This is a genomic window from Paenibacillus sp. FSL K6-2441, from assembly GCF_037964765.1.
GTDB classification, from domain to species: domain Bacteria; phylum Bacillota; class Bacilli; order Paenibacillales; family Paenibacillaceae; genus Fontibacillus; species Fontibacillus phoenicis.
The window spans coordinates 4,346,914-4,462,256 of sequence record NZ_CP150174.1 but is presented as its reverse complement, the minus strand read 5'-3'; the positions used below and the strand labels follow the sequence as shown (position 1 = coordinate 4,462,256).

General features: G+C 55.0%; 103 protein-coding genes and 5 pseudogenes (2 of these 108 only partly in view). 63 read left to right on the top strand and 45 right to left on the bottom strand.

The genetic code is table 11. The features are described from left to right. Positions 1-195, bottom strand: the 5' portion of a protein-coding gene (locus tag NSQ80_RS20580; RefSeq protein ID WP_198136153.1) for a hypothetical protein. 3 nt of this gene lie to the left of the window's left edge; the window shows 195 of its 198 coding nt (coding positions 1-195); its start codon is at positions 193-195; the stop codon falls past the left edge of the window. 840 nt (positions 196-1,035) lie between these two features. Here NSQ80_RS20580 and NSQ80_RS20575 point away from each other — a divergent pair. The 5 genes and pseudogenes from NSQ80_RS20575 to treR form a co-directional block, all read left to right on the top strand. Then, a pseudogene (locus NSQ80_RS20575) lies at positions 1,036-1,409 on the top strand (VTC domain-containing protein); the annotation flags it as partial. Continuing rightward, positions 1,369-1,671: a hypothetical protein gene (locus tag NSQ80_RS20570; protein WP_311202253.1), complete on the top strand. Its 303-nt coding sequence runs from the start codon at positions 1,369-1,371 to the stop codon at positions 1,669-1,671. The pseudogene NSQ80_RS20575 and the gene NSQ80_RS20570, both read left to right, overlap by 41 nt. Before the next feature lie 153 nt (positions 1,672-1,824). After that, positions 1,825-3,252, top strand: coding sequence for a PTS system trehalose-specific EIIBC component (treP, locus tag NSQ80_RS20565; RefSeq protein ID WP_260070143.1), 1,428 nt, complete (start codon positions 1,825-1,827; stop codon positions 3,250-3,252). A 66-nt stretch (positions 3,253-3,318) separates the two neighbouring features. Continuing rightward, positions 3,319-5,004, top strand: a complete 1,686-nt coding sequence (gene treC, locus NSQ80_RS20560) for an alpha,alpha-phosphotrehalase (RefSeq protein WP_339300669.1) — start codon at positions 3,319-3,321, stop codon at positions 5,002-5,004. Between the two features lie 20 nt (positions 5,005-5,024). Further along, a complete protein-coding gene (gene treR / locus NSQ80_RS20555; protein ID WP_009223506.1) occupies positions 5,025-5,747 on the top strand; it encodes a trehalose operon repressor in 723 nt (240 codons plus the stop codon). Positions 5,748-5,843: 96 nt separating this feature from the next. Here the strand turns inward: treR and NSQ80_RS20550 are convergent, their stop codons facing one another. Then, a complete protein-coding gene (locus NSQ80_RS20550) occupies positions 5,844-7,166 on the bottom strand; it encodes an MATE family efflux transporter (protein WP_339302197.1) in 1,323 nt (440 codons plus the stop codon). 338 nt (positions 7,167-7,504) lie between these two features. Here NSQ80_RS20550 and NSQ80_RS20545 point away from each other — a divergent pair, with 338 nt between their 5' ends. The 4 genes from NSQ80_RS20545 to NSQ80_RS20530 all read left to right on the top strand — a co-directional run bounded on the left by NSQ80_RS20545 (position 7,505) and on the right by NSQ80_RS20530 (position 12,227). After that, a complete protein-coding gene (locus NSQ80_RS20545) occupies positions 7,505-8,524 on the top strand; it encodes an SDR family oxidoreductase (protein ID WP_036644128.1) in 1,020 nt (339 codons plus the stop codon). 14 nt (positions 8,525-8,538) lie between these two features. Continuing rightward, a complete protein-coding gene (locus tag NSQ80_RS20540) occupies positions 8,539-9,687 on the top strand; it encodes a glycerate kinase (RefSeq protein ID WP_339300666.1) in 1,149 nt (382 codons plus the stop codon). Between the two features lie 541 nt (positions 9,688-10,228). Next, positions 10,229-11,290 carry an Atu2307/SP_0267 family LLM class monooxygenase gene (locus NSQ80_RS20535; protein WP_009223511.1) on the top strand — a complete coding sequence of 354 codons (1,062 nt, stop codon included), beginning with the start codon at positions 10,229-10,231 and terminating at the stop codon, positions 11,288-11,290. A gap of 220 nt (positions 11,291-11,510) precedes the next feature. Continuing rightward, complete coding sequence (locus NSQ80_RS20530; RefSeq protein WP_339300664.1) at positions 11,511-12,227, top strand: winged helix-turn-helix domain-containing protein; 717 nt, start codon at positions 11,511-11,513, stop codon at positions 12,225-12,227. Between the two features lie 142 nt (positions 12,228-12,369). Here the strand turns inward: NSQ80_RS20530 and NSQ80_RS20525 are convergent, their stop codons facing one another. From NSQ80_RS20525 to serS, 4 genes are all read right to left on the bottom strand, one after another. Beyond that, complete coding sequence (locus NSQ80_RS20525) at positions 12,370-13,071, bottom strand: guanylate kinase (RefSeq protein WP_339300663.1); 702 nt, start codon at positions 13,069-13,071, stop codon at positions 12,370-12,372. Between the two features lie 96 nt (positions 13,072-13,167). After that, positions 13,168-13,326, bottom strand: coding sequence for an NlpC/P60 family protein (locus NSQ80_RS20520; protein WP_232282232.1), 159 nt, complete (start codon positions 13,324-13,326; stop codon positions 13,168-13,170). A 23-nt stretch (positions 13,327-13,349) separates the two neighbouring features. Continuing rightward, positions 13,350-13,505: an SH3 domain-containing protein gene (locus NSQ80_RS20515; RefSeq protein ID WP_260070148.1), complete on the bottom strand. Its 156-nt coding sequence runs from the start codon at positions 13,503-13,505 to the stop codon at positions 13,350-13,352. 102 nt (positions 13,506-13,607) lie between these two features. Beyond that, entirely contained in the window at positions 13,608-14,900 is a 1,293-nt protein-coding gene (gene serS / locus NSQ80_RS20510) for a serine--tRNA ligase (RefSeq protein WP_323078148.1), read from the bottom strand. Between the two features lie 313 nt (positions 14,901-15,213). On the opposite strand from serS, the gene pcp reads away from it, so the two are divergent. Continuing rightward, entirely contained in the window at positions 15,214-15,822 is a 609-nt protein-coding gene (pcp, locus tag NSQ80_RS20505; RefSeq protein WP_009223515.1) for a pyroglutamyl-peptidase I, read from the top strand. An 8-nt stretch (positions 15,823-15,830) separates the two neighbouring features. On the opposite strand, the gene NSQ80_RS20500 is transcribed toward pcp, so the two are convergent. Together NSQ80_RS20500 and NSQ80_RS20495 are read right to left on the bottom strand one after the other, a co-directional pair. Next, positions 15,831-16,055 carry a hypothetical protein gene (locus NSQ80_RS20500; RefSeq protein WP_232282221.1) on the bottom strand — a complete coding sequence of 75 codons (225 nt, stop codon included), beginning with the start codon at positions 16,053-16,055 and terminating at the stop codon, positions 15,831-15,833. A gap of 62 nt (positions 16,056-16,117) precedes the next feature. Then, positions 16,118-16,549: pseudogene (locus NSQ80_RS20495) on the bottom strand (helix-turn-helix domain-containing protein); the annotation flags it as partial. 477 nt (positions 16,550-17,026) lie between these two features. Between NSQ80_RS20495 and NSQ80_RS20490 the strand changes: the two are divergent. After that, entirely contained in the window at positions 17,027-18,070 is a 1,044-nt protein-coding gene (locus NSQ80_RS20490; RefSeq protein WP_036644135.1) for an agmatine deiminase family protein, read from the top strand. 29 nt (positions 18,071-18,099) lie between these two features. Further along, positions 18,100-18,978: an N-carbamoylputrescine amidase gene (aguB, locus tag NSQ80_RS20485; protein ID WP_009223518.1), complete on the top strand. Its 879-nt coding sequence runs from the start codon at positions 18,100-18,102 to the stop codon at positions 18,976-18,978. A gap of 89 nt (positions 18,979-19,067) precedes the next feature. Here the strand turns inward: aguB and NSQ80_RS20480 are convergent, their stop codons facing one another. Further along, positions 19,068-20,114 (bottom strand): hypothetical protein, encoded by a 1,047-nt coding sequence (locus NSQ80_RS20480; RefSeq protein WP_339300660.1) that lies wholly within the window; start codon positions 20,112-20,114, stop codon positions 19,068-19,070. 130 nt (positions 20,115-20,244) lie between these two features. On the opposite strand from NSQ80_RS20480, the gene NSQ80_RS20475 reads away from it, so the two are divergent. Next, the gene (locus NSQ80_RS20475) at positions 20,245-21,207 is read left to right on the top strand and encodes a DMT family transporter (protein ID WP_339300658.1); all 963 of its coding nucleotides are present in this window, start codon (positions 20,245-20,247) and stop codon (positions 21,205-21,207) included. A gap of 136 nt (positions 21,208-21,343) precedes the next feature. Here the strand turns inward: NSQ80_RS20475 and NSQ80_RS20470 are convergent, their stop codons facing one another. Further along, the gene (locus NSQ80_RS20470) at positions 21,344-22,894 is read right to left on the bottom strand and encodes an aminotransferase class V-fold PLP-dependent enzyme (RefSeq protein ID WP_323078144.1); all 1,551 of its coding nucleotides are present in this window, start codon (positions 22,892-22,894) and stop codon (positions 21,344-21,346) included. A gap of 137 nt (positions 22,895-23,031) precedes the next feature. Next, positions 23,032-23,502 (bottom strand): DsrE/DsrF/DrsH-like family protein, encoded by a 471-nt coding sequence (locus NSQ80_RS20465; RefSeq protein ID WP_339300657.1) that lies wholly within the window; start codon positions 23,500-23,502, stop codon positions 23,032-23,034. Positions 23,503-23,747: 245 nt separating this feature from the next. On the opposite strand from NSQ80_RS20465, the gene NSQ80_RS20460 reads away from it, so the two are divergent. After that, positions 23,748-24,254 carry a hypothetical protein gene (locus NSQ80_RS20460; protein WP_339300655.1) on the top strand — a complete coding sequence of 169 codons (507 nt, stop codon included), beginning with the start codon at positions 23,748-23,750 and terminating at the stop codon, positions 24,252-24,254. A gap of 58 nt (positions 24,255-24,312) precedes the next feature. Here NSQ80_RS20460 and NSQ80_RS20455 read toward each other — a convergent pair whose 3' ends face one another. After that, positions 24,313-25,155, bottom strand: coding sequence for an aldo/keto reductase (locus NSQ80_RS20455; protein ID WP_339300653.1), 843 nt, complete (start codon positions 25,153-25,155; stop codon positions 24,313-24,315). Between the two features lie 54 nt (positions 25,156-25,209). After that, complete coding sequence (locus NSQ80_RS20450) at positions 25,210-26,424, bottom strand: MFS transporter (protein ID WP_009223525.1); 1,215 nt, start codon at positions 26,422-26,424, stop codon at positions 25,210-25,212. A gap of 196 nt (positions 26,425-26,620) precedes the next feature. Between NSQ80_RS20450 and NSQ80_RS20445 the strand changes: the two genes are divergently transcribed. From NSQ80_RS20445 to NSQ80_RS20430, 4 genes are all read left to right on the top strand, one after another. Further along, positions 26,621-26,992: a helix-turn-helix domain-containing protein gene (locus NSQ80_RS20445; protein WP_009223526.1), complete on the top strand. Its 372-nt coding sequence runs from the start codon at positions 26,621-26,623 to the stop codon at positions 26,990-26,992. Positions 26,993-27,034: 42 nt separating this feature from the next. Continuing rightward, complete coding sequence (locus NSQ80_RS20440; RefSeq protein WP_260070156.1) at positions 27,035-27,736, top strand: response regulator transcription factor; 702 nt, start codon at positions 27,035-27,037, stop codon at positions 27,734-27,736. Further along, positions 27,729-28,841: a HAMP domain-containing sensor histidine kinase gene (locus NSQ80_RS20435; RefSeq protein WP_323078139.1), complete on the top strand. Its 1,113-nt coding sequence runs from the start codon at positions 27,729-27,731 to the stop codon at positions 28,839-28,841. The genes NSQ80_RS20440 and NSQ80_RS20435 overlap by 8 nt, the downstream gene beginning before the upstream one ends. Positions 28,842-29,098: 257 nt before the next feature. Next, positions 29,099-30,241, top strand: coding sequence for a helix-turn-helix transcriptional regulator (locus NSQ80_RS20430; protein WP_339300649.1), 1,143 nt, complete (start codon positions 29,099-29,101; stop codon positions 30,239-30,241). Positions 30,242-30,306: 65 nt separating this feature from the next. Here NSQ80_RS20430 and NSQ80_RS20425 read toward each other — a convergent pair whose 3' ends face one another. From NSQ80_RS20425 to NSQ80_RS20395, 7 genes are all read right to left on the bottom strand, one after another. Next, the gene (locus tag NSQ80_RS20425) at positions 30,307-31,674 is read right to left on the bottom strand and encodes an S-layer homology domain-containing protein (protein WP_260070159.1); all 1,368 of its coding nucleotides are present in this window, start codon (positions 31,672-31,674) and stop codon (positions 30,307-30,309) included. Positions 31,675-31,693: 19 nt separating this feature from the next. Further along, the gene (locus NSQ80_RS20420) at positions 31,694-32,899 is read right to left on the bottom strand and encodes a lysophospholipid acyltransferase family protein (RefSeq protein ID WP_339300647.1); all 1,206 of its coding nucleotides are present in this window, start codon (positions 32,897-32,899) and stop codon (positions 31,694-31,696) included. 46 nt (positions 32,900-32,945) lie between these two features. Then, entirely contained in the window at positions 32,946-33,215 is a 270-nt protein-coding gene (locus NSQ80_RS20415) for an S-layer homology domain-containing protein (RefSeq protein ID WP_339300646.1), read from the bottom strand. A 123-nt stretch (positions 33,216-33,338) separates the two neighbouring features. Next, the gene (locus tag NSQ80_RS20410) at positions 33,339-34,742 is read right to left on the bottom strand and encodes an NAD-dependent malic enzyme (RefSeq protein WP_260070162.1); all 1,404 of its coding nucleotides are present in this window, start codon (positions 34,740-34,742) and stop codon (positions 33,339-33,341) included. Positions 34,743-34,745: 3 nt separating this feature from the next. Next, a complete protein-coding gene (locus NSQ80_RS20405) occupies positions 34,746-36,014 on the bottom strand; it encodes a Glu/Leu/Phe/Val dehydrogenase (RefSeq protein ID WP_339300643.1) in 1,269 nt (422 codons plus the stop codon). A gap of 531 nt (positions 36,015-36,545) precedes the next feature. Next, complete coding sequence (gene pruA / locus NSQ80_RS20400; protein WP_339300641.1) at positions 36,546-38,114, bottom strand: L-glutamate gamma-semialdehyde dehydrogenase; 1,569 nt, start codon at positions 38,112-38,114, stop codon at positions 36,546-36,548. A 35-nt stretch (positions 38,115-38,149) separates the two neighbouring features. Continuing rightward, positions 38,150-39,064, bottom strand: coding sequence for a proline dehydrogenase family protein (locus NSQ80_RS20395; RefSeq protein ID WP_323078127.1), 915 nt, complete (start codon positions 39,062-39,064; stop codon positions 38,150-38,152). 230 nt (positions 39,065-39,294) lie between these two features. On the opposite strand from NSQ80_RS20395, the gene NSQ80_RS20390 reads away from it, so the two are divergent. From NSQ80_RS20390 to NSQ80_RS20380, 3 genes are all read left to right on the top strand, one after another. Further along, complete coding sequence (locus NSQ80_RS20390) at positions 39,295-41,133, top strand: sigma 54-interacting transcriptional regulator (RefSeq protein WP_339300639.1); 1,839 nt, start codon at positions 39,295-39,297, stop codon at positions 41,131-41,133. 178 nt (positions 41,134-41,311) lie between these two features. Continuing rightward, the gene (locus NSQ80_RS20385) at positions 41,312-41,947 is read left to right on the top strand and encodes a copper amine oxidase N-terminal domain-containing protein (protein WP_323078126.1); all 636 of its coding nucleotides are present in this window, start codon (positions 41,312-41,314) and stop codon (positions 41,945-41,947) included. Positions 41,948-42,059: 112 nt separating this feature from the next. Next, positions 42,060-43,478, top strand: coding sequence for a hypothetical protein (locus NSQ80_RS20380; protein ID WP_339302196.1), 1,419 nt, complete (start codon positions 42,060-42,062; stop codon positions 43,476-43,478). A gap of 465 nt (positions 43,479-43,943) precedes the next feature. On the opposite strand, the gene NSQ80_RS20375 is transcribed toward NSQ80_RS20380, so the two are convergent. Beyond that, positions 43,944-44,618: a hypothetical protein gene (locus NSQ80_RS20375; protein ID WP_036644286.1), complete on the bottom strand. Its 675-nt coding sequence runs from the start codon at positions 44,616-44,618 to the stop codon at positions 43,944-43,946. A gap of 490 nt (positions 44,619-45,108) precedes the next feature. On the opposite strand from NSQ80_RS20375, the gene NSQ80_RS20370 reads away from it, so the two are divergent. The 5 genes from NSQ80_RS20370 to NSQ80_RS20350 are packed head-to-tail and all read left to right on the top strand — an operon-like array spanning position 45,109 to position 48,338. Continuing rightward, positions 45,109-45,312 (top strand): hypothetical protein, encoded by a 204-nt coding sequence (locus tag NSQ80_RS20370; RefSeq protein ID WP_036644144.1) that lies wholly within the window; start codon positions 45,109-45,111, stop codon positions 45,310-45,312. Positions 45,313-45,343: 31 nt separating this feature from the next. Then, positions 45,344-46,108, top strand: a complete 765-nt coding sequence (locus tag NSQ80_RS20365) for a hypothetical protein (protein ID WP_260070169.1) — start codon at positions 45,344-45,346, stop codon at positions 46,106-46,108. Next, positions 46,105-47,307: a glutathionylspermidine synthase family protein gene (locus NSQ80_RS20360; protein ID WP_009223542.1), complete on the top strand. Its 1,203-nt coding sequence runs from the start codon at positions 46,105-46,107 to the stop codon at positions 47,305-47,307. The genes NSQ80_RS20365 and NSQ80_RS20360 overlap by 4 nt, the downstream gene beginning before the upstream one ends. Beyond that, positions 47,308-47,949, top strand: coding sequence for a hypothetical protein (locus NSQ80_RS20355; protein WP_009223543.1), 642 nt, complete (start codon positions 47,308-47,310; stop codon positions 47,947-47,949). Then, positions 47,946-48,338 carry a DUF350 domain-containing protein gene (locus tag NSQ80_RS20350; RefSeq protein ID WP_036644146.1) on the top strand — a complete coding sequence of 131 codons (393 nt, stop codon included), beginning with the start codon at positions 47,946-47,948 and terminating at the stop codon, positions 48,336-48,338. Before NSQ80_RS20355 ends, NSQ80_RS20350 begins: the two co-directional genes overlap by 4 nt. 15 nt (positions 48,339-48,353) lie before the next feature. On the opposite strand, the pseudogene NSQ80_RS20345 reads toward NSQ80_RS20350, so the two are convergent. From NSQ80_RS20345 to NSQ80_RS20335, 3 genes and pseudogenes are all read right to left on the bottom strand, one after another. Beyond that, positions 48,354-49,366 (bottom strand): annotated as a pseudogene (locus tag NSQ80_RS20345) (MFS transporter); the annotation flags it as partial. 221 nt (positions 49,367-49,587) lie between these two features. Continuing rightward, positions 49,588-49,770 (bottom strand): hypothetical protein, encoded by a 183-nt coding sequence (locus NSQ80_RS20340; protein WP_036644291.1) that lies wholly within the window; start codon positions 49,768-49,770, stop codon positions 49,588-49,590. A 61-nt stretch (positions 49,771-49,831) separates the two neighbouring features. Beyond that, positions 49,832-50,293 (bottom strand): MarR family transcriptional regulator, encoded by a 462-nt coding sequence (locus NSQ80_RS20335; RefSeq protein WP_009223547.1) that lies wholly within the window; start codon positions 50,291-50,293, stop codon positions 49,832-49,834. A 163-nt stretch (positions 50,294-50,456) separates the two neighbouring features. Between NSQ80_RS20335 and NSQ80_RS20330 the strand changes: the two genes are divergently transcribed. Together NSQ80_RS20330 and NSQ80_RS20325 are read left to right on the top strand one after the other, a co-directional pair. Then, on the top strand, positions 50,457-50,939 hold the full coding sequence (locus tag NSQ80_RS20330; protein WP_009223548.1) for a glutathione peroxidase: 483 nt from the start codon (positions 50,457-50,459) through the stop codon (positions 50,937-50,939). Positions 50,940-51,115: 176 nt separating this feature from the next. Then, positions 51,116-51,802, top strand: coding sequence for a hypothetical protein (locus NSQ80_RS20325; RefSeq protein WP_323078120.1), 687 nt, complete (start codon positions 51,116-51,118; stop codon positions 51,800-51,802). A 378-nt stretch (positions 51,803-52,180) separates the two neighbouring features. Here NSQ80_RS20325 and phnE (NSQ80_RS20320) read toward each other — a convergent pair whose 3' ends face one another. The 4 genes from phnE (NSQ80_RS20320) to NSQ80_RS20305 form a co-directional block, all read right to left on the bottom strand. Beyond that, entirely contained in the window at positions 52,181-52,993 is an 813-nt protein-coding gene (phnE, locus tag NSQ80_RS20320; RefSeq protein WP_009223550.1) for a phosphonate ABC transporter, permease protein PhnE, read from the bottom strand. Then, on the bottom strand, positions 52,990-53,943 hold the full coding sequence (gene phnE / locus NSQ80_RS20315) for a phosphonate ABC transporter, permease protein PhnE (protein WP_339300633.1): 954 nt from the start codon (positions 53,941-53,943) through the stop codon (positions 52,990-52,992). Before phnE (NSQ80_RS20315) ends, phnE (NSQ80_RS20320) begins: the two co-directional genes overlap by 4 nt. Next, on the bottom strand, positions 53,943-54,743 hold the full coding sequence (phnC, locus tag NSQ80_RS20310; RefSeq protein WP_339300631.1) for a phosphonate ABC transporter ATP-binding protein: 801 nt from the start codon (positions 54,741-54,743) through the stop codon (positions 53,943-53,945). Before phnC ends, phnE (NSQ80_RS20315) begins: the two co-directional genes overlap by 1 nt. Before the next feature lie 111 nt (positions 54,744-54,854). Continuing rightward, on the bottom strand, positions 54,855-55,871 hold the full coding sequence (locus NSQ80_RS20305) for a phosphate/phosphite/phosphonate ABC transporter substrate-binding protein (protein WP_339300629.1): 1,017 nt from the start codon (positions 55,869-55,871) through the stop codon (positions 54,855-54,857). Between the two features lie 181 nt (positions 55,872-56,052). Here NSQ80_RS20305 and NSQ80_RS20300 point away from each other — a divergent pair, with 181 nt between their 5' ends. Both NSQ80_RS20300 and NSQ80_RS20295 read left to right on the top strand, forming a co-directional pair. After that, the gene (locus NSQ80_RS20300) at positions 56,053-57,732 is read left to right on the top strand and encodes a bifunctional UDP-sugar hydrolase/5'-nucleotidase (RefSeq protein WP_339302195.1); all 1,680 of its coding nucleotides are present in this window, start codon (positions 56,053-56,055) and stop codon (positions 57,730-57,732) included. Between the two features lie 20 nt (positions 57,733-57,752). After that, a complete protein-coding gene (locus NSQ80_RS20295; protein WP_157273307.1) occupies positions 57,753-57,896 on the top strand; it encodes a class I SAM-dependent methyltransferase in 144 nt (47 codons plus the stop codon). Positions 57,897-57,957: 61 nt separating this feature from the next. On the opposite strand, the gene NSQ80_RS20290 is transcribed toward NSQ80_RS20295, so the two are convergent. The 4 genes from NSQ80_RS20290 to NSQ80_RS20275 all read right to left on the bottom strand — a co-directional run bounded on the left by NSQ80_RS20290 (position 57,958) and on the right by NSQ80_RS20275 (position 61,655). Further along, complete coding sequence (locus tag NSQ80_RS20290; RefSeq protein ID WP_339300626.1) at positions 57,958-58,557, bottom strand: polysaccharide deacetylase; 600 nt, start codon at positions 58,555-58,557, stop codon at positions 57,958-57,960. A 51-nt stretch (positions 58,558-58,608) separates the two neighbouring features. Further along, positions 58,609-59,145, bottom strand: a complete 537-nt coding sequence (locus tag NSQ80_RS20285; protein WP_009223557.1) for a phosphatase PAP2 family protein — start codon at positions 59,143-59,145, stop codon at positions 58,609-58,611. 83 nt (positions 59,146-59,228) lie between these two features. Then, positions 59,229-60,437, bottom strand: coding sequence for an MFS transporter (locus NSQ80_RS20280; protein ID WP_009223558.1), 1,209 nt, complete (start codon positions 60,435-60,437; stop codon positions 59,229-59,231). Between the two features lie 63 nt (positions 60,438-60,500). Beyond that, entirely contained in the window at positions 60,501-61,655 is a 1,155-nt protein-coding gene (locus tag NSQ80_RS20275; protein WP_339300623.1) for a glycosyltransferase, read from the bottom strand. A gap of 367 nt (positions 61,656-62,022) precedes the next feature. Between NSQ80_RS20275 and rlmN the strand changes: the two genes are divergently transcribed. After that, the gene (gene rlmN, locus NSQ80_RS20270; RefSeq protein WP_009223560.1) at positions 62,023-63,078 is read left to right on the top strand and encodes a 23S rRNA (adenine(2503)-C(2))-methyltransferase RlmN; all 1,056 of its coding nucleotides are present in this window, start codon (positions 62,023-62,025) and stop codon (positions 63,076-63,078) included. A 359-nt stretch (positions 63,079-63,437) separates the two neighbouring features. Here the strand turns inward: rlmN and NSQ80_RS20265 are convergent, their stop codons facing one another. After that, a complete protein-coding gene (locus tag NSQ80_RS20265; protein ID WP_323078110.1) occupies positions 63,438-64,211 on the bottom strand; it encodes a sporulation protein in 774 nt (257 codons plus the stop codon). Positions 64,212-64,409: 198 nt separating this feature from the next. Between NSQ80_RS20265 and NSQ80_RS20260 the strand changes: the two genes are divergently transcribed. The 17 genes from NSQ80_RS20260 to NSQ80_RS20180 all read left to right on the top strand — a co-directional run bounded on the left by NSQ80_RS20260 (position 64,410) and on the right by NSQ80_RS20180 (position 84,351). Further along, positions 64,410-65,117 carry a copper homeostasis protein CutC gene (locus NSQ80_RS20260; protein WP_036644152.1) on the top strand — a complete coding sequence of 236 codons (708 nt, stop codon included), beginning with the start codon at positions 64,410-64,412 and terminating at the stop codon, positions 65,115-65,117. A gap of 84 nt (positions 65,118-65,201) precedes the next feature. Next, a complete protein-coding gene (locus NSQ80_RS20255) occupies positions 65,202-66,692 on the top strand; it encodes an FAD-dependent oxidoreductase (RefSeq protein WP_009223563.1) in 1,491 nt (496 codons plus the stop codon). A 105-nt stretch (positions 66,693-66,797) separates the two neighbouring features. Further along, on the top strand, positions 66,798-69,122 hold the full coding sequence (locus NSQ80_RS20250) for an ATP-dependent DNA helicase (RefSeq protein WP_339300619.1): 2,325 nt from the start codon (positions 66,798-66,800) through the stop codon (positions 69,120-69,122). Positions 69,123-69,202: 80 nt separating this feature from the next. Beyond that, positions 69,203-69,592: a hypothetical protein gene (locus tag NSQ80_RS20245; protein WP_009223565.1), complete on the top strand. Its 390-nt coding sequence runs from the start codon at positions 69,203-69,205 to the stop codon at positions 69,590-69,592. A 212-nt stretch (positions 69,593-69,804) separates the two neighbouring features. Then, positions 69,805-70,248, top strand: coding sequence for a MarR family transcriptional regulator (locus NSQ80_RS20240; RefSeq protein ID WP_260070181.1), 444 nt, complete (start codon positions 69,805-69,807; stop codon positions 70,246-70,248). Positions 70,249-70,451: 203 nt separating this feature from the next. Beyond that, complete coding sequence (locus NSQ80_RS20235) at positions 70,452-70,850, top strand: DoxX family protein (protein WP_009223567.1); 399 nt, start codon at positions 70,452-70,454, stop codon at positions 70,848-70,850. A 53-nt stretch (positions 70,851-70,903) separates the two neighbouring features. Beyond that, positions 70,904-71,542, top strand: a complete 639-nt coding sequence (locus tag NSQ80_RS20230; RefSeq protein ID WP_009223568.1) for a nitroreductase family protein — start codon at positions 70,904-70,906, stop codon at positions 71,540-71,542. A 35-nt stretch (positions 71,543-71,577) separates the two neighbouring features. Continuing rightward, the gene (locus tag NSQ80_RS20225) at positions 71,578-72,531 is read left to right on the top strand and encodes a ring-cleaving dioxygenase (RefSeq protein ID WP_323078105.1); all 954 of its coding nucleotides are present in this window, start codon (positions 71,578-71,580) and stop codon (positions 72,529-72,531) included. Beyond that, positions 72,528-73,163, top strand: a complete 636-nt coding sequence (locus NSQ80_RS20220) for an alpha/beta hydrolase (RefSeq protein ID WP_339300616.1) — start codon at positions 72,528-72,530, stop codon at positions 73,161-73,163. The genes NSQ80_RS20225 and NSQ80_RS20220 overlap by 4 nt, the downstream gene beginning before the upstream one ends. 180 nt (positions 73,164-73,343) lie before the next feature. Then, complete coding sequence (locus NSQ80_RS20215) at positions 73,344-74,918, top strand: helix-turn-helix domain-containing protein (protein WP_323078104.1); 1,575 nt, start codon at positions 73,344-73,346, stop codon at positions 74,916-74,918. A gap of 18 nt (positions 74,919-74,936) precedes the next feature. After that, complete coding sequence (locus NSQ80_RS20210; RefSeq protein ID WP_260070186.1) at positions 74,937-76,733, top strand: sensor histidine kinase; 1,797 nt, start codon at positions 74,937-74,939, stop codon at positions 76,731-76,733. A 16-nt stretch (positions 76,734-76,749) separates the two neighbouring features. Further along, a complete protein-coding gene (locus tag NSQ80_RS20205; protein ID WP_260070187.1) occupies positions 76,750-78,279 on the top strand; it encodes a response regulator in 1,530 nt (509 codons plus the stop codon). A 130-nt stretch (positions 78,280-78,409) separates the two neighbouring features. Beyond that, positions 78,410-80,113: a sugar ABC transporter substrate-binding protein gene (locus tag NSQ80_RS20200; protein ID WP_339300613.1), complete on the top strand. Its 1,704-nt coding sequence runs from the start codon at positions 78,410-78,412 to the stop codon at positions 80,111-80,113. Positions 80,114-80,193: 80 nt separating this feature from the next. Next, positions 80,194-81,159 carry an ABC transporter permease subunit gene (locus NSQ80_RS20195; RefSeq protein ID WP_260070189.1) on the top strand — a complete coding sequence of 322 codons (966 nt, stop codon included), beginning with the start codon at positions 80,194-80,196 and terminating at the stop codon, positions 81,157-81,159. A 2-nt stretch (positions 81,160-81,161) separates the two neighbouring features. Further along, entirely contained in the window at positions 81,162-82,121 is a 960-nt protein-coding gene (locus NSQ80_RS20190) for a carbohydrate ABC transporter permease (RefSeq protein ID WP_260070190.1), read from the top strand. Positions 82,122-82,186: 65 nt separating this feature from the next. Beyond that, a complete protein-coding gene (locus tag NSQ80_RS20185; protein ID WP_339300611.1) occupies positions 82,187-83,209 on the top strand; it encodes an endo-1,4-beta-xylanase in 1,023 nt (340 codons plus the stop codon). A 158-nt stretch (positions 83,210-83,367) separates the two neighbouring features. Further along, positions 83,368-84,351 (top strand): aldo/keto reductase, encoded by a 984-nt coding sequence (locus NSQ80_RS20180; RefSeq protein ID WP_339300609.1) that lies wholly within the window; start codon positions 83,368-83,370, stop codon positions 84,349-84,351. 100 nt (positions 84,352-84,451) lie between these two features. Here the strand turns inward: NSQ80_RS20180 and NSQ80_RS20175 are convergent, their stop codons facing one another. Continuing rightward, positions 84,452-85,531 carry an anthranilate phosphoribosyltransferase gene (locus NSQ80_RS20175; protein WP_009223579.1) on the bottom strand — a complete coding sequence of 360 codons (1,080 nt, stop codon included), beginning with the start codon at positions 85,529-85,531 and terminating at the stop codon, positions 84,452-84,454. Positions 85,532-85,561: 30 nt separating this feature from the next. Then, positions 85,562-86,167: an ANTAR domain-containing protein gene (locus NSQ80_RS20170; RefSeq protein ID WP_316011086.1), complete on the bottom strand. Its 606-nt coding sequence runs from the start codon at positions 86,165-86,167 to the stop codon at positions 85,562-85,564. A 489-nt stretch (positions 86,168-86,656) separates the two neighbouring features. On the opposite strand from NSQ80_RS20170, the gene nirB reads away from it, so the two are divergent. The 4 genes from nirB to cobA are packed head-to-tail and all read left to right on the top strand — an operon-like array spanning position 86,657 to position 91,134. Further along, the gene (gene nirB / locus NSQ80_RS20165) at positions 86,657-89,095 is read left to right on the top strand and encodes a nitrite reductase large subunit NirB (protein WP_036644158.1); all 2,439 of its coding nucleotides are present in this window, start codon (positions 86,657-86,659) and stop codon (positions 89,093-89,095) included. A 22-nt stretch (positions 89,096-89,117) separates the two neighbouring features. Then, on the top strand, positions 89,118-89,432 hold the full coding sequence (nirD, locus tag NSQ80_RS20160; protein WP_339300606.1) for a nitrite reductase small subunit NirD: 315 nt from the start codon (positions 89,118-89,120) through the stop codon (positions 89,430-89,432). 59 nt (positions 89,433-89,491) lie between these two features. Then, positions 89,492-90,364, top strand: coding sequence for a formate/nitrite transporter family protein (locus NSQ80_RS20155; protein ID WP_028540337.1), 873 nt, complete (start codon positions 89,492-89,494; stop codon positions 90,362-90,364). Further along, positions 90,361-91,134 (top strand): uroporphyrinogen-III C-methyltransferase, encoded by a 774-nt coding sequence (cobA, locus tag NSQ80_RS20150; RefSeq protein ID WP_127575225.1) that lies wholly within the window; start codon positions 90,361-90,363, stop codon positions 91,132-91,134. Before NSQ80_RS20155 ends, cobA begins: the two co-directional genes overlap by 4 nt. A 318-nt stretch (positions 91,135-91,452) precedes the next feature. Here cobA and NSQ80_RS20145 read toward each other — a convergent pair whose 3' ends face one another. Genes NSQ80_RS20145 through NSQ80_RS20130 form a run of 4 tightly spaced genes read right to left on the bottom strand, consistent with a single transcriptional unit; the run spans position 91,453 to position 94,848 of the window. Further along, a complete protein-coding gene (locus NSQ80_RS20145; protein ID WP_009223585.1) occupies positions 91,453-92,088 on the bottom strand; it encodes a polysaccharide deacetylase family protein in 636 nt (211 codons plus the stop codon). 54 nt (positions 92,089-92,142) lie between these two features. Beyond that, positions 92,143-92,997 carry an SDR family oxidoreductase gene (locus NSQ80_RS20140; protein WP_260070195.1) on the bottom strand — a complete coding sequence of 285 codons (855 nt, stop codon included), beginning with the start codon at positions 92,995-92,997 and terminating at the stop codon, positions 92,143-92,145. A 47-nt stretch (positions 92,998-93,044) separates the two neighbouring features. Continuing rightward, a complete protein-coding gene (gene uxuA, locus NSQ80_RS20135) occupies positions 93,045-94,118 on the bottom strand; it encodes a mannonate dehydratase (protein ID WP_260070196.1) in 1,074 nt (357 codons plus the stop codon). 46 nt (positions 94,119-94,164) lie between these two features. Next, positions 94,165-94,848 (bottom strand): GntR family transcriptional regulator, encoded by a 684-nt coding sequence (locus NSQ80_RS20130; RefSeq protein WP_009223588.1) that lies wholly within the window; start codon positions 94,846-94,848, stop codon positions 94,165-94,167. A 250-nt stretch (positions 94,849-95,098) separates the two neighbouring features. Here NSQ80_RS20130 and NSQ80_RS20125 point away from each other — a divergent pair, with 250 nt between their 5' ends. From NSQ80_RS20125 to NSQ80_RS20115, 3 genes and pseudogenes are all read left to right on the top strand, one after another. After that, the gene (locus tag NSQ80_RS20125; RefSeq protein WP_260070198.1) at positions 95,099-95,278 is read left to right on the top strand and encodes a hypothetical protein; all 180 of its coding nucleotides are present in this window, start codon (positions 95,099-95,101) and stop codon (positions 95,276-95,278) included. Positions 95,279-95,704: 426 nt separating this feature from the next. Beyond that, positions 95,705-96,052, top strand: a pseudogene (locus tag NSQ80_RS20120) (hypothetical protein); the annotation flags it as partial. A 178-nt stretch (positions 96,053-96,230) separates the two neighbouring features. After that, entirely contained in the window at positions 96,231-97,379 is a 1,149-nt protein-coding gene (locus NSQ80_RS20115; RefSeq protein ID WP_339300600.1) for a glycosyl hydrolase family 8, read from the top strand. A 286-nt stretch (positions 97,380-97,665) separates the two neighbouring features. Here the strand turns inward: NSQ80_RS20115 and NSQ80_RS20110 are convergent, their stop codons facing one another. The 3 genes from NSQ80_RS20110 to NSQ80_RS20100 all read right to left on the bottom strand — a co-directional run bounded on the left by NSQ80_RS20110 (position 97,666) and on the right by NSQ80_RS20100 (position 100,776). Next, positions 97,666-98,496, bottom strand: coding sequence for a carbohydrate ABC transporter permease (locus NSQ80_RS20110; protein WP_009223597.1), 831 nt, complete (start codon positions 98,494-98,496; stop codon positions 97,666-97,668). Beyond that, a complete protein-coding gene (locus tag NSQ80_RS20105; RefSeq protein ID WP_339300598.1) occupies positions 98,496-99,377 on the bottom strand; it encodes a sugar ABC transporter permease in 882 nt (293 codons plus the stop codon). The genes NSQ80_RS20110 and NSQ80_RS20105 overlap by 1 nt, the downstream gene beginning before the upstream one ends. A gap of 73 nt (positions 99,378-99,450) precedes the next feature. Then, positions 99,451-100,776: an ABC transporter substrate-binding protein gene (locus NSQ80_RS20100; RefSeq protein WP_339300596.1), complete on the bottom strand. Its 1,326-nt coding sequence runs from the start codon at positions 100,774-100,776 to the stop codon at positions 99,451-99,453. 206 nt (positions 100,777-100,982) lie between these two features. Between NSQ80_RS20100 and NSQ80_RS20095 the strand changes: the two genes are divergently transcribed. Together NSQ80_RS20095 and NSQ80_RS20090 are read left to right on the top strand one after the other, a co-directional pair. Then, positions 100,983-102,743: a histidine kinase gene (locus NSQ80_RS20095; RefSeq protein ID WP_323078088.1), complete on the top strand. Its 1,761-nt coding sequence runs from the start codon at positions 100,983-100,985 to the stop codon at positions 102,741-102,743. Between the two features lie 16 nt (positions 102,744-102,759). Further along, entirely contained in the window at positions 102,760-104,289 is a 1,530-nt protein-coding gene (locus NSQ80_RS20090) for a response regulator (protein WP_260071972.1), read from the top strand. Here the strand turns inward: NSQ80_RS20090 and NSQ80_RS20085 are convergent. After that, complete coding sequence (locus NSQ80_RS20085; RefSeq protein ID WP_339300593.1) at positions 104,244-105,284, bottom strand: LLM class flavin-dependent oxidoreductase; 1,041 nt, start codon at positions 105,282-105,284, stop codon at positions 104,244-104,246. The genes NSQ80_RS20090 and NSQ80_RS20085 overlap by 46 nt on opposite strands. Before the next feature lie 122 nt (positions 105,285-105,406). On the opposite strand from NSQ80_RS20085, the gene NSQ80_RS20080 reads away from it, so the two are divergent. Both NSQ80_RS20080 and NSQ80_RS20075 read left to right on the top strand, forming a co-directional pair. Next, complete coding sequence (locus NSQ80_RS20080) at positions 105,407-107,005, top strand: glycoside hydrolase family 43 protein (RefSeq protein WP_339300591.1); 1,599 nt, start codon at positions 105,407-105,409, stop codon at positions 107,003-107,005. A gap of 16 nt (positions 107,006-107,021) precedes the next feature. Next, positions 107,022-107,748: pseudogene (locus NSQ80_RS20075) on the top strand (AAA family ATPase). Between the two features lie 658 nt (positions 107,749-108,406). On the opposite strand, the gene NSQ80_RS20070 reads toward NSQ80_RS20075, so the two are convergent. Then, a complete protein-coding gene (locus tag NSQ80_RS20070; RefSeq protein WP_009223605.1) occupies positions 108,407-109,237 on the bottom strand; it encodes a carbohydrate ABC transporter permease in 831 nt (276 codons plus the stop codon). Continuing rightward, complete coding sequence (locus NSQ80_RS20065; RefSeq protein WP_198136159.1) at positions 109,237-110,127, bottom strand: sugar ABC transporter permease; 891 nt, start codon at positions 110,125-110,127, stop codon at positions 109,237-109,239. Before NSQ80_RS20065 ends, NSQ80_RS20070 begins: the two co-directional genes overlap by 1 nt. Positions 110,128-110,311: 184 nt before the next feature. Between NSQ80_RS20065 and NSQ80_RS20060 the strand changes: the two genes are divergently transcribed. The 4 genes from NSQ80_RS20060 to NSQ80_RS20045 all read left to right on the top strand — a co-directional run. Continuing rightward, complete coding sequence (locus NSQ80_RS20060; protein WP_260070929.1) at positions 110,312-112,141, top strand: sensor histidine kinase; 1,830 nt, start codon at positions 110,312-110,314, stop codon at positions 112,139-112,141. Continuing rightward, positions 112,134-113,786 (top strand): response regulator, encoded by a 1,653-nt coding sequence (locus NSQ80_RS20055; RefSeq protein WP_339300589.1) that lies wholly within the window; start codon positions 112,134-112,136, stop codon positions 113,784-113,786. Before NSQ80_RS20060 ends, NSQ80_RS20055 begins: the two co-directional genes overlap by 8 nt. 125 nt (positions 113,787-113,911) lie before the next feature. Beyond that, on the top strand, positions 113,912-115,234 hold the full coding sequence (locus NSQ80_RS20050) for an extracellular solute-binding protein (protein ID WP_009223625.1): 1,323 nt from the start codon (positions 113,912-113,914) through the stop codon (positions 115,232-115,234). A gap of 105 nt (positions 115,235-115,339) precedes the next feature. Next, a protein-coding gene (locus NSQ80_RS20045) for a glycoside hydrolase family 36 protein (protein WP_323079151.1) crosses the window boundary here: on the top strand, positions 115,340-115,343 show its 5' portion. The gene runs 2,099 nt beyond the window's last position; the window shows 4 of its 2,103 coding nt (coding positions 1-4); it begins with the start codon at positions 115,340-115,342; its stop codon lies beyond the right edge, outside the window.

Below are 115,343 nucleotides of genomic sequence, written 5' to 3'. Positions count from 1 at the left end.
CCACCTGCGGAAAACGTATAGAACCTTCCGGGCTGTGACATCCAGGAAGACGAGTATATATCCGCTGTCCGTAGAGCGTACGTTGTAAATCCAGCGGCTTCCGTCCAGGCTGAATTGCCCGCTACTCTGGCGCTTGTCCACCGCCTTCTCCAACGCTTCGTTGTAAAAATCCTCATCCATGTCAAATTTGGACATGTAGGAGATCAACTCGAATTCTTGATCCGTTTGCAGCATAAATGAAATGGACCGATCAGGCGGTGCTTCTCCGGAACGATCCAGGGGCCGGTTTTTGCCCGGTGCGCCGCTTTCGACACTGCTGCTCCCGCTTCCAGCGCCTATGGGGGGCCGTTGCGGCCGGGGGATTTTTCATAGGAATCCATGACTTTGTGTAAATCCATATTGATGTCGCTGTTCACGTTACCTTTAATCAACCTTAAGCTCAGATTTGGATGCGGTTGCTTCATTAATGAGCTGCGAATGATCTGATCTGCTAATGGGCTGCTTGTAGACACTTGTATGTACGTATGCGTTTGTATACACTTGTAGGCGCTCGAATGGCACGTATACGCTTGTATGCACTTGATTGTATGCCCTAACGCTGATGAGAAGCGCTAATGTGACGAAATCGAGGGTTTGGAAATTTTAACGCTGCTGAGGAGCACTATTTCAACAAAATCACTACTATTTAGTCGCAAAAAGAGGAAATAAGCACGTTGATCAGCGTTAGAGTCATAAAAAGAGCATTTTAGCCAATTTAAGCGCTGTGGCAAGCGTTAGATCCTTCGCGGTAAAGTGTCGAGGACGAATAAATTACGCCTCTCTGAGGTCCGTTACGGCTATGCTCCGCGCCGAATAGCTGTTGCTTGTCTTGCCCTTGTGCCCGGAGTAGCCGAGGTGGGGAGAGCATTTTAAACATGCCTTTCACATCTTTAAGGTTCGTTAAAGGTTAGGGGGCTATGATACAACCATGGCAAGCGGGAGATCACCTGCTGCAAGGCCGATAGCACTAGGAGAGAAAGGAAGGAACTGAAGTGTATGGCGATCAAGGTTTTCAATCGATACGAGAACAAATACCTGCTCGACGATGCGGCTTACCGACGGTTATATGCAGAGCTGCTGGAATATATGGAACCGGACGATTACAACAAACAACATGAATTTTACTCCATCAGCAACCTGTACTTCGATACCAAGGATGACACCTTGATCCGCACGAGTCTGGCCAAGCCCAAATATAAGGAGAAGCTCCGACTGAGAGCTTATGGTGTCCCGGACCCGAATGCGAAGGTGTACCTGGAGATCAAAAAAAGGTGTACGGGCTGGTGAACAAACGCCGGACGTCGTTGAGGCTGCAGGAGGCCTATGAGTTTGTACGGACGGGCATCGAGCCGGAGTACAAGGACTACATGCGGTGGATATCTCTATGTCGATGCGATGACCTTCTCGCAAACGCAGAAAGCAGGGACATTGGTCCATCTGGAGGATAAAGCAGGCAACGAAATCCTGACGTTTGCCCCGACGAAGAATTTCCAAAACGTCGTGATCAGCTCGCCGAAGTTGAAGAAAGGTAGCTATAACCTGTACACCGGCGGGACATCGACGGGCAGCGCGAAGGACGGACTTTATACAGATGGAAAGTACTCGGGTGGTACTGTTTTTGTCGAAAAATAGGGATTGACGGATTTGTATATACAAGTTAAAATGAAAACGCAAACAAAAAACATGTATATACAAGTTGAATAAAGGCGGTTTGGCATCATGTTCTATCGTTTGCTGCAAAATAAATTGATCATCTTTTAGGACATCAAGAAGGAGGAACCATCCATGAGTAACTACACGCAACCGGCAAACGATTTGCTGAAGCATGTCGGCGGCCGCGAAAATATTTCGGTTGTCACCCACTGTGCGACCCGCATGAGATTCGTGTTAAATGACCCGAAGAAAGCGGACGTCGAACAGATTCGGGCGATCAAATTGGTGAAAGGCACGTTTACCCAAGCCGGTCAGTTTCAGGTCATCATCGGTAACGAAGTGGCTTCATTTTATAACGAGTTCATTAAAATCGCCGGCGTCAGCGACACCTCGAAAGAGGAAGCGAAGGAAGCCGCCAAGCAGAACATGAACTTCCTGCAGCGGATGATTGCGCACTTGGCGGATATTTTCACCCCGCTGATTCCAGCCATCGTAGTTGGAGGTCTGATCCTCGGCTTCCGCAACATTATCGGGGACATCAAAATGCTGGACGACGGTACGAAAACCCTGGTCGAAGTATCGCAGTTCTGGGCCGGAACCCATGCGTTCCTCTGGCTGATTGGTGAAGCGATCTTCCACTTCCTCCCGGTCGGCATCACTTGGGCCGTCGCACGGAAGATGGGGGCTACGCCGATTCTCGGTATTGTGCTGGGGATCACGCTCGTCTCGCCGCAGCTGCTTAATGCTTATAGCGTTGCCGGTGCAACGGACATTCCGTTTTGGGACTTCGGGTTTGCCAAGGTGGAAATGATCGGTTATCAGGCACAGGTCATTCCGGCGATTCTGGCGGGACTGGTGTTGTCCTTCCTGGAGTTGAAGCTGCGTAAAATCGTGCCGCAATCGATCTCGATGATCGTTGTTCCGTTCTTTGCGCTGGTGCCTACCGTTCTGCTTGCCCACACGGTGCTTGGGCCGATCGGCTGGCATATTGGTTCGTTTATCTCGAATGTGGTTTATTCCGGTCTGACTTCGTCGTTCGGCTGGCTGTTCGCCGCGATCTTCGGATTCGCGTACGCGCCGCTGGTCATCACGGGGCTGCATCACATGACCAATGCGATTGACTTGCAATTAATGAGCGAGCTCGGTGGGACAAACCTGTGGCCGATGATCGCGCTCTCGAATATCGCGCAAGGCTCGGCCGTGCTGGCCATGATCTTTATCAATCGAAAAAATGAAGAGGAGAAACAGATCTCCATTCCGGCAACGATCTCTTGTTACTTAGGGGTTACGGAGCCGGCGATGTTCGGGATCAACCTGAAATACGGGTACCCGTTCCTCGCGGCGATGATCGGGTCGCTGGTGGCGGCGGTCATCTCGGTTGGCACGGGCGTCATGGCCAATTCCATCGGCGTTGGCGGCTTGCCGGGCATCTTGTCCATCCAGCCGCAGCACATGGTGACCTTCGCTTTGGCGATGGCCGTAGCGATCGTTATCCCGTTTATCCTCACGATGGTTTTTGCGAAAGCAAACATCGGCAAAGTATCTTTCAAGAAAAATTAAGCTCATGGCGGAGGAACAGGATTGTTCCTCCTTTGCGATTTTTGTGGGAAAGGGCAGGTGTTGGAAATGACGGAACCTTGGTGGAAGAAAGCGGTCGTGTATCAGATCTATCCGAAGAGCTTCAACGACACGACGGGCAATGGAGTCGGCGACCTGCAAGGAATCATTCGCAAGCTGGATTACCTTGCGGAGCTGGGCGTCGACGTGATCTGGCTGACGCCAGTGTACGACTCACCGCAACGGGACAACGGATATGATATTCGCGACTATTATCGGATCTTTGAGCCCTACGGCACGATGGAGGATTTCGACCAGCTGCTGGAGGAAGCCCATCGGCGCGGTCTCCGGATTCTGATGGATATCGTCGTCAACCATACGTCAACCGAGCATCCGTGGTTTGTCGCTGCCAAGTCGTCCAAGGACAACCCCTATCGGGATTACTATATTTGGCGGGACGGGAAGGAAGGCGGGCCGCCAAACAATTGGGTGTCCAAATTCGGCGGGGACGCTTGGCAATACGACGAAACAACGGACCAATACTATCTTCATCTCTTTGATGTGACCCAGGCGGATTTGAATTGGGAGAATGCCCGGATGCGCCAGGAAATTTACCAGATGATGAAGTTTTGGCTGGATAAAGGGGTAGATGGCTTCCGGCTGGACGTTATCAATCTGCTTTCCAAGGACCAGCGGTTTCTGGACGACGACGGATCGGTGGCTCCCGGAGACGGGCGGAAATATTACACCGACGGCCCGAAAATCCACGAATATCTGCAGGAGATGAACCGCGAAGTTTTTGCCGGGTACGATATGATGACCGTCGGGGAAATGTCGTCCACTTCGCTGGAGCACTGCATTCGCTATACGCATCCGGAACGGAAGGAACTCGACATGACCTTCAGCTTCCATCATTTGAAGGTGGATTATCCGAACGGGGAGAAATGGGCGAAAGGCGAGCTTGACTTCCTGCGGTTGAAGCAGATTTTGGCCGAGTGGCAGACCGGAATGTACGAAGGCGGCGGATGGAATGCGCTGTTCTGGTGCAATCACGATCAGCCCCGCGTGGTGTCACGGTTTGGAGACGACGGGAAGTATCACCGGGAATCGGCGAAAATGCTGGCCACAGCGATGCACATGCTGCAAGGGACCCCTTATATTTTTCAGGGGGAAGAATTCGGGATGACGAATCCAGGCTTCGAGCGGATCGAGGATTACCGCGACGTGGAGTCGCTCAACATGTACCGCATCCTGAAGGAGCGCGGCATGTCCGAGGCCGACATTCTGGAGATTCTAGCGCAAAAATCGCGGGACAACGGCCGAACGCCGGTGCAATGGAATGACGGGCCCAACGCCGGGTTTACGACCGGTACGCCGTGGATTCACCCGGCGAACAATTACAAGGAGATCAATGCGGAGCGGGCGCTCGCGGATCCGGACTCGATTTTTTATCATTATCAGAAGTTAATCCGGCTGCGCAAGGAATATGAGGTGATTACAACCGGGCGGTTTGAACTGCTGGCCGAAGACGACCCGGCGGTGTTTGCTTATGTGCGTGACGGCGGGGCGGAGAAGTTGATTGTGGTGAATAACTTTTTTGCGGAGGAGACGGAATTTCGGTTGCCTGACGGAGACGGCTGGGACGAGTATGAAAGCCGGTTGCTGCTGTCCAACTACGCAGATTCCCCGGCGGACCCGCAACATCTTCGGCTAAGACCCTACGAATCTGTGGTATATTATCTTCATAGAACGTAAAAAAGTTTGGGGTCGGAAGCATGACAAACAAGTATTTGGCGATTCACAACGACATTGCGCGGCAGATCGAAGCCGGGGAGATTGCGCCCCACTCGCTGCTCCCGTCCGAGCATGAGCTGAAGGAGCGTTACAACACGTCGAGGGAGACGATTCGCAAAGCCTTAACCCTGCTGGCACAGAACGGGTATATCCAGAAGGTGCAAGGCAAGGGCTCCATTGTGATCCGCAGCAGCATGGTGGATTTTCCCGTATCCGGGCTGGTGAGCTTTAAGGAGCTGGCCGGCAAGATGGGCGAGAAGCCCCGGACCCTGGTGCATGAGCTGTCCCGGGTGAAGCCAGATGCCTACGTGAAGCAGCAGCTCAATATCTCCAGTAAGGACGAGGTATGGAAAGTTGTGCGCATCCGGGAGTTTGGCGGGGGGAAGGTCCTGCTTGATAAGGATTTTTTGAACGCGAAGTACGTGCCGTCCTTAACCCGGGAAATCTGCGAGAACTCGATCTACGAGTATTTGGAGAAGGAGCTTGGGCTGAAGATCAGTTTCGCCAAAAAAGAAATCGTCATCGAGGAGCCTACCCACGAGGACAAGCAGCTGCTTGACCTGGAAGGCTTCCACAACATGGTCGTCATCCGCAGCCATGTCTATCTGGAGGACGCCAGCTTGTTTCAGTACACGGAATCCCGGCACCGGCCGGACAAATTCCGCTTCGTGGACTTCGCGCGGCGGATCCATTCCAATGGTTGAGCGTTACCCGCGCTAAGTCAGAAAGATAGCAAAGTTTGGAGCGTAAAGTAAAGACCGCCCTGAAATGGGGCGGCCTTTTTTGATGCAGTTGGACATTCAAATCAGCTTATGCGCATACCACTTCTTCCCGCGGAAGCGCCAGAGGAAGATGGCCCCGCGCACGCCCCACTCGCTGCACATCGCCACCCAAACTCCGAGGATGCCGAAGCCAAGCGTGATGCCAAGAACGTAGCCGAGAATGACCCGGAACAGCCACATCGTCAGCATCGAAGTGATTGAGGTGAAGCGCGAGTCGCCCGCCGCCCGCAAGGCGGATGGCAGAATGAAGCTGATCGGCCAGAGCGGAACCTGGGCGATGGAGCTCACCAGGAGCACGAGAAAGATGTCGCCAACGATATCGGACGGCGGCGAGAAGATGCTCACGAGCGGTCGGAACAACGGCAGCAAAATGAAGCTAATCAAGGCCAGCGATCCGGACCCCAGCCAGAGGAAGGACTTAATGAACTTCCGCGCATCACTAACGCTGCCGCTGCCAATACATTGGCCAACGACGGTGACAATCGTCAGCGAGAGGGCGCCGGCAGGAATTTGGAACACCCCGGCCAGGGAACCGCCAATCGCATTCGTTGCAATCGCATAGGTGCCAAGGCTGACAATAAACACCTGAGTCAGCAGCTTGCCGCCGTTAAAGAATAGCTGTTCGGCGGCGAACGGGATGCCAATGAAAAGAATTTTTCGCAGTATCTCAATCGGGAAGTGGAACAGGTCGATCAGATGCAGGTGAAGAGAAGCCTCCATTTTGAACAAATAATAAAGTGCACAGGCCGCACCGGCGAACCGGGCGATATTGATCGCTAGAGTCATCCCGAGAACGCCCATGTCCAGAAGCGTGATCAGCAAGAGGTTCAGCAATACGTACAGCAGGTTCATGATCAGGGAAAGGGTTAAGGACGCCCGAGTTTTACCGATGCCCCGAAGTGCGGAGCAGACGGCCTGAACGACGGCCAGCCCGACGTAGGAGATGCTGCTGCCGATCAGATAGACGCGAGCATTGTCCAATACATCGGCCGACGCGGCGCCGAACAGCAGCTTGAGCAGCGGATTGTGAAAGCCGATCAACAGCAGCCCAATTACGACGGCGAGCAGGGTTACCGCCGTAACCGTAGCCGCAGAAGCGCGGGAGACGTTACGGTCGTTGCGGCTGCCTTTGTATTGGGCGACCACCACGGTTCCCCCGGTCGCGACAGCGACAAACACGCTGATCAGGAAGATATTCAGCGAGTCCACGATGTTCACCGCGCTGACAGCGGCGACGCCGGACGAGCTGATCATGGCGGTATTGACCAGATTAAGGCCAACGATAAAAGCCTGATCGATTAGAATAGGCAGAAACAAGGCAAAGATCTGCCGATAGTCCATGGACTCGCCGGACAGATGCTTTTCGAGGAAGGCGTTATTTTGCAGACGCGAAAATAGGGGCTTCAATCGTCATCACATTCTTTTCTTTATAATTGGTAGATCAAGCCAACACATTAATCTTATTATCGGATAATTCGTAATCAGGCTAAAGCAACTAAGCAACTAACCCGGATATCGCCGGGCAGGGTTGAAGATACCATTTCCGAAGGAGCCATGTCAATGCATTTCAGCGATCCTTGTTGCGGGGGGAGTTGGCGAGACGGGGGACATTTGGAAATTGCGGTTAGAGGTGGTACGATGTAGGGGATTGGGTGAATTTGACTTGGGAGGGGATTATTTTGAAAGCGCTATTTATTGGAGGCACGGGAACGATCAGCTCGGCGATTACCCGACAATTGGCGGAGGACAGCTCCTGGGAGCTGTATCTGCTGAACCGGGGGACTCGCAATAAGGATTTGCCGCCGGGCGTACATGTCATTGAGGTTGATATTCATCAGGAAGCCGAGGTGGCGAAGAAGCTCGAAGGTTATACCTTTGATGTGGTGGCGGATTTCATCGCGTTTGAACCGGCGCAGCTGGAACGTGATGTGCGCTTGTTTGCCGGGAAGACAAAGCAGTTTATCTTCATTAGCTCGGCTTCGGCGTATCAAACCCCTTTGTCGGATTACAGAATCACCGAAGGGACGCCGCTGTCCAATCCATATTGGGCCTACTCCCGCAACAAAATTGCCTGCGAGGAATATTTGATGAAGGAGTATCGCGAGAACGGCTTCCCCATCACGATCGTGCGGCCGAGCCACACTTATGATGAGCGTTCGATCCCGTTGGGCGTTCACGGCAACAAAGGGTCCTGGCAAGTGGCCCAGCGGATGCTGTTGAACAAGCCCGTTCTAATTCATGGGGACGGTTCGTCGCTGTGGACGTTAACGCATAACAGCGATTTTGCCAAAGGCTTTATCGGGCTGATGGGCAACGTTCATGCGATAGGAGAGTCGGTGCATATTACATCGGACGAAAGCGTGACCTGGAACCAAATTTACGAAATCATTGCGGATGCGCTGGGCGTGAAGCTGCGCGCGGTGCATGTCGCTTCTGAATTTTTGGCGGAGAACGGCCCGTACGACTTCCGCGGCGGACTGCTGGGTGACAAGGCCAATACGGTTGTCTTTGACAATAGCAAGCTGAAGCGGCTCGTGCCTGGCTTTACAGCTACGGTTCGCGTGGATCAGGGGATTCGGCGAACGGTAGAGCATATTCTGGCGCACCCTGAGCTTCAAGTGGCTGACCCTGAATTCGACGCCTGGTGCGACCGCGTGGTCGGGGCGATGGAAGCCGCCGCGAAGTTCATGAAGGAATAGGCGAGAGGCCATCGATGAGTATCGTACGTCAACCTACGTTCGTGTTGGCGCCGGATTCGTTTAAGGAGAGCATGACCGCCAAGGAAGTGTGTGAGGCTATGGAAAAAGGGCTTCGCAAAGCGTTCCCCGATGCGCATTACGTCCACATCCCGATGGCCGATGGCGGGGAAGGAACCGTTCAAGCCTTGGTTGACGCCACGGGCGGCAGGCTGTGCTCGCTGGAGGTGACGGGCCCGCTGGGGGAGCCGGTGCTGGCACAGTACGGCCTGCTGGGCGACGGGGAGACGGCGGCCATTGAGATGGCCTCGGCCAGCGGGCTCCACCTGGTGCCGCCGGATCGGCGCAATCCGCTGCAGACCACGACGTACGGCACCGGCGAGTTGATCTGCGCCTGCCTGGATCAAGGCGTGCGCCGGATCATCGTCGGCCTGGGCGGCAGCGCGACGAACGACGGCGGCGCCGGCATGGCCGAGGCGCTGGGCGCGCGCTTCCTGGACGCGGCGGGCCGGCCGTTGGCGCGCGGCGGAGGCCGCCTCGGGGAGCTGGCGCGGATCGACGTGTCCGCGCTGGATCCCCGCCTGCAGCAGGCGCGCCTGATCGTGGCCTGCGACGTCGACAACCCGCTCTGCGGCGAGCGTGGCGCGTCCCGGGTGTTCGGGCCGCAGAAGGGCGCCACCGCCGCAATGGCGGAGCAGCTGGACGCCGCGCTCGCGCATTACGCGGAGGTGGCGCGGCGGCAGCTGGGCCGGGACGTGCGTGACGTCCCTGGCGCAGGGGCAGCCGGCGGGTTAGGCGCCGGGCTGTTGCTCTTTACGCAGGCCGAACTGCGCAGGGGCGTCGAGATCGTACTCGACTTTACCGGCCTGCGGGAGAAGGTGGCGGCGGCGGACGTGGTGTTCACCGGCGAGGGCGGCATCGACTTCCAAACGAAGTTTGGGAAGGTGCCCTACGGTGTCGCCCGAATCGCCAAGGCTGCCGGCAAGCGCGTGATCGCGATCGCCGGGACGATCGGCGACGGCGCAGACGCGCTTTACGCCGAAGGGATCGACGCGATCTTCGGCATCGCCCCCGGCGCGGCCGCCCTGCCGCAGCTGCTCGCTGACGGGCCGCGCAACGTGGAGCGCGCCTGCGAAAACATCGGCCGCCTGCTGCGGCTTGGCTGATGAGTGCACGGGCAGCGTCGTCGCGGCCTGCGGGGACGTATGCCGTCTACTCTCTTTGGACCATTATCCCGTTGCATCAGGGGATGGAGAAGATATCCATTCCCCGTTTCTGAACGAAAGGGATAATCGTGCAAAGAGGCGCGAGAAGAACCTTCATGCCGCCGCCCCTGCGCAGCAGCTCAAAGGGGAGAAATGTTGTATGGCCTACCTACAACATTTCTCCCTTTTTTATATTTCGAGGTTGGAGGGGATACCAATGCAATCCGCTCTTTTTGACGATTATCCCGTTGCATCAGGGTGGAGAAATCCAACCTCCACTTCTGAATGAAAGGGATAGTGGTGTAAAGAGGAACAAAAGGGATAATCATGCAAAGAGGCGTAAGAAGGGGCATCCCCCAGGCTCCTCCAAAGGCTCCTACAAATACAGCTCAACCAGCTAGTGGACGAGTTCAGCAGTTTTTCTTTTGCTCTAATGAAAAAAGTATAGTAAAATACTAAAATATAGTTAATAAACGAAGAAGAAGAAGCGGAGGAACGAAACATGGAAATCGGGATCAGCACGTTTGTGGAGACGACGCCGGATGTTGTCACGGGTGAAACGATCAGTCATGCGCAGCGGTTGCGCGAGGTGGTAGAGGAGATCGTCCTGGCCGACAAAGTCGGATTGGACGTGTTTGGCGTAGGGGAGCATCACCGCCAGGATTATGCGGCTTCCTCGCCTGCGATGGTGTTAGCTGCAGCTGCTCCGCAGACGACGCGTATCCGGCTGACCAGCGCCGTAACCGTGCTGTCTTCCGATGATCCGGTCCGCGTGTTCCAGGACTTCGCGACGCTGGATGGCCTCTCAAACGGGCGCGCGGAGATTATGGCTGGGCGGGGCTCTTTTATTGAGTCGTTCCCGCTGTTTGGATACGATTTGAACGATTACGAGGAATTGTTTGAAGAGAAGTTGGATCTGCTGCTCAAGCTGCGCGAGTCGGAAAAAGTAACCTGGCAAGGCAAGCACCGTCCAGCGATCAACAATCTAGGCGTCTATCCGCGTCCTGTACAAAACCCGCTCCCGGTCTGGATCGGCAGCGGCGGCAATACCGAATCCGTCATTCGCGCCGGTGTGCTTGGTTTGCCGCTGGTGCTGGCGATCATTGGCGGCCGGCCGACTCAATTTGCGCCGCTTGTTAAGATTTACAAGCGTGCTGCAGCCCAAGCCGGGCATGATGTCTCGAAGCTGACCGTGGCTTCCCATTCGCACGGCTTTGTCGCCGATCGGAATGATGTGGCCGTAGAGAAGTTCTTCCCTTCGACGCAGGCGGTGATGAACATCATCGGGCGCGAACGCGGCTGGGGCCATTACAGTCGAGCTACCTACGATTCGGCTCGCAGCCTGGAAGGTGCGCTGTACGTCGGCGATCCGGAGACCGTGGCAAATAAGATCATTTACTTGCGCAAAAATGTCGGCATCACCCGCTTCTTCCTGCATTGTCCGCTTGGCACCATGCCGCATGAGGATGTGATGCGGGCCATCGAGCTTCTCGGTACGGAGGTTGCGCCGCGCGTCCGCGAGGAAGTTGCGCGCTGGGAAGCCGAGGGCGGAGATCTTCAGTAAGATCATTAGTAAAGGGGCTAGAGGATAACGGCTGCATTCCCCCCCTCGTACCTCCGCCCGAAACGTCCTCCCCAGCGGCTCCCCGAGCCCGAAGTAGTTCGAAGAATACAAATGAGTTCCCTCCCTGGTTTTCAGTGGCTTCTCGCTCATTGTATAATGGGAACATTACGATGAGGATCGAAATATGGATGACATCCTCAAAAAGGAGGAATCAATCGCCATGAGAGTTGCATCCATGCCTACACAAGCGGCGGTTATCGCCTCGCTCGTCAGCGACCCCAGCCGGTCGGCGATGCTGACGGCCATGCTGGACGGAAGATATCACGCGGCCGGTGAGCTGGCCCGGACGGCCGGGATTCAGGCGCAAACCGCCAGTTTTCATTTGGCCAAGCTGACGGAGGCCGGATTAGTTGCCGTCGAAAAACAAGGCCGTCACCGCTACTACGGGATTGCAAGCCCGGAAGTCGCCCGGGTGTTGGAATCGTTGTTGTCGATTGCACCGCCGGCCCCGGTCCAATCCTTGCGACAGGCGACGGAGGACCAGGCGCTGCGGTATGCCCGAACCTGCTATGATCATTTGGCAGGGAATCTCGGTGTTCGCCTGACGCAAAGCTTGGTGCGCGCTGGAATTCTTGCCGAAGGAGACGGCGTATTTGAAGTTACCGCAGAGGGCGAAGCCGTGCTGAATCGATTTGGAGTCGATATCGACCGAGCGAAGAGCAAGCGCCGTTCTTTTTCTCATAAATGCCTGGATTGGAGCGAACGCCAACATCACCTGGCCGGGGCGCTTGGCAACGTGATCTTGGAACGGCTGCTGGAGCTGGGGTGGGTGGAACGAAGTCCGCAGAGCCGGGCCGTTAAGCTGACCGCGAAAGGGCGGGCAGGGTTAAAAGAAACCTTTGCTCTAGATATGGACACAGAGGAAGGGATCGGCTAACGCATACAAGCCGGTACAGGCGGTACCGGCTTAGTCGTTCCAAAGGACCCTCGATGCTGGCTTATTTTATCCGCCTAACTAGGCTCCACGCATCAAAAAACGGGCTGCCCAGCCGTATTCGGCCGAGACAACCCGCTTCTGTTTAGATTTTGTCCTGCAAAAAAACCTTAATCTTCGCCAGCGTCTCGGCGGGATCGATGTTTTGCAGTAGATAGTCGGATTCCTTCTTGTAAATCACCTGCTCGGAGTAGTTCCTTAAATACTCTTCGACGACCTCGGGTGGCGCCCCTTCCCGTTCCTCGCGCAGTCGAATGTCCTCCTTCGTCACGTAGAGGAAAATCCGAATCGCCTGCGGGCCAAACCGTTTCCGCAGCGTCTGCATGCCTTCATGATTCACGACGACGACCGCCGCGCCATACTGCTCCAGCGCTTCGCTTAGATCGCGCTCCGCGATGCCGTAGCTGCCTCGCTCCAAGCGAACGCTTTGGCTGAACTCCTGTCGGCTGGCCATCGCCTGAAAGACCGCTTCCGCAATAAAACGGTAGTGCTCGCCGTCCCGTTCCCCCGTACGTATAGCACGGGTTGTATAAGGCAGCACATAAGGAAGGCCCAGGTCAGTGCTCAGCTGCTTGGCGATGCTCTTGCGGCCGGAGCCGCTTGTCCCGGTAATAATGATGACCTTGGGCTGCGGGGGGAGATCATCCGTCAGGGGCGCGTCAGCTTGGGTTGCCGCGGCGGCTTCGCTGCGGGCAGGATCAGAGGTTGCTTTCGAGCCTTTCAGCCATTTCCACATCGCGTCTCCATGCGCCTTATCCGGCTTAATTAGTTTGTACGTCGCCGGCAAAACCGCACGGATTCACCTCCTTTGCCAACTCTTTAATTATTATGTCGGCAAACCCGGAGGAAAACTGAATGTACTCGATCTAGAACCAGCAGACGTCTAGAGCACCCGCCGCGCGGTCACAAACCGCTTTTTCCACTGGCCGTCAAACGCTTCGATATGGACGCCTTTCTCTTTGGAGTAGGTGGGCAAAATTTGATTATCCCCGATGTAAATGCCAACATGGCCGATGTCCAGCCCGCGTGCGCTGAAGAACAGCAGATCCCCTTTGCGCAGTTCGTCTAGACTAACCTCCTTGCCCTCTTTGGCTTGGCGGATACATAACCGGAGCGCCCGTCGGGGGTACGCACCTCCAGCCAGAGCGCGCTGGCCTCACGAACGACATGCAGCTTGCTGCCGGCAGGAAGCAGTTCCTCGCTGACCGTAGCGCTGCTCACATCCTGTATAGCATGGTTTCGTCATCATAAATCACCTATTTTCTGGATGGATTTATATAGTTGAACGAAACCCAAGCGGATTTGTTTTGTGGAAAATGTTACCTATCCCTGCAGGTCCAATGGTGTCAGGCGTTCTAGTCCATTCATATATTTACGAAGCGCCAGCGGAATCCGGATGCTGCCGTCTTCTTCCTGATGATTTTCCAGCAGCGGGATCAAGATTCGCGGCGAGGCCACCATGGTATTGTTTAATGTGTAGCAATATTGCAGCTTACCGTTGCGGTCCTTGAAGCGGATGTTCGAACGCCGTGCCTGAAAATCCAATAGCTGCGATGACGAATGGGTCTCCCCGTAAGCGCCGCGGCTAGGCATCCACGTTTCGATGTCGTATTGTTTATACGTTTTTTGCGACATGTCGCCGGTACATACCGCCATCACCCGGTAAGGCAGCTCCAGCAGCTGAAGCATCTCTTCGGCGTTTTGGGTGATTTCCTGAAACAGCTGCTCCGACAGATCCAGATTGTTTTCACAGAGCACCACTTGCTCGACCTTCGAGAACTGATGCACGCGGTATAAGCCATGCACATCTCGGCCTGCCGAGCCGACTTCGCTGCGGAAGCATAACGAGGCCGCTGCAAGCTTGATCGGCTGGGTGAGTTCAACGATTTCGCGGTCGTAATACGACACGAGCGGAACCTCGGCGGTGCCGACCAGCCAGCGGTCGTCCTCCGCCATCCGATACGTCTGATCCGCACCTAGCGGGAAGAACCCGGTGTTCACGAGCGCCTCCGAGCGCACCATTAACGGGACCTCCAGCAGGGTGAAGCCTTTGGCTCCGAGGAGATCCATCGCGAGCTGCTGCACCGCCCGGTGGAGCAGGACTCCTGCGCCGCTCAGGTAGTAGTTGCGTGCGCCAGCCGTTTTGACTCCGCGCGGGATGTCGATCATCCGGTGGAGCTCGCCTAAAGCGACGTGGTCACGCGGTGTAAATTCAAATGTTGGAGGTGCGCCGACCCGCTTCACCTCAACATTGTCGAGATCCGACCGGCCCTTGGGCGTATCGGGCGAGACCCGGTTAGGGACGAGCAGCATCAGTCGTCGATACTCGTGTTCGGCTTCCTCCAGCTCTTTCTCCAATCCGTTCAGCCGCCGGTTCAGCTGCTTGACTTCGTCTTTTAATGCGGCGGCGGCCTCCGGCTCTTGCTCCCGAATTAGTGCCTCTATTTGCGGCGTCAGCCGGTTGCGCTCCTGGCGCAGCCGCTCCGTCTCCTGCAGCAACGCCCGGCGTTGGTCGTCCCAGCGCAAGAGCTCGGGAACCGACAACTCGATGCCCTTTTCCTCCGCCACCGTTTGAACCTGTTCTTGATGCTCCCGAATCCATTTGATGTCTAACATAGGTGATCCGCTCCTTTTTTCGATATGAATACAAAAAAGCGCCCTTCGTCCGATTGGGACGAGGAGCGCTTATCGACTCGCGGTGCCACCCAAATTGATCAAACCGGCAGGTCCGGTTCAATCCCCTTTAGTTCCGCGGTAACGGGCGGACCCGGTTAGCTTAGGGGGAAGGGCTTACGCATTTAACGCGATGTTCCCCTTGACGAAAACGCCTCCGAGTTGGATGCTCTTCATAGGCATGATTCCGAGATTTGATTTGTTTAGCAGTATAACGTAAGCGACCATCGGTTATCAAGAGGGAGAGGAAGATCCAATGAAAAAATTATTGCTTACCGGCTTCGAACCCTTTGGCGGCGAACCCGTCAATCCGGCGGTTGAAGCGGTGCGCCGGCTGCAGGGCCGTGTGATCGGCTCCTTTGAGATTGTAGGTCTGGAGCTGCCCACAGTGTTCGGACAATCCACCGAGCGACTGCTGACCGCCATCCAGCAATACGAACCCGAGGTGGTAATCGCGTTGGGACAGGCCGGCGGCCGAGAGGGGATTTCGTTCGAACGGATCGCCGTCAACTTAAACGACGCCAACATCGCCGACAATGCCGGATACCAGCCGGTTGACGAGCCGGTCGTGCCAGTGGGCCCGGCGGCTTATTGGACCACGCTGCCGGTCAAGCGCATGGTCGACCGTCTACGGGGCGAGGGGATTCCCGCGTCGCTTTCGCTTTCGGCCGGTACCTTCGTGTGCAACCACCTTTTTTACGGGCTGATGCACCACCTCGCCGTCAGCGGGAAGTCAATCCGCGGCGGGTTCATCCATGTCCCTTACCTGCCGGAGCAAGCGGAACGGCATCCCGGCGCCCCCAGCATGTCGCTGGAACAGCTGGTTATCGGCTTGGAACGGGCGATCGAAGTGTTGGGGGAGTAACGTTTAGATCACCCTCTGCGTTTACGGCCGTGTTTCTTATGGCGTCCGCGACCGTACTTGTTCGCAGCCACGCTGCCGCTGCCGCCGCCGACGGCGTGCTGCTGGCGCGTCCCGGGGCTGCTGATGGCGGAGTTGGTGCCGCCCGTGCTATATCGTCCGCCACCGCTGGCCACCTGCGTGGCGGCGGCGCTTTGCTGGCCGCGGGGCAGCTTGACAACTTGGTCGTTCACCACGATCACGACCTCCTTGCCGCGGTGGATCAAGCCTCGCCCATCGCGTTGGCTTCTGTGGTACCACCCAGGCGGGTTGGCTCAGCCCCCATCATGCGGGAGAACGCATCCCGGAAGCCGCTGCTCGATTCATATCCCGTGGAGAGCTGAGCATCGATGACCGGCCGGCCAGCGCGAATGTTCCCCAGGGCTAGTCCCATGCGCCGGGCACGGGCGTATTCCACGAAGGTCATGCCGAAGCGCTTCTTGAATTGGCGGCGCGCTGTGGACGCATCGACGGAGAGCTGCCGAAAATCCTCGTCCCTCCAGCGCTTCTCCGGATTCGCTTCTACAGCTTCCACCAGCATGCGGAGCCAATCAGACACGTGGTTTGGATGGGACAACGGGCGGCAGAAGACGCCGGTCGTTTTAACGCCGACGTAAAAGACTCCTTCATACTCCGAGTTTTTCTCCAGCAACGCTTGATAATATTCTTCTTTTCGCTCAGCGGGAATCATGCGGGACGAAAGCCTCCTTGACGTGTTGATTGATGCCCCCATTATAGCGCTTGCGACGAGACGATGTCGCCGAAAATCAGGCATTGATTTTTCGGACAACACTTCCATTTGTAGGCGCGGAAAATTTGTTATATGATATCATGGTAAATTGGGTGAACGCGCTAGAATTTCAGGGTAATCCGCAAGTCTAACGCTTGCCGCAGCGCTTAAGTCGGCTCAAATCGCTGAGATACCATTTTAACGCTGCTCACCGCGCTTAAATCCGATTTTTCGAGCCGGAATCAAGCGGTTTGATGAAAATAGCGATCCACAGCATCGTTAGAAATTGAACAACGCGAAAATCCGTCCAATAGCGTTTCTCATCCGCGTTAGGGCATGGGAAGCAGCACCCATGGGGGCATCTCATGGAGAAGCAGCGATGAGGACAGTCCCGGATTTAGCTCGAAAACGATAAATTATTTTTTAGTGGAGGAAACGATGTATCCAAAAGATTTGAACTATAAAATGCCGGCCGAATGGGCGCCGCATGAACGTACTTTCATCTCCTGGCCGGTGCAGGCGTCGATGGTCTATCCGGATCGGTATGCCGAGGTATGCGATGGATATGCCGAATTTATTACGGCGATTGCTGAGTTTGAACCGATCACCGTGGTTGTGAATCCGAACGATTTACCTCAGGTGAAGGCTCGCTTTGCGCAGGATCCGAACACGGAACGGATCTCTTTTATGCCGATCGAGCATAACGACGCCTGGCTGCGTGACAACGGCCCGACGTTCCTCGTGAATCCGGAAGGCGAGCTGGCCGGGGTCAACTGGCGCTTTAACGCTTGGGGCGGCAAATATTCGCCATGGGATCTGGACGATGCGGTAGCGCCGCAAATTCTGGAAGCCCTGAACGTCAAGCGGTTTGATGCCCCGCTGGTGCTGGAGGGCGGATCCATCCATACGGACGGGGAAGGTACGCTGCTGACGACCGAGGAGTGCTTGTTAAACGAGAACCGGAATCCGCAGCTGAGCCGGGAAGAAATTGAGGCCGCTGTGAAAAACTATGTTAACGTCGACCAAATCATCTGGTTGAAACGCGGTCTAGACGGGGATGAAACGGACGGTCACATTGACAACGTGGCCTGCTTCGCCGCACCGGGTAAGGTCATTTTGCAGGTATGCGATGATCCAAGCGACGAGAACTATGCCATCACCCAGGAAAATATCGCCATCCTCAGCGCAGCAACGGACGCCCAAGGCCGCAAGCTGGAGATCATCCCGATCCCGCAGCCGCCGAAGGCTTTTTATGAGGATAGCCGGCTGACGCTGAGCTATTTGAATTTCTATTTCGTCAATGGCGGCATCATCTTGCCGATCTTTGGCGGCGCAGCGGAGGCAACCGACCGCAAGGCCATTCAGGTGCTGAGCGACACCTTCCCGGATCGCAAGATCCGCACCGTCGACGGGATGGCGATCATCCGTGAAGGCGGCAACGTCCACTGCACAACGCAGCAAATGGCGGCAAGACGCGCATAAACGAGAATGAAGGAGGTTCGACCAACGACATGAGAAACGTAAAAGTTGCGGCTACGCAAATGAGCTGTTCATCCAATAAAGAAGAAAATATCGCAAAGGCGGATCGACTGGTCCGGGAAGCGGCCCGGCAGGGGGCGCAAATTATTTTGTTGCAGGAGCTGTTTGAAACGCCGTATTTTTGCCAAAAAGAAAAGTCTGACTACTACGTCTACGCAACTGAACTGGAGGAGAATGCCGCGATTCAGCACTTCCGCAAGGTCGCCAAGGAGCTGGAAGTGGTTCTGCCGATCAGCTTCTATGAGAAAAAAAACAACGCACGCTACAACTCGCTGGCGGTGATTGACGCGGACGGCGAAGTGCTTGGCCTTTACCGCAAAAGCCATATCCCGGACGGCCCGGGGTATGAGGAGAAATTTTATTTTAATCCGGGAGACACCGGGTTTAAAGTGTGGAAGACGCGTTATGCCAAAATCGGCGTTGGCGTCTGCTGGGATCAGTGGTATCCGGAAGCGGCCCGCTGCATGGCGCTGATGGGCGCCGAGCTGCTGTTCTATCCGACGGCGATTGGTTCGGAGCCGCAGGACAGCTCGATCGACTCCAAGGATCACTGGCAGATGTGCATGCTTGGACATGCCGCTTCCAACCTGGTGCCGGTGATCGCCTCGAACCGCGTTGGCGTTGAGTCCGACGAGGATTCGAGCATCACGTTCTATGGCTCGTCCTTTATCGCCGGGCCGCAGGGCAACAAAGTTGCAGAAGCTAACCGTACAGAGGAGACGGTGCTGGTAGCGGAATTTGACCTCGATCAGCTGGAGATCCAGCGTATTGAGTGGGGGATTTTCCGCGACCGCCGGCCGGACCTCTACAAAATCATTACCTCTTACGACGGCGAGCTTCGCATCGACTAAACTGCATAAGCAACGCTAGATGAGATAGCCCCCAATTGCATCGTACTTTGTGATTGGGGGCTTTGTGCTGATGCGGCGGGCCCGGCGAGTCAAGTCGAGCCGGGTTTGATAGCGGGGTTGGCGTCCACGAGGGCCTGCGCAACGGTCATGAGGCGGGGCAAATAGCGGAGCACCTCGTCCGCTCGTTGAAACAACGCCTCCGTTGTTCCGACGCCCAGGTCGGTCAGCAAGGCAAGGAAATCCTGGGCAAGCTGCTCCCCGATCTCCGGGGCATCTGCTGCCAGAATCTTATGGCAACGCGCAAACGTGGCGGTGATCCAGAACACCGCCTCTTGATGGCGACCGCGCTCAATCAGCTCGCGGCTGCCGTCAATGGCGACCGAACGCGCGCCGGGTGTGATGTCGCTTAAGAAGGGGAACGGCGTGGCAACCCGCGCTGCCGCCGTGTCATACGTACGCTCCAGCGCCTTCAAATGCTCCTCCGTCCTTTGGGCGGTGAGCTGTGAGCAACCCAGGAGCGGCAGCAGTTCGGCATAGGTCTCGCTATGCCCATACGCCTCGAGCACCTCGCGGGCCGCTAGGTAACGAAGCCGTATGGTGGGGTTGCGAAGGGCCGCGGTCAGCAGCACATGGGTTGTCACCCCGGTTGGGAACAACCATCCTAAGACTTGGTCCTGCCGCGGCGCCTCGGGATCGATGCTGCGGAGCCCGCGTTCGATCCGATCGTGCGCATGCTTGCAGCGCCGCAGGACCCAAGGCTTCTCGGCGAAGCGGGGGGCCACTTCCGCTTGCAGCCGGCGTAGCCGCCCCGTAGGGTCGGCGATGATCGTATCCGTCCGGAAGCTCCCGGCCAGATGATAATCTGATAGTACCGCTTCCGCCGATGCCAGCTGGCTCCAGGACAGGTGGGTTGCTTCAAGTAATGCTTGCTCGTAACGGAATTTTCCCAGTTTCGGCGGAGGCTCTGTCGGCTGAGTTACAACGATCAGATCGATGTCGGAGCTTTCCGGCAGATCTGCTTCTCCCGGTAATCCCACCGTGGAGCCGCTGAAGTAAGCACCTAGGAAACCGGCTTCCCGGCTGGCATGTTGGTCGACCCATCGGGCGGCAGCCTTTCGAGCTTCCTCGACTTTCATCCATACCTCCTCAAATTTGCAGGCATGCTTCGATGAACATCGAGGCATCCTCGTGATACAATCAAGATCATTAGAGATCCGGGTTACGTTATTAGATATGCCCGAGAGATCCTAGAAAGAAGGGATAAGAGTGGGACGTACGCTGTATTTGGCCTTAATTATGCTTAGTTTAATTTGGGGCGGTTCGTTTTTCTTCATCAAAATCCTGCTGCCCGACTTCGGCCCCTGGACCGTAGCGTTCCTGCGATCTGCCTTCGGGCTGGCAACGATTACGGGCGTCATGCTCGTCTTGCGCAAGCCGTTTGGGTTCCGCTCGATTCCTTGGCTGGCGATGGTCATCATGGCGCTGATCAACACGGCGATTCCGTGGGCGTTGATCGGCTTCAGCGAGACGCGGCTGACGAGCAGCCTGGCGTCGGTGCTCAACGCCACGACTCCGCTGTGGACTCTGGTGGTAGGCGTCATCTTCTTTCGCGTTGCCACGAGCCGGATGCAGTGGGCCGGGATGGGAATCGCTTTCCTCGGCTTGCTCGTACTTGTAGGCGTCAGCCCAACTTCGCTTGCCTCGGTAGACATGCTTGGGTTCGCCTGCATGCTGGCGGCAACGTTGTGTTATGCCGTCGGCACGCACCTGTCCAAGCGCCTGTCCGGCGGGTTGTCGATGTATCAGGTGACCTTCGGCACCTTGATCAGCGCGATGGGCGGCAGCGGTCTTATGGCGCTGATCGCCGAGCGGGACTCGCTGGCCCCGCTGGCTAAGCTCCCTACGCTTGGCGCGGTGATCGGGCTGGGCGTGTTTGGCTCGGGGGTGGCGTATATTTTGTTCTACTTTATGGTCCAAAAAGGAACCCCGCAATTCGCCACCACCGTCACGTATCTCGTTCCGGCGAGCGCGATTATTTGGGGGTTCACGCTGCTGAACGAGCCGGTGAGCTGGCGCTTGCTGGTCGGGCTGGTGTTCATCCTCGGCGGGGTGTACTTGGCGAACCGAAGCGGCTCGGGCAGTGCCGGGCAGGAGGCCAAACGCCAGGAGCTGCCGGTGGTCTCCGACCCGGATGCAGCAAGCATCCCTGATGTACCGCGATCTTTATGAAGGAGGAGAAGCGATGCTGCATGTGGTGAACGGTCTTGGCTGCGTTGAGCAAACGGTGTTGGAACTGGTCGCGCAAGGAGCCGAATACCCCAAGGACCTGTTCCGCCAAGTTGAACATCTTCTGAATCGCCTTGGCTTAGGGGATGTGAAGTTCCGCTATCGTTTGGCGGGGTTCATCTGCAAGGATTCCCTTGCCCTTGGCGCTGGGATCCGGCAAGCGAAACCATTCGTCGAGGTTGATCCGCGGTTCTCCGCGCCGATGGGACCACTCATTGGTTCGGGGATCGTAGCTGTAATCTCTAGCCCAATCTTGGCCTCGGGCGGCCACCTGACGGAGCGCGTATCCGATAAAGGCGACCTCGTCGGCCGTCATGATCGGATGCAGGGAGATCCGGATCCAGCCAGGTTTTGCGGTGAAATCGCCGCTAGCGATTCGGCGGGCGATCCGTTGCGAGGTAGCCTGATCGATGCCCAGCAGATAATGGCCATACGTTCCCGCGCAGGAGCAGCCGCCGCGGGCCTGGATGCCAAAGTGGTCGTTCAGCAGCTTGACGGCCAGGTTATAGTGAACCTGATCCAGGGTGAACGAGACGATCCCCAGACGCTCGCGGCTAGGCCCGCCCAGGATGGTCAGCCCTGGGACGGTTTCCAGCTCCGACAGCAACCGGTCGGTTAGCTCCCGTTCCCGGCGGAGCAGGCGGCCTGCGCCCATCTTCTCTTTGAGCCGCAGGCATAGCGCCGTGCGTGCCGCCTGCATCACCCCCGGCGTCCCGCCATCCTCCCGTGATTCGGCGTCGGATAGATACTGGACTAAGCCCCACGGGCTGGTCCAGGACACCGTGCCGCCGCCCGGGCGGTCCGGCGACGCCCCCGCGCTGAGCCCCGCATTCATCACCAGCACCCCGCTCGTGCCGGGGCCGCCCAGAAACTTATGCGGGGAGAAGAGGATGGCGTCAAGCCGCTCCTCCGGCGCTCCCGGCGGATGCATATTGATCGGGACGTAAGGGGCGCTGGCGGAGTAATCCGCCACGCAGATGCCGCCGTGCCGATGCATCACCCGCGCGAGCTCATGAATTGGCGTCACGAAGCCGGTCACATTGGAGCAGGCGGTAAACGCGCCGATTTTGACGCGGCGCTCCCGGTAGCGGCGGAGCAGGAAGTCCAGCCAAGCCGGATCCACGCGGCCGTCGGCCCCCGGCGGGAGGCAGACGACCTCGCCGATCGTTTCCGCCCAGGAGATGTGGTTGGAGTGATGCTCCATATGCGTGATGAAAACAACCGGCCGCTCCCGTTCGGCCATTCCGCTCCGGTAAGCTGCCCGCCAAGCGGCGGGGACCTTTAATCCAAGCAGGCGCTGCAGCTTGTTCACCGCCCCCGTCATCCCCGTTCCCTCGAATAACAGGATGTCGTTGGGGCCGGCGTGGACATGGTGCTTGATGATCCGCTTCGCCTCCTCATAAGCGGCGGTCATGGCCGTGCCGGTCAAGCTGGCGGCGGTGTGGGGATTGCCCGCCAGCGGGCCGATCTCCTGGGCTAGCTTCTGTTCAATCGGCCGATATAGGCGGCCGCTGGCGGCCCAATCGGCATAGAGCAACGTTTGCGTCCCGTACGGCGTAACAAAAGGATGGCGGTAGCCGATCGTATTTTTCCGGTAAACCTCAAATTCCAATTCCTCTATCTCCAGCAAACCAAGTCTCCCCCTGTTAGGTTACTGTAATAACGCTTTAGGTTATGTGCATTCGCCTAGGGGGGTTAGGGCTGCGGGGGAAAGTTCAGAAAACCTCCACAAAGCGGACAGCGGCGCGCCTTACGTAGGCTTCGTCTTCAGATAAACAGCTGAATATCCGATTCCAAGGCATCGCGCAGGTACGTTTGGGCATCGATGATCTCCACCTCCGGGAGGAATTCCTCCGGCTTAAAGCCCATAATCTCCACCGACAGCTTGCAGCCGTAGAACTTGATGTTTTTCTTGCGGGCTCCTTTGAGAAAGTGGATCAGACGGGGGGCCTCCTGGTCCTCGATCATCTCATCCAACATCCATTTGCCCAGCCCGCTGTAATTCATTTTGGAGAGCGGCAGCTCGTCCGGCCCTTTGGGGGTCATCCAAGTCATCAGCTTCTCATACAGCGTTTTGTCCTCCAGCGTCATCTTCTCCGGATCGCGCACGAGAAACAGGCCCCAGAAGGCAAAAACCTCCACACCGATATCCCGCGCGCTGTTCGCCAGAATCAGCCCGGCCATTGCTTTGTCGTAATCCCCGCTGAACATCAGCAGATTCATTCTTTTTTGCGCCATTACGGTCCAGCCTCCATCGTTGATGATTTGGATAAAGCTGGTATTAGTATGGTTCCGGGAAGGCAGCCTATCCTCGGTTCACAAATCGCTCAAAAATGGCGGTTGTCCATGCGCGTTCATCCGCGGGCTGACCGAGGGTCCTTGATTTCGAGGGTGCCTTTAGGGTACCCTTTCTTTAAGATTTAAGAACGTCCTTCTGCAACAAAACAGGCGGGATGTCGTCTTACATTTTGAGGTGATGCGGATTGAGGAAATACGCGTTAGGTTTGACCGTGATGCTATTGGCGCTCCTGCTTGTCGGATGCGGCACCTTCGATCCGGTGAACAAAGCGATCAATAAGCTGAGACCGGCCGTACCCGAAGATCCAGCGCAGGATGCGGAAGGTCCTTTTACCGTAGAGTTGTCTGTTCCGAAGCGTGCTGGGATAGATGAGACCTTTACGTTAATCTCCAGCCTGCATAATTTGTCCAAAACCGAATATGAGCTGATGAGTCGCCCTCGGGTGTTCCATTACCTGATCGTGGACAGCTTGGGCAACCGGGTGAACACGATCACCCAGGTGGACAGTGCGGTGGTTCGCAGCATGGGGGGAGAAACGGATATTAACGAGTTTTTCGAGACCCGGATCGATCGGATCGGAACGTATGAAATATATGCGGTCGCCGAATTTTCGATCAAAGAGAATGGAAAATACAAGAGTCTCACCTATGAGACCGAGCATCATTACATCGAAATCGGTCCCTACAGCTGACAAAGAGCAGACCCGAAGGATCCAGCGGATCCACGGTATCTGCTCTTTTTTGGTAGGCTTAGAAATCAAAGTTGTCGGGGTCCGGACCCACGCGAAGGTTCTCGTTAAGCGCGCTGATCCGTGCCATATCCTCTTCCGTCAACGCGAAATTAAACACGTCTGCGTTCTCGGCAATCCGATCCGGCTTGGTCGATTTCGGAATCGTTACCACGCCGTTCTGTAAATCCCAGCGAAGGATGATTTGGGCGACCGATTTTCCATATTTACGGGCAAGCTCTTGTAACACAGGATGATCCAGCAGTTGCCCTTGCATGAGCGGGGACCATGCCTCCATTTGAATGCCGTGTTCGCGGCAGAAGGCTTGCACTTCCTGCTGCGTCAGACGAGGATGGTATTCGACCTGATTGACCATCGGCACGATTTCCGCGTCTTCCATCAAGTCCTTCAGATGGTGAACTTGGAAGTTGCTGACGCCGATCGCCTTGACCTTTCCGGCTTGGTAGAGCGTTTCTAACGCACGCCAAGCTTCTTTATATTTACCGGCGACGGGCCAGTGAATCAGATACAGGTCCAGATAGTCTAGTCCCAGCTTCTGCAGGCTGGTTTCATAAGCAGCGAGCGTCTCTTCGTATCCGAGGTCGGCGTTCCATACCTTCGAAGTGACAAACAGCGCTTCACGCGGGATACCGGCTTCCTGCAAGCCTTCGCGGATGCCTTGTCCAACGCTCTTTTCATTCGCGTAGATTGCTGCGGTATCGATGCTGCGGTAGCCGTGGGTAATTGCGAACTTCACCGCGTCTACCAGCTCCTGTCCTTCCTCGATCTTGAATACGCCAAGGCCAAACCAAGGCATCTTCACTCCGTTGTGCAGGGTGGTGGTATCTTGCAAATGGGTAATCATATCAAAATAGCCTCCTATGAACTTTGAAGTTGAGTTTGGTGATGAAATAGATGATTAGTTATGTTGAAGCGATGGTTGTGAAATGACCGTCTCCTGCCGGTCTTTTCTTTCCAGAGCACGGCTCCAGCCCGTGAGAAGTACGGCAGCTGCGACCATCAGTGCGCCAATCCACGAGGTATGGATCAGACCCAACGAATCGGTGATGACCCCGCCCAGGTAAGACCCCAGGGCAATCCCGGCGTTAAAGGCCGCGATGTTGATCGCGGAGGCCACGTCGACGGCGGACGGGACAAACCGCTCTGCCAGCATCACGACGTAAACCTGCAGCCCCGGAACGTTCATGAAGGCCAGCAGTCCCATGAGGAAAATGGTCACCAAGCCGGCGACTTTGAACGGAGCCGTGAACAGCAAGGCCAGCAGGATCAGCGCCTGTACGATAAACATATAGAACAAGGCCCGAATTGGCTGACGATTGGACAACTTGCCGCCCACCATGTTGCCGATGGCAATCGCGATGCCGTAGACCAGCAAGATGACGGCGACCGCGCTTTCCTTGAAGCCTGTAATTTCAAGAAGGATCGGCGATAAGTAGGTATAAACGACAAAGGTGCCTCCATACCCGAGGGCCGTGATCAGGAACAATAGCAGCAGCCGTCCGTTCGTCACCAGCTTCACCTGGTCACGGAACGCGGTTCGCCCCCCTTTCCGCAAGCCGGATGGCACCAGCAGGCTGTTGGAGATAAAGCCAATGAGCCCCACGACGACGATCAGGATAAAGGCGGCGCGCCAGCCGAACTGTTGACCGATGAAGGTGCCAAGCGGCACGCCGGTGACCGTCGCAACGGTCAAGCCGGTGAACATGATGGAAATCGCGCTGGCCCGGCGGTGTTCCGGCACTAAGTCAGCGGCAATCGTTGAACCGATCGACATAAACACGCCGTGTGAAAAAGCAGAGATCACCCTTGCCGCGAGCAGCATGACAATGCTAGTTGCCGCCGCAGCCAAGGCATTGCCGATCATGAAGACGACCATGATCCACAGCAGCAGTGTTTTGCGCGACATTCGTGCGGTTAGCGACGTGAGTACCGGTGCTCCAAAAGTGACGCCTAACGCATATAAGGAAACCGTCAGCCCTGCGGTGGTCGTAGAAATGTGCAGGTCCTCGGCGATCAAAGGCAGCAGACCGACGCTGATAAATTCGGTTGTCCCGATGGCAAAGGCACTAATGGCCAAGGCGAGCAGCGCCAAGGTGCTTCTTTGATGATTCATGAGTCAATCTACCTCCCAAAAGATAATGGTTTGCAGGTTCGCCGCTGATCTGCCGGGGAATGATGCAGAAGCGAGCGACAAATGCTATTATGGGAGATAGGGTAGTTTTTGAGAAGTACGCACTTTGAAGTAATATAGGAACCTAAAAGTAATGTAGGTACTTTTTTGTGCCTATTAAAAAGAAGGAGCAATCTCAATGAAAGAGAAGAAATATAATATCTCCGTAGAAGCGACGCTTGAGGTGATCGGCGGGAAGTGGAAATGCGTGATCCTGTGCCACTTGACGCACGGTCGGAAACGAACCAGTGAATTAAAACGCCTGATGCCCGACATCACTCAGAAAATGTTGACCCAACAGCTTCGCGAACTGGAGGCCGACGGCGTTATTCGCCGGATCGTCTACCAGGAGGTCCCGCCTCGGGTCGAGTATGAGCTAAGCGAATACGGGGAGAGCTTACGGGGAATTTTGGATGCGCTGTGCGCCTGGGGAGAGCAGCATATCCACAAGGTGTATGGCAGCTATGATGTTCTGGAAGAGAACGTGCTGAATGAACATTTGAAATCGTAAGGTCTCTTCGGTTATGCTGTCCATGAAAAGGAGCGATGATCGATGAAACCTATCACGGTATTGATTGCGGACGATGAGCCGGAAATCGCCGACTTGATCGAGCTGCACCTGGCCCGGGAAGGATACCGCTGCATCAAAGCGTCCAACGGGCAGGAGGCGCTGGATGTCATCCAGACGCAATCCGTGGATCTTGCGATCTTGGACATTATGATGCCGAAGATCGATGGGTATGAAGTGACCCGGCAAATCCGGGAGAAGCACCATCTGCCGATCATTTTCTTAAGTGCAAAAGCAACCGATCTGGATAAAATCACCGGCCTGGTACGCGGGGCGGACGATTATATGACGAAGCCGTTTAATCCGATGGAGCTGGTGGCCCGGGTGAACGCCCAACTGCGGCGCTTTATCCAGCTGAACCCGTCGGTTGCCGGTCCCCCGGATGAGCCGGTGCTGGAGGCCGGAGGGCTTGTGATCCATCCCGAGCACCGGACAGTGTTCCTCTACGGCGAACCGGTAGAGCTGACGCCGAAAGAGTTTGATATCTTGGTCCTGCTGGCCAATCATCCGAAGAAGGTGTTCAGTTCGGAGCATATTTTTGAGAAGGTCTGGGGCGAGGCTTATTATGAAGGCGGGAATACGGTCATGGTGCATATCCGAAGCTTGCGCAAGAAGCTGGGGGAAGACCGGCACAAGAACAAGCTGATCAAAACCGTCTGGGGAGTAGGGTACACGTTCAATGGATAATCACACCGACAAACCGAAATTTCGCAGCTTTCGCTTCCAAATGATCCGGTTGTTCGGGCTGAGCATGATATTGTCTGCAGGGACAACCTTTCTGACTTATCTGGCGCTGCGGGAGTATTATCATACGCTGCTGCGTGAAGACCCGTTGTATAACGTCCGCCGGATGATGCGTGAGATCGGTGACATCAACGTGTTTCTAATTATCTTTATCCCGCTCTCGTTCTTATACTTCTATTTGCTGACTCGGCGTTATGTCGCGTATTTCCGGGAAATTTCCCGGGGAATCAATCAACTGGCGGGAGGAGACTTCACCCATCGGGTTCATATTCCTTCCGGCGACGAGTTCGGAGAGATTGCACGAGACATCAATTTGGCCAGCGAGAAGCTGCAGCAAGCCGTGGAACGGGGCGACTTTGCCGAGAACAGCAAGGAGCAACTTGTGCTGAACCTGGCCCATGATCTTCGGACCCCGCTAACTTCTGTGATTGGATATCTGGATTTCATCCTGCAAGGGAAAGACCTCACCGCCGAGCAGATGAAGCATTACACCACGATCGCCTACACCAAATCGCAGCGTCTGGAGAAGCTGATCGACGAGTTGTTCGAAGTTACGCGAATGAATTACGGTAAGCTGAACATCCATCGCCGGCCGCTTGATTTGAGCGAGCTGCTGAGTCAATTAACCGAAGAGATGTACCCCGTGTTTGAAAAAAATGAGCTGACCGTTCGCCTAAAAACCGAACCGCAGCTGATGATCTCCGGCGATGGCGATCTGCTTGCCCGCGTCTTTGAGAACTTGCTGTCCAATGCCGTTCGTTACGGCAAAGACGGGGAGTACGTTGACGTCCATGGGAAGATGGACGGGGAAGAGGTTGTCGTGCGCGTGACCAACTACGGGGACTCCATTCCGCCGGACGAGCTGCCGCATGTGTTTGATATGTTCTTCACCGGCGATCGTGCGCGTACGTATCAGGAAGGCAGCACCGGTCTTGGCCTGTTTATCGCCAAAAATATCGTGGAGCAGCACGAAGGCACCATCTCGGTGCAAAGCGATCTGATTCGGACCGAGTTTGAAGTGAGGTTGCCGAAGCTTAGAAACTTATGAGTTGAAATCCTGTCTCGTTGTGAGGCGGGATTTTTTTGTCGTTAGGGCCTCCGTAGGGCACCTATGCCAGCCGCCTTCCCTTGATGATTATCCCGTTGCCTCAGAAAGTGCGCATCTCATTACCAGTCACCAGGTAACCTTATCTTGCCCTCCCTTGATCTCCTCATTTTTCCGCTGAACGAAAGGGATAATCATGCAAAGAGGCGCGAGAAGGACCCCTTGGGGAGACGACACACAGTATACGAAAAATAATTTCCTTGATCACGGAGCTCCGTCGCGGAACGTTGACCTTGGCGGTGCTAAGCCAGTTGCGAACGCCGCAATACGGGTATTCGCTCGTTCAACGGCTGGATCAATCCGGGATCACCATTGATCAAAGCACATTGTATCCGCTGCTGCGCCGGCTGGAGAAGCAGGAACTTACTCACCGGCTGCCGGAACGGAGCCGGGAGGACATCGCGCTGGAGCTGCGCTCCACGATTGAGGATATGCTGGCGGAGGAACCCAGCGAAGCCGAAGTGAAGGAGGCGCTGACTCAATTGGGCGATCCGGCCGTGTTGGCCGCTCAGTATCGGGACCAACCAACGTTTTTGATCGGGCCTCGCTTCTATGAAACTTATGTTCAGGTCTTGAAAATGATTGTCCCGATCGTGGTCGTAATTACCCTCCTTTCGCTGATTGCCAACCAAATCATTACGTATTCTGGTGAAGTCGTTCCGGCGGAGGCCGCGGCAGTCCTGCTCAGCAAAGCTATAGGGACGGTGTTTAGCACGGGGGTGCAGACCGTATTTTGGATTACCCTGGCGTTTGTCATTCTGGAACGGACGGGAACCGGCAATGAACTGCCGCTGAACGGCAAGTTCAAAGCTTGGACGCCGGATGATTTGAAGGATACCCGATATGTCCCTGCGAAGAAAGTGATCAAGAAAAGCGAGGTATTCGCCAGCCTCATGTGGACGGCGATATGGGGAAGCGTCTATTTTAACGCAGATCGGTTGATTGGCGTATATGAGAAAGGCCGAAACGGCATAGAAATGACGACTCCGATCTTTAATCAGGAGGTACTGCTTTCGTATTGGCCGTTTATCGCGGTGGTTCTTGCGCTGGATGTTGCTCTGGCGATCTACAAATGGATCGTTGCCCAATGGAACGTGAAGATCGCGTTCCTGAACGTGGCCAACCACGTCCTTTCGTTGGTGGTGTTCGGCACCATCATCGGAAATGCAGAGCTGCTGTCCCCCGGTTTTATCGCGAAGTTGGAGGATATTTTCGGATTGGGAGTTTCCGGCTTCAACTCCGGATGGATCATGTGGGTGGTGTTGTTTGCTTACATGTTGTTCGCAGCCTTGGACAGTTACCAAGGGTTCCAGAAAGCTAACCTTTCCAAACCGGCAAAATAAACAATCGTCAAAAAATCCCCACTCTCTTGGTGAAAGAGGGTGGGGATTTTCGTTTAGAAGCTCACTTAGGCGGTCGTTTTCCGGGACCGGTACAGCAGCAAGCCCATCAGAATCGCGAAATACAGGAATAGGGCGCCAAAGGTGTACAGGTACATCACCGGTTGATTTTGCAGATACCCGACGATGGGGATGTTCAAAATCAGCAGCAGTGGAAATCCGAACATAATTGCGGACGCGCTGCCCATGACCAAGTTGTCCGTCGTATTCGACTGAAATTTCGGATCGACGGCTTTGACGAGCGCAAGCCCGGTAGAAATCGTTCCGGTCAGCATCCCGTAAAAACCGAGAACGTTTGGCAATTTGTCCTCCGGCAACACCCGCGGCACTAACCAAACTATAAACCATACCGTTACTAACCCGCCGACTGTCGTTAGGATGAGTACCGGCGTCAAGTATTGCTTCAACGCGTAGATCGAGATCGCAGCGATCGAGGCGGCGATCATGTAATCGAAGGAAAATCCGGAGATCCGCTGCAACAGGTAGTTGTTCGGGGAATGCTCCAACTGGAAGCCCGCTTGCTTCCAACGGTTGAGAATCCACCGGAACAACATGGCGTACAGGCTGCCGATGAGGAAGTGGAAGCCAATCAGCAGTTGGGCCAATGTTTCCCCATAGGTCCCGAGTGGAGTCAGCACCGCCTCCAGTCCACGTAACGTCAAGTAAGTGACCAGGTAAATAAAGCCGATCAGCGCGATTTGGTAGGTCAGCTTGTCGATCGCGTCACTGAGCGGAATTTCGCCTTCTTCTGATTTTTCCGTGACCTCGGTGCGTTCTTTGAGTGGGCGGGATGCCGCCTGTTTAAATTTCGGATGGCGGATCAGGAAGTTCATCAGAATGATTCCGGGAATCACGGCCCAGATGAAGCCAAACCCGGCAATGGTTAGGCCGAGGTTCCCGCCGCCTTCAAGCCCCAAAGCCTCCCAACGGCTGCCGATCGAATAGGCTTGTCCCGGACCTTGTCCATACCCGAGAGGGAGCAGCAAGCCGATGCCTGGGAACATGTCGGGATAGAAAAGCTCTGTCAGGATCAGGAGCAGACCAAATCCCACCAGCCCTTGGATAAGGTACGTCGAGACGATGAGCATCCCAGATTTCATGACCGCCGGGCTGTTGGACACCTCCCGTTCTTTGAGGGAGAGGGCAATGAATCCGATCGCCATCAGATGGTAGACCAGTTGCCCCAGTCGATCGAGGTTGAAATTCAGCCACCCGAGCAACTCCGGGCCCACGATCAATCCGAGGATGCCGGCGACCATGGAGGTGGGGACGATGATTTTGCGCAACAGTGGAATGCGCGCCTTGAGGACGGCCGATACGACCATCAGCAGCGAAAGCAGCGTAAAGTCGATCACGAAAGACCATGAATTATCCAAAGGGAGAACCTCCTATTTTCTACCGGAGTGCACGCTGTTTCAGCGCGGTCATAAATTTGAGCCATTTGTAAGCCGAGGTTCGCGGTTGGTAAAACAGGAACCGATACAGCTTATCGCCGACATAAAATTCAAACTTGTGGTGAAGCTGTACGTTGATCCCCTCCAACTCGGTAAATGGGAAGGAATACGGCTGTCCGTTATCCCCTTGAAACGTAAGAGAATCTTCGTGATCAGCGTTCCAGCGCAGTTGTCCCGTTCCCAGCGATTGAAAGGGCTGCTCTCTTTCCGACACATACATATGCACGGGATCCTGCATGACGGATTCCCAGGAGGTGAGCTGTTCCGGTTCTTGTATTACTTGATTCAGCCGTTCCAGCTGCCAGCGATTCCAGTCCCGCGTAGTCGAGAAGCGCAGCGGATGGGTAAACTGCGCGAATTTGCCCTGCGGCGTGTAGCGAACGGTATAGCCGCAGGCCGTGCAGCCGAACAAGTCTTGTTCGGAGCGGAGGCGGCCTGGTACTTCGCAGTGCGGGCAGATAAACAGCAGGCGCTCCAGGTAATGCGCCGGGGCTTTACCGTAATAGGCAGCCCCGGTTTGGGATTGCCACTCTGCATCGTCATGCGCCAACGCCTCCGTCAGCAGGTGATGGATCTCATCTGGGGTATGGTTGGCGAATGCGCCAGCGTCCCATTTTTTCTCGAAGGAGAGGTGAATGGGTCCCCTGCGATGGTTCTCCGCCCAACGGGGAGAGGACAGATGACCGCCGGAAATGGTGGCGATGACCACCGGAACATCCAGCAACTTCACCAGCTTGGCCGTGGAATAGAACAACGGCTCGGTCGTCCCGTCCCAGTTCCGGTTCCCTTCCGGGAAGAGACCGATGACGCGTCCGCTCTGCTTGGCTTTGATCATGCTGCGGATCGTCCGCGTATCGTTTTTATTTTTCATTTTGGGGATCGCTCCGGTGTAATTCAGCAGCTTGGCCAGCAACGTGTTCCGGAACAGGGAAGCTCCGGTCACGAAGCTGATCGGCTCGTCCACGTAACAGTTGATATAGAACGGGTCCCAGTTGGTTACATGGTTCGCCAAAATCAGATACGGCGGCTTCAAGCCCACGGTATCGTTGCGCTCCACCTTGATCTGGGAACGGCTTTGGAGGAATGCGCGTAGGGCCGACAACACGAGCCGCTGCGCGATTTTTCCCGGTTTTTTCTCAATGCTCACAGAGTCACATCCTGAAGGATTAATTTCAAAAAACACATTAATATTGTTATATCATATTTTGGATAAATTCGTTGGCGGGAACTTGTTGGTGTAGAAAAAAAGAACGGCCAGGGGGGCCGTTCTTGGGGTGGGGCTTTGAAAGATTAGCCTTCAAGAGGCTCGGAATCAATAAATTCGACGGGGAGACGCCGCTCCTCACCCACTGGAAGGCATAATCGGCAATCTCAAATTTTCCGTCTCCTTTTCCGTTAATGATCCCCTTGTTGACCAGCTCCATAATGGCATCTTTCGCATAGGAACCGTCAATGTCCGACATTTGAGTTGCTGCATGCAATCAAATTTTGAACTATTGATTTGGGAACATAATAAAGCCCTTGCTGCCAAAGACAGAAGGGCCAAAAGGGAAGTATAGCAGGATGAGGTATCCACTTACGCGGCATCACCGGAAATCCGGCGGAATGCGCCGGGACACACCGGTGGCAATGGCCGCGTTGATGACGGCTTTGCGCACGAGCGGGACGACCTGATCATTAAAAATACTCGGGATGATATACTGCTCGTTCCGCTCCTCGTCAGTAACGGCGGAGGCGATAGCTTGTGCTGCGGCCAGCTTCATCGCTTCGTTGACCACGCGGGCCCGACAATCGAGCGCGCCGCGGAAGACGCCGGGGAACACAAGCACGTTGTTGATCTGGTTCGGATAGTCGCTTCGGCCGGTCGCGAAGACAGCTGCGTGAGCCAGCCCTACCTCCGGATCAACCTCCGGGTGCGGGTTGGCGAGGGCAAACACGATCGGCTGCTCGTTCATCGTCCGCAAATGTTCACCGGTCAGCAGATTCCCCGCAGAGACGCCGATGAACACGTCAGCACCAGGCAGGACATCTTGCAGCGAGCCGGGCTGACTTTCCACCTGAGGCTGCTCCGCGAGCCACTGCCACATCGGGTGGCTGTACGTTCCACCGCGGACAATCGCTCCCTCCTTGTCCACCGGCACAAGCTTAGTTACGCCTGCGGACAGCAGCATTTTGCAAATGGAGACACCCGCTGCCCCAACACCGCTTACCACGACCCGCACCTCGGACATCGATTTGCCGACGACCTTCAGCGCGTTAATTAACCCGGCGATCACGACCACCGCTGTTCCGTGCTGATCGTCATGGAAGACCGGGATGTCCAGTTCCTCCGCCAGCCGCTGCTCAATTTCGAAGCACCGGGGGGAGCTGATGTCCTCCAGATTGATGCCGCCAAAAATCGGACTGATCGCTTTAACGGTACGAATGATTTCTTCCGTATCGCTCGTATCCAGGCAGAGCGGAAAAGCATCAACCCCGGCCAGCTGCTTAAACAGCATCGCCTTGCCTTCCATCACCGGCGCCGCGGCGTACGGACCGATATCGCCAAGCCCCAACACGGCGGTTCCGTCCGTGATGACCGCCACCGTGTTGCGTTTAATCGTCAGCGAAAACGCCTTGTTTCGACTTTCGTGGATCGCCGTGCAGATTTTGGCGACCCCTGGCGTATACACCTGCGACAGATCGTCGCGGTTGCGAATTGGCATCGTTGGCTCGATGGCGATTTTACCGCCGAGATGCATGAGAAACGTGCGATCGGAGACGTTGATCAGCCGGACACCATGCAGCTTGCGAAGCGCCTTGACGAACGCCGTTTCGTCTTGGTCGCCCGTATCGACGGTAATGTCGCGTACCGAAGATCCTTTAGCCGAGGAGATCACGTCGATCGACGTAATGTCGCCTCCGGCACCGCTCACCGCAGCAGCGACATCGCCGAAGCTGGCCTTCTTATGGTCGAGCTCCAATCGGATAATAATTAACGTACGTGCCATAACTTAAATCCACCCCCGCCATTTTACCGCCTCGGTCATTCGCTTCAGCCCCACGATATATGCGGCAAGACGCATGTTCACCCGGCGTGTCACCGAAGTCTGATAAACCTTGTGAAAAGCGTCCACCAACAGCTGCTCCAGCTTCGCGTTCACTTCCTCCAGCGGCCAGTAGTAACCCTGATTGTTTTGCACCCACTCAAAATAGGATACGACCACGCCGCCCGCACTCGCTAGGACATCCGGCACAATCAGAACCCCGCGCTTGGACAAAATTTCCGTTGCTGCATACGTCGTTGGACCGTTGGCCGCTTCGACGATCAGCTTAGCTTGGATGTGCGGCGCATTTTCCTCGGTGAGTTGGTTTTCGATCGCAGCCGGCACGAGGATATCGCATTCCTTCACAAGCAGTTCCTGATTTGTGATCCGGTTGGAGTAGAGGTGGGTCACCGCGCCAAAAGAATCCCGCCGATCCAACAGCTCGAGGATATCGAGCCCGTTTGGATCGTACAGCGCGCCGCGCGCATCCGCAATGCCAACGATGATGGCCCCGGCGTCATGCAGAAACTTCGCCAGGTAGCTGCCGGCATTGCCAAAGCCTTGGATGATGACCCGCGAGCCTTCCACCGCCATGCCGGCCATCTTTGCGGCCTCCTTCAGCACGATCGTGACGCCAAGGGCTGTCGACGATTCCCGTCCGTAGGAGCCGCCGAGCACCAGCGGTTTGCCGGTGATGAAGCTGGGCGAATCGAATTCGCGGATCCGGCTGTACTCGTCCATCATCCAGGCCATCACCTGCGAATTGGTGTACACGTCAGGCGCCGGGATATCCTTGGTCGGCCCAACCAATTGGCTGATCGCCCGGACGTACCCGCGGCTTAAGGCTTCCAGCTCGCGCATCGACATCGTCCGCGGGTCGCAGGCGATTCCGCCTTTACCGCCGCCGTAGGGCAGCGACACGATGCCGCATTTGATGCTCATCCACATCGACAAGGCCTTCACTTCCTCCGCCGTCACGTCGGGGTGGAACCGCACGCCGCCTTTGGTCGGCCCGACCGCGTCATTGTGCTGAGCGCGGTAACCGGTAAAGACCTGGACCGAGCCGTCGTCCATCTTCACCGGAATCCGTACGGTCAGCATCCGCAGCGGCTCCTTGAGCAGGTCAAACATCTCCGGCGGCTCGTTCATCGTCTGGAGCGCCATGCGAATGACCTGTTGGGTGCTGGTCAAAACGTCCATATTTTCCGAAAGTGTTCGTTTCCCGTTCATAATCATGGGTTACCCTTCTTCCGTCCGTATTGGAGAAATATTTGAAGTTTGCTAAGTTCGCCGCCGCAGCTCTAACGCTTGCTTCTGTAGCTCTAACGCTTGCTTCTGTAGCTCTAACGCTTGCTTCTGTAGCTCTAACGCTTGCTTCTGTAGCTCTAACGCTTGCTTCTGTAGCTCTAACGCTTGCCACAAACCTTATTGCAGCAAAAATCGCCTATTTGCGAATCTAACGCTGATCACGGAGCTTATTTCACCATTTTTCGGGTGAATTGAGGTGTTTTTGCCCAAATAGCGTGGCTCAGCGTCGTTAGAATTTTTGACATGCCGTTTTTTACAACAATAGCGTTCTGTATCAGCGTTAGAGCAGGGAGCACCGGCCTCGCGATCAACGAGCAAATGACCAAACGAGCTAGAGAGCAAGAGACCAAACGACCAAGCGAGCAAGCGAACAAGAGAGAAAATTATTGCGAGCAAAAGAACAAGAGAGTAAGAGATCGCGAACAAGAGAGCAAAAGAGCATCCAGCAATCGTCATCGCCTACAACTTCCGGGAAGTCAGCTTGGCTTGGGTGAACAGCAGCAGGTAGTCATAGCCGCCGGCTTTCGAGTCGGTTCCCGACATATTAAAGCCGCCAAACGGGTGGGCGCCGACCAACGCCCCGGTGCATTTGCGGTTCACGTACAGATTGCCGCAGTGCATTGTTTCCAGCGCTTCGCTGATGCGATCCTCATCCCGGGAAAAGAACGACCCCGTCAGCCCAAACTCAGTATCGTTGTACAACGCGATCGCTTCGCGCCAATCCTTCGCTTTGCCGATCGCCAGCACCGGCCCGAAAATCTCCTCCTGCATAATCCGCGCCTTCCCATCAACGCCGGCGAACACGGTGGGTTCGATATAATAGCCGTTGCCTTCGGCTTGCTGTCCGCCGGTAAGGAGCTGCCCTTCCTGTTTGCCGACCTCAATATAATCGAGGATTTTGCGGAAAGAAGCCTCGTCGATCACCGGTCCAACCGCTTTATTGTGCTCGGGGAGGCCAATCTCCAGCTGCTTCGTCAAAGACACGACTTTCTCCACCACTTCGTCGTAGACGGACTCTACGATGAAAGCGCGGGATCCGGCGGAGCATTTTTGTCCCTGGAACCCAAAAGCTGAGGTCACGATGGCCTGAGCAGCCGCATCCAGATCTGCAGTTTCATCAACGACGATGCCGTCCTTGCCGCCCATTTCGGCGACCAGCCGCTTGATCCAGATCTGCCCGGGTGCCGTATCGGCTGCCAACTTGCTGATGCGCAGTCCGACCTCCTTCGAGCCGGTGAAGCTGATGAACCGGGTTTTCGGGTGCGTGGTCAGATAATCGCCAACCTCAGAGCCGCTGCCGGGGATGAAGTTCAGCACTCCGGCCGGCAAGTCAACCTCCTCCATCAGCGCAGCGAACTTGTAGGCGATGACCGGGGTGTTGGAGGCGGGTTTGAGCAGCACGGTGTTGCCAGCCACAATCGCCGCCGAGGTCATGCCCACGCAGATCGCCAGCGGGAAATTCCATGGCGGAATGATGACACCAACGCCGAGCGGGATGTAGGTCAGCCGGTTTTGCTCCCCCGGGACTGGCGTCAGCGGCATCGTTTCGTTGATCTCGCTCAGGCGGATCATTTCCTGTGCGTAAAAATTCAGAAAATCGATCGCCTCCGCCGTATCGGCGTCCGCTTCAGCGTAGTTCTTGCCGGCTTCGAGCACCATCAGGGCGGAGAACTCATGCTTCCGTTCGGTCATGAGCTTGGCGGCTTTCAGCAGGTACTGTGCGCGTTCGCGGGGCGGCACCTTTTTCCACGATTCAAACGCCGTGAGTGCAGCCTGCATCGCTTTCTCGGCCAGCTCCTGATCGGCTTTGCTGACCCAACCCATCGTTTCATCGAGATTGCCGGGGTTGATTGAACGGATTTTGGCCTCCGTAAAAATCTTCTCACCGCCGATCTGCAGCGGAATCTCCCGTCCCAACTCCGATTTCACTTGGGCAATCGCGGCTTCCATGGCCTGGCGGGCCGGTTCCTGACTAAAGTCGGTAAACGGTTCGTTGCAGAAAGCTTCCAGTTTTGCCGTTGTGCTCATAGGGGCGCGCTCCTTACGAATAAGATTTTGGATATTTACTTAAATAAGTTCTTTAAGACAAACCATACATTGGCGGGACGCTCCGCGAGGCGGCGCATAAAGTAGCCAAACCAATCGCTGCCAAACGGGACGTACACCCGAACCTTGTAACCTTCGCGAACGAGCGCAAGCTGTAAATCTTCGCGAATGCCATATAACATTTGAAATTCGTAGCGGTCCGGCGGAATGGCTAAATCTTGAATTGTTTTCTTAGCGTAGTCGATAATCTGGGAGTCATGGGTTGCTATGGCGGCATAACCGCCGTTCATCAGGTGGGTAGAGATGAGGCGTTTGAAATTTTCGTCGACGTCCGGCTTGGCCGGGTATGCGACTTTCGGCGATTCCTTGTAAGCTCCCTTCACGAGGCGAAGGTTCGGCTTAAGGGGCTTCAGATCCTCGACGTCTTCCAGGGAGCGATAAAGGTAAGCTTGGATGACGATGCCAACGTTGTCGATTTGTTCGCGCAGTTGCTTGTAGATCGAGATGGTTTTTTCACAGTGGGCAAAATCCTCCATGTCGATGCGCACAAACAATCCGTACATTCGGGCCCGGTTCAGGATCGTGGTCAGGTTACGTAAGCAGATTTCGTCGCTAATCCCAAGCCCCAGCGAAGTGAGCTTCAGCGAGAGATTGGCTTCGACTCCGGCTTCGTTGATGGCGTCCAGCGTCTTGAGGCACATCCGCATGGATAGTTCTGCTTCGGCTTCCGTGGACACGAACTCGCCGAGATGATCGAGGGTGGCTACCCGACCAGTCGCATTTAATGCGCGTACAGCTTCAATTGCACCATCAATGGTTTCTCCGGCCACAAACCGACCGGCACCAAAGCGCAGTCCGTATCGGCGGGCCATACGTCCCACGGATTGGCTTTTGGCGAAGGATTGAAACAGGGTGCGGAGTAACGCGTCCATAGGCATCCATCCTTTTCCATTTCTCATTGTACACAAAATATACAATATTTTAGATTTTTGAACAATATAAGTTGAAAAAATAAACAAAAAAATTTTAAATTAAAGAAAAAATGTTCAATATTGAACAGTTCCAGGCTGAGTGAAGGTGCAATCTTTATGACGGGAATATTGAACCTCGCCTGCTTTCGTGTTAGATTTACAAGTAAAATTTCATTACGCGTGAGGTAATTATGTTTAATCATGAACGGATATCCTTCCGGCAGGACTTGACCCGTTTCAAACCGGAAGAAAATACAAGTGCATTACTTGCAGCGTTACAGGGCGGTCAGGCGGCGGCAGTCGAGCTGGACGGAGCGTTGTATCTGTTGACGCCGGATGATGCCGGGCGGCTTGAAGCTTTTGGCGAAGGGAGTATCGGCAAAGGACTGCGGCTTGACGGGATGAAGTTTGTCGTTTCGGTTGTGTTCAAGGAGTCGGAGCTGGCGCTTCCGATCAGCGAACTGGCATCCCGATGGTCCGGCGCAGATACGAGCGGGCGGCCGGCGTTGGTGGTCAATGATGGACAGGAGCCCGTTGGGTATCTTCCGATGATCGACCTGCTTAAAATAGCGGCGGACCGGCAGCAGCGGGCGGAGGCGTATTTTGACGCCCTGCTGGAGACGGTCAGTGATGCGGTAACGGTCGTGGACCGCAACGGTACGGTGATCGGCTGGAACACGGTGGCGGAAGAAGTGTACGGGATCGCCAAAGCGGACATCGTTGGCCGCACGATCGGTGAGCATTTTGATCCCGACGCATTGGTTGTGCTGGGGATTCTGGATGAAGGCCGGCGGCTGCGCGGGGCCTACCATCGTCCGCGGGAAGGCACGCATGTGCTGATCAATGCGTCGCCGATCGTGGAGCCGGGCGGGGGGATTATCGGCGGCGTGGCGACCGAGCAGGATATTACGCATCTTGTGAAGCTGAACGACGAATTGACGGTAGCGACGTCCCGTCTGTTGACCCAGCGGATCGGCGACGAGGATCCGTTTGGCTTAATCAGCGGGCGTGGCGAAAGCATGGGCAAAGTGATCAAACTGGCCAAAAAGCTGGCCGAAACCGACTCCACCGTGCTCCTGATCGGGGAGACTGGAGCGGGCAAGGAGCAGCTGGCCAGGGTGATCCATCGCGCCGGCGCGCGGCCGGAGGGGCCGTTCCTGTCGCTGAGCTGCGGGGCCGTCCCGGCGGGATTGGTCGAAGCGGAGCTGTTTGGCTATCAAGGCGGCGCCTTCTCGGGACAGCCGTCGGGTCAGGCTGGTCGGCTGGAGGCGGCGGACGGCGGCTCGATTTTTTTGAATGAGATTGAGTGTTTACCTTTAGACGTACAGGAGAAGTTAGCTCATTACATCAAGCACCGGACGATCACGCGGATTGGGGCCGCGGAAGCCGTGCCGGTATCAGTGCGAATCTTCGCCGGCACCAGCCAGGATCTGGGCCAGCTCGTGCGGGAGGGCAAATTCCGTGCGGATTTGTATTACGCGCTGAACGTGGTGTCGCTGAAGGTGCCGCCGCTGCGTGAGCGTCGGGAGGACCTGGGGCCGTTGGTGCAAATGTATTTGCGCGTGTATTCGTTGCAGTATCAGAAGCCGCTGCCGGCCGTTTCGCCGGAGGTGATGCTGGCGTTTGCGAATTACGACTGGCCGGGAAACGTAAGCGAGCTGCGGGCGGTGATCGAGCGCTGTGTGATTTTAAGCGAGAACGAGCAAATCACGCTGGAGCACTTGCCGGAGGTGTTGCAGCAGCGGCAAGCTCAGCTGGAGTTCGCAGCGGCGGACTCTGCGGTGGGCATGCCGGTTGGCAGCGGAGCCGTTGCCGGTTCCGACTTCGGGCGGGGAACGAAGCTGTCCTCTGTGGAACAGGCGGATCGTCTTGACAAGATGCTGCGTCCGCGCATCACCCCCGAAGAGGAAATGGAGCTTATGAAGGAAGCGCTGGAGCGAACGGCGGGGAATAAGAGCAATGCAGCCAAGCTGCTGGGTATTTCCCGTGGGACGCTATATAAAAAGATTCGAGATTATAATTTGGTATAGCCATTTTTTCAGAACAGGCGGGGCCTTTGTGATAGAACACAAAGGCCCCGCTGCTTTGAGTAATCTATAGAGTGTATTCCTCATAAAAGGCAATTTTTGGCCTTAGTAAACATTCCCTCAATATTATATACATGGTACTATTACCTTGGAATATTATACTAAATGGGGGATTCTATCAATGAAAAAGAAAGTGTTACTCAGTTCTTTTTTACTATTATTTGTTTTGTCTAGCACTGTAGCTAATGCACATCCAGGTCGAACGGATGCTAATGGCGGTCATACGTGTCGGACAAATTGCGCAAAATGGGGATTAACAACGGGCGAATATCATTACCATAATGGGGGAAGCTCTTCTTCTAGTTCTAGTAAGAAATCCTCTTCTTCCTCCTCATCCTCTAAAAGTTCTACCAAACACTCTTCCAAAGGTTCCTCTGCCCCCAAATCGACAGAGCCAACCTATAAGAAATCTAAACTGACTGTATTTATTAATGGGGAGAAAGCAAATTTTAATAGTGATTTAATCATTTATCAAAATACAAACATGGTTCCTCTGCGTGAAATTTCTGATCTACTAGGTGCAACCTTTAATTATGATGCCAAAAGTGGTGTCATTACTGTAAGTAAAAATTCTAATAAGGTCACATTTACAATAGGAAGCAAAAAAGTGTATTACAATGGGGAAGCTGAAACGATTAATGTGGCTCCAATGATTGTCAAAGGAGTCACTTATGTACCGTTGCAAAGCCTTGTTAAAGGTCTTGAAGCGAGCTTAAAGGCGGATAATTCTAATAAACTTAGTATCACAATTAAGTAACATGTAAAGTAACCATGAATCGGTTGCTCTATACCTCGACATGGGCCGAACCCTTGCTTGGGCTCCTGCATAGCATATAGCACACTTGCAGGAAGAGGGGCGTGACTCCATGATAGGGATAGAGTTGTCGGCGATTCACTATGTGTATCTGGCGTTTATCGTCTTCATCATGGCGTTGTTGATCAAGCGGCGCGATACGACGATGATTTGTGTGGCGGGGATTTTTACGTTGGGTCTGCTTGCGACACAAACGCTCAGCGGCTCGATTTCGGGCATCTTTAATTCGTTTATTTATGCGACCAAGGAGCTAATGGGGACGATCATGATCATCTCGATCATCGTGGCAATGAGTCGGGTGCTGATCCGCACGGGCATCAATGAAACGATGGTGTCCCCTTTGACGCGGTTTATTCGCACGCCATCGATGGCGTATTGGGGCATCGGGATTATCATGCTGGTGACTTCGCTGTTTTTCTGGCCCTCTCCTGCGGTTGCGTTGATCGGCGCCGTTTTGCTGCCCGTAGCGATTCGCGTTGGGCTGCCGGCGTTGGGGGCGGCGATGGCGATGAATTTGTTTGGGCATGGCATCGCCTTGTCCGGCGACTATATCATCCAGGGAGCGCCGAAGCTGACGGCGGACGCCGCGGGCCTGCCCGTCTCCAGCGTGATGTCGGCCAGCGTGCCGCTGGTTCTCGTCATGGGCCTGGTGAGCACGGTGACCGCTTTTTGGATGATGCGCCGTGATCAGCGGAACGGCACGTGGCGCGACGGCCTGGTGGCCGGAAAAGGCACAGGTGGTGTGCTTAGCGAGGATCGTCCGACGAGCAAAGAGGATCGCGCAGCCATTTCCCCTCAAGCGAAAAAATGGCTGGCCCTCCTGATCCCGCTGCTGTTCGCCGCCGACGTCGTTGCCATGTTCCTGCTGAAATTGCAAGGCGGCGATGCGACGGCGCTGGTTGGCGGCACGGCGGTGCTGATCCTGATCGGCGTGACGCTGCTGGCACACCGGAACCGGGGCCTGGAGAAGGTCACTTCGTATTTGATCGAAGGGTTGACCTTCGGCTTTAAGGTGTTTGGCCCCGTGATCCCGATCGCCGCGTTCTTTTATCTTGGCGACGCGGCGTTTCAGGAGCTGTTCGGGCAGGTGCTGCCCGAAACGTCGCATGGGATCGTGAACGACCTCGGCGTGGCATTGGCCGACGTCGTTCCGCTGAACGGCATCATCGGCGCCGTGACCCTCGCCGTTACCGGAGCGATCACCGGCCTGGACGGCTCCGGCTTCTCGGGCATATCGCTGTCCGGCTCGATCGCCCAGCTGTTTGGCACCGCCATCGGCTCCGGCACGGCCGTGTTGACGGCGCTGGGGCAGGTCGCCGCCATTTGGGTCGGCGGCGGCACGCTGATCCCGTGGGCGCTCATCCCGGCCGCCGCCATCTGCGGCGTGAGTCCGTTCGAGCTGGCCCGCCGCAACCTCAAGCCGGTGCTCATCGGCCTCGCCGTGACCACCGTGGTGGCGATGTTCCTGGTGTAACACCAGGGAGAGTATTTGGTTTGTGCTCGGTGAAGGAGGCGGGGGCCGCCTCCTTTGCTTTTTTGGCGGGGATAGTCCTTCTCTAACCTGTGCCGACACCCGCCCAAATCTGTGCCGACATCCCGTAAACTAATTTAGCTCCAAAACCTACCGTTAATTTCGCAAGTTTGAGCTCTCCGCACAAATTACATGTAAAACCCACCGTTATTTTCGGCATATTTGCCCCATATCGCGGTTTTTGGCTAAATTAACAGCAGGATTTACCGCTAATTGTGACAAAACCCCGCGATCCGCCTAAATTAACAGTAGCTTTTACCGTTAATTCATTTAGCCCCATCCCCCCGTCCACTTTATCCCGCCACATTACCTCCTGATCACTCACTAATCACTCACTAATAACTTTCTAGCCACCCCCTCACTGCCCCTCATTCCGGTCATCCCACCGTTCCACTACAGCACCCTCCATCACAAATAGTTCACCACCCCACGCACCAGCTCATATTTGACGATGCGTTCCCCCTTTCCGCGGTAAACCGGTCTCATCCATCCTTTAGCAGTAACTTTCTGCAGCATTTGAACCGCCGTTTTATGGTTTAACTCGAAATGACGTTCGACATCCACCGGACGAATTGGTCGTGCGAGCTGCACGGCAAGCCGGATGAGCTCCTTTTCCGCCAGCAAACCGCGCGTCACGGGGATATGTTCCGGGTGGTATCGGCTGAGCACCATGCGCAGCAGGTTGATGCAGAGCTCCGGGCGTTGCTCAACGTCGTCGTACGCGAAGGAGATCACCTGGTAGCCCATGGCGTGCAAGAACGTTTCGCGGTTAAGTTCGTGGCAGTATTTTTGCCGGTCCATGTCGCGGACGTGTGTAGCGTAGCCCTTAATCTCAAATAGCAGCTTTAACTCTCCGTTCCCCGGCAACCAGGCGAAGTCGGCAAAGTACGATCGCCCCCGCCAATCGCTGACCTCGTATTCCGGATGAAGGTCTTCAAAGTTGCTGCGCAGCGGCCACCATACATTCCGCAGGAACAATGCTTCCGCATGGGCATGTCCACGTTCGAGCCTGCCTCGGCGTTCCCCGGATCTCCGGGCCAAATGATACTCCAGAAATGCCGTGTACTTTTCCTCAAAACTCATAGAACTCATCAGCCAATCGCCTCCTCCAATAAAAAACGCCCCGCATTAGCCCTTGCAGTTTGATCCTTAATCGCCAGGCGCGCCATCAACCTAAAGGTCATGGTGCCAGCCCTTGAATTTGGTTCAAACTTGAGCTATACGGGACGTGCTTCGTCTTAGCTTCAGTATAGTGCCGGCAGATGGTTCCGTCCAGCGTGGGAGTACGTTAGGGATATGACCCACAGATTAATGGTGCTCGCGCCCACCCATTTTAACATTGCATTTCTCCAGTAACGGACGTAAGCTAACGGAAGGGTTTTCCAACTGAGAATTTCAACTGTTGCTTAGCGGGTTGTTTACGGTCACCTGGCGCCGAACCTTAGAGCTGAACAAGTCCACTCCCTGGTTCATTCCCACCTTCTCCCTGCATAAAGGATGAAACGAAGCGGGAATGTGCGCGTAACAATATTTAGTGTGTATAACGAAAGGGTGAACTGCATTGGAGAACGGCATGAGTGTGAAGTTGTACGAAAAATTGCCGGACGGCGAGCTGCGGGAGCTGGAAGAGCGCGTCTGGAACGCTAATATGGTCGCTGCGTTGGAGCATGTCAACTATTTGGTCGTCGGCAACCGGGAGTTTGAAACGGTGGAAGGTCGGCTGAATGTCGACGAGGGCAAGCTGGAGCTGCTGCTCGTTCCGGTTGTGCACGAATAAGCTGAGTTTTTTTCGTAGGAGGTTATGGGTCTTGGCAAAAGAAGAGGAAGCCACACGAACGGAAATCACTGCCGCACAAGAGACAACGGCGAAGGAGCCGTTCGCATCCAAATTTCTGACCCCGGAAGGGAAGCCGATCCGCGTCTTGTCCACCTCGCTTGGCATCGCGCTGTTGGCGAACGCGTTTCTGATTCCGGGGGCCGGGGCTACGGCTGCGGGGAGCGATACGTCGGCCGACGAACCGAAGCTCGTTGCCTGGTCGACGGAGGAAGTAAAGCAATATTTCGACAAAAATGTAGACTGGAACATCCCGCTTCCGGCGGAGGAAGATGAAGAGGCATCTGGGGAGACCTTGGGGGGCGGCAGCGCGGACGGCGCAAACGCCTCAAACGGCTCCGGAGGCACCACCGTCATCAATCATTACGGCGGGGGATTCGGTTGGGACGATATGCTGCTGTATCACCTGCTGTTCAACAGCGGGTCCAGCTATTCGTCCAGCCGCTGGTATGACAACCACCGCGGGTATTATGCCGGAACGTCGACGCCGTACAAGCCGAAAACGTACTCCAGCGAGACGTTCCAAAATAAACAGATGGCTGGCTCCGTCGTTCGTCCGAAGACTTCGACCTCGTCGACCGGCTCCATCGTCCGGCGCTCGACCTCCTCGAAGGCGGGCGGCATCGGCGGGAAATCCAGCTCGCTGGGCTCGTCGTCGAGTTCCTCGTCCGGCTCTTCCAAGAGCTCGATTTCCGGTTCGAGATCCAGCGGTACCAGCAAGGGGTTCTTCGGCGGATGACGGACGGGAACAACATTTTCGAAGTCGTGGGCCGGCCGCATCCTGACCGGAGCGAGCGGGTGGCGAAGCTGGCCGAGCTGGGGTTTACCTGGGCGGATCTCGAGGAAGAGGAGTATTGGATCGATCAGCTGGTGTTGATGCCAAAGGAGACCTATGCGGAGCTCGAGCAGGCCGCCGCTGCGCTGTGGCGCATTCTCGACAAAGCCGCACGCTACGTCCATCGCCGGCCGGATCTGTATGAGCTGATCGGGATTCCGCCGATTCTGTGGACGATGCTTGATGAGCTGCCGATCCCGGAGCCGGGATTGATTAGCCGTTATGCGCGGTTTGATTTTGCCGTGGCCAACGACGGCACGATCAAGCTGCTGGAGCTGAACGCGGATACGCCGACCGGTTACGTCGAAGCCTCGATCGCCACCCCGTGGCTGATGGAGCAGGCAGGATACGACTCGCCAAATGCGCGGATGAAAGACCTGGTCGCGGAAGCCTGGGCCATCGAGCGGCCGGATACCGTGGCTTGCGTCGATTACGGCTGGCATCTGGAGGATTCCGGAACGATTGAAGCGTTGGGACGGCACAGCGGACTGGATTTGTACTATGAGGATTGCCTGGAGCTGTGGATTGACGAAGGCACCCTGAAAAATAAGGACGGTCGTACCATTGAGCGCATGTTCGCGTTGTACCCGAAAGAATGGATGGCGGTGGACGATGCCGGCGAGGCGCTCAGCTACGCGATTGAAACCGGTCGCCTGACCATCTTCAACGGGCCGCACAGCATTTTGCTGCAATCCAAAGGCTTGCTTGCCGCCGTCTGGGGGCTTTACGAGCTGGGCTTGCTGTTTGATGCGGAGGAACGCCAGGCGATAGCGAAGTACATGCTGCCGACCTACAACAAGCCAGTCTTCGCCGGCGGCTTCGTATCCAAGTCGATGTTTGGGCGTGAAGGCGGTTCTGTCCGCTTGTTTGATGAGGAGGGCCGGCTGGAGCTGGAGGATCAGGAGGGCTTTGACAGCAGCGTCTTGTTCCCTACGGTGTATCAAAAAAGAGCCGAGCTGGCGCGAATCGATACCGTCTTCGGCGAGCGCCATTTGCTGACCGGTCTGTTCGTCCTGAACGGGACGCCTTGCGGCTTGTTGGGGCGGGCCGGCGGACCGATTACGGGCAATACCAGTCATTTTATCGCGTTAGGAGTGAAATAGATGCATAGTTCGAAGCAGCCTTGGGCGCGGCGTTTCCTCGTTACGTTGATGCTGGTGTTGTCGGTGGGCTTACTTGGAGCCTGCGGGGATACGACCAGCGTCTTCTCTACCGAGAGCGGCTCGGGGTCGGAGTTAACGACCGCTCGCGTACCTTGGGATTATAAAATCGTGGAAGCGACGGTCGGCGATCTGGTGGGCAGTGATATGACGATTTTGCCCGATAACGATCTGCTGCCGAATGACAACAATTACGCCACTGGGGATAAAATTTGGATCCTCCAGTTTATGGACGCCGAGTTGACCACGGACGAAAACCAGAAAAACGAAGTGCGCTTATCCTCCTGGACGACGCTGAAGTCTTATCCGGATCAGGCGTCTGCCGAGAAAGACCTGACCGAGCTGAAGGTATCGGTTACGACCGACGTCGACCTAGTTGGCGTGTACAAAACGGAATACCAAGGCAAAACACGGTGCTTCGCCGTGTTGGAGCTGCCAACCGGGAACCGGATCAAGCAGCCGATCGACGAAGAGCGGTATGCGGCATTAGAGAACGCGAAGACGGTGTCGGTTGTGCTGGAGGAAGTGCATGATTTTGCCGATTATGATTTGGCGTTTGCGAAATTTCGGGGGTGGGCGAATTGACGATCGTTATCAATATTGTGGTTAGTGTCGTCGTGATGATTTTGCTGCAATTGCTGGGGATGGTGGTCTTCAATTGGATGACCCCGTACCGTGACATGGAGGAGTTGAAAAAAGGCAATGTCGCCGTAGCCCTGGCGCTGGGCGGCAAATTCCTGGGCACGGCGATCATTTTGGGGGTGTCCGCCTTTACGAACACTTCCATACTACATATGGTCCTGTGGTTTGCCGTAGGTTATGTGTGCCTTGTGGCGTCGTACTGGATTTTTGAACTGGTAACCCCAGGATTTAAGATTTCCGATCAGCTGAAGCAGGGGAACGTTGCGGTAGGCACCTTGCTGTGCTTGGTGTTTATCGGCATGGCGTTTGCCGTGAGCAGCCTAATTATCTGAAGCAGGGAACAAAGTCCCGTCCGTGATCCAGCCGATCAGATAGTTGCCGATGACATTGCCCACCACCATCAGTGTAACGATGAAGGTAATGGCGGAATCGCTGGAAGAGCGATACTTCTTGGCGATCAACGCTATGACGGTCGGATAGATCGGGGTGATACCGATGCCGGCCGCTGCGAACAGGAAAGCTCCGGGTTCGCCAGCCCAGATGGCAACAAAATCAAGGAGAGCGTAAACCCGATCTTATCGGTAACCGGTCCCACCGCCAGCCGCGCGAACGTAAAGCAAAGGAAAAAAGCGGACAGCATCCCGGATGCGATTGTGGTGTTCCAGTGATATGCTCTTTCCAAAAAATTAACCAGCCAGCCGCCTACCGCCAGCTCCGACACTACGCCAAACGAAAGCACCAGCACGATCAACCAGATCGCCGGATCGTGCATCAGCTGTGTGAACGGAACCCGCTCGCCGCCCTGTTCTTCTTCGCCGGGGAACCGGCTTAGCAGCGTTGGGATCATCGGGATCACCGAGAGGGACAGCATGATTAAGTACATGCCGCTCCAATCAAGTGTATGCCCGCCAATCGAGACGGTCATCAGCCCCGAGGCGATCAACGGTGCTACCGTTGAACTCAGCCCGTAGAAGAAGTGGGCGAGGTTCATCATCGTACCGGTGTTGCCGACAAAAATGCGGGCGGCCAAGATAGCGAGCGCGATCTCGAGCATCCCGTTGCCGATGTACATCAGGAAATAGGAGCCCGATAACGCCGGGAAGCTGCATGATGCAAAGATGAGGATCCCAGCCGCGGCCATGGAACCAAAGGCGAGCATCGTCACCGTTTTGGCGCCCCATTTGCGTGTTAAATAAGCCGTGAAGGAGCAAGCCAGCAGATACCCCAGCGAGTTGAGCGACAAGAGCGTGCCAATCTGCATCTCGTCGAGGCCGAAGTCGGTTTGGATGCGCGGGATCGCGGGTCCTTTAATATTTTCCGAGAAGCCAAAGATCAAGAAACCGATAAAGACCGTTAACAGTTGGAATACATAATTTCGTTTGGAAGAAGCGGCGCGGGGGTTGGCGTCGGCGGAAGCGGCCGGTGTTTTCTCCGCATCGAGCTGTGTTTGCGCTTTCAAGGGGAAGCCCTTCTGATGTCAGGCAAATCGTAACACACTTTTGGGCTTCGATCTATCCCCGGCCCCCAAAACACCCGCCTACCACACGCTTGTTCAGCGGCGTAAACGGGTGCTTTACCATCTTAATGGTTAATATCGCATTTGTTCATGATAAACTTGATTTGGTTTTCGAGCCGGTTGATTTTCTCCTGCGTCTCCTGATCGGCGTGGCCCAAGCCTCGCATCTCGGCAAGTTCTTGCTTCAACCGGTGCAGGTCCTCGCCTGCGTTGGCGCAGTTATAGTCACTCTCGAGATTTTCCAGCATGCTGATCTCCTCCATTGGTTACTCCGTGATTCTTTCCTATTATGGAGGGTTTAGGTTGGGCTTATTCAGATTGTTCGGGTTGAACGGAGCCGCCGCCAATTTTGCGGAGAAACTCGTTGATGTGTCGGTGCATGGAAATGACGTCCTCCACCTCGGCATGGGTGCCTTCAAACAGCCGCATCGGTACGGTGCAGGCTTTGTCCTTCAAGGCTTTGCCCTCATCGGTTAACGCGATGATGACGTTGCGTTCGTCGGATTTGTCGCGCGTCCGGGTGACCAGGTTCATGTGCTCCAGCTTTTTGAGCAGCGGAGTTAAGGTGCCCGAGTCAAGGTATAGCATCGAACCCAGCTCCTTCACCGTGATCCCGTCCCGCTCCCACAACGCGAGCAACGTAATGTATTGCGTATAGGTCAAGCCGAGTTCCGACAGCAAAGGCCGGTACAGCTTCATAATCTCCCGGGAGCAAGTGTAAAAAGCAAAGCAAAGCTGATTCTCCAGCTTCAACATTTCGTCTGTATTCATCCATATCCACCTGCCATTTAATTGCATACAATGTAATTGCTGTTGAGCCATTATAGCATTGCTTCTTCTTTTACGTAAAGAGAAGAGGTCGAAATTGACACGCACATAAAGATTGTATACAATTAAATTACACTTAATTAAATTGGTGTTGGAGGTGCCATGGATGTCATTATTCGATATTGAAGTCAAAACAATTCAAGGCCAAGTGCAAACGCTGGAGCCTTATCGCGGCCAAGTGATGCTGATTGTGAATACGGCGACCAAATGCGGGTTTGCTCCGCAATTTAAAGGGCTGCAGAAGCTGCACGATACGTACAAGGACCAAGGCTTCACGGTGTTAGGTTTTCCTTCAAGCCAGTTCGCCAACCAGGAGCTCGGGACAGATGAAGAGGTGGCACAGGCTTGCGAGCTGAATTTCGGCGTGTCGTTCCCGTTATTTTCGAAAATCGATGTGAATGGAAAGAACGCTCATCCGCTGTTCAAGCATTTGACCAAGGAAGCCCCGGGCTTGCTGGGCTCCAAGTCGATCAAATGGAACTTTACGAAGTTCCTTGTGGATCGGGACGGCAAGGTCGTTAAGCGTTTCGCACCAACAGATGAACCTGAGAGCATCGAAGGGCAGATTCGCGAGCTGCTTGGGGTTTAAGTCAACGTGGCGCAGCGCGGAAACGACCGAGATCCTATTGCGTAACTTTTTCTCCTGTGTCACACTAGTATCAATAGAGCAACTTACGTGAGGCAAAGCCTGCCCCGTTTCCTTTCTAAGATGGAGAGGAGCGGGGCTTTTTATTTTTTACTATGGATATGTAGGGAGGGTTTCAAATGGGATTCGAAGCGGAACATGATACCTGGCTGCAAGAGCATATGAAACGAAGAACGGGGGAGCGCCTGGATGCACTTCGGCGAGGGCATGGTTATGGGAATCGGTTGTTCGTCGAGCGGATTTGGTGGCCGCTGGTGGGACACTTTGACGGATTGCATCCCGAATACGAGGTGAAGGATTGGCGGGGGAGATCCTACTTTGCAGATTTTATGTGGGAGGTTGGAACTGCACGGGTCGTGTTTGAAATTATGGATTACGGCTCTCATGGCACGGATCGAACGAAATATCGGATGGATTTGAACAGGGGGCTGTTTTTGCAGTCCCAAGGCTTTCAGATCTACTACATTGCATTGGATGAGATGAAGGAGAACCCTGCGTTTATCCTCTCCTCCTTGCGGAGTATTCTGGCACCGTATTTATCTGTCGTTCAGGGGGGATCCCTGGATGTGACGCCGCGGGCCTACACTAAGATTGAAAGGGAGCTCATGCGTGCCGCCATTCGCCATCATCGGGTCATTCGCCCAACCGAGGTGGCGCGAGAACTGGAGCTGCACACGTTGACAGTCATTAAGTACTGCCGAATCCTCGTGGAAAAAGGGAAGTTCCGCGCCATAGCCAAAGGGAGCTCCGGACGCGTCACTTCATATGAGTATGTGGGTTCGTTGCTGAGCCCGGATTTGGTGTGATTGGCGGGGTGGCGCTGATTTGGGGAAATGTATTCGAAAAATCATATACATTTGGGCCTCAGTGGATGGAAATGGCCCAATATATATGAAAAATCATATATATTAGGCCGAATTGAGAGCGAAGTGGTGAAATGTATTCGAAATTTCATATAGAATGAGCGATTTGGCGGGGATTCGAGGAAATGTATTCGAAAAATCATATAGAATGAGGGCCAGATCCAGCATCAGTTCAGAGACGGCGTCAGCACCAGAGCGGAACAAGAGCTGCACCAGAGCGACACCAGAACCCACGCCAAGGCCAGGTCCATACCAAGACCTAGTTCAAGCTTAGGGCAAGACAAAGTATACTGGCCGGGGATGGCTGCTGATGATTTAGGGCTAGACCAGCTTCTTCCGCAGGTAACCGGACATCCAGTCCACGAGAGTGATCATCGCGATGATTCCGAGCAGGATGATGCCAACGCGCTCCCAATCCCGCGAGCTCAGGGCGAAGATCAGCGGGGTGCCGATGCCGCCGGCACCGATGACGCCAAGGATCGTCGCGGAGCGCAGGTTGATCTCGAACCGGTACAGCGTGTAGGACAGGAATCCCGGCAGCACTTGGGGGAGCACAGCAAACCACAGGATTTGCAGGCGGTTCGCCCCGGCTGCGATCAACGCTTCGGCGGGACCGTGATCCATGTTCTCGATTTCGTCGGCGAACAGCTTGCCGAGCATGCCGACCGAGTGCAGCCCAAGCGCCAGCACACCAGCAAAAGCGTTAGGTCCCACCGCTTTGATGAACAGCAGCGCCATCACGATTTCCGGGAAGGTGCGGACAAAGCTGAGCAGCATTTTGCCTGAGCCGGATACGAAACGCGACTTGCCCCGATTGGCCGCCGCCCAGAAGGCGAACGGCAGGCAGACCAGTGTGGAAACGAACGTGCCCAGGATCGAGATGGTTAGGGTCTCCAGCAGGCCGCGCAGCAGATCCTCCCCGTCCGGCAAATAGACGTAATCCCAATCTGGCGAGAACAAGCCCGAGAGGATCGACTTTGTAATTTGGCCGGCCGTTTGTTTGATTCCGTCAAATGGGATTCCAGCAAAAGCCCATACATAGAGAAGAAGGAGCAGGATATAGATCAGCCAGCGGTAACGGTTCTTTTTGGGCTTCGGCACTTTGTGCTGCCAAGTCGTTGTGTTTGTCGTCATAATAATTTCTCCCGCAGTTTAGTGCTTGCATAATCGATCAACAGGACGACCGCGAGCGTAAACAAGATGATCATGCACGTCTTGTCATACTCCAGGAAACCTAAAGTGACTTCGTAATAATGTCCGATCCCGCCGGCCCCAACCAGACCCAGCACCGCCGCGGCGCGAATGTTAATTTCGAACGTGTACAACACGTAAGAAATAAAATGGGCCTGAATCTGCGGCACAACGCCAAAGGCGATCCGCTGGACGGGCGTGGCCCCGACGGCCGTCATCGCTTCCAGCTGCCCGCGGTCAATCGTCTCCAGCGCTTCGTACGTCAGTTTGGCGATCAGGCCAAACGAGAAGACGGTCAGCGCCATGATGCCGGGAAGCGGGCCGAGTCCAAAGATGGCGACGAAAATGGCCGCCAGCAGCAGGTCTGGAATCGTTCGCACGAGGTTCAGTAAGAAGCGGACGGGCTGGTAGATCCAAGCGCTGCGGCTGAGGTTAGAGGCGCAGAGCAGCGCCACCGGTACGGCGAGGATCGCGCCAGACGTCGTGCCGATCAGCGCCATGCGGATCGTCTCTAGCATCGCCGGAACGATATTGTCGAAGTAGCTCCACTTCGGCGGGAACATCTCCCGCAGCAGATCCAGCATGTTCGGCGAGCCCTGGATCAGCTTGCCCCACGAGGCGTCGGTGTCCACAGCGCTGCCCCACAGCAGGAGCAGAATGATCACAGCGGTCAAATAATGCCTCAGCTTGCTGGGGGCCTGGGGCCAATTCTGATTAAAGCCGGCTTGGCCGGACGGGTTAGTGCTTAGACTGGCGTTAATGTTAGCGTTGGTGTAGGCGTTAGTATTGGTCTTAGTGTCGGCGCTCGTACTGACATGGGCATCAGCGCTAGGAGCAATATTTGCTCCAGCTTTGGCCTTCGTATCGGTGCTTGGACGTGGATTCGTGTGCATCAAGCCTGCGCCTCCAGCACTTGCGGCCCCGGGAGTCGGCTGGCCAACAGCTCTTCCCGGTCGATCGCGCGGCCGTAAATTTCCGCGAACCGCTCGTCCGTCGCCTCCGACACAGGTCCGTCGAAGACAACCTGGCCCGCGCGGAGCCCGATAATGCGCGTGGCATAGCTGCGCGCCAAGTTGATAAAATGCAGGTTAACGACCGTCGTTATGCCAAGCTCGACGTTAATGCGCTTCAAATCATCCATGACCTGCTTGGTCGTCAAGGGATCAAGGGACGCCACGGGCTCGTCGGCGAGGATGATTTTGGCCTCCTGCGCCAATACGCGGGCGATCGCCACCCGCTGCTGCTGTCCGCCGGAGAGCTGGTCGGCCCGGACGTAGGCTTTTTCCACGATGTTCACGCGCTCCAGCGCCTGAAAAGCTAACTCCACATCCGCCTCCGGAAAACGGCCAAACAGGGTGCGCAGCGTGGAATGGTAGCCGACCCGGCCAGCCAGCACGTTGCGCAACACGGAGGAGCGCTTTACGAGATTGAAGCTTTGGAAGATCATGCCGATGTCGCGGCGAATTATCCGCAGCGGCTTGCCGGCGGCTTGCGTGATCGACTTGCCGTCGATGAGGATATCGCCTTCCGAAATGTCGTGCAGCCGGTTGATGGACCGCAGCAGCGTCGATTTGCCGGCACCGGACAAGCCCACGATGGCTACGAATTCGCCGGGCTCGATTTTTAGGTTGATTTGATCCAGACCTTTGGTGCCGTTCGGATACGTTTTTGTTACATTGCGCAGTTCTATCACGTTTGGGCTCCTTTTTCACAAAAAATAATCTGGAAAAACGCACAGCCAGCCGGGAGCATACAGTGCTCCGACTGGCTTGCAGGGGCTATTCGTCAAATTTCGTACAATTGCCTATTCCGTTTTCACTTTCTCGTTATACTCGCGGACGATGTCGAACACGCTGTCGTTGGAATCGACATAGCCTTCATGCGTGTAGATATCCGCGATGATTTGGTGCCCTTCCGGATCTTTGCCGATCTCGATGAAGGCATCCTTCAGCTTTTGCGCCCATTCGGCGCTCATGTCGGAACGGACGGAGATCGTATCGTTTGGAATCGGCTCCGTGTACGTCAGCACGCGAGTGTCTTCGAACACGGTTGGATAATCCTTCACGACCGTGTTCCGGGCATCCTGGAAGATCGCCGCAGCATCGACATCGCCGTTCAGGACCGCGATAACGCCTTGGTCATGGCCTTTCACCGTGATCGGCTCCACGTCGGACAGCGGATCCAAGCCAGCTTCTTGGAGCTTGGCGGCCGGCCAGACATAACCGGCGGAAGACGTTACGTTTTGGTAGGCGATTTTTTTGCCTTTCAGGTCGGCCACGGACTGGATGTCGGAATCTTTCTTGACGATAATCATCGCTTTGTAGAAATCTACCAGTTCATCCGTTGGTGCACCGGTCTCATCTTGTACCCCGAAACGCTGTGCTTGCAAAATGACCTCGGCGGCACCTTTTTCTTTGGCCAGCACGTAAGCCGTGGGAGGCAGGAAGCCGACATCCACTTGCTTGGAAGCCATCGCTTCAATGATCGTATTGTAGTCAGTCGACACGCTGACTTTAACCGGAACGCCCAGACGGTCGGACAGCAGCTTCTCGAGCGGCTTCGCTTTAGCTTCCAGCGTATCAGCGTTTTGCGAAGGCACAAATTGGACGGTCAGCGTTTCAGGAACGTAGCCAGTATCTGCGGACGTGTCAGCCGCATTCGTGGATGCGTTGGATCCGGCATTGGAAGACGCAGCATTCGATTGACCGGATTCGGCCGATGCATTTCCGCTAGTGTTCGCCGGAGCGTTGCTTGCACAAGCGCTCAGGATCACGGAGATTGTCAAAAATAAAGGCAAAACAAACTTACCCATCTTCTTCAAGCGTATGACCTCCACTATTCTCATTTTTAGGTTCGTGACTACTATAAAAAAGATTTATTAACCTGCCGTCAGCGGAATGGTGGAAGTATGTAAAAATTCCATTTTTTCAGGAGTTTACAAAACTCGCGATCTTCGTTGCTAGAATGAGGAGTGCAATGAATTGGAATCCGAGGTGAAGGTGATGGGACAACATACGGAACGTGGTGCTGGTGCGATCTCATCGAGGCAGGAGGAAGTTCTCTGTAAAATCCTGGTCACCAGCGACATCCACGGCTTTATTTATCCAACAGATTACCGTACGACGGAGGAACGGCCGCTGGGTCTGGCCAAGCTGGCTACGCTCATTCGGCGCGAGCGCGCCCATACGCCCGGCTTGCTGCTGATCGATAACGGGGATGCCATTCAGGGGACGCCGCTGTGCACGTTTCACGTCAAAAATCACCCCCACGACGTTCATCCGTCCATCACGGTGATGAACCTGTTGGGGTATGACGCCGCGGTACCAGGGAACCACGAGTTCAATTACGGGCAAGAGTTGCTAGGGAAGGCGATAAAGGATGCCCGATTTCCGTGGTTGTCGGCGGGGATATTGGATGAGGGGTCGGGAGAACCGGCGTTTGGTAAGCCCTACGTGATAAAGACCACCCAGGAGGGCGTGCGAATCGCCATCTTGGGTGTCACAACCCACTATATCCCGCATTGGGAGCACCCCCGGCACATCCCGGGTTGGACGTTTCAGGATGCACTCGAGACGGTGAAAGCCTGGGTTCCCCGCATCCGGGAAGCGGAGCAACCGGATTTGCTGGTGGTCAGCTATCACGGCGGGTTCGAGCGGGATTTGGCGACGGGAGCGCCAACGGAACGGTTAACCGGAGAAAATCAGGGCTACGCGATGTGCCTCGAAGTGCCGGGCATCGACGTGTTGATCACGGGCCATCAGCATCGGATGATCGCGGGCGAAGTCGGCGGGGTCACGGTGCTCCAGCCGGGGACAGGCGGACAAGCGTTGGGGCAAATCACCGTCCGCTTCAAGCGCGGGGCTGACGGACGCTGGATCGTCCGCGAGAAAACGGCGGAGCTGCTCGTTCCGGATGCCGCCGTGGAGGCGGATGCAGAGGTGCTGGAGCTGGTGCGGCCGCTGGAATCGGCTACGCAGGCTTGGCTCGACCAGCCGATCGGCCGGGTGGAGGGGGATATGACGATCGAAAGCCCGCTCGCCTGCCGCTTGGCGGATCATCCGTTTATGGAGTTTGTTAACCGGGTTCAGATGGAGGCAGCTGGAGTAGACGTCTCCAATGCAGCGTTGCTGAGCGAGGCATCCAAAGGGTTTGCCGGCAGCATCACGTTGCGGGACGTGCTGACGAACTTCATGTACCCGAACACGTTAACCGTCCTGCGTTTGACCGGGAAGGATATCCGGGAGGCGCTGGAGCAGACGGCGAACTATTTTGTTATGGGTGAGGATGGCGAAATCGCGGTGAATCCGGCATACTCTCGGCCGAAGGCGCAGCATTACAATTACGACATGTGGGAGGGCATTGAATACGAGCTTGACATCACCCGGCCTGTAGGGCAACGGGTCGTGAAGCTGACCCGGAACGGAGCGCCGCTGCAAGACGACACCGTGGTTGACGTCGTGATGAACAATTACCGCGCCAGTGGGGGCGGCGATTACGAGATGTACCGAGGCAAGCCGGTGATTCGCGAGATCCAGACCGACATGGCGGAGCTGGTGGCGGAGTACATTCAGCGGCACGGTACGATTTATGCGTCATGTGATGGGAACTGGAGAGTGATTAAGGGATCGTCTACCGGAGCTGGCGAAACGGCATTTCGCCCACGCCCACTTCCGCTCCCGTGAGGCAGGCGGTCATTACGGAAATGAAGCAGCTGGAACGGGCCGCTGCCCTTGCGGGAGTGGCTCCGCAGGCCCTCATCAACCCCATCGTTGAGGTGGGAGCGGGTTGGGGAACATTGGCCTTGGCCCTAGCGAAGGCGAATCCGAATTGGAGATGGATTATTTAACGGAGCACGGACTTGCCGGATCCATCGATTAGCCTGAAAAACCGTACCTCTCTGCCGTGCCTTACATCACCTTCTCCATCCCCAATTGCCCAAATTTCCGGAACAGTGACGCGCGGCTCATCACCAGCTTCACCGGAATCAGCTTGTCCGCATGGCCGGTGATCCGTTTGCGATGGCTCGGATGAAAGACGGTGAGCAGCAACCGCAGATAGGTGGTCGTCAATGTCCGGAAGGCCCCCTGTTCAACGTGGTGCGTTTCGAAGCCCAACCCATGCGTGATGCCCCGATGCAGCAACGTAATCCCTTGCAGCGCCTTCACCTGACTAAGCTGCGGGTTTCTTTGCATTTCGACGCAGATTTGCGACATCGCGTTTTTTGCAAGCCGGGCGACCTTCAAGGCGACCCGGTTCGCCTCATTGGATTGCAGCATGGCGAGGATTTGGCGGTTATCCAAATGCAGCTCCCCAATCCAATCCCCATCCTGAATCCACGTCCCGTCCTCGCATTGCATGCTTTTGCCGCGGTATTGGGTGACAAACATTTTGCAGATGCCGAACTCTCCGGCGTACTTGGAGCGCAGTCGGCTAAACAGCTCAAATACCCGCTCCCAGCCCATCCAAACCGTTTGGACGGATTGCTTCATGATCGTTTTCACTTGCATGGAATGTCCTCACTTTCTTTTTTAAATCGTGAAGTGCTTAGATGTCTGCATCTAGACCAGCCCGGCGCTTAAAACAACGAGGAGGGCAGTCATGGCTCCAAGTAAGCCGCCCGCCAGCACATCGGAGGGGTAATGGACGCCAAGGTAAATTCGCGACAGGCCAACGATAAAAGCAAGCGGCAGAAGCAGTTGCGCCAGACCCGGAGCCGCGTATAGGAGCGGGATAAACGTCGAAAAAGCGGCCGTTGTGTGCCCGGATGGGAACGAGTAGTCCTTGAGCGGGTGGATGGAGATCCTTGCATTCTGCAACGCTTCGTATGGGCGCGTACGCTGGAATCGCTTCTTAATCACTACCGCAAGCAGATGGCTAACGGTTAGAGCGATCAGGCTGTGCCATCCTGCCCGTTGCCATGAACCCGTGGTGAAGAGGACCACAGAAAGGGTTAAAGCGATCGTAAACGCAGCACTCCCCAGATGAGTAAGTCCTTTCAGAATCCGATCCAGCCACGGGTGACTCAGCGAATGATTGCACCACCGAAACAGCCGGTTATCGTACTCGCGCAGCCGAAGATAATAGCGATGTTTCATACCAACCCCTCCAATCCCTGAAAAAGAACACGTTCTACACGCCCCAAACCACTTACTCCAACCATTTAAACCAAACCTCCAACTCAACTACGCTGCCGGTATTGTCCCCGTTGATGCTGCCGCACGGGACGAATCCAGTAAAACAGCATGATGCCGAACAACAACAGTGAGCTGATCCCAACCGTCACCGTGACGTCGAAGCTTTCTGCCATCCAGCCGCCCAGAATGGGGCCGAGGATGACACCAATCCCTTCGATGCCGGAGAGGACGCCCCAGCCGGTCGCTTTTTGTTCGGCAGGAACGTAGTGGGACAGGATGGCGTTCCATGCCGGGAGTACAGCGGCATACGCCGCACCAAGACAGACGGCGAGCAGCATCGTGCTGAAGATCTGCCGGGAGTAGATCAGCAATCCAAGGCAGGCGGCTAAGGCACCAAAACCGGCGATCAACAGCCATTTGTAACCCCATTTGTCGGCAAGCCGGCCCATCGGAACGAGCAGCAGGACGGTCATGCAGCCCCCAGCCATCAACACGATGGAATAATCCGAATAATCCAGCGCCAAATACTCGGAGGCAAAGCTCGGCAGGACGGGCACCAGCAGACCGGCGGCAAGCGTTTGCACAATCATGCCGGGCACAAGCGGCTTCATTTGCGCAAGCTTGCTCCCGATTTCACGTATTTGCTGTTTAAATGGGACCGTAGACTCCAGCAAGCGTCGGGATGAGAAATCCATCCGTTTCAGGGCGGCCAGCAGCCACCCCGCGGCCCAGCATCCGGCCAATAGCCAGAACGATAACACATAGCTGCGGTCGATCAGAAAATTGACGCCAACTGGGCCTAGGCCCAGCGAGACGAGCCAAATCGTATAAATCGATCCCATCTGTGAGCCGCGGCGGTCCTCCCGGATCTCGGAGAGGCAGAGCAGCCAGACGGGCGAGACCCCAATCCCGATCAGGCCCGCCCCAAGTACAATCGCCCAAGGAGCATGAACTCCGTAAGAGACGAACAGGCCGAGCAGTCCGAGCAGCAGGAAGATATTCAAGATCACCCGGGCGGGGAACCGATCCAGCACGTATCCTGCGAGAACCTTAATCAGCGTGTCGGCCAAATAATGGACCGAGATCGCTAAACCAACCGCCGCCAGCGTAATCTGGCGTTCTTTGGCATAGGCGGGCAGGAATGAGATAAGAAAGGCGCTACGGGCGATTTCTGTGAAAAACAAAATGGCCGCGCAGTGCAGAAATGCTGGAGTAAGATGATGACTGGATATCCATCGGCGAGTACTTTTCATATGTGTAAGACCCCTTGCTTCTTATTCGTGCCTTCATCGTCAACGGTGCGGCTCGCTGAATCATTAGCCGTCCGCCAACGCCGGCAGTTGGCCCGCCAGGCGCAGTACGTCCCGGACGATCGTCTCGGTGGCGCAACCCGCGGCCAGTTCGTCGTATTGCTGGAGCATCCGGGCCCGGCGGACCTCGGAATCAAGCAGCTCTTGCACCTGCTCCGCCAAGGTTCGCGGCGAGGAGGCCACTACGGCTGCGCCTTTGCGCTCCAGGTACCTCGCGTTTTCCCGCTCCTGGCCGGAGAACGGCTTGTAGACCACGATCGGCGTGCGGATCTGGATCGCTTCCGACAATGTAATACCGCCAGCCTTCGTCACGATGCAAGCGGCTTCCCGCATGCGGTCGTGGATCGTTTCGACGTAACCGAATAGGCGGAGCCGTTCGTAACCGGCAAAACGCCGTTCCAGGCGACGCCGCAGCTTCTCGTTGCCTCCGCAGACGAGGTCCACTCGCACGTCCGGCAGCGCCAACAGCTTGGCGGTGATCCGCTGGGCGTCGGGCAAAGGAATATGCGCCCCCATCATGACCAGAATGGAGCGGGATCTCTCCAAGGATCGCCTTGCCTGGGTCTGCGTCAGCGGATTTGAGGATCGCCCCGGCTCATAAAAATGCTCCCGCACGGGGATGCCGCTGACCACAATCGCCTCTTCCGGCACGCCGCGCTCCATCATCTCCCGCTTCAAATCGGCGGTCGCCACATAATAACGGTCCGGCTGCGTGAACAACCAGCGGTTGTGCAGGCTGAAGTCGGTCACAACTGTAAAGACCGGCCCCCGAATGCCGTGTTTTCGCAAGTGTTCCGTAATGCCGCCGAAGGGGAAGGTGTTGATGATCGCGTCTGGCCGCTGCTTTTGGAGCAGGGCGATGAGTTTTTTCATGCCCAGCTGGTTTCCCCATTTCGCTATAGCGCTCGTCTGCTGGAGATCCTTCGTTGCGTAATAGCTCCAACCGTAATAATCTAAGCCGTAGGTTGAGAACCACGGGCTGTATAAGTAGAGATGCCGGGAAATAGAATTGAGTCCCGGATGGGCTTCACGGTACAGGTCGATCACGCTGACCGAACGGACGCCCGAACGGGTCAGGGATTGCTCCAGCGTCCGCGCTACCTGGATATGGCCGTTGCCGTATCCGGCGGTCAGGATGACGATATGCATGTTTTGCTTCATGATAGCTGCCGCCTTTCCACCGAAATCGAAAATGCACGGTTCATTCCGTTGATTTATTCCGAGTTCCAGTATATAGGAAGGTTGGAAGAATCAAACCGGACGTTCGGCGTGATTTCATTCCGACCTTAGTCCAGTATGCGGGCCGGACCGCTTGGGATTATAACCCCCCTAGGACATCCGAGTAACCCAAGTGAATATACCTTCACTTTAGAGTGTTAATGTTAACGTTCGTTTAAGGGGGATAGGTATCTGTGTAAATGGGCGTTGAGGTGAGGCGATGGGATTCGTTTTTTTACCTGTGGCATTCGGGATGGCGGATTAGGTATAATTAAAAAATGACTTGAGTTCGTTTAGAAAGAGGATATGGATGAATAAACAATCGATTTATGGTATGACGAAGGATCAGCTGGCCGCTTGGCTGCTGGACCGTGGACATAAACGAGGCCGGGCCGAGATGGTATGGGAGGGTCTATACCGCAAACGGGTTACTGCGTTCGATGCAATGGAAGGCGTTCATCCCGAATGCCTCGCCCTGCTGAAGGAACAGTTTGTTATCGAAACCTTGGAGGAGCATGTCCGCCAAGAGTCGATCGATGGGACGATCAAGTTCCTATTCCGCTTGCAGGACGGCAACCTGATCGAGACGGTGCTCATGCGCCATAAATTTGGTCTGTCGGTTTGCGTGACAACCCAGGTTGGATGTAATATCGGCTGCAGCTTCTGCGCCAGCGGGCTGTTGAAGAAGAGCCGGGATCTGACGAGCGGAGAAATCGTAGAGCAGGTCATGAAGGTGCAGATGCATTTGGACCGGCAGGGCAAAGGTGAACGCGTCTCCCACATCGTGGTGATGGGGATCGGGGAACCTTTTGATAATTACGACAATATGGCTGATTTCCTGCGGGTCATCCAAGACCCCAAAGGACTTGCGATTGGTCCGCGCCACATTACCGTGTCGACCAGCGGGCTGGCGGACAAAATCATCGAGTTTGCCGATTCCGATCTGCAAGTGAATTTGGCTGTGTCGTTGCATGCCCCAAACAATGAGCTGCGCACGCGGATCATGAAGATCAATAAGGCGATTCCGATTGAGAAGCTGATGGCGGCGATCGACTATTACCTGGAGCGGACGAACCGGCGGCTTACGATTGAGTATATTTTGCTCAAGGGCGTGAATGACGGGACGGAACATGCGCAGGAATTGGCGGATCTGCTGGGAGACCGGTTTGTGAACGTCAACCTGATTCCGTATAATCCGGTGGATGAGCACAGCCAGTATCAGCGGAGTGAACAGAAATCCGTGTTGGCCTTCTACGATGCGCTCAAAAAACGCGGCCTCAGCGTCAGCGTCCGGCTCGAGCACGGGGCCGACATCGATGCGGCCTGCGGACAGCTGCGCAGCAAGCAGCTGAAGCAGCCGAGCTGAACTAAGCTGAGCGAGCGGGATAATGGCAGGACTTGGAGAATTGCTCCAAGTCCTTTTCTTTTGGGCTGTCGGAGGTGGGCGCTGGAATAGGACCAACTCGTATCCGTCCGTTCGTTCAACTGCAAAAGTACATCTGAAACGGGGGTTTTTTGAAATTTAGGGCGATTAGCTGTAAAAGTACAGTTGAAAATGAGACCTAGGATGGATTTCGGCTGATATTCGGAAAATGAACTGCACTTTTACACTTGTACCTTCAAAAATGCCCGGTTTTGACGCAAATGAAATGTACTTTTGCATTTCGTGGAAAGGTGGCGTACCGCGCTTGCGACAAGCGGGTGGTCGCCCCGACCGAATCTCCACTAGAGATGTCTTCGGATAACGTCCTCCAGTAAGCTGGCCACCGCATGCGGACTGCTCTGGAGTACCTCTCTCGACAGAGGCAGTCGTACGAACCGTTCATCCAGCTCCAGCGCCTCGGCGAACAAGCCGCTTAAGCCGCGGGCCCGGCGATCGATCTGCATCACCAGTTCCAAGGCGTCGCCCCGCGGGAAGAACAGGATCTCCAGCTCGTCGAGGTATCCGCGGAACTTGGTGCCGGGGACATATTCAAATTCCTGCACGAACGGCAGAGCGCCGCCAAGTCTTGGGGCATAGTCATTGGTCACTTCGCGCAACCGAAAGCCCAGCAAATCGACGGCATCCAGCACGGTTTGCATTTTTGCGTCCGGCAGGACACGAATCAGGTCCTCATCCTTTGGATCCAAGGCCATCTCGATGTCGAGTCCGCTTTCTACCCAGATCGGCACGTTATGCAGCGTCACCGGCATTTGCTCTGGAAGCCGGAACCGGAACGGGATCTGCTTCCGCTCCCCGGGCCGCAGCTCGAAGCCTTCGGTGACAAGGTATTTGGCGATCGTGCCGGTTGTTCTTATTTTGCGGTCATTGGATTCGCGCAGGTAGTTGGTTTTCAGCTTCAAGTAAATGTTACCGATCGATTGCTCAGTCTGTCCGCCATCCACATAAACGGTACCGCTGATCTCACCGCCCAGCCGGACTTCGTCGACATCCAGCTCCGTATTGATCTGCGCCGAGCCGATCCCCACACTGGCTAGCATTTTCTTGATAAACGACATAGTTCAACCTACCTCCAACATGGATTTGGTTCTGACTGATTTTGTAAGTATGAGTGCGATTCGGAAATTATTACGTATTCAGGATGGTTGTGGTTTCATTCATTCCCAATGATCCTTTATAAACGGTTTGTTATTTTTTCATAGACAAGCTAACATATGGGGTACAATCGTAATCCTCGAGGTGAAGGAGGTATTCTGGTGCTGCTAGAGGTTATAGCAACCTGTGTGGAGGACGCCATCGTGGCGGAGGCGAATGGAGCGGATCGGCTGGAGCTGATTACGGCGATCACGGAAGGGGGACTGACCCCCGGTATTGGCTTGGTTCAACAAGTGGTGAAGGCGGTGGCCATTCCCGTTCACGTGATGGTGCGCCCGCATAGCCGGTCTTTTGTGTACGGAGAAGCCGATTTGTTGACGATGGAAGCCGAAGTCCGAGCGATTGCCGAAGCGGGGGCGGCGGGCATCGTGTTTGGCGCGCTGACGGCCGATCGTAAGATCGACGAGGCTGCGCTGGAGCGGATTTTGGCGCTGACCGGCGGGCTTAACGTTACGTTTCACCGGGCGTTTGACGAGTTGGCCGATTTGCCGTCCGGATTGCGCACGCTCATGAAGTACCCGCAGGTAAACCGGGTGCTGACATCGGGCGGACCGCGCTCTGCGCCGCAGGCGGTTTCCGAGATTCGGGAGCTGGTGGAGCTGGCACGCGGCAGCTCGCTGCGCATTTTAGCTGGACACGGCTTGACCCTGGAGACGGTCTCGCAAGTCATTGCCAATACGGGCGTGACCGAAGTGCATTTCGGTTCTGCCGTACGAATCGGCGGGGACGGGCTGGCTCCCCTCGACCCCTCCAAGCTGCTGAGCTTATCTCGTTTATTGCGTGGCATAAATCGACAGGGAACACCATAATATAACAAAAATTTACTGGATACGACACCTCTTCGGGAGATAAGATGTCATTATATCCCATAAAGAGGAGCGTTTCCTGAATTTATGTCAATTCATCCCAAGAACCAACAAACTTTTGCTCAACGATGTGTATTGGCTTTCCTGTGCGTACTGCTAATGCTTGAAACGGTGGGCGCGTCAACTTCGGCGATGGCAGCATCAACTTCAACTGCATCTCCCGTATCTTGCGGGCCGGGCTGCAATCGTTATGACATTGTCATGATCGGCAGCGAAATTGAAGGGGTGCTCTTGGCAAAGCGAGCGCATGATGCCGGGCTAAGCGTACTGATCCTCGATCCGCGCGAGAAGCCGGGCGGGGAGCTGATCCAAGGGCAGATGCTCGTGCTGGACGAACCCAACGACAATCGCAAGCGCAGCTTGGTGCAAGGCGAAATGAAATCCCTGTACGACGGCTACAATGCCGGGACGATTCGCAAATTGTCCGCCTTTGAAAGCTATTACCGCAAGCTGATCCGCGGGATTCCTATGCGCAGCGGCATCGCCATCGACGGCGTGGAGATTGAAGAGACCGGCAAGTCTGGGAAAGGGAAAACGCTGAAATCGATCACCTACCTGGCCAAAGACGGCAAGTTGTATCAAGTACAGGCGGGGTATTTTGTGGAAAATACCGATTTTAACGCACTCACCGTCCATCTTGGCAATAAACGGATCCCAGGGATGGAAAGCTTGTACAACGGCAAGAAGCCGGATTATATGGCGGCTACTTATATGCTGCGGTTCAAGGGCGTCAACTGGGGGAAGCTGCATCAAGCGGTGCTGGAGGATTATCCGCTGACGAATGTCGTCAAGAAATACGGCCCCAATACATATGTCGATTGGGATTTTGCCACCGGCTTCAGCAACATCACCTACCAGTACAAGCCGCGGGATTCCCAATTACTGCTGAGAGGACTGAATGCCACCTATCAGAAAGACGGCGAAGTGATCGTCAATGGCTTGCTGATTTACGATGTCGATCCGGCCGATCCGAAATCGGTCCGTTCCGCCGTGGCTAAGGGCAAGGCCGAAGCGCCGTATATCGCCAAATTTTTGCGTCAGCATATTCCCGGCTTCAGCAAAGCTGAGCTGAACGGGTATCCCGAATATTTGTACATCCGCGACTATAACCGTTATGAAACGGAGTACGTGCTGACTTATAAGGACGTGATGTCGAGCCGGATGTTCTGGGACAATGTGACGCTTGGAGGATATCCCGTCGATTTGCAGGCGACCCGCGCCGTGAAGAAGGGCATCGGTTACGGTAAGCCGGATCGCTACGGGATTCCCCTGCGTTCCTTTGAGCTGAAGTCCTACGACAACGTCCTGGTAGCTGGCAAAAATATCGGTGCGGATATCAAAGCCTACGGAAGCGCCCGCATCATTCCAACCACCGCGCTGGCCGCGGAAACGATGGGCATCCTGCTCGCGCGCGAATGGAAGAAGGGCCATAAGCGGTTAAGCGAGCTGACCCCAGCTGATTTCCGCCGAATCCACCAATATTTGAAGAAGGATTACAACATCCGGATTGATCAATGATCTGCGCACGGAAGTTCACCGCTTTGCATGGCGATCCCTGTCATATCGTGATATACTGGTGGAACAAATGTTCCCTAGGGATATCGGCGGGTGACACAAAGAATTATGGCAAAAGAGTCCACGGTTACGATCGCGGTGCGCCCTCTGGTGGAGTATGTGTTCCGCAGCGGCAGCTTGGAAGGCGGCTTTCGTGCCGCGGTTTCGCTGACGGAAGGCACGAAGGCGCATCAGCAGGTGCAGAAGCAATACGGCGAAGGAGACCAGAAAGAAGTGTATTTGAAGGCGGAGATTCCCTGCGGGGATCTCCTCTTTGTCGTGGACGGGCGTTGCGACGGGCTGCTGGCCGGTGAGGACGGAAGCTTGACCGTGGACGAGATCAAATCGACAGCCGGCGATTTGTCGGCCATCGACGAGGACACCTATCCCGTGCATTGGGCCCAGGCGAAGTGCTATGCCTACATGTACGCCAAAGCCAACGGGCTGAGCGAGATGGGCATCCAGCTGACTTATGTGCAGCTGGATACGGGGGAGCGGAAGCAGTTTCGGACGCGCGCCGGGATCGACGAGCTGGAGACGTTTATGTATGACGTTGTTCAGCGATATGCCCCGTATGCCCGGCTGCTTCGCAACCATCGTCGCGAGCGGAACCGGAGCATCGTGGAGCTGGCGTTTCCGTTTCCCGGATACCGGGCCGGGCAACGGAAGCTGGCGGGCGCGGTGTACAAGACGATCGAGGAAGCCGTTGGTTTGTTTGCCCAAGCGCCAACAGGCATTGGCAAGACGATCTCCACCACATTTCCGGCGCTTAAGGCGATGGGGGAAGGCAAGCTGAATCAGCTGTATTACCTTACCGCCAAGACGATTACCCGGACTGCGGCGGAGAACGCCTTCGCGCTGATGGAAGCGCAGGGTCTGCAAGCTTGGGTCGTCACGCTGACCGCCAAGGAGAAAATTTGCTTTCGCGAAGAAGTCCGCTGCACCAAGGAAGACTGCATGTATGCCGACGGATATTACGATCGGATTAATGGGGCGATCCAGGATATTCTGGCGAATGAGACCCAGCTTGCCCGCCCGGTGATTGAGGCATACGCCCGGAAGCACCGGGTGTGCCCGTTTGAATTTTCGCTGGACCTCTCCTATGCCGCCGATGTAACGATCTGTGATTACAATTATGTGTTTGATCCCAAAGTGTCCTTGCAGCGCATGTTCGCCGAGCAGAAGAAGGAAACCGTGCTGCTGATCGACGAGGCGCATAATCTGGTCGACCGGGCCCGGGAGATGTATTCCGCCGAGCTGCTGAAATCCAGCTTCTTAACGCTGCAACGGGCCTATAAAGCGAAGAGTCCCTCCGTAGAGAAGGCGGCTAAGGCGGTAAACGCCGGGTTCATCGAGCTGCGGAAGCAGGCGGAAGGGTCGTTTTGGGTTGATCGGGCCGCGCCAGAGCTGCTGCTGCATCGGGTGGAAGCTTTTTCCAAGGCTGCCGAACGGGAGCTGACGATTGATCCCTCCGCCGCCGGGCAGGCGAATGCTCCAGGCAGTTCGGAAGCCGAGGCGCGGGAGCTGCTGCTTCAGGCTTATTTTGACGCCCTGCATTTCAGCCGAATGGGCAAGCTGTACGATGAGCGGTTCGTCACCTACGCTGAGATCGCCAGGGAGGACGTGCGGATCAAGCTGTTTTGCTTGGATCCTTCTCATTTGCTGCAGGAGATGAGCAAGGGGTTTCGCTCGCGGATTTATTTCTCGGCGACGTTGTCGCCGATGGGGTATTATCGCGACATGTTGGGCGCCGGGCCGGACGATTATTCGATATCGCTGCCTTCTCCCTTCTCCCGGGATCAGCTGGAAGTGGTGGTCGTGCCGCTGTCCACCAGGTATCAAGACCGGGAACAGACACGTGGTCCGCTCGTTCGTGCTTTACAGGAAGTGACCCGCGGCCGGCCGGGAAATTATTTGTTTTTCTTCCCATCCTACGCCTATATGAACATGATTTACGAAGAATTTGCCGCCTCCAAGGACAAAGGGACAGAGCTGTTGCTTCAGCAGGCGGGGATGACCGAGGAGGATCGGGAGCAGTTTTTAGCCGCTTTTGTGCCAAACCCTGAACCGGGCAGGACCTTTATCGCCTTTGCCGTCATGGGAGGCTTGTTCTCGGAGGGCATCGATCTTGTTGGCGACCGGTTGACAGGCGTGGCGATCGTCGGTGTCGGCTTGCCGCAAATCGGTCCGGAACGCAACTTGATTCGCGACTACTTTCAGGCGACCGGACGAGATGGCTTTGATTATGCTTACGTGTACCCCGGCATGAATAAGGTGTTGCAGGCCGGCGGGCGCCTGATTCGCTCGGAGACCGACTATGGCCGCTTGGCCCTGATCGACGACCGTTACCTTCAATCGCATTACGCACGGCTGCTGCCGGAGGAATGGCGCTAGAGCACTCCGAATATTCCCTTCAATTGTGACATATTTTGAACATGTAAGGATAACTTGTTCCGGTTGGGGGAGGCGACGGTTTGGGGATCACGTATATTAAGGTTTCGGTTGTTTATTTTGTCATCGGTGTATTGCTAGGCATGTACATGTCCATGCAACATGACTATACTTTATCGGGCGTTCATGCCCATGTGAATTTGCTGGGGTGGGCGTCCTTTGCGTTGGCTGGCGTCATTTATGTGTTGTTTCCGGGAGCAGGGGAAAGTCTGCTGAGCAAAATCCAGTTCTGGACGTACTCCATCGGGCTTCCGGTCATGATGATCAGTTTATCTCTGGTGCTGAACGGTTCCGAACAACTGGAGCCTTTGGTAGCGATTGGCGGAACCCTTGTCGTGATCAGTGTCATCATATTTGCAGTCAACGTGCTGACGAACGTGCGGACCAGCGCGTCGGCTCGCGGCAGAAAGTAACTATAGCGCGAGTGAAAGAGGTGCATTCTTCATCAGCTGCCCGGGAGATCGATCTGGTCGGCTGTTTTTTTTGCAAAGGTGGGTTGACACTTATCTCGATATCATGTATCTTAATATCAAGATATCTCATATTAAGAATTATTCAAGACGCTTGAGGTTACCCTATGCTATAGTTATCATAGTCCGAACACGACATGGAGGTGAGTTCACAGATGGATCCAACGAAGAATGAGGCGCTGCATTTGTTCATCGTCTTGTCCCGGGCCAGCGAGTGGGTACATGCGCATGCGGATAAGGAGATTCGGAAATACGGATTAACCCGGACTGAGTTTGGCGTACTAGACTTGCTGTATCATAAAGGCAGACAGCCGATTCAGCAAATTGGCTCTAAGGTGTTGATGAGCAGTGGCAATATTACGTATGTCGTGGATAAGCTGGAGAAGAAGGGGTACGTCACCCGGAAGGATTGCGTGGAAGACCGACGGTTAGTTTACGCAGAACTCACCGAGCAGGGACGCGAGTTCATCGAAGAGGTGTTCCCGCAGATTACCGGCATCATCGAGGAGGCAGTCAGTGGTCTTTCGCCGGAAGAGAAGCAGATCGCGGGGATGCTGCTGAAGAAGCTTGGGAAATCGGCGCAGGCCGGCTTTAAATAGCGGCAAGGGATTAAGGGGACCCAAATCATTGCTCGCGAAAGAAATTGACTTAACGAAGCTCCGACAGGCGGCGGAAAGGGCGTCAGAGGACGTCTTTTCAGGTCTAATATCTTAATATAAAGATTCTATACATTAAGAGATATCTGATAGGAAAGTATGTCAGGTACGTACACAAATAAAATCAAAAAACAAAGGAGTTAAACATGAATTTGGAATTGGCGTTATTAATTGTTCGTTTGGTGTTGGGATTGACGATGATGGCGCATGGTGCGCAAAAGCTGTTTGGTTGGTTTGGCGGTCACGGCCCTAAAGGAACCGGCGGTTGGTTTGAAACGATAGGGATGAAGCCCGGGGTGCTGATGGCCGTGTTAGCGGGTCTCGCTGAATTTGGCGGCGGATTGCTGGTGGCGGCAGGTTTATTTACGCCTATAGGTACGGCGCTGTTGATTCTTACGATGATCGTGGCGATCGTATCCGTTCATGGTAAGAATGGGTTCTGGTCGACGTCAGGCGGCTTTGAATACAATTTGCTGCTGATCGCTGTTTTGGTTGGCTTGATGTTGTCCGGGGCCGGGGAATACTCTCTCGATGCTCTGCTATAACAAATCAGATTACTATGAACGCAATAAAGGTTTAATTGAGGAGGAAGTTATCGATGAATTCGCATGAGCATGATTTTACCACGGTTATCAAATCCCGCCGGTCGGCGAATAAATTTATCCCGGGTGTAGAAATCCAAGACAAGGAACTGGAAGAAATCTTTCATCTTACGAAATTCGCGCCGTCGGCGTTTAACTTGCAGCATACCCATTATGTGGTGGTGAAGGATCCCGAATTGAAGGAGCAAGTGTATGAGGCTGCGGCCAAGCAATATAAAGTCCGAACTGCCTCCGCGGTGATCCTGGTGCTGGGAAAATTGGATGCCCATAAGGATGTCGGGATGATGAATGAAGGCCTTCTGAATTTGGGCGTTCTCAGCAAGCAGGAGTACGACATGCTCGTGTCGGATACGATCGGGTTCTATGAAAGCCGGGGCGAAGCGTTTATGCGGGATGAGGCGATTCGCAGCGCCAGCCTATCGGCCATGCAGATGATGCTCATCGCGAAGGACCGCGGCTGGGATACATGCCCGATGATCGGGTTTGATCCCGACGCCATGCGCCGCCTGCTGAACGTTCCGGACAATTACGTGCCGGTGATGCTGATAGCGATCGGCAAAGAAGACAGCTCGAGCTTCCGTCCGCGCGGCTACCGTAAGCCGGTTGGCGAGTTCGTCAGCTTTAACCGTTTTTGAGCATGCTTATCACCCAAAACAAGGAGGAGCTACACATGGTACATCCAACTTCAGGGATTCATCATATTACCGCATTTGCTACCGATCCGCAGGCGAATGTCGATTTTTACGCAGGAGTGCTGGGGCTTAGATTGGTCAAAAAAACGATCAACTTCGATGCCCCGGAGGTGTACCATTTGTACTTCGGCGATGAGGATGGGAATCCGGGAACGATTATGACCTTCTTCCCGACGCCCGGGGCTCGGCGCGGCCGGGTTGGCGGCGGCCAGGTCGGCGTCACTACCTTCGCCATACCGGTTGGCACAATGGGGTTCTGGCAGGAGCGTCTGCACAAATTCGGCATCTCCACGACCGAAACCCGCCGATTCGGTGAATCCTATCTGCATTTCCGTGACAAAGACGGACTCCAGCTCGAGCTGGTGGAACGCGCTACCGGTCCGCTAAGCACTTGGTCGTTTGGCGGCATTCCAACCGACAAGGCGATCAAAGGCTTTGGCGGCGCGGTGCTCTACAGCATGGCCCCGGAGAAAACTGCCGCGTTGCTCGAAACCGTCATGGGCTTACAGAAGCTTGGCACAGAGGGCGATTATACCCGTTTTAAAGCCGAGGGTGACCTTGGCGACGTGATCGATGTAAACGTCAAGTCGATGGAATACGGCGCGGGCGGAGCCGGAACGGTGCATCACATCGCCTGGAGAGCCCGGGACTTCGCGGAACATGAAGAATGGAGAGTTCGGGTTGCCGAGCACGGCTACCATCCGACGCCAATCGTTGACCGGCAATATTTTCACGCGCTTTATTTCCGGGAGGAAGGCGGCATCTTGTTCGAAATTGCCACGAATCCGCCAGGGTTCGCCAATGACGAGTCGCCGGAGCATTTGGGTGAAAAGCTGATGCTTCCCGCTTGGTATGAACCGCACCGTGCACTGATCGAACAAAATCTGACCCCGTTTGAAGTCCGGGCGCTGAAGGAGGATCTGCAGGGATGAAGCTGAAGCATATCTTCAAGCCGGGGACCCTAACGGCCAGCGGTGAAGCGGCGGCACCTACACTGCTTCTTCTCCACGGCACCGGCGGCACGGAGCGGGATCTGCTGCCATTGGCAGAAATCATCTCCCCGGCTTCGGCAGTGCTTAGCGTCCGGGGGAACGTATTGGAGAACGGGATGCCGCGTTTCTTCCGGCGGTTGGAGATGGGCGTGTTCGACGAGGAGGATCTGGTGCTGCGCACGAAGGAGCTGCACGATTTCCTGGACGAGGCGGCGGCGCACTACGGCTTCGATCGGAGCCGCATCGTTGCGGTGGGGTATTCGAACGGAGCAAACATCGCAGCGAGCCTCCTGTTCCACCATGCGGCCGCACTAAGCGGGGCTATTCTGCACCATCCGATGGTCCCGCGGCGGGGCGTGCCGCTGCCGGAGATGGCAGGAATCCCTGTCTTCATCGGGGCGGGGCGGAATGACGCGATGTGCAAGCCGGAAGAAACCGAGGAACTGGAAGGGGTGCTCAGAGGTGCGGGTGCCCAAGTGCATGTGCATTGGGAGCCCTATGGACATCAGTTGACCGAAACCGAGGTTCAGGCTGCGGCAGAGTGGTTTCAGGACCATCTGCTGAACCAATAAGACAGGTATCATCAAAGGCAGTTCGGAGCACATCGCTCTGGACTGCCTTTGTTTGTTGGATAAATTAAGTGCCCACAAATGAGAGGTTTTATGCTAGCATAAAATGTGTGCGCTTACATGGAGGATATTGGTTGAACTATAGATGCATGGAATTTACGTAAAAGGGGAGGGATGGCAGTCATGCTGCAAGTGCTTCTGGTCGATGATGAGCCTTGGGTGCTGGAAGGTCTTCGAACTATGGTGAATTGGGAAAAGCACGGCTTTCAAGTCTGCGGCGAAGCGCTGGACGGTCCGGAGGCCTTAACCAAGATGCAGGAGCTGCGGCCTGAGCTGGTCGTCACGGATATCCATATGCCCGTCATCAGCGGCTTGGAGCTGATTGAACGGAGTAAACAGCTGCTCGCAAGGCCCCCTAAGTTCGTTATTTTAAGCGGATACGACGATTTTAACTACGCACTTACGGCGATGCGGCAACGGGTGGCGGAGTATCTGCTAAAACCGATTGACGAAGACGAGTTCGGGGCGATTCTGGACCGTCTCGGTCAGATGATCGCCGAGGAGCGGGAAATGGAGCAGTCCAAGCTAAGGAAGCAGACGTTGTTTAAAAATAACCTCCTGAACCGATTGATTCAGGGGGAAGAAGGCGCCCGGCTGGAGCAGGAGGCGGCAGCCGCGCTTCAGCTCGGGGGCGAGCCGGAGCTGCGGTGTATGCTGTTCGACGCCGGGATTGATCCGCAAGCTCTAAAGCAGCGGGTGCTTGGTTATTTCTCGAAACCTGCGGATGCGGATCGTTCCTTCCTGGACGGCTCAGGCCGGGTCGGGATGATTATTCGGACAGATGAAATACCGCAGCCGCGTATCGAAGAGATGGGACTGGCGATCAGCAGTGAGCTTTCGGAGATAGGTTCGCCGGCAGTGATCGCCGTCAGCCGCGCCGGGAAGGGGATCCGCTCGATCCGGGAGCTGTATCTGCAAACGATGGAGACCGTCAAAGCGAAGCGTGAGAAGGGGAGAACTGGCTTCTTCTTGCCTTGCCATCACCCGCAGCTCCAGAGTACGGAGGATGTGTTGAAGGGAAAGGTCGAGCTGCTGCTGGACGCCGTGCTTCAAGGGGATCCCGGAACAGCGGGGGCGGCGGTGGAAGAGGTGTTTGGCGCACTTGCCTGCAGCCAGATCGGCGTGGAAACCATGCGGGCCTTCGCAGCCAATATGGAGCTGACGTTATGCCGCAGGATCAAGAAAGCCGGCGGTGATGCCGACGCCTTTATGGTCCGCATGCAGGGGGACGAAGGGGATTCGAACGGCATCAGCGACTACCTGGCGCTCAGGCAGTATCTTCATAGGCTGTGCCAGGAGGCTTCGTTGCTGCTGGCCGGATTGCGTCGGAAGAACGAGAATAACACGGTATTTCAGGTCATTCAGTACGTAGATGAGGAGTTCCGCAGCAAGCTGAAGCTGCAAACCCTCGCCAAGAAGTTTCACATGAATCCGACCTATTTGGGGCAGGTGTTCAAAAAAGAAACGGGCAAAAGCTTCAACGAATATCTCAACGAGAAACGGCTTGAAGAGGCCAAACGCCTGCTGAAGCGCACCTCGATGAAAATTTCCGATATTGCGCTGCAGGTGGGGTATCCGAATACGGACTATTTTATCAGCAAATTCAAACAGTCGATCGGTATGCTGCCCTCTGCCTACAAATCCGAGTTTCAAAATGACGGCTCCAAGAAAGTGGAAGGGTCCAGATCGGCCGAATAAGCCCAAGGTGGTGCGAGCATGGGAAGATGGAGATTCCGGGGAAAAGTGAACGATATTCCGCTGAAGACGAAATTTTTGCTGATCTACTTGATTGGCGTACTGCTGCCGATCCTGGTCATTAACCTGATGTTTATGGGGCGGATGACCGGTTTTATTAAAGAACGCGAGAAGCAGAACCTGGAGATTTCCATGGAGCGTGCCCGAAAGGACATTCATGATTTTATCGACGGCGGGGTGGCTGTCAGTCATGCCCTGAACACGGATAAGACGCTGTATGAAAAGATGGATCGGACCTACTCGGACCCGGTCGATTTTTACGAAACGTTTGATGAGCAGCTGCGCAATCGGGTTACCAGCTACATTCCGGTCAATAATCAGATTCTGCGGATCGGGATATACACGACCAATCCGACGATCGTCCCCGGGGGCAATTATCATTTGATCGATGATGAGGTGAAGAACAGCGAATGGTACCGGATCTGGAGCAGCTCGTCCGACCCGGTGGTCGTCGCTGCGTACCGTGCCTCTCAAGCCTTTAACCGGGCGAATACCGAGTCTTATTTCAGCGTGATCGAGGAGATGGACTACTACGATTCCTATAACACCTTCGACAAGCTGCTAAGGATCGACATTGACCTCAGCAAAATTTACGACGTGATCGTCCGGGAGCGGGACTACCTGGATTTGTATCTGGTCAACGGGAACGATGAAATCATCGTGTCGGCGGACAGCGGCTATCGGCAGGACGCAAGCGTCGGTTATCCCAAGCTTGAATTGTCTGCCGAGGATCGGGAGAAGGGCGTAGTGTCCGTTGCCATCGGCAATGCCAAATATGTGAAAGGCTGGCGGCTGATCGGGATTCCGCAGGGAACCCGGGTATCGAAGGCGATGCTCGATATGCGCCTGTTCGTCGGGATGTTGGCGGCAGCGATCACTTTATTCACGTCGCTCTTTATCTACGTGATGCTCCGATCTTACCATTACCGGGTAAAGCGGCTGTCTCGCCATATGCAGAAGGTCACCAACGAGAAGTTCGATTTGATCAACATCGATGAAGGACGCGATGAGATCGGCGGCTTGATCCGCAACTTTAACATGATGACCGCCCGTATCAACGCGTTGATCAATAACGTTTACAAGCTGGAAATCCAGCAGAAGAGCCTCGAAGCCGAGCGGATGCGGGCAGAGCTGAACTTCTTGCAGAGTCAGATGAACCCTCATTTTCTGTTTAATACGCTGAACGCGATTTTGGTTGTCTGTACGAAAAATAACTACTCCGATGTTACGGACATCATTAAAAACCTGTCCAGGCTGCTGCGCCGGCTGCTCCGCTGGAAGGAGGACCTTGTCACGCTGGAGGAGGAAATTCGGTTTATCGACATGTATTTGAAAATCGAGAAATTCCGCTTCCGGGACAAATTCGAGTACGTCTTCGACATCGAGGAGGAGGCGCTGCATTATACCATTCCAAAAATGAGCATCCAGCCGCTGGTCGAGAACGCCTGCAAGCACGGAATCCAGGCGGTGCAGGGCACCGGGCTCGTCGCCGTCAAAGCCCGCGTGGAAGACGGCCGGCTTCGCATCGTCATTTCGGATAACGGCAAAGGCATCGAACCGGAGCAGCTGCGGGAAATCCTGCTTTCCGTACGGAGTGAGAACACGCCTGGGAACAGCATCGGCATCCGCAATGTGTATCGCCGGTTTGAGTTGTACTACAACGATCAGGTTCGCTTCAACATCAACAGCAAGCCGGGACAAGGGACGGAAGTATGCATCGAAATCCCGGTCAAACTGCTTCAACACCAGGAAGATTAATCGGGAGGGAATAGCCATGAGATTCAAGGTGTTATTGGTGGATGACGAGCCGGCAGCTTTAGAGGGGATGCAGCTGTGGATCAACTGGCCGGAGCTGGGCTTTGAAATTTGCGGGACCAGCAGCAACGGCGCGGAGGCGCTGGAGAAGATCGGCAAGCTGCAGCCGGATCTGGTCGTCACCGACGTGCGGATGCCGGGGATGGACGGACTGGAAATGATCGAGGCGTGGCAGAAGCAGAATTCCCGGCAGGTCAGCTTTGCGATCGTCAGCGGGTACAGTGAATTTCAATATGCGCAAAAAGCACTCCGCTTCGGCGTCACCCGGTATTTGCTGAAGCCGATTGACGAGGAGATCGCTGCCGAAGAGCTCGGGGCGATTTATGAGGAGCTGGCGGAGGAACAGGAGCGTCAGCGCATTAACCGAATCGCCTCCTACGAGGAAACGGTCAGCCTGCTGAAGGGATTGATCCACCCCTCGCCGGGGCTTCCCATGGATGCGGGGCGGATCGCTGCGCTCTCGAGCCTTCGGGAGGTGTGGAATGTTTGCCTCATTCAGCCTAGAGGCTGCAGCGTCGCCGAGGCCCGGGAGCAAGTTGCAGCTTATGCCGGGGAGCGGGAAGCGATGTATTTCATCGATCTGGACTATGGCGGCCTGGTCTTGGTGTACGGATTTCATCCCGGGGAGGATGGACCGGACGGCGCTATACGGATACGCGAATTGGAGAGCCTGTGCTGCGGTCTCGGAGCAGTAGCATCCGCGGGTCAGGGCGTGGCAAGCCTGCAAGAGATTGCAGCAGCGTTCAGCCAGGCTCAGATAGCGATGCAGCATCAGTTTTATGCGGAGGGCCCTGCCGGGATCAGGGTATACCGTAACGTGGCCGCGCTGAAGTTCCACCGCCAGTACGATCAAACGGAGCTGGCGGATCGCATCGTGGGGGCGCTCCAGCTGCTGGACAAAGCGGGCTTGGAGGAAGGTCTGTCCGAGGCGGAGCATAAGTTCCGTGAACATTACCTTACGCCGGACATCGTACGTAAATTTGTGATTCATTTATCTTACCTGATGGTGGAACACCTGGAGGAACTCCCGGACAAGGCGGCGGAGCTGCAGAGCAAATACGATATTCCCGGCATGGCCTCGGCGGCACCAACCCTGCGGGAATTAATGGACCGTATCCATGCGTTTGGGATGGAATGCATCGATTGGCTCCTGAAGGACAAAACCGAACGGTCCCAAGGGGTGATCCAAGACATCAACGCCTATATCCGGGAGCATTACCGCGAGCCATTGACGATCAAGAAGCTGGCAGAGGTGTTTTACCTTCATCCGGTCTATTTAGGCCAATTGCTGCAGAAGAAGAACGGCGTTCATTTTAACGAAATGATCCATAACTATCGCATTGAAGAAGCCGTCAGGCTGCTCCGGGACGGAAGCTTGAATAACGGCGAGGTGGCCGAGCGAGTGGGTTACGCGAACTATGGCCAATTTCTCAAGCAATTTGAAAAAAGATTGCAAATGTCGCCTAACGAATACCGAAACAGGAACTGAAATTTTGAAGGTTGAACCTTTAATTGTGAACTAGTTGCGGCTGGGTAGCGCTTTTAGAATTAAAGATAAGTTGGTGAAAGGGCTTTCAAAAAAGCTTGAACATCAACAAATCATTACGGAGGTGCTTTACATGGGGGGCAAGACCAAATCAATGCTCCGGCTCAGCGTCATCCTGCTGTTATCGCTCAGCGTCATCCTAGCGGGATGCGGCAGCGGTAATAACAACGCTACCACAGCCGAAACCAACACCGGCAATCCAGCCACTACAGGAAACAATGCCGGAGATAAAGTCGAACCGTTTGAAATCACTGCGTTTATCGGTGAAGCCGGCCAACAGCCGACGCCGGACAACAAGATTTACAAGAAGATTAAAGATGAGCTGGGCGTCACGTTCAAATTTGAATTTCTTGCCGGGGATATTAACCAGAAGCTTGGCGTTATGATCGCGGGCTCCGATTATCCCGATATTATGACCGGCAATACGAAGTTGACGGCGGCAGGCGCTTATATTCCTTTGGAAGACCTGATTGAAGAACATGCTCCGAATTTGAAGAAGCACTATGAGAAGTACTGGAACATGATGAAGGACCCGAACGACGGCCATATCTACATCCTGCCAAACTACGGGGCTTATAACGGGGAAGTCAGCACGACCTGGTATTCGGGCCCGGCGTTCTGGATCCAAAAGGCTGTGCTGGAGGAGGCAGGATATCCTCAAGTCAAAACGCTTGATGAATATTTTGATCTGCTCATCAAGTACAAGGAGAAACACCCAACGATCGATGGCAGCCCAACGATTGGTTTCGAAATTCTGAACTATGACTGGAGAAACTGGGGACTGTTTAATGCGCCGCAGCATCTGATCGGACACCCGAATGACGGCGGCGTTGTCGTGAATAACGGCAAAGCGGAGATTTTCGCCGACAAGGATTATGCGATGCGGTACTACAAGAAGCTGAATGAAATGAACGCCTTAGGTTTGATCGATAAAGAGACGTTTACGCAGAACTATGACCAATATCAAGCGAAAATTTCCAGCGGCACGGTGCTCGGATTTTTCGATCAACACTGGAACTTCCAAAGTGCGGAGAACGTGTTGATTACGGCGGACAAACATGAAAGAACCTATGTGGGATTGCCGCTGGTTTATGATACAAGCATTAAAGATTACTATCTTGACCGCCCGGCGCTGAATTTGAACAACGGCTTTGGGATCAGCGTAAATGCCGGTAAGGAAAAAGCGATCAAGATCCTGAAGCTGTGGGATCGCCTGATTCAAGAAGATTGGCAAAAAATCCTCTCCTGGGGGATCGAAGGCGAAGACTACATCGTGAACGAAGAGGGCCGCTTTATGAAAACCCAGGAACAACGCGACCGGTTTACGGATGCCACTTGGAAGCTGGCCAATAAGGCGGATACGCTTTATAGCTTCAGCCCGAAAATGCAAGGTTATTTCAGTGACGGCAATGCGACGGATGCCGCCGCTCAACCGGAAGAATACAAAGCTTCGCTGGAGGAATATGATAAGAAGTTCCTTGAAGCGTACGGATACAACAGTTATGTCGATTTCTTCAGCCCGGCTCCAGAGAACCCGATCTATTATCCGGCATGGTCGGTTGACTTAGTGGAGGGTTCGGAAGCCAAGGTAGTGAACACCAAACAAAATGATCTGTCTACGAAATATCTGCCTAAAGCAATTTTGGCTGACCCAGCCGACTTCAACAAGGTATGGGATGAATACGTGGGAGAAATCCACAAGCTCAACATTAAAGCTTATGAAGACCGCATCAACGAAGTGTTGCAATGGAGAATTGACAACTGGACCGTAAAATAATCCAGGGATTCAAGCGGAGAATGGAAGGCATCCAAGCCTTCCATTCTTCGAAATCTTAGGCTTTGTGGGGAGAACAAATTATGGATGAGACCTTAATGGAAAAACACGCCGTCCCGAAAGCGAAAAAACGAAAACAACAGCAAATAACCTGGTCCCTGATCAAGAGTCAACGGCAGTTGATCTTCATGTCGGTCCCGTTATTGGCTTATATTATATTGTTTGCTTATGTCCCGGTGTGGGGCTGGACGATGGCGTTTCAAAATTATAAGCCGGCAAGAAGCTTTGGCCAGCAGGAATGGGTCGGGTTCAAGCAATTCAAGTTCCTGTTTACGGACGACAGCTTCCTTCGGGTGCTGCGCAATACGCTGGGAATGAGTATCATCAACCTGGTGCTAGGCTTTGTCACCGCAATCGCTCTGGCCTTGCTGCTGAATGAAATCAAGAAGATTTTCTGGAAAAGAACCGTCCAAACCATCTCGTATCTTCCGCACTTCCTGTCCTGGATCATCGTCACCGGGATCGTCGCGACCTCCCTTGCTTCCGATGGCATCGTCAACGACGTCCTGATGCGGCTGCATCTGATCAAGGAGCCGATCCTGTGGCTCAGCGAAGGCAAGTATTTCTGGGGTGTCGTTGGTGCATCCCATGTCTGGAAAGAGGTTGGCTGGAACACGATCATTTATTTGGCTGCGATGGCGGCGATTGACCCGGCATTATACGAAGCTGCGGATATCGACGGAGCCAGCCGATACCGGAAGATGCTTCATGTCACACTTCCCGGCATTAAGCCAACGATTGTCATTCTGCTGATCATGTCCATCGGTCATATTCTGGAAGCCGGCTTCGAGGTCCAATACCTGCTCGGGAACGGTCTGGTGGTTGACTGGGCGGAAACGATTGATATCTTCGTGCTGAAATACGGGATTGCCCAAGGCAACTACTCCCTGGCAACCGCCGGCGGGATATTCAAAACGGTCGTTAGCGTAACCATGCTGCTCTTCGCGAACTGGATCGCCAAACGGCTAGGGGAAGAGAGGCTGTTATAGAGATGGCAAACCAAACGATCACCCCAGAGCGAGTATCTGCTGCTGCTTTGCAAAGACGGGTCGGACGAGGCAAGGTGGAGCCGGTGATTTTTCATACACTGAATACCATCTTCATGATCTTTCTCGTCGTCGTGACGTTGTATCCGTTTCTGAACACCATCGTGGTTTCGTTTAACGCGGGGAACGATACGATCCGCGGCGGGATCTACCTGTGGCCGAGACAATTTACGCTTCAGAACTATAAGGCGATCTTCGTCTCCGGCACGATCTACGATGCCTTCCTGATTTCGGTGGCGAGAACGGTGTTGTCCACGATTCTGAACATCTTCCTGACAACGATGCTCGCCTATACGCTGAGTCGGCGGGAATATGTGTTCCGCAAGCCGATCACGTTGATTTTCGTGCTTACGATGTATTTTAATGCGGGGTTGATTCCAGGGTATTTCCTGATGAAGGATTTGCATTTGATCAACACGTTTTGGGTTTACGTTGTTCCCTCGATGATCAGCGCATTTAACTTGATCGTCATCCGGACGTATATCGGCACGATTCCCGAGAGCTTGGTGGAGTCGGCGAGAATTGACGGGGCAGGCGATTTCAAAATCTTCTGGTCCATCATCTTCCCGCTGTGCAAACCGGTATTAGCGACGATCGCGTTATTTGTGGCCGTAGGGGCCTGGAACTCCTGGTTTGATGCGTTCCTGTATACGTCCTCGAGACAGGAGCTCAGCACCCTGCAATATGAGCTGATGAAACTGCTGTCTTCCAGCATGAATGCCAACAGCAATCCGGCCGTTGCCAACGGGGCGGGCATGACCCAGGATACGGCGGCTTCCATGGTCACTCCGTTATCGATCCGGGCGGCGGTTACCGTGGTGGCATCTGTTCCGATCCTGCTCGTATATCCCTTCATGCAAAAATATTTCGTGGTAGGCCTTAATGTAGGGAGTGTCAAAGAATAATCGTTTTTATTTCGTGAACCGCTCGTTTGAGTATTTTCCCAGCGTGGCAGAGGAGGGGATCCATCATGAATCCAACGTTCAGTTCCGTACCGGCATTAAAGGAGCTGTTTGCGGCGGACTTCAACATCGGGGCGGCGGTGAATCCGACGACGATCCGGACGCAGGAGGCGTTGCTGGCTTATCATTTTAACAGCCTGACTGCGGAGAACGAGATGAAGTTCGTCAGCGTGCATCCGGAGGAGCAAACCTATACCTTCGAGGCGGCGGACCGGCTGGTCGAATTCGCCCGAGAGCACGGCATGGCCATGCGGGGACACACGCTCGTATGGCATAACCAGACGTCCGATTGGCTGTTCCAGGATCGCCAAGGCGGGAGGGTAAGCAAGGAGGTGCTGCTCGGAAGGCTCCGGGAGCATATTCATACCGTTGTGGGCCGGTACAAGAACGAGATCTACGCCTGGGACGTCGTCAACGAGGTCATCGCGGACGAAGGGGAAGCGCTGCTGCGCACTTCCAAATGGACGAAAATCGCGGGACATGAATTTATCGCCAAAGCGTTCGAATATGCGCATGAAGCCGATCCGCAGGCGCTGTTGTTTTATAACGACTATAACGAATCGAACCCTCTGAAACGCGATAAAATTTACACGCTCGTCCAATCGCTGCTGGAGCAAGGGGTGCCGATCCATGGGATCGGATTGCAGGCGCACTGGAACCTGTACGATCCATCGCTGGATGAGATCAAGGCGGCGATCGAGAAGTATGCTTCGCTTGGGCTGCAGCTGCAGTTGACGGAGCTGGATCTCTCGATGTTCCGCTTCGATGACCGGCGAACCGACTTGACTGCGCCGGAGCCGGCGATGCTGGAGCGGCAGGCCGAACGTTATGAGGCCGTATTCCGGCTGTTGCTGGAGTATCGTGACGTCATCAGCGGAGTCACCTTCTGGGGAGCGGCGGACGATTACACCTGGCTGGACGATTTTCCGGTGCGCGGCCGCAAGAACTGGCCGTTTCTGTTCGACGCCAAGCACCAGCCGAAGGAGGCGTTCCATCGCGTTGCGGCCCTGGCTGCGGAGCAGCGGGCATAAAGGCAGCGCATGGGGGAAAACAACGATAACGGAAAACGCTTTATTCTGGTGGCGTTTTCGGTGTAAAATGGTAGAGGCCCTTCTGGTTGGAAGGGCCTCTTTTGAAGTATGTTGAACCTATTTCGGATTAGACCTATCGAACCTTAGGAGGAGAATCGATGAAATATCGGGAGCTTGGTAACACGGGTCTTCAAGTCAGCGAGGTGAGCTTTGGCACTTGGGCCATCGGCGGAAGCTGGGGCAACACGAATGATGACGAGGCCCTGAAGGGCTTGGATAAAGCGATTGGAGAAGGTGTCAATTTCTTCGATACGGCGGACGTTTATGGCGACGGACATGCGGAGCGTCTGCTTGCCAAAGCGACCAAAGGGAAGGAAGACGAGATCTATATCGCGACAAAATTTTGCCGCGCTGGCGATATTCATGACCTGGAGACGTATTCCGAAGCGCGGGTGCGGGCTTATTGCGAAGCCAGCTTAAAACGGTTGGAGCGCGAGCGTATCGATCTGTATCAGATTCATTGCCCGCCGTTGTCCGTGTTGAAGGACGGCCGGGTATTTGAAGTGTTGGACAAGCTGCAGGCGGAGGGAAAAATCCGCCACTACGGCGTGAGCGTAGAGACGGTGGAGGAAGGGTTGTTCTGCCTGGGGGTGCCGGGGGTGAAGGCGCTGCAGGTCATCCTGAACCTGTTCCGCCAAAAGCCGCTCGCAGAGTTGCTGCCGAAGGCGCAGGAAGCCGGCGTGGGCATCCTTGTGCGGCTTCCGCTGGCCAGCGGCCTGCTGACCGGCAAATTCACGCCGGACACGACGTTTGCTGCCGACGATCACCGCAACTTTAACGCGAACGGTGAGCAGTTCAACGTCGGTGAGACGTTTGCAGGCTTGCCGTTCGTCAAAGGTGTCGAGCTGGCAGCGCAGCTCAGCTGGATCGCGGAAGGCCGCGGGGACATGGCCCGCGCGGCGATGCGCTGGATTCTGGACCAGCCGCAAGTCTCCTGCGTGATCCCCGGCTTCCGCAACGTGCGTCAGGTCGAGGACAACCTCGGCGCGATCGACGTGCCTTCCTTCAGCAAGGAAGAGTTAGAGCGGCTGGCCAACTTCTACCAAAACGAAGTTGCGCAGCATATCCGCGGGGCGTATTAAAGCGAAATCCCCTTATTCACCGAGCGTGGCCATCAAATTGGCGTGATTCCCGGGAATAAGGTGAATGATTCGAGAAAGCCTCCCATCATTCGCCTTGAAATCAGGCTTGATGGGGGGCTTTTGCGCGTTCTGCGGCGGCCGATTGCTCCAAGCGCAGCGTGTCGCGCCAACTGCAGTAAGTCGCCCATGGACTGCCGTCGTCCAGAAGGGCCTTGCAGGTGTAAATGCCCTCTTCGATCGAATCGACGCGCCCGGCGAGCTCCAGGCGAACCGCTCCGTTCAGCAGCACCTGGTTTACGTAAGCCGGGTGCGCTTGCCCTTGCAGCACCTGTTCGGTAACGTGCAGCTGTTTGGCTGCGTTCCAGGCGGTATCGTCTTCTTCGGGCAGCGGGGTGTCCAGCCCGTACGTTTCCGGATCGATAATGTTCAGCTTCGCTTCACCGTTGCCCACCACATAGGTGCGGGTCGGCCGATCGATAAACAGGTCCTCTGAGCCTTGTGCCCCTTGGACGATCAACGCTTTCCGGTAATCCAGCTGCTCGATGAGCTGGGCCATCCGGTCGAACACAGTATTATGGTATACACCATACACCAAATAAGGCGAATCGCTGAAGTCCAGCAGCTTCTCGATCGTATTCAAGATCGTCCGCAGACCCAGCTCTTCGCGGATCGGACGAAGCTTCTCCAGCGGCGGGCACCAGACCTCAGACGGCACGAACCGGACGCCGGAGAAGTCTGCCGGGCGGGCTGCCGGCGCCCACTCCATCAAGCGGCTGTCCACGCCCAACTCGTCAAGCAGATCGGTCAGGGTCACGCCCCACTTGGGCGGGAGCGACGGGGTGCCGTGCAGCGTGACGGGTAAACCTCCTGAAGCCAGCAGAAAGGAGGTGGCAAACGTCGCCATAAAGGAGGTGGTGCGGCCGTCATAAGGTCCGGCACAGTCGAGTCCCTGAGGAATCGGCGAGCGACGGGCATGTTTGCGAAAGACGGTCACAAATGCTTTCAGTTCCGCCACGCTCTCCAGCTTGATCCGCTGTGCCATAAAGAAGGCGCCAATCTGCGCCGGAGTCGCTTGGCCGCTGATCATCAATTCGGCGGCTTCGGTTGCTTCCTCATAGGTCAAGTCGCGGGCGCCTCTTTTGCCTCGTCCTACTTCCTTCAGGATTTCTGTCATCGTCATCGGGAGCCCCCCTTTGTTTGTAAGATCGGTTCAAAATTTTAATTGCTGATGGGCTTTGACGACCGAAGTCGCCACATCCACCATCCGTTTCCGTTCATTCATCGCCCGCTTGCGCAGCATGTCGTAAGCCTCGGCTTCGGACACTTTGTTCACGTCGCACAAGATACTCTTGGCCATGTCGATCCACTTCCGTTCCTCCAGCCGGGAGACCAATTGCGCCCGTTCATTCTGCCAGGTTTGCCTCTCAAAAAAATGCCTAGCGCTGAAATGCAGCGCCCAATGCAGCTCCGATGCCGTCATGGACGGGGAGAGCAGGCCGTCAACGGGGACCTCTGTCTCACATGCCTCCAATGAGGAGCTTGCCGTCTCGGGGCTACACCACCAGAGGAGCGGGAGGGGCTTCCACTTGAGCAGCATGTTGCCCCAGCGCTGCATCCCCTCAAGCGGCATATCCAGCACCGCAGCGTCAACCTCCTTGATCCGTTTGCGAATTTGCGGCTCCTGACAGGAGGCGAAGACTTGATACCCGCTCGTTTTGAGGAAGGTTTCGGGATCAGCCAAGGGCAAAGACTTCAGGGGATCTGTCGAGGCAGTCCCGGGTAAACCGGCTTCGCGAATGACCAATAAGAAGCGCATCGAGAGGGATCCCTCCTATCCATAACGATCTGTTTCATAATCCAAGCGGTGTTTAGCTTTAAAGTCATAAAGGATCGAGATACACGAATAACTTCAACAACTGCAACTGCGAAATTGCAGCGAGGAAAGAAAACCTTACATCACATTTCAAATTTTAAAGGATAAATGTATTTTCTCGCCTTTTTTCTGAAAAATCAATACAAATGTAATGAAAACTGACATAAAAATTTTAATCACACAATTTTATGTAATGTATATTGACATAACCTCCAACCTCCTTTATAGTTAATGTCAACTCAACACTTGATTCAAATTTGTTTATTCAAAAATTCGATCGTAATCATGCTGGGTACAATGGGGTGCCCGCTAGAAGCGGCAATGGAGCCTGTCTTCGCAATCCGTAGAAATCACGTGGTGTAGCTGCGTGTCTCTAGGGGCGAAGCAGGCTTTTTGTGTTTTCTTGGTAATTTGGGAAAAGGGGAGATGGAGATGAACCAAAAGAAAAAGATGGTGCTGGTCGGTAACGGGATGGCGGGAATCCGCACGGTGGAGCATGTGCTGAAGCTGGCTCCGGAGGCGTACGAGATTACGGTCTTCGGTGCAGAGCCGTATCCGAACTACAATCGGATTATGCTGTCTTCGGTGTTGGCTGGCGGGGCAGACATGAAGGAGATTGTAATTAACGATTTGGCCTGGTACGAGGAAAATCACATCAACCTCTATCTGGGCGATGAGGTTGTTCGGCTCGATACCGATAAGCGCAAGGTCGTATCGGCCTCCGGGGTAGAAGCAGAATACGACGCATTGATTTTGGCCACGGGCTCCAATCCATTTATCTTACCGATTCCCGGGGCACGCAAGGATGGCGTCATCGGGTTCCGCAATATCAAGGACTGCGAGCTGATGATGGAGGCCTCCCGCAAACATAAAAAAGCTGCGGTGATCGGCGGCGGTCTCTTAGGCCTGGAAGCGGCCCGCGGGTTGCTTAATCTCGGCATGGACGTCACCGTCGTGCATATCCATCCTTACTTGATGGAGCGTCAGCTCGACGAGCCGGCATCGCGGATGCTGCAACATGAGCTGGAAGCGCAAGGCATGAAGTTCCTCATGCAAAAGCAAACAGCCAGCATTTACGGCGGACGGCGGGCCGAGGGGCTGGAATTTGCAGACGGAAGCCGGTTGGAAGCGGACCTCGTTGTGATGGCCGTCGGCATCAAACCAAACATTGAATTGGCAAAAGAGGCAGGCCTTAATGTGGCGCGAGGCATTATCGTCAACGATTATCTTGAAACCAGCGCACCGGGGGTTTATGCCGTTGGGGAATGCGCTGAGCATCGCGGCATCGCCTACGGGCTGGTGGCCCCGCTCTATGAGCAAGGCAGTGTATTGGCCAAGCGGCTGGCTGGTGTCGAAACCGCCGCGTACGAAGGATCCGTCACTTCGACGAAGCTGAAGGTGTCGGGAGTAGATGTTTTTTCTGCGGGATATTTCAATGATGCGCCAGGCACGCGCTCGCTGCGCATTCAAGACGAACTGGAGGGCACGTACCGTAAAATCGTCCTGCAAGACGATCGGCTCATCGGCGCGGTACTGTTCGGCGACACAACGGACGGCCCATCGTTATTTGCTAAGATCAAAAGCGGAGAATCCGTAGCCGGGAAAGAGAAGGAGCTGCTGCTTGGGTTTACTCCGGGTCAAGCCGGGGCAGGGGCCTCGTCCCCGAATGCCCGGTTGGCCGCAATGGCGGACGACGAAATCATCTGCGGCTGTAACGGCGTCACCAAAGGCACCATCGTCGAAGCGGTGAAGGGCGGCTGCTCCAGCGTCGGCGAGATCAAAGCGTGCACGAAGGCGTCCGGCTCCTGCGGCGGCTGCAAACCGCTGGTCGAGGGACTGCTGCATCTATATGCAGAAGGCGATGTCAAAGCGGTGAAGGAAGGCATCTGCGGCTGTACGCCGCTGGGCCGTGACGAAATTGTCGCCAGCATCAAGGAGATGGGGCTCAAGAGTGTGCACGAGGTGATGAACGTGCTGGAATGGCGCGAGCCGGAGGGCTGCTCGAAGTGCCGCCCGGCGTTGAACTACTACCTGGGGATGCTGTGGCCGGCTGAGTATGTGGATGAGAAAGAATCCCGCTTCGCCAACGAACGTTACCATGCCAACATTCAAAAGGACGGAACGTTCTCTGTGGTGCCTCGGATTTACGGCGGTGTAACCTCACCGGCTGAACTCAAGCGAATTGCGGCGGTTGCCGAGAAATACCAAGTGCCGATGGTGAAGTTCACCGGCGGACAGCGGCTTGACCTGCTGGGCGTAAAGAAGGAAGATTTGCCGAAAATGTGGGAGGAGCTCGATATGCCGTCCGGTCATGCGTACGGCAAGGCGCTGCGGACGGTGAAGACCTGCGTCGGCTCCACGTTCTGCCGGTTCGGGACCCAAGATTCCATTAGCATGGGCATTCAGCTGGAAAAAACGTTTGAACGCCTGAACACCCCCGGCAAGGTTAAACTGGCGGTATCGGGTTGCCCGCGGAACTGCGCCGAAGCCACGATTAAGGACCTTGGCGTTGTGGCTATCGACGGCGGTTGGGAGATCTATGTGGGCGGTAACGGCGGTGTGAAGGTTCGGGCGGCAGATTTGCTCTGCGTAGTGAAGACCGAAGATGAAGTGGTCGAATGGACCGCAGCGTTCTTGCAGCATTACCGTGAGCAAGCCAGCTGGAACGAACGGACAGCGCAGTGGGTTGAGCGGGTAGGATTGGACGCCATCAAGGCAGTGTTGGAGCAAGCCGATGAACGGAAAGCACTGGCTGAGCGGATTCAAGACACCTTAAGCCGGACGACAGACCCGTGGAAAGAAATTATTGAAAACCAGGAGCTGCGTAAAAACTTCGAACCGCTGCAAGACGTACAACTGCAAAATTCGTGATCTTTTTTGGGGGGCAGATACCATGATAACTAAAATTCAAGTGGCACGGTTGGACGACATTGATCGGCTTGGTTCACGTACGGTGTTTGTTGAGGGGAAGGAGGTTGCGATTTTCCGCCTCAGCGACGGCAGTGTTCACGCCATTGAAAACCGCTGTCCGCACAAAGGCGGCAAGTTGTCAGAAGGGATGGTGTGCGGTTCAGCCGTGCACTGTCCCCTGCACGATTGGAAGATCAATCTGCGGAGCGGACGTGTCCAAGAGCCCGACCATGGGGAGGTCACGGTCTGTGAGATCGAAGTGGATGAAGCGACCGGAGCTATATATATTTCACTGTAGCGTATAGGGCGTATAGAGCGTATAGAGAATCGCAGTGCGAATAAAGGAGTGGACGAACCATGGATTACGTCAAACCAGGAGAAGTACTAGGGAGCATGATTGAGACCGGGAAAAATAAAGCCAACCTCAGCATTCTGCAGTTGCTGGTCAAAGGATTTTTGGGCGGAGCGATCCTGGCGTTCGCCACCACCTTGGCGTTTACCGCGACGCAACAGACCTCGCTGGGGATCGTGGGGGCGGTGATTTTCCCGGTTGGCTTTGTGATGATCGTCCTGTTGGGCCTGGAGCTTGTCACTGGCAGCTTCGCCTTGATCCCGCTGGCTGTGATGGAACGGCAGGCTTCGCCGGGGCGGATGTTGTCCAGCTTTGGATGGGTGATCCTCGGGCATCTCATCGGCTGTGCTGTGTATGCTGTTCTCTATGGGCTGACGATTACGAAAATGGGCACGGACCTGTCCCACCCGCTTGTGCAGATGTTGATCCAGACGAGCGAAGCGAAGACGCTGGCTTACAAGCAGATGGGCGGCAGCGGTCTCGCGCTGGTCACCATCAAGGCTGTTCTGTGTAACTGGATGGTTACGCTGGGCGTGGTGATGGCGATGACCTCGAAGTCGACGGCAGGCAAAATCGCAGCGATGTGGTTGCCGATCCTGATCTTTTTTGCACAAGGGTTCGAGCATGCGGTCGTGAATATGTTCGTCATCCCGGCTGGCATGATGCTGGGAGCGGACGTCAGTATGGCCGACTGGTGGCTGTGGAACCAAATTCCTGTCTTGATCGGCAACTTCCTGGGCGGCGTCGTGTTCACCGGTTTGATGCTGTATGTGGCGCAAAAAGGCAGCTTGCGGCGCGGAGTAGCCGCGCAGGTTGCAGGAACGGAAATGGCTGAGCCGGATGGCCGCGCGTTGTCCGTGGCAGGGGAACGCCTATGAAGCACCCCGGGATGGTAAGTATTATCGGAGCGGGACCCGGCGACCCCGAGTTGATCACGGTCAAGGCGATGAACCGGCTGCGGGAAGCCGAGGTCGTGTTGTATGACCGCCTCGTCAGTGAAGAGCTGCTGGCATACGCCGGGCCGTTCGCGGAGCTGGTGTACGTCGGCAAGGCGCCGGGACGCCACGCGATGCCGCAGGAGGAAATCGAGCGCTGGCTGATCCGCTACGCCATGGACGGGAAGCGGGTCGTGCGCCTGAAGGGCGGCGACCCGTTCGTCTTCGGGCGCGGCGGGGAGGAGGCGCTGGCGCTGGCCGCTGCGGGAATCCCCTATGAGGTGATTCCCGGCATCACATCAGCGCTGGGCGCGGCGGCTTCCGCCGGCGTGCCGCTGACGCATCGCGGGGCGGCCGCCTCGTTCGCCTGTGTGACCGGCAGCCGCTGCCACGGCGATCAGACGCCGATCCGCTGGGACCTGCTGGCGCATAGCGTCGACACGCTGGCGATCTACATGGGCGTCAGCCAAATCGGCGCCATCCGCGAGGAGTTGCTCCGCCATGGCAAGTCGGCTTCAACGCCGGTGGCGTTGATCGAACGCGGCACGACCTGCCGGCAGCGCACGTTCACTTGTACCTTGGACGACATGCACAAGCTGGCCGCCGCCGTGAAGCTGAGCAATCCGGCGCTGATCGTCGTCGGCGAGGTGGTGCGCGTCCGCGAGCAGCTGCAGTTGTTTGAGCATCAGGCGGAGGTGTACTACGGGTCGTGAAGCGAGGGAGGTCATGGGTGGTTGCTAACTTACTACCGCCCCACTATCCCTTGCTTATAGACTAACTGCAAAAGTGCAGTTCATTTTGAGGAAAATCGGCTTTTCTGCGAGATTAAGTGTAAAAATGCAGTTGAGTAAGCGGGTTTTGAAGAAAAATGGGCCCTAGGCGGTTAAATGAACTGTACTTTTGCATTTCATCCACCGATACAAGGTACATTCGACAAGATTCGCCTGCACTTTTACATTTCGTTATACATCCGAACAGAAAAAAGGCCAAAAAGACCGCCTCATTCGTGAGGTTCCTTTTGGCCTTTTGCCTTATTCCAACGCAGCTCTGCTTAACGTCAGCAGCTCGCTGACCGTCACCAGCCGGTATCCGGCGGCCGTTAGTTCGGCAGCCAGGATGCGCACGGCTTCCACGGTTTGGGAACGGTCGTCGAAGCCGTCGTGGAACAGCAGGATGCTGCCTGGGCGGACCTGCTCCCGCGTCTTCTCCACAATGTGCGCCACGCCGGGCATCTCCCAGTCCATCGCCGCGCCATTCACCGCCCCAATCGCGGGATAGCCGAACTCACCGGCGGTGATGGCGGCCACCTCCTCGGAGGTGGCGAGGTAAGGCGGGCGGAAGACCTTCGGTTTCGCGCCAGTGACCTGCTCGATCAGCTCCTCCGTCAGCTGTAGTTCCCGGCGGCATTCCTCCGGGGGAAGATCCGGCAAGTGCGGGTGCGTGTACGTATGGTTACCGATCTCATGGCCTTGCTCGTGCACAGCCTTGGCGGTTTCCGGGCTTTTCTCCATCTGTGTGCCGATCATAAAGAACGTTGCTTTGCCCTGTACCTCCCTTAGAATCTCAAAAACCTGCGGGGTGTACAGCGGATTGGGGCCGTCGTCGAACGTGAAGGCAACCGCTTTATCCTGGATAGGCAGCTCGTTAATCACTTGAAAATCAGCCATTTTCTAACGCATCTCCTTCTTTATCGAAGTCCCGCGTACGACTACCGCGACCTTTTAAACCCCCGAGTAAGCCATAAAACCGCCATCGACGGGAATCACCGTACCGGTCACAAAGCCAGACGTCTCCGCATCAGCCAGCCACAATAGCGTACCCAGCAAATCCTCCGGCACGCCAAAGCGGCGCATCGGGGTATGGGTGATAATTTTGTTTGAGCGCTCCGTTAACGATCCGTCCGGGTTCGTCAGTAAGCTGCGATTCTGCTCAGTCAGGAAAAATCCCGGGGCAATCGAGTTCACGCGAATGCCGGATTCCGCCAGATGCACGGCCAGCCACTGCGTCAGGTTGTTGATCGCCGCTTTTGCCGCGCTGTAGGCAGGAACCTTCGTCATTGGGCTGTACGAGCTCATGGAGGAGATGTTGATGATCGTAGCGCCGGGGCGCCCGATCATGTCTTTGGCGAAGATTTGTGTCGGGATCAACGTCCCCATGAAGTTTAAATCCAGGACGCCGTGCACGCCGGGGATGCTCAGGTCAAAAAAGCTGGTGACCTCTGGATTCGTGACATCTTCCGGCCGAAAAATCTCATTTGTCGTATTGGCGCTGGCATTGTTGCCGCCGGCTCCGTTGACGAGGATATCGCACGGGCCAAATAGCTCCCGCACCGCGGCCTCCGCCGTCTTCACGCTCTCGACATCCGTCACGTCGCAGGCAAATGCCGCAGCCACGCCGCCGTCGGTGCGAATTTGATCCACCACGGCTTCGGCTTTGGCGAGCGTGCGGTTCAAGATCGCCACCTTCGCCCCCTGGCGGCCCAGCTCACGGGCCATCGCCCGGCATAACACCCCGGCGCCGCCGGTAATGACGGCCGTTTTGCCGGCCAATGCAGGATGTACTGGCAAGTTGCTCATCGGTTGCTTCACTCCTTTTTTCACCATAAATAAAGGATGATCCTGGACTAGTTCAATTGGCCGGCTTGCTTGGCATAGGCGTCCCACAAGCCCCACAGATACATGATGCCGAGCGCCCGGTCATACAGGCCGTACCCCGGTCGGCATTCTTCGCCCCAAATGTGGCGGCCGTGATCAGGACGGGCATACCCCGTGAAACCGGTGTCATAATACGCTTTCACAATGCCGGCAATATCGACGGTGCCGTCCTGAGTCCGATGCGACGTTTCCATAAAATCGCCGTTATCAAACACGCGCACGTTGCGGATATGGGCGAACGGAATCCGGTCATGGAATTCATGGATCATAGCGATGATATCGTTGTCCGGATTAGCCCCAAGCGATCCGCTGCACAAGGTAATTCCGTTGGATGGACTATCGACGAGCTTCAGGAAGCGGCGCAGGTTTTCCTGATTCGTGATGATGCGCGGCAACCCAAAGATCGACCACGGCGGATCGTCCGGATGAATAGCCATCTTGATTCCATGCTGCTCAGCCACCGGAACGATTTCCTTCAGGAAATACTCCAGGTTCCGCCACAAATCCTCTTCTGTGACGCCTCGGTACGCCTCAAACAGGGAGGTCAAATGCTCCAGCCGCTCGGGCTCCCAGCCGGGCATCGTCAGCGCGCTGTTTTGGTTGATGACCTTCACCAGCTCAAACGGATCGATATTGTGAATGCGGGCTTTTTCATAAAATAACGCCGTCGAACCGTCCGCCCCCGGCTTATGCAAATCCGTCCGCAGCCAGTCGAAGATTGGCATGAAGTTGTAGCAGATCACCTTGACGCCCACCTTGGCTACTTTCTCGATCGTCCGTTTGTAGTTTTCGATATACTGGTCGCGCGATGGCAAGCCCAGCTTGATGTCCTCATGCACGTTGACGCTTTCCACAACATCGAGGTGAAACCCGTAGCGGTCAGCTTGCCGCTTCACCTCTTCGATTTTGTCCATCGGCCATTCTTCTCCGGCAGGCACGTCATGCAGCGACCATACGAGACCCTCGACTCCGGGGATTTGCTTGATCTGATCCAGCGTGACCGTGTCATTGCCTTCGCCGAACCAACGAAATGTCATACGCATACTTTACCTTCACCGCCTATCTGGTTATTTGGGGGAGAGCTGGATGTTAGCTTTGCTTAAAATAGTCCGGATACCGCTCCTGCAACACCGGTAAATTGGAGATGCTGAGCTGCAAATGCTCCATCATCAGCCGGTCGGCCCGATGGGCGTCGCGGGCAACAATCGCCTCATACATGTCTTGGTGCTGCTCGTAGAGATTCTCCCAATGCGGATCGGTTGTCAGCCAAAGCACTCGCGTCCGATTGAGGTGGGCGTTCATCTGCTGGATGACGTCCCAGGTACCCAGCTTGCGGCAGCCCGCAAATAGAATGCGGTGGAACTCCTCGTCCAGCGCAAACATCGCGTGATTGTCGTGCCGGCGGATGCTGTCCTGCTGACGGGCCAAGTTGTCGGCCAGCTCGGTCAACAACGCTTCCGGGAACTGTTCGCAGGCGAGCCGGATCACGGCACGCTCCAACTGCTCCCGCATAAACCGCGCTTCCTCCACGAGCTCGGGGTCGATTAGCGATACCCGCGTGCCGCGCTGCGGCAGGACCACCACCAGCCCTTCCTGCGCCAGCCGTACGAAGCTCTCCCGCACCGGGGTGCGGCTCACCTGAAAGGCTAGAGACATCTCTTTTTCAGATAGCGTTGTCCCTGGAGGCAGCTCTAGCGTGACGATCTGCTCCTTCAGCTTGGCATATACCGCGTTGCCCGCCGATCCCGTCTGTGTTAGCCATTTGTCGCTCATCCTTTCACCTCCTTTAGGCCGGGGCCCTGCTCTAGCAGTTGTTCTAGTTCAATCTTGTTCTTGTTCATGCTCTTCTTTGATGCAGTTAATCTACCATACTTGTATGGTAGTATGGAAACCGCTGGTTAGCAAGAGGAAATCGATGCACGCCGCATGTTTCCTTCCGTATAAATTTGCAAACATCGAAAATACAACAATTGCGCGGTTGAGGTAGGAATACCCCTTGATCCAATTTTAGGTGCAGGAATTGATGGACGTCTTTCATGTCTCAAAGCGGACGATTTACTATGATATGGACAAAATCAATCACTGGCTTCGCCAAGGCGGGCTAGCTCCCGTGCAGTATGTGCGCAGCCGGGGCTTCTTGCTCCCCGAATCCTCGCGATCCCAGCTTCCGAGCATGGCCCAATCCATGCAGCCGCAGCAATGAAGCTTACGCGCTGAGCATCCAGTTCGACAGAAAACAGGGCTATTTTATTCAGGGGAATGAGAAAGACATTAGGGCCGCCCTGTCACGCTTCTTGTTCGAGCAACTGCTGTATGCCGACTGGAATCCTTCGTCTCCCACCATCGACGGCCTCATCCACGCGGATTTATTCCGGCGTCACTTTTCAGCGTTCCGGGAAGAGGAGCTGGCCTCCGTATACCGGATAATCGTCTCCACGGAGCAGCGGATTGGCATGGAATGGACGGACGAGACGATTATGCATTTGACCCTGCGCATCTGGTTGTCCGCCAACCGCATGAAGCAAGGTCACACGGTTCAGTTGGATGAAGAGGAGAAGGCGGCCTTACGGGAAACGCTCCAGTTCAAGGCGGCGACGCAAATCGCCGAAGAGCTTGGGGAATTGTTCGGAAGGGGGCCTGCACGATTGGCATCACCTCGCTCCAGTATTCGCAGAGCCAACCGTCTCGGTATGTCAGCGGGAAGCATTTATACGAGGCCGTCGACTTGGCCATCGATAATTATGCTGTGAAGGGCGACACCGTGCTGTCCTATCCGGGAGTGCCGGATCCGTTTGCGCCGACGTCAACGGTGATCGGGGCTGCCGTTCTGAACGGCATCTTTGCCGAGGCGATCGTGATGATGATCGATCAGGGCTATGAGCCTTCCGTATTCTTAAGCGGAAATATCGACGGGGCTGATGAGCGAAACCGACAGTTGATCGCTCGTTACCGCGATCGGATTCCCTTGTTATCCTAATCGAACCGCACAGTAATGGGAGGAGTTGATCCGACCTTGACTGTGCGGCTTTTTTTTCATGATGGCTCGATTTGGATAAATATAAGCGCGAAATGCACATGGAATTGTGCGGGGGAGCGTGTTACCTTAACGTTGAAATCACGACAAAACCAGCTGTACTCGAGGAGGAGGCGAAGGGATGATGGAGCGTCAAGGGGCTTACTATACGGGAACGTACCGGAACTTGTTGGCCGAATACGGTTATGGGGAAGAGGCGATTCAGCGCCGGTTGGATGAAACGTGGAAGCAGTTATTTGAAGGAGACGAGGAGACGCGTATCTATTACCCTTCCGGCGAGGATATGGGCTATATGTTGGATACCGGCAATCTGGACGTGCGGACGGAGGGAATGTCCTACGGGATGATGATGGCCGTTCAGTACGACCGCCAGGATGTGTTCGACCGGCTTTGGAAATGGGCGAAAACCTATATGTACCTGACTGAAGGGGATAACGCCGGGTACTTTGCCTGGTCCTGTGCGCCGGACGGCAAGCGTCTATCGAACGGGCCGGCGCCGGACGGGGAGGAATATTTTGCACTGGCGCTGCTGTTCGCGTCCCATCGCTGGGGCGACCGGGAGTCGCCATTCGACTACGGCACCCAGGCTCGGGACTTATTGCGCACCTGCCTGCATAAGGGGGAAGACGGAACAGGTTATCCGATGTGGAATCCGGACAACAAGCTGATCAAATTTGTTCCGAACTGTGAGTTTTCCGATCCTTCCTACCATCTTCCTCATTTCTATGAACTGTTTGCGCTGTGGGCTTATCCAGAGGACCGTTCGTTCTGGAAGGAGGCGGCCGAGGCGAGCCGGCAATATTTGCACCTTGCGTGCCACCCGGTCACCGGCCTTGCGCCGGAGTATGCATATTATGATGGAACGCCGAATAATGAGCGGGGGTACGGCCACTTCTTTAGCGATGCGTATCGGGTTGCGGCAAATCTTGGCCTCGAATGGGAATGGTTTGCCGCCGATCCTTGGCAGCGGGAGACTGTGGGCAAGATTCAGGCGTTTTTCGCTGATAAAGAACCGGAGGATTATCGCCGCTACACGATCTCGGGGGAGCCGTTTGAGGAACCGGCTTTGCATCCGGTTGGGTTGCTGGCAACCAACGCGATGGCTTCGCTGGCGGCCGAAGGCCCCCAAGCCAAAGCATGCGTTGAGCTGTTCTGGAACACCCCGGTCCGCACCGGCAAGCGCCGCTATTACGACAATTGTCTGTATTTGTTTGCGCTGTTGGCGCTGAGCGGGAACTACCGGATATGGATGCCGCAGGGTAAGGCGTAAGGCTAAACCAGAACGGTGGCAGTAATGGGGCGGGAGCAGTCGATCTAGCGGACTCCAGTGCCTTTATTTCCCCTGATCCGTGGGGAATCGGGTTCTAACGGACTGAGATGACGTTATTGGGGCAAATCTCTGTCCTACACCATCGTGTTGCGGCAAATAAGGGCTGGAGTGTCCGTTAAATCGGGAAATGGTCGGGAAATAGAGAAATAACGTCATTTCGGTCCGTTACAGTAAGTACAAAAAGCGAGCCCGGAATTCCTTCCCTGGCTCGCTTCAAAAGTGACGATCAGCCCTTCACCGCGCCGGCCGTGAGGCCGCTGACGATGTATTTTTGGCCGAACAGATAGAGAATGAATACCGGAAGCGAAGTCAGCACGAGGTTGGCGAAGATCAGGTTCCACTCCCGGCTGTACTTGCCGTAGAAATTGTAGATCGACAGCGGCATCGTCCAGGTCGAGCTGTCGGTTAGGAAGTACAGCGGAATCGTGATGTCGTTCCACACCGACATGAACACCATGATCGCAACGGTGGCGTTGACCGGGAGGATGAGCGGCGTTACGATCCGGAAGAATACGCCAAGCACGTTGGCGCCTTCCAGGAACGCCACTTCATCGAGCGCTTTTGGGATCGTCTTAATGAACCCGCTGTACAGAAACACGCTAAAGGCGGTGTTCAGCGAAGCGTAGATCAGAATAACGCTGGTGATGCTGCCATAGAAGCCCAGCGCCTGCACGATCCGGATGGTCGTGATCGTCGACATCGGGGCGATCAGGCCCATAAAGAAATACATGTACAGCGTATTGGCGAGTTTCGTCTCGCGCCGCGCCAGAATAAAGGAGGCGGCCGAGGAAGCCACGATGTTGATGATCGAGGAAATGCCGGTAATCAACACGCTGTTCCAGAACGCCCGGGCGAGCCCGCCTTCTTCAAAAACGCGCACGTAGTTGGAGAACATCCACTTTTCGGGCAGTTTAAGCGAGAAGTCCAGCACTTCGGCGCTGGTCTTAAAGGAACCAAAGATCATGATTAACACTGGCAAAAGAATCAGCAATGAAGCCAGCAGCAGAAGGCCTTCGACAATATAGTTACGAATGGCGAGTTTGCGTGTAAATCCCATTATTCGGTGACCTCCCTACGCCGCATGAAGATGAGCAGCGGGATGGCAATGATCGTGACAGCCACGAACAACAGCGTATTGATGGCGGTACCCAGCCCCCAGCTTCCTTCGCCGAAGGACCGCAAGATGATCGTACCGACAACTTGAGAAGCATTGCCCGGCCCTCCGCCTGTCAAGACGAAGACCTCTGAGAAGACCTTCAGACCGCCGATCAGCGTGAGCATGAGGTTAATATTAATCGCTGGCAGCAGGAGCGGCAGCGTGATATTCGTGAACTTTTTCCAGGAGCCGGCCCCGTCGATGGTGGCCGCCTCGTAATAATCCTGGGAAATGGATTGCAGTCCAGCCAAGTAAATCGCCATCTGAAAGCCGGCATGCTGCCAGATCGAGATGACGGCAATGGTCCAAATGACGATATGCGGATTGGTGAGCCAAGCTTGGCTTAACGCGTGCAGCCCAACCGCATCGAACATCCGGTTGATCGCGCCTTCCGTGCGCAAGATCGGTGTAAACACGATCCCGATGACCAGGATACTCAGGATGGACGGGGAATAAAAAATTGCCCGCAGCAAGTTCCGCGTCTTGAGCCGCATATTGAGTGCCACCGCTAGGGCGATCCCGATCAGGTTTTTCCCGACCACGGTGACGACGGCGAAGATCAGGGTATTTTTGAGTGCGAGGAGCAGCGTTTTATCGGAGAAGATCTTTTGGAAGTTCTCCCATCCGATGAATTTGATCGTCAGGCGATCCAGCCGCCAATCGGTAAAGGAATAATAAAAGCCCGTAAACGCCGGGATGACAAAAAAGATCGTATAAATGAGTAACGCAGGTAATACGAGATAATAGGAATATAGATTTTTAACCGATGCTTTTGATTTCATGTTCTCCACCCCACTATGGACTGGGGCAGCATAACCCCCGGACGGGACTTATGCTGCCTGCCATTCTTCCGATTTAGAAACCGGGGATTTCTTTATCTGCCATCAGTTGACTAAACTTCTCGTCCCAAGCCTTCAGCACTTCTTCCGGGGTTAATCCGCCGGCGAATTGGTCTTGGAGCAGCCGATAAAGCTCGCTGCGGTCAACCAGCATGTAGGCGTCGGTGGTCAATACGGTTTTCTTCGGCGTGATGTAGTTATCGACGATTTCTTGCTTGTAATCCGGCAATTCTGGCGTAGTGACATCGCTCAGGTTGGACACGTACCCTTTGGAATCGACGATTTTTTGGGCGGTTTCTTTCGAGCCTAAGAAGTTCAGGAATTCTTTGGCTTCCGCCAAGTGCTTGGCTTTCTTCGGAATGAACAGCTGACCGCCCAGCGGGCTGGCACCCAGGCTTGCATCTTCCTCGGAAGGGATCGGGAAGACGCCAAGGCGCATGTTCGGATCCTGCTTGAGCACGCCTTCGATCAGCCAGTCGCCCATGAACATCATGGCAACTTCCTTGTTCAGGAATTTACCCACCGCCATATCGTAGCTGTCGCTCAGAACGTCGGCGTTGGTGTAACCTTGCTTATACACCTCGTACTGCTGCTGCAGGAACGTTTGGAATTCTGGGATGTCGGACCATTTTTTCTTATTGCTGTTCAGGTCGTCGAAGAAGGTTGGATCGTTCTTGGCTACGAAGTTCGCAAAAGCGGCAGCCGGCCAAATATTCGCGGCCCAGTTGTCCTTGTACGGCATAAATACTGGAGTAACTCCGCTGGCTTTGATCTTCTCACAGACAGCGAGGAACTCTTCAAAGTTCTTCGGAATGGACAGGCCCAGGTCGTCAAAGATGTCCTTGTTGTACACAACGCCTTGCATCCCTGTATCTTGGCTGACATGGAAGCTGTAAATATGCCCGTAAGCGGAAAGGACGTCTTTGTTCAAAATCCGGCTGGCCCAAGGCTCGTTATCAAGAATCTCAAAGTTGCGCTCTAGATTTAGGTCCGTGGTTGCGCTGGCCAGATTGTATTGAATGATGTCCGGCGTTTCTTCAACGGCCAGCTTCGTTTGCAGGACGGTTGTCGTTTGCTCGGCTGGGATCAGCTGCAAATTAACTTTGATGTTCGTCTGCTTCTCAAATTCGTCGAGGATATCTTGTTGGATAAAGGCGGAGTCCTGCGAGCTCTTAGAGATGGCTAACTCGATGGTGACTTTGTCGCCCTTGGCGGCACCGCTGTTATTGCCGTCTTGTGCTGCGTTGTTGGACTTGGCGCCTCCGGATCCGCAGGCTGCGAGCGATAGCGCCAGCAAACCCGCGATGACTGCGATGGTTGTTCTTTTCAGTGCGTAATTCAAGGCAAATCCCCCTCTGTTTGATATGTCTTTGAATGCGCTTGCAACTTGATTATAGATTTCTGGGAGTCTAAGGTACATGTCTGAGGGTGACTGATGAGGTGTAAAATTGTGAACTTGTAACCGTTGTCATGACGTGAAGCGAAGTGGTACAGTTAAACCATCCTAATGCAACCTGGCCATAGCCAAAGGAGGCCCAAGCCAACGTCATGAAACCTTTCTTCCTCCGCAGAAGTCAGCTTAGCCTGCAAAATAAAGTCTTTTTAACTTTTGTGGCTTTGCTTCTGTTTATACTTGGTTGCTTTATCGTCTACGTGAATCTGGTCGTCATCAAACCGCTGAAGGAGAAAACGGTGGAGGCCAAGCTGGCGGCGGCGACCAAGGTGAGCCAGCAGCTCGACGACTATGTGGACAGCCAAAACCAACTGTCACAGCGGATCCTATCCAGCAAGGACCTCTTCTCGATCCTGGAGAGAGGTTATCAAACCGACGTCAATCTCGAACGGCTGAATCAAAGCCGCAGGCTGAAGGATCTGATGTTTCAGGCCATCGGCCCCAGAATGAGTATCAAGGATATGGTGATTTACGACAAGGCCGGCCGCAAGATCGTGTCCTATATTGAGTTACAAGGGGACGCGGCCTCTTTCGAGAGCTATCTGAAGAAGAGCCTCATCGACGGAAGCTGGAGCGGCAGCGGATATATCCTGGAACGGCAGGGAGAGGCCGTTTCGTTTATTCGTTCAATTAATAATCAGAACGGCACCGTATTCGGATATCTGAGCATCCTGTTGGACAATGCGTTCTTGCAAAGAATTTCGCAAGGCGTGGGCAGCGGCCAGGTGTACATTTTGGACCGGAATGGTGAGCCGGTGGTCGGTTCCATCCCCGACGAGGAGCTTGCCGAGCTGACCGCACGAAATCCAGTTGACGGTGTGTATGTGGACGATCACGGGAACTATGTAGCTTACGCCCGGTCGGAAAGCACCGGGTGGACAACCTATCTGGTGACACCCAAGCAGGATGTGCTGGGGCCCGTCAACTCGGTGAAATACTTGTCCATTCTGCTGATTACGTCGTTGATGCTGTTGTCTTTCGTATATATTTATTTTTCTACGCGAAATCTGCTGTTGCCGATCCGGAAGCTGCGCAGCCAGATTTGGCGGATCAGCTATAGCAATATGAATCTCAAATGGGACAACCCTACGCAAAATAACGATTTAATTCTATTAAACGAGGCCTTTCAGGATTTGATGGAACGGCTGCAAGAATCGATTGAACGGGAGAAAATCGCCCTGCACGAGGAGGTCAAGGCGCGAAACTCCGCGCTCCAGGCCCAAATTGCACCGCATTTTATCCATAACGTGCTGTATTTGATCAGCATCGCGGCCCAGGAGGGCAAGACCGATGTCGTCACCGATATGTGCAAGCACTTATCGGACAGCTTGCGTTACATCGTATCTTCACCATACGCGCATGTCACCTTAGCCGACGAGCTGGAGCATACCCGGCACTACTTGTCCCTCGTCCAGCAAAAGTACGAAGACGATCTCGTTTGGGAGATCCATGCGGACGAATCGGCGCGGAACGTACAGCTGCCACGGCTGGTGCTCCAGCCCTTCGTGGAGAACTGCATCGAGCATGCCTTCACCCACAGCGACCCGCCTTGGCGGATCGAGATTACGGTGAAGCAGTTCAACGGGTTATGGGCGGTGGAGATTAAGGATAACGGAGACGGGTTTCCGCCCGGGAAGATCAATGAAATCATGGACAACCTGCGGAAGAGCGAAGCTGCTGCCGGAGAGGGGGACGAACGGCCCGCCTCGATCGGCAACATGGGCATCGTGAACAGCGTAGGCCGACTGAAGTTAATGTACCAGAACCGGCTGTTCTTCAATCTGTTTAACCATGCGGATGGGGAAAAGGGCGCCACGGTTCAGATCATCGGTTCGTTAACGAAGGACTTCTACTGAACGAGGAGGGCACAGCATGTACAACGTCATGATCGTGGAAGACAGCAAGCCGATCTTGCGGAACATTCGAACGCTCCTGGGTTCCCTGGAGCTTCCGTTTCAGGTGACGGCCACGGCGGCCAACGGAGAGGAAGCGTTGGAGCTCGTCCGGCAGCAGCCGGTGGACTTGGTGCTGACCGATATCCGCATGCCGAAGCTGGACGGCCTCGCGTTCATTGAACAGGCGAAGCAGATCCGCCCGCAGCTGTTATTTATTTTGATCAGCGGATACAACGATTTCGAATACACGCGCAAAGCGATTAATTTGCAGGTGTTTGACTATTTGCTCAAGCCCGTCGAACGCAAGCAGCTGTCGGAAGTGATGGAACGGGCGCTTGAGCGCCTCCGCAGCCGGATTCCCAGTGAAGCGGAGCTATTCCAGGAAATTGTAGCTCCGGAGGTTTACGAGGAACTGCAGCTCGGGGACCAATTCCGTCATTACGGAAAGCTGTTGATCCTCATCCGGAGGCAGCCGTTTGCCGGCGTGCGGGAGCTTTGGCGTGCGGATGAGCTTCAGCGCAGATTGGATGCTTTATTTGCTCCGCAGCTGTGCTGGGTGTTCCCGACTCAAGTGCCCGGTCAATTTCTTGCTTTGGTGCCAAAAACCGTGGTGGACTCGTATTCCTCGGTGTATGAATGCCTGGAGTTCGTCCGCAAAGCGTTGGAGGCGGCGGGGCTTGCGGCGACGATTGGCGGACAGCTGCAGTCCGGGGACCCAGATCGGCTGCCTAAGCTGTATCACCGCATGTCAGGCATTTTGGACGAACGGCAGCCTATTCACCAGGGAATCGTGATGGATACGGAGATTACCCATGCGTTGGGCAAACCGGAGGGATCCGAATTGGATCGGGCGGCCGCGGCAGCCTTTACCGAGCTCATTCTGGGGCGGAGGAAGGAGCAGTTCTTGTTGAAGCTGAACGAGCTGCTGACCAAATGGTCCGGCGACAACATTCGGCTTGCGGAGCTGGAACGGTTCGTCGCGCTCTTGGCCGATGCCTTCTCGCAAGCGGGAGGCGATCAGGAGACCGGGCATCGGCTGGAGCTCGAGGCTTCCTCCCGCCGTTTGCTTGAAGCCGACAGCTTTGAGAGGTTTGGTGAGAACCTGTTGGAATGGGCGAAGCAATCCTTCGAGTGGCTGCAGGCGTTGAACCGGAAAAGCGGGGAGGAGCTGTTTCGGCAAATCGAGGAATACGTCAAGCTCAACCTGTACTCGTATCTTTCGCTCGCCGATGTGGCGCAGAAATTTCACGTCAGCCCCTCGTACGTCAGCCGGGTCATGAAGAGATATGCTCAAAGCACGTTCGTGCAGTATTATACCGGCCTAAAAATCAAAGAGGCCTGCAGGCTGATCGCCTGCAAGCCGGAAATGCGAATTAAAGAAGTGTCTGACGCCTTATCGTTCAGCGATCAGCACTATTTCTCCAAAGTCTTTAAGGAGTACACGGGATACAGTCCGTCGGATTACAAGGAGCGTTGTCCTCCGAACAGCTCTGACAGCAGTTCGTAAGAACGCAAACGGGCCTTGTGATCATAGATCTGGGCCGCGACGATGATCTCGTCGGCTTTGGTCTCCGCCAGCAAGTGCTCCAGCCGGTTCCGCACTGTCTCCGGTGAGCCGATTGCCGAATAGCTGAGCTGGCGTTCAACCACCGCTTGCTCCTGCGGCGTCCAATCGAGCTGATCCACCGGCGGGTTAAGCTGTGAGGTACGCCGGCGGATCAGGTTCAAGAACTGCTGGTGCTGGGAGGTCGCCAGACGGCGGGCCTCCGCATCGGTATCGGCGACGATCACGTTCACGCCGATCATCGCGTAAGGCTTCGCCAGTTCCGCCGACGGGCGGAAGTGCGTGCGGTACAGATCAAGCGCCGGGAGCAAGTAGTCCGGCGCGAAATGGCTGGCGAAGGCGAACGGCAGACCGAGCTGGGCGGACAGCTGCGCGCTGAAGCCGCTGGAGCCGAGCAGCCAGATCGGGATGTGTAGGCCTTCGCCGGGAATCGCGCGCACGCGCATCGATGAGCCGGAGACGGGCTGGAAGTAATTCCGCAGCTCCGCAAGCCGCTCCGGAAAATCCTGCCCGTCACTGCCCGGCCCGCGCCGCAGCGCGTGCGAGGTCAGCGGGTCGGAGCCGGGCGCCCGACCGAGGCCGAGATCGATCCGCCCCGGGTACAGCGACTCCAGCGTGCCGAATTGCTCAGCGATGACGAGCGGCGCATGGTTTGGCAGCATGATGCCGCCGGATCCAACGCGGATCTTCTTGGTGCCGCCGGCGATGTGACCGATCACGACGGAGGTCGCCGAGCTGGCAATGCCGGGCATGCCGTGATGCTCCGCAAGCCAATAGCGGTGATAACCCCAGTTTTCGGCATGCTGGGCGAGGTCCAGCGAATTGCGCAGCGATTCGGCCGCGGTGCTGCCGGCGGTAATCGGCGCGAGGTCGAGAATCGAGACCGGAATATGGGATAAACGATGCGATGAATCGTTGGTTGTTCTTGAATCAGGCATAAAATCTAGCCTCCTTAGGCAGGAATGAAATGCAAAAACCTAATTTCTATTATAATCGAATTTAAAGAAATGAGCGAAAAAACAATAATCAAATCGATAACAGTTTTGAACGGGAGGAAATTATGAGCGAACGTCCAATGATCACGAATCCGATTTTACGCGGCTTTAACCCCGATCCCTCGATCTTGCGGGTCGGAGATGACTACTATATTGCGACTTCTACCTTCGAGTGGTTCCCGGGTGTGCAGATTCATCATTCTCGGGATCTCGTGCACTGGCAGCTCATCGGTCACCCGTTGACAAGGGTGTCTCAGCTGGACATGCTGGGCAGCCCCGGCTCCTGCGGGGTATGGGCCCCCTGCCTTAGCTATGATAACGGCTTGTTCTATCTGATCTATACCGATGTCAAAAGCCGCCACGGCGCGTTCAAGGACACTCCAAACTTTCTGGTCACCGCCCCGGATATCCGCGGCCCCTGGTCGGATCCGATCTATCTGAACAGCAGCGGCTTCGACCCTTCCTTGTTCCATGATGACGACGGGCGCAAATGGCTGGTCAACATGCTGTGGGATCACCGGAAAGGGAAGAACCGGTTTGCCGGGATCGTGCTTCAAGAATATGATCCGAAGCAGCAGAAGTTGGTGGGTCCGGTGAAAAATATTTTCCAAGGCACCGAGCTTAGGTTAACCGAAGGCCCGCATTTGTATAAAAGAAACGGCTACTACTACCTGCTTACCGCAGAAGGCGGCACGTATTACGATCATGCGGTCACAATGGCCCGGTCGCGGACGATCGACGGACCGTATGAAGTGGACCCAACCAATCCGATCCTCACCTCGTCGGGCAAACCGCACCTGGAGCTGCAAAAGGCGGGACATGGCTCGCTGGTCGAGACGCAAACGGGCGAGTGGTACATGGTGCACCTGACCGGGCGGCCAACGAAGGACATCTACTGCACGCTCGGTCGGGAAACGGCGATCCAGCGCGGCTTCTGGACGGAAGACGGCTGGTTCCGGTTAGAAACCGGCGGGAATGAGCCGCAGGTGAAGGTGCCCGCTCCCGCTTTACCGCCGCACCCGTTTGAGCCGGAGCCGGAACGGGATGATTTCGAGGCGGTGACGCTGGGGGTGCATTGGAGCACGCTGCGCGTTCCGGCCACGGAGGATTGGCTGACGCTCCGCGAGCGCCCTGGCTTCCTGCGCTTGTATGGCCGTGAGTCGATGAACTCGCTGTTCCGGCAGAGTCTGGTGGCGCGGCGGCAGCAATCGTTCCATTGCCTGGCGGAGACGGTGGTGGAGTTCGAGCCGGAGACGTTCCAGCAGATGGCCGGCCTGACCGTGTTTTACGATACGAACGATCATGTGTATTTGCGGATTTCCCGAGATGAGACGAAAGGCAAGAGCCTGAATTTGATCCAGACAAAATATGGCGTCTACGACGAGCTGCTGGCGGAAGACATCTCGATCGAAGGGGCTTCGCGCTGCTGGCTGCGGGTGGTCATCGAACGCGAGCTGGCACGCTTCTACTACAGCCTGGACGGGGAAACCTGGCATGCCGTAGGCGAAGCCGTTGACGTTAGCCACCTATCCGACGATCCCGCAGAGAAAGTGCGCTTCACCGGCACCTTCCTTGGCGTCTGCGCCCAGGACCTCAGCGGGATGCGCAAGCCTGCCGATTTCGACTATTTTATTTATAAGGAGCTTGATTCATTCTCAATGTGAAGGGGGGAGTAAGAGGGTGTATTTAAGAGAGGTAACGCTTTTGAAGGAGAAAATGCCCTCCTTCCACCAGTACCCTTTCTCACTCCCGCTGGTCCGGAAGATGAATAAGCTTCATCTCCGCCGTCCGGTCACCTTTTTTGTCGGGGAGAACGGTTCGGGGAAATCCACGTTACTGGAGGGGATTGCCCGGGTTTAATCCAGCCGGGGGCGGGAGAAACAACGTCTACGAGGTGGACCGATCGGAATCGGCGCTTGGCGACTATCTGCGTCTCTCATGGAACCCGAAAGTGACGAACGGCTTCTTTCTGCGGGCGGAATCGTTTTATTCATTTGCCTCGCATATCGATGATGTCGCAGCAACGCGGGCCTACGGCGGGGTGTCCTTACACAGTCAATCGCATGGCGAGTCGTTCCTCAGCTTGTTCAAGTATCGATTTGGCAGCCGGGGCATTTATCTGTTGGACGAACCGGAGGCCGCCTTGTCCCCGGCCCGGCAGTTGTCATTACTGCGGATCATCCACGACTTATCGGATCGTGCCCAGTTCATCATAGCTACCCATTCGCCGATTCTGATGGGTTATCCGGACGCGGACATCCTGAATTTCGATGGCGATCAGCTGGGGCGGATCCGTTACGAGGATACGGATCACTACCAAATTACGCGTCGTTTCCTCGAAAACCGGAACAGCGTGCTTCACACGTTGTTTGAGGATGAAGACGAGGACGAGGGGGACTTGGTTTAGGCAAATGAAGAAGACATCTCATATTGTTGAGTTATCTACGTGTTACAAAGTCATGTCAGTCCCGGTGCGGGTTTGCTGTTGCGGTGAGCGAGTGCTGTCACGTGAGCAAGCCACTGTAGCCTGAGCGAGTCGATATCGCGGTGAGTGGGCCGCTGACTCGGTGAGGGAACTCGTGTGCGTTGATGGGCTCCGGCGAACACCGTTGAGGCGAACCTGCGCTCTAACGCTTGCCAGCAACGCTATTGGGCCCAAAACGGGGGCGTTGAGAATCTAACGCTTATGAGAGAGCTTATTTGCCGGTTTCCCCCTCGAAACGGGGCCTTTTGGCGCAAATAAGCTCGTTGGCAAGCGTTAGAAATGAAATCCCCCTCATTTGGCGCAAATAAGCGCTGTGGCAAGCGTTAGCCGGAGCTGCACACGTCGCCTGGTGGGTTCGTAGCAGGTAAGCGCAGTTAGGCGCAATGGCGAACCTGCGCTCTAACGCTTGCCAGCAACGCTATTGGGCCCAAAACGGGGGCGTTGAGAATCTAACGCTTATGAGGGGGCTTTCGCCGGAATTTCGGGTTTTCGCCGAATATAACTGTACTTTTGACACTTTTGCAGTTATTGTCTAAGCGCGCAAACAGCCCCCGATCCATTGGACCAGGGGCTGTATTCATTACCCTTTCACCGCGCCGGCGACAACGCCTTTGACGATGTATTTTTGCAGGAAGATAAAGACGATGATCGAAGGCAGTACCGCCATCACCATAGCGGTCATCGCATATTGCCAGTCGGAGGTGTATTGTCCGACGAAGGTGTATGCGGCCAGCGTCAGCGTTTTGGTTGCCGGCGAGCCGTTAACCATCAGCAATGGGAGCAGGAAGTCGTTCCAGATCCACATTACGTCGATGATGATGATCGTAGTGGTGACCGATTTCAGCAGCGGGAAGATGACGCTGAAGAATAACCGGAAGCCGGAGGCGCCGTCGATCGTAGCGCTTTCGTCGATTTCCTTCGGAATCCCCTTCACGAAGCCGTGGTAGATGAACAGGGCCAGCGGAGCGCCGAAGCCCCAGTACAGAATACCAAGTCCCCACGTGCTGTCGGAGAGATGGAGGTTCTTCGCCATCTGCAGCACCGTCAGCATGATCGATTGGAACGGAATCAGCATCGGCATGATGCAGATAAAGTAGATGATCGAGCTGGCTTTGGATTTCGTGCGGGCCAGCTTGTACGCGGCGATGGACGAGATCAACACGATCCCGGCCAAGCCGAGGATGGTCACCACCGCATTATTCAGGAACAGCCGCGGGTAGTTGATAAACTCCCATACATAGCTGTAGTTTTCGAAAGCCAGCTTCTTCGGCAAGGCGATGACGTCGGTCATGACCTCGGAGAAGCTCTTCAGCGAGTTGATGATCGTCAGGAACAACGGATACAGGAACAGGATTGAGAGCAGCACCATCACGATTTCCAGGATGATGCGGCCAGCCGTATTCTTTTTCATTACGCCTCAACCTCCCTGCGTTTGAAGATCGTCAGCTGAATCGCTGTAATCATCAGCACGGCGACGAACAGGATCAGCGCTTTCGCTGTACCATAGCCGTACAGGTTGTTCTGGAACGTATCGCGGTAAATGTCGTACGCCACACTGTACGTCGTGCCGCCAGGGCCGCCGCCGGTCAAGGACAGGATGACGTCAAATACCTTAATCGAGTTGGTCAACGCCATAAAGACGGAGATCGTAATCGATGGTGCAAGCAGCGGCAGCGTCACGTTAAAGAATCTGCGGAATGGGCCCGCGCCGTCCACGGTTGCTGCTTCCTTCAAGTCATCTGGAACCGATTGCAAACCTGCAATGTAAATGACCATGTAAAAACCAATCGATTGCCAGATGGAGACAAACAATATCGAAATGAAGGCGAGTCCGGGTTCCCCCAGCCAGCTTAGCGAGAATATGCCCCATCCGGTGCTTTCGCCAAGGGACTCAAAGCCTTGCATAAAAATGAACTTCCAGATAAAGCCGACAATCACCAAGCTGAGAATGTACGGAATAAAGAAGGCGGCTCTCAGCCAGTTGGTCGTCTTCAGCTTCATATCCAGCACCAGCGCCAGCAAAATCGCCAGTACATTGATGATTACGATATACAGAATCGCGTATTTAATCGTAAACCAGGCGGCCTGCGAGAAGTTCGCGTCGCCCATGAAAATTTGCTTGAAATTGTCCAGTCCGATAAATTTCGGATGCTTGGATATCCCGTTCCACTTGGTCAGGGAATAACGGATCGTCATGACAAACGGATAATAGAAGACCGCGATGATGGCAATTAGAATCGGCAGGGTAAATGCGCCAAACTCTAATTTCTCGTCCCGTTTTCTCCCTAGTTTGAACATAATGGCACCTCTTTTTCGTGACGTATTGGTTTAAACAGCGGTGTTACCGTCTCCCCTATACACTTGGGCTTTTTCGACTATAATGATTATAAAACAGCGGTTTTGCCGTCAAAATGGATTTAAGAAAACAGTTAAGGGTAAAAAGGTGAACTCGCTTTTTTGCCCGAGGTACTAGAAATGAGGAGCTATGTTCAACCGCATCCGAAGCATGCTGACAACGCTTACTGACCGGATTTCGCGCAGGCTGGTCAATAAGCTTGTTTTGTTGTTTACGACGATTATTATTCTAGTGGTTGGTCTTCTGACGATTATCTCCTATGAGATGCTAGAACAAGAATCCGTGGAGCACAGCATGATCAGCACCACCAACAATCTGAAGCTGATTAATCAGAAGCTGGAAGATTACCTCGCCGGCGTGGAACAGATGTCTCTTCCGCAGATTCACTACGAGGACATCCTGCAGGCGATTATGAACGAAGAATCGGATTATGCGTCGAAAATGTACCTGGAGGACTATCTGCGTGAACTGTTTTACTCGCGGAACGACCTGGAGAGCATTTATCTCTATTTGATCGACCAACACAAATACTACTCCATTACGCGCGAAGCTTATAACGTTTCGGTTCGGGTGAGCTATCAGGAAGACATTCCGAATCAGCCGTGGTACAAGCAGGCGATGGAGAGCCGTCATAACGAGGCCTATCAATCGTTTATCGTGCCGGGGGCGAAGTCGGGTTACAACATGACCGTGGAACCTGACTTTATGGGGTACCACCGTGTGCTGCGCGCCTTGGTGACTCGCGAGCCGAAAGCGATCGTCTCCTTCTATTTGAAGCCAACGGTCAAAGACCAGATTCTGAAGGATGTTCCGTTCGAGAAAGGCGAGCATCTGCTTTATCTGGATCCGAACAATGTTCCTTTTCATGTGGATGATCCTGCTTTTTTGGAGCAGATTGAGGATGCGCCATGGCTCGCCCGGCTTGACAAGAACGGTTCTAAGAAGCCGGTCACCTGGACCGACGAGGCTGGCGATAAATATTTGATTATTTACAACATTGAAGCGAACGGAGGTTGGAAGCTGGTCAAACCGATTCCGTACAGCAACCTTTACGCGGCTGCCAGAGCCACGCGGAATATCGGATATTTGATTGGCTTGATTTTTTTGTTGATTTCGCTCATTCTGGTGACTTTGTTTTCCAATAAAATTACGAGTCCGCTCAAGGATTTGTCTCTTCAGATGCGCCGCTTTAGCGAAGGGACCTTTGACGCGGAAATCCCGGTGAAAGGTCGGGACGAGATCGCTTATTTATCCCGGCATTTCAACCGGATGGTGCGGCGGACCAACGATTTGATCAATGAGCGCTACAAGATGAAGCTGGTTGAGAAGAACGCGATCCTCAAGGCACTGGAGGCCGAGATTAACCCGCATTTTCTGTATAATGCGCTGCAGGCAATTTCGACCAAAGCGCTCAAGAGCGGGGATGACGAAGTGGCCGATATGGTGGATGCCTTGGCGCTGACGCTAAGATACTGCATAAGTGGAAAAGACATCGTGAACGCTAGGGAGGAGCTGAAGCATATCGAACGTTATCTCGCGTTACAGAAGGCCCGGTTTGGCAGTCGTCTGCAGGTAACGGTCGAGTGGGAGGAAGCGCTCAAGGAGCTGCAAATTCCCAAGCTGTCCATTCAATCCCTGGTTGAAAACTCCATTAAGCATGGGCTAGAGAAAATGTCGAGCGGCATCTCCATTCGTATTCGTGCCGAGCTGGGGGACACGCATGCGGTAATCTCCGTCAGCGACAACGGTCCAGGTATTTCTCCGGAACAGATGGAGCAAATCCAGGCGTCCTTCCTCCAAGATTGGGAGGAGCAGGAAGGAGAGAACATCGGGCTCAAAAATCTGTATACCCGCTTGAAGCTTCTCTATGGGAAAGAAGCGGAGCTACGGATCCAGAGCGATGAGCACGGGACGGAGATGTGTATGTTAATACCGCGGGGGGGCAGCAGTCATGTATAAAGTATTGATTATCGACGATGAGGAACCGCTTCGCGAAGCGATTCGGATTTTAGGGAATTGGCAGGAGCTTGAGGTGGATGAAATCCGGGAAGCAACGGACGGCAAGATGGGACTCGCCATGCTGGAACAATACAAGCCGGATATCGTTATGGTGGATATGAAAATGCCGGAGCTGAACGGGGTCGACTTCCTGCGGATTGTAGAGGAGAAGTATCCCGAGCTGCTGACCATTGTGATCAGCGGGTATGACGACTTTGAATACACCCGTCAGGCGATTCATGCCAAAGTGGTCGATTATTTGCTGAAGCCGGTCAATCGTCAGGATTTGAATCAGGCGCTGCGCAAGGCGGTAGATGTGCTGAATGCCAAACGCGAGCGACAGAAGGAATCGATCACTCGAAACATTGCGTTTAATATGTCGCTCCCGAAATTAAAGGAGAAAATCTACTTTTCCATTATTGAACGGAGCTTTAAGAAGCAGAGCAGCCAGGCGTTCCTCTCGTTAATTGGGGCGGATGAACCGGATCATCGATTTGGGGCGCTCGTCCTGCGAATCTTGAACATGGAAGCCGTGCAGGACAGCCGGTTCCATCGCGACCGGGAGCTGCTCCATTTCGCGGTGGCCAATGTGATTAATGAGATCGTGGTGGACAATCTGCAGTGCTTCAGCTTTGCCAATCCGAAGCAGGAGCGGGAAGTGATCGCCGTCTACACGGTGAAGGGGGGCTACCCGCAAGAGATCGCTTTTCGTGCAGGGGAACTGATGAAGAAAATCGTTTCGACGTTAAGCGATCTGTTTGGCATGCTGGCAGCCGGAGGGATCGGCCGGTATTGCGAGGATGTGCTGAACCTGGCTGAATCGTATGATGAGGCCGTTGCCGGCATTCAGAGCATCGACCTGCTGAAGCTCAAAGGGACCGCCGTCATTGGAGAAGCGGACAAGGCAGCGAACAAGGAGACGTTCTCCTTCTCCAACCGGATGCCGATCTTGCGGGGAGCGTTAGAGGCAGGCAATGTAAACCATGCCAAATCGGTGATGGCCGAGTTTACCAAGAGCATCAAGGCCGCCGGCTTCTTCAGCATCGGCGCAGCCGATCGGTTGCTGCGGGAAATCGTCGTGCTGATGAATGATACGGCTTCGGAGCTGGGCGTTCCGGCGGACAAGCTTCCTTCCCCCGGCGTGGATCGTTCGTTGCAAGCGCTTGGAATCTGCACGGATGTGGCTACGTTTGATCAGTTCGAGGCCTTGCTGCTCCATCTAACCGAGTATTATCACGAGCAAGTCCGCCGCTCCATGGCCGCAGGCCGTCCATTCAGCGTCGAGGTGATCAAGGAATATATCGACCATCACTATTTTGAGGACATCAAAATCTCCATGTTCACGGAGAGATTTTTTTTGAGCCGCGAGTATTTGATGAAGCTGTTTAAGCAGCAGTATGGCTGCGGCATCCATGAATATGTGCAGAAGGTCCGTATGGATAAGGCGAAAGAACTGCTTGACGATTCGTCGCTCAAAATTCAGGAGATCTCGGAAATGCTGGGTTATAAGGATAAGAACTATTTTAGCAAGGCGTTCCGGAATTATTATGCTTTGTCACCGTCCGAATACCGCCAGCAGCAGGAGGAGGAAAGGGGCAAAAAGTGAACTCGCGACCGGACTTCACTTTTTTACCCTTTTTTCGCCACATATCTACATTTTATTACCCGACTCCTTTCATTAAAATAGGGAGCATAGTTAATATTAACCATAAAGAAAGTGGGGGCAAAGTAATGAAGAAAAAGATTCTGGCCTTATCGTTCAGCCTGGTGTTGATCATGGGCCTGTTGTCCGCATGCGGAGGCAACAATAACGCGGCGAATAACGGGGCAAGCAACACAGGTGCCGGTAATGGCGCGGCGACGGATGATTCCAAACCCGTAACCATCAATATGTTCACGGCTTCTCCGGAATATACCGACGCGTTTAACGCCTACATTGAGGAATATAAGAAAGTGAAGCCAAACGTGACGATTAACCTGGAAATCATGCAGGCGGACTACAACACCGTATTAAAATCCAGAATCGCAGCGGGAAGCACGCCTGACGTATTCCAAACTACGGCGGGTGGGGATATCGACACCTTTGCTGAGTACAGTGCGGATTTGACGGATCAACCGCTGGCTGCGGCCATGACGGATGCGGTACGCGCCAATATGACTTCCTCCGACGGTAAAGTGCTTGGCTTGCCGGTTAAAGGGAACTTGTTCTCCTTAATCTATAACAAGCAGCTGTTGGATGAAGCTGGCGTGATGACATTCCCGAAAACGACAGCGGAGTTGGACGACGCCATCGCTAAACTGGAAGCCAAAGGCATTACGCCGTTTGCGAATGCGTATAAAGAATGGTGGGTATGGAAACACATCTTCCAACATTTCGTGAACGCTGCCGCTCAAGACGCTGGCGTAACGTCGCAAGATCTGGTGAAGAGCTTTATTGCCGGTGATGCGAAAATCAAGGATTATCCGGCGCTGTACGACAGCTTCTTTAACTTCATCGATACGACAGTGAAGCATGGCACCGACAAACCGCTGGAACGCGACAGCAATGCGCAAGTCAGCGACTTTGCATCCGGCAAAGCGGCGATCATGACAGGGAAAGGTGCATGGGACGAAGAAGCGATCAAGAAAATTAACCCAGACATTCAAATCGGCATTGCCGGCTATCCGGTCAGCGACAAAGCAGATCAATCGATGATCATCACCGGTGCGGACCAAGCTCTGCGCATCAATAAAGACTCTGCGGTCGTCAACGAAACGATCGAGTTCTTTAACTGGCTGTATACTTCCGACTACGGCAAGAGCTGGTTCTCCACGATTGCGAAGGTTATTCCTCCAATCAAGGACGCTCCGCTTCCAGAACTGGATATGCCGAAGCAAATGAACGAAATTCTGAAGTCTGAGCCATCGGGTGACCTGGCGATCAACTATTCGCTGGATACGTTCCATCAAAAATTCGGAGAAATCATGCAAGCTTACATCGGCGGCAGCAAAACAAAAGATCAAGCTGTGACCGAAATCGAGCAAGCATGGGTACAACTGGGTTCGGCGGAATAAACATCGAGAATCTCGGTTGTTCGTAAACCACAAAATGAACCCGGCACCATCTATCGGTGCTGGGTTTTGCTTTTACTTAGGACAGGTAAGGAGTGTGCGAGGGTGATGA

Coding starts and splice junctions, on each gene's coding strand:
- NSQ80_RS20275 (WP_339300623.1), bottom strand. CDS start 61,655: ATGAAGCAAAACATGCATATCGTCATCCTGACCGCCGGATACGGCAAC.
- NSQ80_RS20060 (WP_260070929.1), top strand. CDS start 110,312: ATGTTCAACCGCATCCGAAGCATGCTGACAACGCTTACTGACCGGATT.
- NSQ80_RS20330 (WP_009223548.1), top strand. CDS start 50,457: ATGTCATTATTCGATATTGAAGTCAAAACAATTCAAGGCCAAGTGCAA.
- NSQ80_RS20370 (WP_036644144.1), top strand. CDS start 45,109: ATGAGTGTGAAGTTGTACGAAAAATTGCCGGACGGCGAGCTGCGGGAG.
- NSQ80_RS20195 (WP_260070189.1), top strand. CDS start 80,194: ATGGATGAGACCTTAATGGAAAAACACGCCGTCCCGAAAGCGAAAAAA.
- cobA (WP_127575225.1), top strand. CDS start 90,361: ATGAAGCACCCCGGGATGGTAAGTATTATCGGAGCGGGACCCGGCGAC.
- NSQ80_RS20405 (WP_339300643.1), bottom strand. CDS start 36,014: ATGATTATGAACGGGAAACGAACACTTTCGGAAAATATGGACGTTTTG.
- NSQ80_RS20225 (WP_323078105.1), top strand. CDS start 71,578: ATGGTACATCCAACTTCAGGGATTCATCATATTACCGCATTTGCTACC.
- NSQ80_RS20360 (WP_009223542.1), top strand. CDS start 46,105: ATGACGGACGGGAACAACATTTTCGAAGTCGTGGGCCGGCCGCATCCT.
- serS (WP_323078148.1), bottom strand. CDS start 14,900: ATGTTAGACATCAAATGGATTCGGGAGCATCAAGAACAGGTTCAAACG.
- NSQ80_RS20230 (WP_009223568.1), top strand. CDS start 70,904: ATGAATTCGCATGAGCATGATTTTACCACGGTTATCAAATCCCGCCGG.
- phnE (WP_009223550.1), bottom strand. CDS start 52,993: ATGACGACAAACACAACGACTTGGCAGCACAAAGTGCCGAAGCCCAAA.
- NSQ80_RS20155 (WP_028540337.1), top strand. CDS start 89,492: ATGGATTACGTCAAACCAGGAGAAGTACTAGGGAGCATGATTGAGACC.
- NSQ80_RS20055 (WP_339300589.1), top strand. CDS start 112,134: ATGTATAAAGTATTGATTATCGACGATGAGGAACCGCTTCGCGAAGCG.
- NSQ80_RS20290 (WP_339300626.1), bottom strand. CDS start 58,557: ATGCAAGTGAAAACGATCATGAAGCAATCCGTCCAAACGGTTTGGATG.
- NSQ80_RS20285 (WP_009223557.1), bottom strand. CDS start 59,145: ATGAAACATCGCTATTATCTTCGGCTGCGCGAGTACGATAACCGGCTG.
- NSQ80_RS20295 (WP_157273307.1), top strand. CDS start 57,753: ATGAAGCAGCTGGAACGGGCCGCTGCCCTTGCGGGAGTGGCTCCGCAG.
- NSQ80_RS20180 (WP_339300609.1), top strand. CDS start 83,368: ATGAAATATCGGGAGCTTGGTAACACGGGTCTTCAAGTCAGCGAGGTG.
- pcp (WP_009223515.1), top strand. CDS start 15,214: ATGAAAAAATTATTGCTTACCGGCTTCGAACCCTTTGGCGGCGAACCC.
- NSQ80_RS20250 (WP_339300619.1), top strand. CDS start 66,798: ATGGCAAAAGAGTCCACGGTTACGATCGCGGTGCGCCCTCTGGTGGAG.
- NSQ80_RS20130 (WP_009223588.1), bottom strand. CDS start 94,848: ATGAGCGACAAATGGCTAACACAGACGGGATCGGCGGGCAACGCGGTA.
- NSQ80_RS20170 (WP_316011086.1), bottom strand. CDS start 86,167: ATGCGCTTCTTATTGGTCATTCGCGAAGCCGGTTTACCCGGGACTGCC.
- NSQ80_RS20385 (WP_323078126.1), top strand. CDS start 41,312: ATGAAAAAGAAAGTGTTACTCAGTTCTTTTTTACTATTATTTGTTTTG.
- NSQ80_RS20410 (WP_260070162.1), bottom strand. CDS start 34,742: ATGGCACGTACGTTAATTATTATCCGATTGGAGCTCGACCATAAGAAG.
- NSQ80_RS20085 (WP_339300593.1), bottom strand. CDS start 105,284: ATGCCTGATTCAAGAACAACCAACGATTCATCGCATCGTTTATCCCAT.
- NSQ80_RS20220 (WP_339300616.1), top strand. CDS start 72,528: ATGAAGCTGAAGCATATCTTCAAGCCGGGGACCCTAACGGCCAGCGGT.
- NSQ80_RS20215 (WP_323078104.1), top strand. CDS start 73,344: ATGCTGCAAGTGCTTCTGGTCGATGATGAGCCTTGGGTGCTGGAAGGT.
- phnE (WP_339300633.1), bottom strand. CDS start 53,943: ATGCACACGAATCCACGTCCAAGCACCGATACGAAGGCCAAAGCTGGA.
- NSQ80_RS20095 (WP_323078088.1), top strand. CDS start 100,983: ATGAAACCTTTCTTCCTCCGCAGAAGTCAGCTTAGCCTGCAAAATAAA.
- NSQ80_RS20300 (WP_339302195.1), top strand. CDS start 56,053: ATGGGACAACATACGGAACGTGGTGCTGGTGCGATCTCATCGAGGCAG.
- NSQ80_RS20415 (WP_339300646.1), bottom strand. CDS start 33,215: ATGTCGGACATTGACGGTTCCTATGCGAAAGATGCCATTATGGAGCTG.
- NSQ80_RS20265 (WP_323078110.1), bottom strand. CDS start 64,211: ATGTCGTTTATCAAGAAAATGCTAGCCAGTGTGGGGATCGGCTCGGCG.
- NSQ80_RS20550 (WP_339302197.1), bottom strand. CDS start 7,166: ATGGACTATCGGCAGATCTTTGCCTTGTTTCTGCCTATTCTAATCGAT.
- NSQ80_RS20535 (WP_009223511.1), top strand. CDS start 10,229: ATGGAAATCGGGATCAGCACGTTTGTGGAGACGACGCCGGATGTTGTC.
- NSQ80_RS20530 (WP_339300664.1), top strand. CDS start 11,511: ATGAGAGTTGCATCCATGCCTACACAAGCGGCGGTTATCGCCTCGCTC.
- NSQ80_RS20395 (WP_323078127.1), bottom strand. CDS start 39,064: ATGGACGCGTTACTCCGCACCCTGTTTCAATCCTTCGCCAAAAGCCAA.
- aguB (WP_009223518.1), top strand. CDS start 18,100: ATGAGAAACGTAAAAGTTGCGGCTACGCAAATGAGCTGTTCATCCAAT.
- NSQ80_RS20445 (WP_009223526.1), top strand. CDS start 26,621: ATGAAAGAGAAGAAATATAATATCTCCGTAGAAGCGACGCTTGAGGTG.
- NSQ80_RS20210 (WP_260070186.1), top strand. CDS start 74,937: ATGGGAAGATGGAGATTCCGGGGAAAAGTGAACGATATTCCGCTGAAG.
- NSQ80_RS20335 (WP_009223547.1), bottom strand. CDS start 50,293: ATGAATACAGACGAAATGTTGAAGCTGGAGAATCAGCTTTGCTTTGCT.
- uxuA (WP_260070196.1), bottom strand. CDS start 94,118: ATGCGTATGACATTTCGTTGGTTCGGCGAAGGCAATGACACGGTCACG.
- NSQ80_RS20240 (WP_260070181.1), top strand. CDS start 69,805: ATGGATCCAACGAAGAATGAGGCGCTGCATTTGTTCATCGTCTTGTCC.
- rlmN (WP_009223560.1), top strand. CDS start 62,023: ATGAATAAACAATCGATTTATGGTATGACGAAGGATCAGCTGGCCGCT.
- nirB (WP_036644158.1), top strand. CDS start 86,657: ATGAACCAAAAGAAAAAGATGGTGCTGGTCGGTAACGGGATGGCGGGA.
- NSQ80_RS20080 (WP_339300591.1), top strand. CDS start 105,407: ATGAGCGAACGTCCAATGATCACGAATCCGATTTTACGCGGCTTTAAC.
- NSQ80_RS20235 (WP_009223567.1), top strand. CDS start 70,452: ATGAATTTGGAATTGGCGTTATTAATTGTTCGTTTGGTGTTGGGATTG.
- NSQ80_RS20105 (WP_339300598.1), bottom strand. CDS start 99,377: ATGAAATCAAAAGCATCGGTTAAAAATCTATATTCCTATTATCTCGTA.
- NSQ80_RS20435 (WP_323078139.1), top strand. CDS start 27,729: ATGGATAATCACACCGACAAACCGAAATTTCGCAGCTTTCGCTTCCAA.
- NSQ80_RS20255 (WP_009223563.1), top strand. CDS start 65,202: ATGTCAATTCATCCCAAGAACCAACAAACTTTTGCTCAACGATGTGTA.
- treR (WP_009223506.1), top strand. CDS start 5,025: ATGACAAACAAGTATTTGGCGATTCACAACGACATTGCGCGGCAGATC.
- NSQ80_RS20090 (WP_260071972.1), top strand. CDS start 102,760: ATGTACAACGTCATGATCGTGGAAGACAGCAAGCCGATCTTGCGGAAC.
- NSQ80_RS20185 (WP_339300611.1), top strand. CDS start 82,187: ATGAATCCAACGTTCAGTTCCGTACCGGCATTAAAGGAGCTGTTTGCG.
- NSQ80_RS20175 (WP_009223579.1), bottom strand. CDS start 85,531: ATGACGATGACAGAAATCCTGAAGGAAGTAGGACGAGGCAAAAGAGGC.
- NSQ80_RS20125 (WP_260070198.1), top strand. CDS start 95,099: ATGGACGTCTTTCATGTCTCAAAGCGGACGATTTACTATGATATGGAC.
- NSQ80_RS20140 (WP_260070195.1), bottom strand. CDS start 92,997: ATGAGCAACTTGCCAGTACATCCTGCATTGGCCGGCAAAACGGCCGTC.
- NSQ80_RS20115 (WP_339300600.1), top strand. CDS start 96,231: ATGATGGAGCGTCAAGGGGCTTACTATACGGGAACGTACCGGAACTTG.
- treP (WP_260070143.1), top strand. CDS start 1,825: ATGAGTAACTACACGCAACCGGCAAACGATTTGCTGAAGCATGTCGGC.
- NSQ80_RS20390 (WP_339300639.1), top strand. CDS start 39,295: ATGTTTAATCATGAACGGATATCCTTCCGGCAGGACTTGACCCGTTTC.
- NSQ80_RS20455 (WP_339300653.1), bottom strand. CDS start 25,155: ATGATTACCCATTTGCAAGATACCACCACCCTGCACAACGGAGTGAAG.
- NSQ80_RS20050 (WP_009223625.1), top strand. CDS start 113,912: ATGAAGAAAAAGATTCTGGCCTTATCGTTCAGCCTGGTGTTGATCATG.
- NSQ80_RS20465 (WP_339300657.1), bottom strand. CDS start 23,502: ATGGCGCAAAAAAGAATGAATCTGCTGATGTTCAGCGGGGATTACGAC.
- nirD (WP_339300606.1), top strand. CDS start 89,118: ATGATAACTAAAATTCAAGTGGCACGGTTGGACGACATTGATCGGCTT.
- NSQ80_RS20440 (WP_260070156.1), top strand. CDS start 27,035: ATGAAACCTATCACGGTATTGATTGCGGACGATGAGCCGGAAATCGCC.
- NSQ80_RS20355 (WP_009223543.1), top strand. CDS start 47,308: ATGCATAGTTCGAAGCAGCCTTGGGCGCGGCGTTTCCTCGTTACGTTG.
- NSQ80_RS20205 (WP_260070187.1), top strand. CDS start 76,750: ATGAGATTCAAGGTGTTATTGGTGGATGACGAGCCGGCAGCTTTAGAG.
- NSQ80_RS20450 (WP_009223525.1), bottom strand. CDS start 26,424: ATGAATCATCAAAGAAGCACCTTGGCGCTGCTCGCCTTGGCCATTAGT.
- NSQ80_RS20325 (WP_323078120.1), top strand. CDS start 51,116: ATGGGATTCGAAGCGGAACATGATACCTGGCTGCAAGAGCATATGAAA.
- NSQ80_RS20110 (WP_009223597.1), bottom strand. CDS start 98,496: ATGGGATTTACACGCAAACTCGCCATTCGTAACTATATTGTCGAAGGC.
- NSQ80_RS20375 (WP_036644286.1), bottom strand. CDS start 44,618: ATGAGTTTTGAGGAAAAGTACACGGCATTTCTGGAGTATCATTTGGCC.
- NSQ80_RS20490 (WP_036644135.1), top strand. CDS start 17,027: ATGTATCCAAAAGATTTGAACTATAAAATGCCGGCCGAATGGGCGCCG.
- NSQ80_RS20200 (WP_339300613.1), top strand. CDS start 78,410: ATGGGGGGCAAGACCAAATCAATGCTCCGGCTCAGCGTCATCCTGCTG.
- NSQ80_RS20280 (WP_009223558.1), bottom strand. CDS start 60,437: ATGAAAAGTACTCGCCGATGGATATCCAGTCATCATCTTACTCCAGCA.
- pruA (WP_339300641.1), bottom strand. CDS start 38,114: ATGAGCACAACGGCAAAACTGGAAGCTTTCTGCAACGAACCGTTTACC.
- NSQ80_RS20145 (WP_009223585.1), bottom strand. CDS start 92,088: ATGGCTGATTTTCAAGTGATTAACGAGCTGCCTATCCAGGATAAAGCG.
- NSQ80_RS20540 (WP_339300666.1), top strand. CDS start 8,539: ATGAGTATCGTACGTCAACCTACGTTCGTGTTGGCGCCGGATTCGTTT.
- treC (WP_339300669.1), top strand. CDS start 3,319: ATGACGGAACCTTGGTGGAAGAAAGCGGTCGTGTATCAGATCTATCCG.
- NSQ80_RS20190 (WP_260070190.1), top strand. CDS start 81,162: ATGGCAAACCAAACGATCACCCCAGAGCGAGTATCTGCTGCTGCTTTG.
- NSQ80_RS20340 (WP_036644291.1), bottom strand. CDS start 49,770: ATGCTGGAAAATCTCGAGAGTGACTATAACTGCGCCAACGCAGGCGAG.
- NSQ80_RS20070 (WP_009223605.1), bottom strand. CDS start 109,237: ATGAAAAAGAATACGGCTGGCCGCATCATCCTGGAAATCGTGATGGTG.
- NSQ80_RS20480 (WP_339300660.1), bottom strand. CDS start 20,114: ATGAAAGTCGAGGAAGCTCGAAAGGCTGCCGCCCGATGGGTCGACCAA.